99 protein-coding genes and 1 rRNA gene (1 of these 100 cut by a window edge) are annotated in these 114,826 nt (G+C 68.2%); 50 read left to right on the forward strand and 50 right to left on the reverse strand.

What is annotated here, in order from left to right; genetic code table 11:
* Nucleotides 1-75: ribosomal RNA gene (gene rrf, locus J2848_RS36315) — 5S ribosomal RNA — on the forward strand; the annotation flags it as partial.
* A gap of 108 nt (nt 76-183) precedes the next feature.
* Here the strand turns inward: rrf and J2848_RS31535 are convergent.
* Nucleotides 184-1,401: a glycerophosphodiester phosphodiesterase family protein gene (locus tag J2848_RS31535; RefSeq protein WP_149234680.1), complete on the reverse strand. Its 1,218-nt coding sequence runs from the start codon at nt 1,399-1,401 to the stop codon at nt 184-186.
* Between the two features lie 205 nt (nt 1,402-1,606).
* On the opposite strand from J2848_RS31535, the gene J2848_RS31540 reads away from it, so the two are divergent.
* Complete coding sequence (locus J2848_RS31540) at nt 1,607-2,146, forward strand: hypothetical protein (RefSeq protein ID WP_149234681.1); 540 nt, start codon at nt 1,607-1,609, stop codon at nt 2,144-2,146.
* Nucleotides 2,147-2,149: 3 nt separating this feature from the next.
* On the opposite strand, the gene J2848_RS31545 is transcribed toward J2848_RS31540, so the two are convergent.
* The 9 genes from J2848_RS31545 to J2848_RS31585 form a co-directional block, all read right to left on the reverse strand.
* Complete coding sequence (locus tag J2848_RS31545) at nt 2,150-2,668, reverse strand: flagellar protein FlgN (RefSeq protein ID WP_149234682.1); 519 nt, start codon at nt 2,666-2,668, stop codon at nt 2,150-2,152.
* Nucleotides 2,665-2,991, reverse strand: coding sequence for a rod-binding protein (locus J2848_RS31550; RefSeq protein ID WP_149234683.1), 327 nt, complete (start codon nt 2,989-2,991; stop codon nt 2,665-2,667). Before J2848_RS31550 ends, J2848_RS31545 begins: the two co-directional genes overlap by 4 nt.
* Nucleotides 2,992-3,020: 29 nt before the next feature.
* On the reverse strand, nt 3,021-4,190 hold the full coding sequence (locus J2848_RS31555; RefSeq protein ID WP_149234684.1) for a flagellar basal body P-ring protein FlgI: 1,170 nt from the start codon (nt 4,188-4,190) through the stop codon (nt 3,021-3,023).
* An 11-nt stretch (nt 4,191-4,201) separates the two neighbouring features.
* Complete coding sequence (locus J2848_RS31560; RefSeq protein WP_149234685.1) at nt 4,202-5,305, reverse strand: flagellin N-terminal helical domain-containing protein; 1,104 nt, start codon at nt 5,303-5,305, stop codon at nt 4,202-4,204.
* Nucleotides 5,306-5,310: 5 nt separating this feature from the next.
* Nucleotides 5,311-6,708, reverse strand: coding sequence for a flagellar hook-associated protein FlgK (gene flgK, locus J2848_RS31565; protein WP_149234686.1), 1,398 nt, complete (start codon nt 6,706-6,708; stop codon nt 5,311-5,313).
* 25 nt (nt 6,709-6,733) lie between these two features.
* Nucleotides 6,734-7,978: a flagellar hook protein FlgE gene (locus J2848_RS31570; RefSeq protein ID WP_149234687.1), complete on the reverse strand. Its 1,245-nt coding sequence runs from the start codon at nt 7,976-7,978 to the stop codon at nt 6,734-6,736.
* A 173-nt stretch (nt 7,979-8,151) separates the two neighbouring features.
* Complete coding sequence (locus J2848_RS31575; protein ID WP_149234688.1) at nt 8,152-9,156, reverse strand: flagellar motor protein MotB; 1,005 nt, start codon at nt 9,154-9,156, stop codon at nt 8,152-8,154.
* Between the two features lie 6 nt (nt 9,157-9,162).
* Nucleotides 9,163-10,050, reverse strand: a complete 888-nt coding sequence (motA, locus tag J2848_RS31580; RefSeq protein WP_149234689.1) for a flagellar motor stator protein MotA — start codon at nt 10,048-10,050, stop codon at nt 9,163-9,165.
* 90 nt (nt 10,051-10,140) lie between these two features.
* On the reverse strand, nt 10,141-12,486 hold the full coding sequence (locus J2848_RS31585; RefSeq protein WP_246194347.1) for a hypothetical protein: 2,346 nt from the start codon (nt 12,484-12,486) through the stop codon (nt 10,141-10,143).
* A gap of 168 nt (nt 12,487-12,654) precedes the next feature.
* Between J2848_RS31585 and flgF the strand changes: the two genes are divergently transcribed.
* Genes flgF through J2848_RS31610 form a run of 5 tightly spaced genes read left to right on the forward strand, consistent with a single transcriptional unit; the run spans nt 12,655 to nt 16,175 of the window.
* Nucleotides 12,655-13,386 carry a flagellar basal-body rod protein FlgF gene (flgF, locus tag J2848_RS31590; protein WP_149234691.1) on the forward strand — a complete coding sequence of 244 codons (732 nt, stop codon included), beginning with the start codon at nt 12,655-12,657 and terminating at the stop codon, nt 13,384-13,386.
* 24 nt (nt 13,387-13,410) lie between these two features.
* Nucleotides 13,411-14,196: a flagellar basal-body rod protein FlgG gene (gene flgG / locus J2848_RS31595; RefSeq protein ID WP_109050682.1), complete on the forward strand. Its 786-nt coding sequence runs from the start codon at nt 13,411-13,413 to the stop codon at nt 14,194-14,196.
* A gap of 5 nt (nt 14,197-14,201) precedes the next feature.
* Nucleotides 14,202-14,915: a flagellar basal body P-ring formation chaperone FlgA gene (flgA, locus tag J2848_RS31600; protein ID WP_246194348.1), complete on the forward strand. Its 714-nt coding sequence runs from the start codon at nt 14,202-14,204 to the stop codon at nt 14,913-14,915.
* A gap of 26 nt (nt 14,916-14,941) precedes the next feature.
* Nucleotides 14,942-15,673: a flagellar basal body L-ring protein FlgH gene (flgH, locus tag J2848_RS31605; RefSeq protein WP_149234692.1), complete on the forward strand. Its 732-nt coding sequence runs from the start codon at nt 14,942-14,944 to the stop codon at nt 15,671-15,673.
* A 28-nt stretch (nt 15,674-15,701) separates the two neighbouring features.
* Nucleotides 15,702-16,175: a hypothetical protein gene (locus J2848_RS31610; RefSeq protein WP_149234693.1), complete on the forward strand. Its 474-nt coding sequence runs from the start codon at nt 15,702-15,704 to the stop codon at nt 16,173-16,175.
* A gap of 37 nt (nt 16,176-16,212) precedes the next feature.
* Here the strand turns inward: J2848_RS31610 and J2848_RS31615 are convergent, their stop codons facing one another.
* From J2848_RS31615 to J2848_RS31640, 6 genes are read right to left on the reverse strand one after another with little or no spacing between them, the layout of a single operon-like run.
* Entirely contained in the window at nt 16,213-16,911 is a 699-nt protein-coding gene (locus tag J2848_RS31615; protein WP_149234694.1) for a flagellar hook assembly protein FlgD, read from the reverse strand.
* 20 nt (nt 16,912-16,931) lie between these two features.
* Nucleotides 16,932-18,320, reverse strand: coding sequence for a flagellar hook-length control protein FliK (locus J2848_RS31620; RefSeq protein ID WP_149234695.1), 1,389 nt, complete (start codon nt 18,318-18,320; stop codon nt 16,932-16,934).
* 5 nt (nt 18,321-18,325) lie between these two features.
* Nucleotides 18,326-19,069, reverse strand: coding sequence for a MotE family protein (locus J2848_RS31625; RefSeq protein WP_149234696.1), 744 nt, complete (start codon nt 19,067-19,069; stop codon nt 18,326-18,328).
* Nucleotides 19,066-19,716: a DUF6468 domain-containing protein gene (locus J2848_RS31630; RefSeq protein WP_149234697.1), complete on the reverse strand. Its 651-nt coding sequence runs from the start codon at nt 19,714-19,716 to the stop codon at nt 19,066-19,068. The genes J2848_RS31625 and J2848_RS31630 overlap by 4 nt, the downstream gene beginning before the upstream one ends.
* Entirely contained in the window at nt 19,697-20,863 is a 1,167-nt protein-coding gene (gene fliM / locus J2848_RS31635) for a flagellar motor switch protein FliM (RefSeq protein ID WP_149234698.1), read from the reverse strand. Before fliM ends, J2848_RS31630 begins: the two co-directional genes overlap by 20 nt.
* Nucleotides 20,864-20,882: 19 nt before the next feature.
* Complete coding sequence (locus tag J2848_RS31640; protein WP_246194349.1) at nt 20,883-21,425, reverse strand: flagellar basal body-associated FliL family protein; 543 nt, start codon at nt 21,423-21,425, stop codon at nt 20,883-20,885.
* A gap of 188 nt (nt 21,426-21,613) precedes the next feature.
* On the opposite strand from J2848_RS31640, the gene fliF reads away from it, so the two are divergent.
* The 7 genes from fliF to J2848_RS31675 all read left to right on the forward strand — a co-directional run bounded on the left by fliF (nt 21,614) and on the right by J2848_RS31675 (nt 27,490).
* Complete coding sequence (fliF, locus tag J2848_RS31645) at nt 21,614-23,338, forward strand: flagellar basal-body MS-ring/collar protein FliF (protein ID WP_246194351.1); 1,725 nt, start codon at nt 21,614-21,616, stop codon at nt 23,336-23,338.
* On the forward strand, nt 23,338-24,012 hold the full coding sequence (locus tag J2848_RS31650) for a FliH/SctL family protein (RefSeq protein WP_149234700.1): 675 nt from the start codon (nt 23,338-23,340) through the stop codon (nt 24,010-24,012). The genes fliF and J2848_RS31650 overlap by 1 nt, the downstream gene beginning before the upstream one ends.
* A 21-nt stretch (nt 24,013-24,033) precedes the next feature.
* A complete protein-coding gene (gene fliN, locus J2848_RS31655) occupies nt 24,034-24,372 on the forward strand; it encodes a flagellar motor switch protein FliN (protein WP_149234701.1) in 339 nt (112 codons plus the stop codon).
* Nucleotides 24,373-24,544: 172 nt separating this feature from the next.
* Complete coding sequence (gene fliP, locus J2848_RS31660; RefSeq protein ID WP_149234702.1) at nt 24,545-25,321, forward strand: flagellar type III secretion system pore protein FliP; 777 nt, start codon at nt 24,545-24,547, stop codon at nt 25,319-25,321.
* 4 nt (nt 25,322-25,325) lie between these two features.
* Nucleotides 25,326-25,610, forward strand: coding sequence for a hypothetical protein (locus J2848_RS31665; protein WP_246194353.1), 285 nt, complete (start codon nt 25,326-25,328; stop codon nt 25,608-25,610).
* 9 nt (nt 25,611-25,619) lie between these two features.
* Nucleotides 25,620-26,648 (forward strand): flagellar motor switch protein FliG, encoded by a 1,029-nt coding sequence (locus J2848_RS31670; RefSeq protein ID WP_149234704.1) that lies wholly within the window; start codon nt 25,620-25,622, stop codon nt 26,646-26,648.
* A 131-nt stretch (nt 26,649-26,779) separates the two neighbouring features.
* On the forward strand, nt 26,780-27,490 hold the full coding sequence (locus J2848_RS31675) for a hypothetical protein (protein ID WP_149234705.1): 711 nt from the start codon (nt 26,780-26,782) through the stop codon (nt 27,488-27,490).
* A gap of 28 nt (nt 27,491-27,518) precedes the next feature.
* On the opposite strand, the gene J2848_RS31680 is transcribed toward J2848_RS31675, so the two are convergent.
* The 4 genes from J2848_RS31680 to J2848_RS31695 all read right to left on the reverse strand — a co-directional run bounded on the left by J2848_RS31680 (nt 27,519) and on the right by J2848_RS31695 (nt 32,677).
* Entirely contained in the window at nt 27,519-28,355 is an 837-nt protein-coding gene (locus tag J2848_RS31680) for an aldo/keto reductase (RefSeq protein ID WP_149234706.1), read from the reverse strand.
* A 101-nt stretch (nt 28,356-28,456) separates the two neighbouring features.
* The gene (locus tag J2848_RS31685; protein WP_149234707.1) at nt 28,457-30,121 is read right to left on the reverse strand and encodes an ABC transporter ATP-binding protein; all 1,665 of its coding nucleotides are present in this window, start codon (nt 30,119-30,121) and stop codon (nt 28,457-28,459) included.
* 28 nt (nt 30,122-30,149) lie between these two features.
* On the reverse strand, nt 30,150-31,229 hold the full coding sequence (locus J2848_RS31690) for an ABC transporter permease (RefSeq protein ID WP_149234708.1): 1,080 nt from the start codon (nt 31,227-31,229) through the stop codon (nt 30,150-30,152).
* 44 nt (nt 31,230-31,273) lie between these two features.
* On the reverse strand, nt 31,274-32,677 hold the full coding sequence (locus J2848_RS31695; protein ID WP_211103313.1) for a CmpA/NrtA family ABC transporter substrate-binding protein: 1,404 nt from the start codon (nt 32,675-32,677) through the stop codon (nt 31,274-31,276).
* An 810-nt stretch (nt 32,678-33,487) separates the two neighbouring features.
* Here J2848_RS31695 and nirB point away from each other — a divergent pair.
* The 4 genes from nirB (at nt 33,488) to cobA (ending at nt 40,164) form a co-directional block, all read left to right on the forward strand.
* The gene (gene nirB, locus J2848_RS31700; RefSeq protein ID WP_376992686.1) at nt 33,488-35,995 is read left to right on the forward strand and encodes a nitrite reductase large subunit NirB; all 2,508 of its coding nucleotides are present in this window, start codon (nt 33,488-33,490) and stop codon (nt 35,993-35,995) included.
* A gap of 6 nt (nt 35,996-36,001) precedes the next feature.
* A complete protein-coding gene (gene nirD / locus J2848_RS31705) occupies nt 36,002-36,394 on the forward strand; it encodes a nitrite reductase small subunit NirD (protein ID WP_149234710.1) in 393 nt (130 codons plus the stop codon).
* A gap of 46 nt (nt 36,395-36,440) precedes the next feature.
* A complete protein-coding gene (locus J2848_RS31710; protein ID WP_425458715.1) occupies nt 36,441-39,080 on the forward strand; it encodes a molybdopterin-dependent oxidoreductase in 2,640 nt (879 codons plus the stop codon).
* Between the two features lie 310 nt (nt 39,081-39,390).
* On the forward strand, nt 39,391-40,164 hold the full coding sequence (gene cobA / locus J2848_RS31715) for a uroporphyrinogen-III C-methyltransferase (RefSeq protein ID WP_149234712.1): 774 nt from the start codon (nt 39,391-39,393) through the stop codon (nt 40,162-40,164).
* Here the strand turns inward: cobA and J2848_RS31720 are convergent.
* On the reverse strand, nt 40,081-40,848 hold the full coding sequence (locus tag J2848_RS31720; protein WP_149234713.1) for a C40 family peptidase: 768 nt from the start codon (nt 40,846-40,848) through the stop codon (nt 40,081-40,083). The genes cobA and J2848_RS31720 overlap by 84 nt on opposite strands.
* A 242-nt stretch (nt 40,849-41,090) precedes the next feature.
* On the opposite strand from J2848_RS31720, the gene J2848_RS31725 reads away from it, so the two are divergent.
* Nucleotides 41,091-42,170, forward strand: a complete 1,080-nt coding sequence (locus J2848_RS31725; protein ID WP_149234714.1) for a saccharopine dehydrogenase family protein — start codon at nt 41,091-41,093, stop codon at nt 42,168-42,170.
* Nucleotides 42,171-42,186: 16 nt separating this feature from the next.
* Here the strand turns inward: J2848_RS31725 and J2848_RS31730 are convergent, their stop codons facing one another.
* The 6 genes from J2848_RS31730 to J2848_RS31755 form a co-directional block, all read right to left on the reverse strand.
* Nucleotides 42,187-43,263 (reverse strand): potassium channel family protein, encoded by a 1,077-nt coding sequence (locus J2848_RS31730; RefSeq protein WP_149234715.1) that lies wholly within the window; start codon nt 43,261-43,263, stop codon nt 42,187-42,189.
* Between the two features lie 83 nt (nt 43,264-43,346).
* Nucleotides 43,347-44,750, reverse strand: a complete 1,404-nt coding sequence (locus J2848_RS31735) for an alginate export family protein (protein WP_149234716.1) — start codon at nt 44,748-44,750, stop codon at nt 43,347-43,349.
* 100 nt (nt 44,751-44,850) lie between these two features.
* Nucleotides 44,851-45,780 carry a beta-xylosidase gene (locus J2848_RS31740; protein WP_149234717.1) on the reverse strand — a complete coding sequence of 310 codons (930 nt, stop codon included), beginning with the start codon at nt 45,778-45,780 and terminating at the stop codon, nt 44,851-44,853.
* A complete protein-coding gene (locus J2848_RS31745) occupies nt 45,777-46,562 on the reverse strand; it encodes a TIGR04290 family methyltransferase (RefSeq protein WP_149234718.1) in 786 nt (261 codons plus the stop codon). Before J2848_RS31745 ends, J2848_RS31740 begins: the two co-directional genes overlap by 4 nt.
* Nucleotides 46,559-47,167 (reverse strand): histidine phosphatase family protein, encoded by a 609-nt coding sequence (locus J2848_RS31750; protein ID WP_149234719.1) that lies wholly within the window; start codon nt 47,165-47,167, stop codon nt 46,559-46,561. The genes J2848_RS31745 and J2848_RS31750 overlap by 4 nt, the downstream gene beginning before the upstream one ends.
* Before the next feature lie 8 nt (nt 47,168-47,175).
* Nucleotides 47,176-48,165, reverse strand: coding sequence for an inositol-3-phosphate synthase (locus J2848_RS31755; RefSeq protein WP_246194355.1), 990 nt, complete (start codon nt 48,163-48,165; stop codon nt 47,176-47,178).
* 442 nt (nt 48,166-48,607) lie between these two features.
* Between J2848_RS31755 and J2848_RS31760 the strand changes: the two genes are divergently transcribed.
* The 7 genes from J2848_RS31760 to J2848_RS31790 are packed head-to-tail and all read left to right on the forward strand — an operon-like array spanning nt 48,608 to nt 56,521.
* Nucleotides 48,608-49,720: an NAD-dependent epimerase/dehydratase family protein gene (locus J2848_RS31760; RefSeq protein ID WP_211103314.1), complete on the forward strand. Its 1,113-nt coding sequence runs from the start codon at nt 48,608-48,610 to the stop codon at nt 49,718-49,720.
* Nucleotides 49,717-50,796 carry an SDR family NAD(P)-dependent oxidoreductase gene (locus J2848_RS31765; protein WP_149234722.1) on the forward strand — a complete coding sequence of 360 codons (1,080 nt, stop codon included), beginning with the start codon at nt 49,717-49,719 and terminating at the stop codon, nt 50,794-50,796. The genes J2848_RS31760 and J2848_RS31765 overlap by 4 nt, the downstream gene beginning before the upstream one ends.
* The gene (locus tag J2848_RS31770) at nt 50,796-52,100 is read left to right on the forward strand and encodes a TIGR04295 family B12-binding domain-containing radical SAM protein (RefSeq protein ID WP_149234723.1); all 1,305 of its coding nucleotides are present in this window, start codon (nt 50,796-50,798) and stop codon (nt 52,098-52,100) included. Before J2848_RS31765 ends, J2848_RS31770 begins: the two co-directional genes overlap by 1 nt.
* Nucleotides 52,085-53,236: a glycosyltransferase family 4 protein gene (locus tag J2848_RS31775; protein WP_149234724.1), complete on the forward strand. Its 1,152-nt coding sequence runs from the start codon at nt 52,085-52,087 to the stop codon at nt 53,234-53,236. Before J2848_RS31770 ends, J2848_RS31775 begins: the two co-directional genes overlap by 16 nt.
* The gene (locus J2848_RS31780) at nt 53,233-54,357 is read left to right on the forward strand and encodes a CgeB family protein (RefSeq protein ID WP_149234725.1); all 1,125 of its coding nucleotides are present in this window, start codon (nt 53,233-53,235) and stop codon (nt 54,355-54,357) included. Before J2848_RS31775 ends, J2848_RS31780 begins: the two co-directional genes overlap by 4 nt.
* Nucleotides 54,354-55,448 (forward strand): CgeB family protein, encoded by a 1,095-nt coding sequence (locus J2848_RS31785; RefSeq protein ID WP_149234726.1) that lies wholly within the window; start codon nt 54,354-54,356, stop codon nt 55,446-55,448. Before J2848_RS31780 ends, J2848_RS31785 begins: the two co-directional genes overlap by 4 nt.
* Complete coding sequence (locus tag J2848_RS31790; protein ID WP_149234727.1) at nt 55,445-56,521, forward strand: CgeB family protein; 1,077 nt, start codon at nt 55,445-55,447, stop codon at nt 56,519-56,521. Before J2848_RS31785 ends, J2848_RS31790 begins: the two co-directional genes overlap by 4 nt.
* A gap of 19 nt (nt 56,522-56,540) precedes the next feature.
* On the opposite strand, the gene J2848_RS31795 is transcribed toward J2848_RS31790, so the two are convergent.
* Nucleotides 56,541-57,407 carry a 3-hydroxybutyryl-CoA dehydrogenase gene (locus J2848_RS31795; RefSeq protein WP_211103315.1) on the reverse strand — a complete coding sequence of 289 codons (867 nt, stop codon included), beginning with the start codon at nt 57,405-57,407 and terminating at the stop codon, nt 56,541-56,543.
* 328 nt (nt 57,408-57,735) lie between these two features.
* Between J2848_RS31795 and J2848_RS31800 the strand changes: the two genes are divergently transcribed.
* The 3 genes from J2848_RS31800 to J2848_RS31810 are packed head-to-tail and all read left to right on the forward strand — an operon-like array spanning nt 57,736 to nt 60,470.
* Nucleotides 57,736-58,746, forward strand: a complete 1,011-nt coding sequence (locus J2848_RS31800) for an ABC transporter substrate-binding protein (RefSeq protein WP_149234728.1) — start codon at nt 57,736-57,738, stop codon at nt 58,744-58,746.
* Nucleotides 58,747-58,774: 28 nt separating this feature from the next.
* Nucleotides 58,775-59,608, forward strand: coding sequence for an ABC transporter permease (locus J2848_RS31805; protein ID WP_149234729.1), 834 nt, complete (start codon nt 58,775-58,777; stop codon nt 59,606-59,608).
* 25 nt (nt 59,609-59,633) lie between these two features.
* Complete coding sequence (locus J2848_RS31810) at nt 59,634-60,470, forward strand: ABC transporter ATP-binding protein (RefSeq protein WP_246194357.1); 837 nt, start codon at nt 59,634-59,636, stop codon at nt 60,468-60,470.
* A 50-nt stretch (nt 60,471-60,520) separates the two neighbouring features.
* Here the strand turns inward: J2848_RS31810 and J2848_RS31815 are convergent, their stop codons facing one another.
* From J2848_RS31815 to J2848_RS31825, 3 genes are all read right to left on the reverse strand, one after another.
* Nucleotides 60,521-61,591: a ferritin-like domain-containing protein gene (locus J2848_RS31815; RefSeq protein WP_149234730.1), complete on the reverse strand. Its 1,071-nt coding sequence runs from the start codon at nt 61,589-61,591 to the stop codon at nt 60,521-60,523.
* Nucleotides 61,592-61,633: 42 nt separating this feature from the next.
* On the reverse strand, nt 61,634-63,619 hold the full coding sequence (locus J2848_RS31820; RefSeq protein WP_149234731.1) for a hypothetical protein: 1,986 nt from the start codon (nt 63,617-63,619) through the stop codon (nt 61,634-61,636).
* Nucleotides 63,620-63,847: 228 nt separating this feature from the next.
* Nucleotides 63,848-64,762, reverse strand: a complete 915-nt coding sequence (locus J2848_RS31825) for a LysR family transcriptional regulator (RefSeq protein ID WP_149234732.1) — start codon at nt 64,760-64,762, stop codon at nt 63,848-63,850.
* Between the two features lie 186 nt (nt 64,763-64,948).
* On the opposite strand from J2848_RS31825, the gene J2848_RS31830 reads away from it, so the two are divergent.
* Together J2848_RS31830 and J2848_RS31835 are read left to right on the forward strand one after the other, a co-directional pair.
* On the forward strand, nt 64,949-65,410 hold the full coding sequence (locus tag J2848_RS31830) for a (2Fe-2S)-binding protein (protein WP_149234733.1): 462 nt from the start codon (nt 64,949-64,951) through the stop codon (nt 65,408-65,410).
* Between the two features lie 3 nt (nt 65,411-65,413).
* Nucleotides 65,414-67,666 (forward strand): xanthine dehydrogenase family protein molybdopterin-binding subunit, encoded by a 2,253-nt coding sequence (locus J2848_RS31835; protein ID WP_149234734.1) that lies wholly within the window; start codon nt 65,414-65,416, stop codon nt 67,664-67,666.
* A 59-nt stretch (nt 67,667-67,725) separates the two neighbouring features.
* Here J2848_RS31835 and J2848_RS31840 read toward each other — a convergent pair whose 3' ends face one another.
* Together J2848_RS31840 and J2848_RS31845 are read right to left on the reverse strand one after the other, a co-directional pair.
* The gene (locus J2848_RS31840; RefSeq protein WP_149234735.1) at nt 67,726-68,292 is read right to left on the reverse strand and encodes a mismatch-specific DNA-glycosylase; all 567 of its coding nucleotides are present in this window, start codon (nt 68,290-68,292) and stop codon (nt 67,726-67,728) included.
* Between the two features lie 53 nt (nt 68,293-68,345).
* Complete coding sequence (locus J2848_RS31845; protein ID WP_149234736.1) at nt 68,346-70,052, reverse strand: GMC oxidoreductase; 1,707 nt, start codon at nt 70,050-70,052, stop codon at nt 68,346-68,348.
* 311 nt (nt 70,053-70,363) lie between these two features.
* Here J2848_RS31845 and J2848_RS31850 point away from each other — a divergent pair, with 311 nt between their 5' ends.
* Both J2848_RS31850 and J2848_RS31855 read left to right on the forward strand, forming a co-directional pair.
* Entirely contained in the window at nt 70,364-71,329 is a 966-nt protein-coding gene (locus J2848_RS31850; RefSeq protein ID WP_149234737.1) for a DUF4142 domain-containing protein, read from the forward strand.
* 87 nt (nt 71,330-71,416) lie between these two features.
* Nucleotides 71,417-71,665, forward strand: coding sequence for a hypothetical protein (locus J2848_RS31855; RefSeq protein ID WP_149234738.1), 249 nt, complete (start codon nt 71,417-71,419; stop codon nt 71,663-71,665).
* 74 nt (nt 71,666-71,739) lie between these two features.
* On the opposite strand, the gene J2848_RS31860 is transcribed toward J2848_RS31855, so the two are convergent.
* The 4 genes from J2848_RS31860 to J2848_RS31875 form a co-directional block, all read right to left on the reverse strand.
* The gene (locus J2848_RS31860) at nt 71,740-74,430 is read right to left on the reverse strand and encodes a TIGR02302 family protein (RefSeq protein ID WP_149234739.1); all 2,691 of its coding nucleotides are present in this window, start codon (nt 74,428-74,430) and stop codon (nt 71,740-71,742) included.
* Nucleotides 74,431-74,651: 221 nt separating this feature from the next.
* Nucleotides 74,652-75,590 carry a DMT family transporter gene (locus tag J2848_RS31865; RefSeq protein WP_149234740.1) on the reverse strand — a complete coding sequence of 313 codons (939 nt, stop codon included), beginning with the start codon at nt 75,588-75,590 and terminating at the stop codon, nt 74,652-74,654.
* Nucleotides 75,591-75,697: 107 nt separating this feature from the next.
* Complete coding sequence (locus J2848_RS31870) at nt 75,698-76,255, reverse strand: DUF2934 domain-containing protein (RefSeq protein WP_149234741.1); 558 nt, start codon at nt 76,253-76,255, stop codon at nt 75,698-75,700.
* A gap of 135 nt (nt 76,256-76,390) precedes the next feature.
* Entirely contained in the window at nt 76,391-76,999 is a 609-nt protein-coding gene (locus J2848_RS31875; RefSeq protein ID WP_246194358.1) for a hypothetical protein, read from the reverse strand.
* Between the two features lie 191 nt (nt 77,000-77,190).
* Between J2848_RS31875 and J2848_RS31880 the strand changes: the two genes are divergently transcribed.
* The 5 genes from J2848_RS31880 to J2848_RS31900 all read left to right on the forward strand — a co-directional run bounded on the left by J2848_RS31880 (nt 77,191) and on the right by J2848_RS31900 (nt 82,205).
* The gene (locus J2848_RS31880; protein WP_149234743.1) at nt 77,191-78,747 is read left to right on the forward strand and encodes a bifunctional aminoglycoside phosphotransferase/ATP-binding protein; all 1,557 of its coding nucleotides are present in this window, start codon (nt 77,191-77,193) and stop codon (nt 78,745-78,747) included.
* Nucleotides 78,748-78,842: 95 nt separating this feature from the next.
* On the forward strand, nt 78,843-79,790 hold the full coding sequence (locus J2848_RS31885; protein WP_246194360.1) for a universal stress protein: 948 nt from the start codon (nt 78,843-78,845) through the stop codon (nt 79,788-79,790).
* 149 nt (nt 79,791-79,939) lie between these two features.
* Nucleotides 79,940-80,200, forward strand: a complete 261-nt coding sequence (locus J2848_RS31890) for a hypothetical protein (protein ID WP_149234744.1) — start codon at nt 79,940-79,942, stop codon at nt 80,198-80,200.
* Nucleotides 80,201-80,310: 110 nt separating this feature from the next.
* Nucleotides 80,311-80,781, forward strand: a complete 471-nt coding sequence (locus J2848_RS31895) for a hemerythrin domain-containing protein (protein WP_149234745.1) — start codon at nt 80,311-80,313, stop codon at nt 80,779-80,781.
* Nucleotides 80,782-80,828: 47 nt separating this feature from the next.
* On the forward strand, nt 80,829-82,205 hold the full coding sequence (locus J2848_RS31900; RefSeq protein ID WP_246194361.1) for a hypothetical protein: 1,377 nt from the start codon (nt 80,829-80,831) through the stop codon (nt 82,203-82,205).
* A gap of 22 nt (nt 82,206-82,227) precedes the next feature.
* Here the strand turns inward: J2848_RS31900 and J2848_RS31905 are convergent, their stop codons facing one another.
* From J2848_RS31905 to J2848_RS31920, 4 genes are all read right to left on the reverse strand, one after another.
* On the reverse strand, nt 82,228-83,919 hold the full coding sequence (locus tag J2848_RS31905; protein ID WP_149234746.1) for a methyl-accepting chemotaxis protein: 1,692 nt from the start codon (nt 83,917-83,919) through the stop codon (nt 82,228-82,230).
* Between the two features lie 269 nt (nt 83,920-84,188).
* Complete coding sequence (uvrC, locus tag J2848_RS31910; protein WP_149234747.1) at nt 84,189-86,063, reverse strand: excinuclease ABC subunit UvrC; 1,875 nt, start codon at nt 86,061-86,063, stop codon at nt 84,189-84,191.
* A gap of 128 nt (nt 86,064-86,191) precedes the next feature.
* A complete protein-coding gene (locus tag J2848_RS31915; RefSeq protein WP_149234748.1) occupies nt 86,192-87,247 on the reverse strand; it encodes a GMP reductase in 1,056 nt (351 codons plus the stop codon).
* 152 nt (nt 87,248-87,399) lie between these two features.
* Nucleotides 87,400-88,215, reverse strand: coding sequence for a DeoR family transcriptional regulator (locus J2848_RS31920; RefSeq protein WP_149234749.1), 816 nt, complete (start codon nt 88,213-88,215; stop codon nt 87,400-87,402).
* Between the two features lie 349 nt (nt 88,216-88,564).
* On the opposite strand from J2848_RS31920, the gene J2848_RS31925 reads away from it, so the two are divergent.
* The 9 genes from J2848_RS31925 (at nt 88,565) to glpK (ending at nt 100,487) form a co-directional block, all read left to right on the forward strand.
* On the forward strand, nt 88,565-90,742 hold the full coding sequence (locus J2848_RS31925) for a methyl-accepting chemotaxis protein (RefSeq protein WP_149234750.1): 2,178 nt from the start codon (nt 88,565-88,567) through the stop codon (nt 90,740-90,742).
* Nucleotides 90,743-90,928: 186 nt separating this feature from the next.
* Nucleotides 90,929-92,500, forward strand: a complete 1,572-nt coding sequence (gene glpD, locus J2848_RS31930) for a glycerol-3-phosphate dehydrogenase (RefSeq protein ID WP_149234751.1) — start codon at nt 90,929-90,931, stop codon at nt 92,498-92,500.
* Nucleotides 92,497-93,600, forward strand: coding sequence for an ABC transporter ATP-binding protein (locus J2848_RS31935; RefSeq protein WP_149234752.1), 1,104 nt, complete (start codon nt 92,497-92,499; stop codon nt 93,598-93,600). Before glpD ends, J2848_RS31935 begins: the two co-directional genes overlap by 4 nt.
* Before the next feature lie 13 nt (nt 93,601-93,613).
* On the forward strand, nt 93,614-94,690 hold the full coding sequence (locus J2848_RS31940; RefSeq protein ID WP_149234753.1) for an ABC transporter ATP-binding protein: 1,077 nt from the start codon (nt 93,614-93,616) through the stop codon (nt 94,688-94,690).
* A 13-nt stretch (nt 94,691-94,703) separates the two neighbouring features.
* On the forward strand, nt 94,704-95,579 hold the full coding sequence (locus J2848_RS31945; protein ID WP_149234754.1) for a carbohydrate ABC transporter permease: 876 nt from the start codon (nt 94,704-94,706) through the stop codon (nt 95,577-95,579).
* A complete protein-coding gene (locus tag J2848_RS31950) occupies nt 95,576-96,445 on the forward strand; it encodes a carbohydrate ABC transporter permease (protein ID WP_211103316.1) in 870 nt (289 codons plus the stop codon). Before J2848_RS31945 ends, J2848_RS31950 begins: the two co-directional genes overlap by 4 nt.
* A gap of 15 nt (nt 96,446-96,460) precedes the next feature.
* The gene (locus tag J2848_RS31955) at nt 96,461-96,739 is read left to right on the forward strand and encodes a DUF2160 domain-containing protein (protein ID WP_246194362.1); all 279 of its coding nucleotides are present in this window, start codon (nt 96,461-96,463) and stop codon (nt 96,737-96,739) included.
* Nucleotides 96,740-96,886: 147 nt separating this feature from the next.
* The gene (locus J2848_RS31960) at nt 96,887-98,650 is read left to right on the forward strand and encodes an ABC transporter substrate-binding protein (protein ID WP_149234755.1); all 1,764 of its coding nucleotides are present in this window, start codon (nt 96,887-96,889) and stop codon (nt 98,648-98,650) included.
* A gap of 343 nt (nt 98,651-98,993) precedes the next feature.
* Entirely contained in the window at nt 98,994-100,487 is a 1,494-nt protein-coding gene (gene glpK / locus J2848_RS31965) for a glycerol kinase GlpK (RefSeq protein ID WP_149234757.1), read from the forward strand.
* Between the two features lie 178 nt (nt 100,488-100,665).
* Here glpK and J2848_RS31970 read toward each other — a convergent pair whose 3' ends face one another.
* The 3 genes from J2848_RS31970 to J2848_RS31980 form a co-directional block, all read right to left on the reverse strand.
* Complete coding sequence (locus tag J2848_RS31970) at nt 100,666-102,291, reverse strand: 3-(methylthio)propionyl-CoA ligase (protein WP_149234758.1); 1,626 nt, start codon at nt 102,289-102,291, stop codon at nt 100,666-100,668.
* The gene (locus J2848_RS31975) at nt 102,276-102,737 is read right to left on the reverse strand and encodes a MerR family transcriptional regulator (protein WP_149234789.1); all 462 of its coding nucleotides are present in this window, start codon (nt 102,735-102,737) and stop codon (nt 102,276-102,278) included. Before J2848_RS31975 ends, J2848_RS31970 begins: the two co-directional genes overlap by 16 nt.
* A gap of 89 nt (nt 102,738-102,826) precedes the next feature.
* On the reverse strand, nt 102,827-104,515 hold the full coding sequence (locus J2848_RS31980; RefSeq protein WP_149234759.1) for a methyl-accepting chemotaxis protein: 1,689 nt from the start codon (nt 104,513-104,515) through the stop codon (nt 102,827-102,829).
* Nucleotides 104,516-104,850: 335 nt separating this feature from the next.
* Between J2848_RS31980 and J2848_RS31985 the strand changes: the two genes are divergently transcribed.
* Complete coding sequence (locus tag J2848_RS31985; RefSeq protein WP_170307252.1) at nt 104,851-106,530, forward strand: glycosyltransferase family 39 protein; 1,680 nt, start codon at nt 104,851-104,853, stop codon at nt 106,528-106,530.
* A 6-nt stretch (nt 106,531-106,536) separates the two neighbouring features.
* Here J2848_RS31985 and J2848_RS31990 read toward each other — a convergent pair whose 3' ends face one another.
* The gene (locus J2848_RS31990; RefSeq protein WP_149234761.1) at nt 106,537-107,940 is read right to left on the reverse strand and encodes a sigma-54-dependent transcriptional regulator; all 1,404 of its coding nucleotides are present in this window, start codon (nt 107,938-107,940) and stop codon (nt 106,537-106,539) included.
* 7 nt (nt 107,941-107,947) lie between these two features.
* A complete protein-coding gene (locus J2848_RS31995) occupies nt 107,948-109,732 on the reverse strand; it encodes a sensor histidine kinase (RefSeq protein WP_149234762.1) in 1,785 nt (594 codons plus the stop codon).
* 304 nt (nt 109,733-110,036) lie between these two features.
* Here J2848_RS31995 and J2848_RS32000 point away from each other — a divergent pair, with 304 nt between their 5' ends.
* Nucleotides 110,037-110,657: a class I SAM-dependent methyltransferase gene (locus tag J2848_RS32000; protein ID WP_149234763.1), complete on the forward strand. Its 621-nt coding sequence runs from the start codon at nt 110,037-110,039 to the stop codon at nt 110,655-110,657.
* An 83-nt stretch (nt 110,658-110,740) separates the two neighbouring features.
* The gene (locus tag J2848_RS32005; protein ID WP_149234764.1) at nt 110,741-111,586 is read left to right on the forward strand and encodes a uroporphyrinogen-III synthase; all 846 of its coding nucleotides are present in this window, start codon (nt 110,741-110,743) and stop codon (nt 111,584-111,586) included.
* 28 nt (nt 111,587-111,614) lie between these two features.
* Here the strand turns inward: J2848_RS32005 and J2848_RS32010 are convergent, their stop codons facing one another.
* The 4 genes from J2848_RS32010 to J2848_RS32025 all read right to left on the reverse strand — a co-directional run.
* Nucleotides 111,615-111,785 carry a hypothetical protein gene (locus J2848_RS32010; RefSeq protein ID WP_170307253.1) on the reverse strand — a complete coding sequence of 57 codons (171 nt, stop codon included), beginning with the start codon at nt 111,783-111,785 and terminating at the stop codon, nt 111,615-111,617.
* A gap of 185 nt (nt 111,786-111,970) precedes the next feature.
* The gene (locus tag J2848_RS32015; protein WP_149234765.1) at nt 111,971-112,528 is read right to left on the reverse strand and encodes a hypothetical protein; all 558 of its coding nucleotides are present in this window, start codon (nt 112,526-112,528) and stop codon (nt 111,971-111,973) included.
* Nucleotides 112,529-112,741: 213 nt separating this feature from the next.
* Nucleotides 112,742-114,217, reverse strand: a complete 1,476-nt coding sequence (ccoG, locus tag J2848_RS32020) for a cytochrome c oxidase accessory protein CcoG (RefSeq protein WP_246194364.1) — start codon at nt 114,215-114,217, stop codon at nt 112,742-112,744.
* A gap of 242 nt (nt 114,218-114,459) precedes the next feature.
* Nucleotides 114,460-114,826 carry the 3' portion of a YqaA family protein gene (locus J2848_RS32025; protein WP_149234767.1) on the reverse strand. The gene runs 59 nt beyond the window's last position, so only the last 367 of its 426 coding nucleotides appear in the window; the start codon falls outside the window, past its right edge; its stop codon occupies nt 114,460-114,462.

Consider the following 114,826-nt stretch of genomic DNA (forward strand, 5'->3'; position numbering starts at 1 on the left):
CGAACTCGGCCGTGAAAAGCCTCCGCGCCAATGGTACTGCGTCTTAAGACGTGGGAGAGTAGGTCGCCGCCAGGTCACTCAGCCTCAAGAGACGCCCTAAACAAAGCACAAGCTTGCATCGTCATCAGCTATACCGAAACGCCCCGGCTCACAAAAGCCGGGGCGTTTCCGTTTCGCCTGCGCTTACTTCAGGTTCATGCAGTTCGCGTAATAGGTGACCGTCGCCGGCCAGTCGGAGAAGATGCCTTCGACGCCGACCTGCTGGGCCAGCACATCGACCAGCTCGTAGATCATGCCGTCGTTGTTCACGATCTCGTTGATCGACTTGTAATAATATCCGCCGCCCTTCTGCAGCGGGCCTGAACGCTCCAGCGACCAGGTGATGATCTTCAGCCCGGCGGCCTTGGCTTCCTTGGCGTAGGCGGACGGGGCGATCCTGCCATTCTCCACGGTCACCAGCAGAGGCAGCGACGGAGCGATGTAGTTGACGCCCATCTCCTTCAGCTCCTTCATCGAGGGCTTGAAGGTGGCCGGATCCATGTGGTTGAAGGTCTTGTCGGTTTCGTCCCGCTCGTCCAGCAGGATGGCCTGCTTGGCAAAAGCCGGCTCGGCCTTGATCCAGTACAGGATGTCGGACAGGTTGAAGGATTGAGGGAACACATCCTCCGGCGGGATGCCGGCGGCCTTGTATTCGTCGATCATCGCCTGGGCGTAATTTTCCTGGGTCCAGCCCTGGTAGGGCATGTCGACCGCAGGCGCCTTCAGTTCCGGCGTGAATTTCAAACCCTGCGCCTTCACCAGTTGAATGTATTCGGCATGGGTCATCAACGTCCCGCCGGCCGCGGCATACAGGTCGGTCCGCCAGGCCGGCGTGCCCTTCATGTAGGCGTCGACGCTGGTCGCCTTGGTGTTGGCGGCATCCATCTTGCCGGTCAGGCTCTTGAACTCGGCCAGGGTGATGTCGCTGGTGCGGCATTCAGCCGAGGCCGGCTTGTCGCCGTCGGCCGGCACGAACGGCTTGCTGCATTTCCTGGCGAGATCGGTCGCCAGGATGTTGGTGGTGGTGTGCAGGTCGTTCTGGGCATGGCGGCAGACGAGCTGCTTGTCGGCGGTGAAGGCGACGTCACATTCCTGGATACCGACCCCCATCCGTGCCGCCGCGCGGTAGGACTGGAGCGTGTGCTCCGGGAACTGCATCGGGGCGCCGCGATGGGCGATGGAAAAGAGCTTCTTCTCCAGGGGCTTGTCGGCACAGGCCTCCAGCTTCGCCTTCAGTTCCGGATTGCGGATCTGATCGATCAGGAAATAGGGGCGGGGGCCGACCTCCACCGGCGCCGCCGAAGCTGTACCGGCGGGCAGCGCCAGGGCGATGAGGAGGACCGGTACGAACAAGCTGCGCATGGGGTCGTGTCCTTGCGATGTTTGGGTCCTCACATGTGCTTGATTTCCCAATGCGATCTTATGCCGTTTTGATGAAGAAGCGATGACGTTGGGGGAGCAGGGCGTTCTGGACACCGCTTCATCGGCTATTAACCTGTTTTTGCTGAATTCAACGGATGTGGTCCGCCCATGCGGTGATGGCCTTGACGGTGGCGTGGTGACGGCGATGGGCGATTCGGACGATCTCTTCGACATGTATCGCAAGGACCACGCCGCTGCGGCGTTGACCGGTCCGGCCCTGGCAGCGGCGCTTGCCGACACGGTGAAGCGCAGCTTCGCAAGGATCGAGGAGCTTTGCGCCGATGTGACGCGGGCGCTCGCTCAGGCGCGTTACACCACGAAGCTGGCGCAGACGGTGACCGACCGGTCGAGCTATGTGCGGCTCGACCGCCAGTCGGAGACCTTCCGCGACTATCTGCGGAACTGGAGCCAGCAGCGGGCCGAGAAGGGTTCCGGCGGCATGCATTGGGAAGCGCAGATCCTCGTCACCGACCATCGGCGGACGACGAAGGAGATCGGGCTGGGCATCGCCTTCGAATGGCCGGACGCAGGGGAGGAGGGCAGCCTTGCCTTCGTCGAATTCTGGCCGACCGGCGCCGGCGTGTCGCTGCCGTCCGACGCCCGCGGATTCCAGCGGGCGCTGGTCGCCTGCATCATCAAGCTGGAACAGGCCGGCGAACTGGCCAGCGTCAAGGACCGCGGTTAAGCACTACAGCGTGGCGTTCAGGCCGGAGGCCGACAGTTCCACCGGCCGGCGGGCCTGTCCGTCACGGGCATAGGTTCCGTCGCTCGACGCCTTCTCCAGCGCCGTCAGCAGGTTGCGGTTGATGGTCAGCACCGCCTTGCGCAGGGCGACGAGGCCGGAGGCATTGACCGACACCGCCCGTTCCAACCGGTCGATCCGCTCCAGCGTCATCGCGCGCAGATCGTCGGGCAGGCGAATGCCCTCGTCGCGGGCGCGCAGCACGGCGCTTTCCAACTGTTCGGCCATCGCCGCCTTGCGGTGGGCGAAGGACTCCAGCCGGTCGAGCATGCCGGCGGCGATGCAGGCGGATTCCTCCTCCAGCACGGCGGACAGCGCTTCCACCGCGTCGAGGAAGTCGCGCACCAGCAGGGCGGTGGCGCCGTCATAGCCGGGATCGGGGGCGGCCGGCCCCTCGGGCTGCGCCTGCTCAAGCTGGCGGTCGGGGGCGAATTCGTGGATCAGGTCCTTGAGGGTGACGCTCATGACCGCTGCTCCGCTTGGGATGCATAGAGGCGGGCGATCTCGTCGTGCGTCATTTTACCGATGCCAAGCGTGCCGGATTCGGCGATGGCCTTGCCATATTCCTGCAGCATCATGCTGCGCCATGGCTTTTCCGCCGGGCCGCCGCCGCCGAACAGCGGGCTTTCGCGCATGCCCGCGAACATGCTTTCCATCAGCTGGCCGACCAGCATCGCCTCGAACTCCTTCGCCACCTTGTCGGCTGCGGCCGGGTTGGGGGCGGCCGGCGTCGCGGTTGCCGGCGTGTGCGCTTCTGTCGTGCGGAGGGTCGCTGCGGCGATCTCCATCGTCGTCTCTCCATCCTGGTCTTCGGGGGTCAGATGATTTCCAGGTCGGCATGCAGGGCGCCGGCGGCCTTGATGGCCTGGAGGATCGCCACCATGTCGCGCGGCCCCACCCCCAGCGCGTTCAGTCCATTGACCAGCTGTTGCAGGCTGACGTTGCCGCCGACGGTCACGAACTGGCGGCCGTTGCCCTCCTGAACCTGCACGTCGGTGCGCGGCACCACCACGGTGGAGCCGTTGCTGAAGGGCTGCGGCTGCGACACCTGCGGCGTCTCCACCACGCGGACGGTGAGGTTGCCCTGGGTGATGGCGACCCGGCTGACCCGGACATCGTCGCCGATGACGATGGTGCCGCTGCGCTCGTCCACCACCACGCGGGCGATGGCGTCGGGGCGGACCGCCAGCTGTTCGATGTCGCCGATCAGGCGGGAGACGTTGCCGACATACGCGCCGGTGATCCGCACGTCGACGGTGGTCAGGTCGACCACCCGGGCGTTGCCGGTGCCGAGCCGGCCGTTCACCGCGTCGGCGATGCGGATCGCCGTGGTGAAGTCTGGGTTGCGCAGCGCCATCCGCACCGCGCCGACATCGTTCAGCGCGAATTTCAGCTCGCGCTCCACCGTGGCGCCGTTGGCGATGCGGGCGGTGGTCGGCACGCCCTTGGTCACCGTCGCCGCCGCCCCGCCGGCGGTGAAGCCGCTGACCGACAGCGGCCCCTGGGCGACCGCATAGGCCTCGCCGTCGGCGCCCAGCAGCGGCGTCACCACCAGCGTGCCGCCCAGCAGGCTGGTGGCGTCGCCGAGCGCCGAGACCGTCACGTCGACCGTGGTGCCCTGGCGCGGGAAGGGCGGCAGGCTGGCCGTCACCATCACCGCCGCGGCGTTGCGGGTGCGCAGGGTCTCGCCGCGGGTGTTGATGCCCAGCCGCTCCATCATCCCCTTCAGGCTCTGTTCGGTGAAGGGGGTGTTGATGAGACGGTCGCCGGTGCCGTTCAGCCCGACCACCAGGCCATAGCCGACCAGCTGGTTGCGGCGGACCCCGTCGAAGGTGACCAGATCCTTCACCCGCGTCTGTGCCGCAGCCGGAGCGGGGGCGACCGACAGCAGGCCGAGTGCCAGCAGAAGCCCCGCGGCCAGAGTCGCAGCATGGCGGAAAGCGGGCCGGAGCCGGCGCAAGACGGGGACCTGGATGCCGGGGCTCATGGTGATGCGGCCTAGAGGTAGTTGGTCAGGTGCAGCTTGGCGATGCGTGCGGTGGCGCTGGCGGTGGCGTCGATCTGCGCCTCCAGCTGGGTGATCCGCGTGCTGGCCTCGTAGGGATCGACGCCTTCCAGATTATTGATCTGCAGGCTGAGAACCGACTTCTGCGTCTTGTGCTGTTCGGCCAGGGTGGCGACCTGGGCGCGCTGGATGCCGAGCTGCGCCGTCGCCTCCCGCAGCTTGCCGAGTCCGCCGGACAGCTTGTCCACCGCGGTCTTGATGTAATCGGGATAGGCGTCGACGTTCATCTTCGAGGTGTCGACCGCCGCCAGCATGTAGACGCCTTCCAGCAGCTCCCGCATCATCGGGTCGTTGGCCTGCACGCCATAGCCGACGGTGGTGGCGTCCGCCGGTTGTCCGCTGACACGCGGCGATGCGGTGCCGCCGGGCTGCATCGCCGTGGTGCCGGTGTAGAGGCCGCCCTCGAAGGTATCGGTCAGCGGGGCCGGGGCCGGCGTCGCCGGGTCGCGCACGGCGAACAGGTCGTCCAGCCGGGCGACGACCGCCGCGGTCTCCGCCGCCGTGGTCGGCATGGCGGTGCCCCCGGTGGCCGACTGGATGGCATCCCGAACGATCTGCAAGGGCGAGCGCAGGCCCGACTTGTCGCCGTCGACGTTGCGCATCGGCGGCTGGTCGAGCGCCGTGCCGGCGAACAGATAGCTGTTGCCGGAGGCGGCGTTCAGCAGACCGACCACCTGATCCAGCACGCCGCGAGCCCTGATCTGCAACGAGCTGCCGGTCGGCGACTGCTGCCCCAGCCCGGTGGCGGCGGCGGCCAGCAGGTCGGTGCCGGAGGTGAGGATGCCGGTCATCGCGCTGTCCATCATCTTCATCCGGCCGTCGAGCAGGTCGGTGGTCTTCACATATTCGTCGGTGCGGTCGAACAGGTTGCGCAGCGCGATGTCGCGGCCGGTGCTGGAGCCGATGGTGGCGGCAACGTCGGCATGGAGGCCGGTCGATACCTCCTCGTTCGCGCGGGTCAGCTCCATCTGCTGCCGGGTCATGGTGCTTTGCAGCGTCCGGCTCATCCCCAGCGTGGAGAGGGCGTTGTACAGCATGGTGCTTACCCCTTGATCTGCAACAGGATGTCGATCATGCGGCCGGCCACCTGCACCACCTGGGCACTGGCGCCATAGCTCTGCTCGATCAGCTGCAGCTTCTGCATCTCGTCGTCGATGTTGACGCCGTCGCGGTTGATGCGGGCGGTCTCCAGCGTGTCGGCGCTGATCTTGCGCGCGTTCATCTCCGACTCCGCCCCGGTGCGATAGCCCTGCTGGGCCGACACCATCGCGGTGGCATAGCTGCCGAGCGTCGCGTTGGCGGGCATGTCGGTGGCGGCGAAGCTGCGCGTGGCGGTGAAGACGGACTGGAACTTGTCGATCTGCGTCTGGTCGCCCGGCTTCAGCGGAGCCGCCGCCTGCACGCCGCTCTGCACCCGCCAGCTTTCCGTCCGCACCACGTCGTTGACGGCGATGCGCGAGGCCAGCCCGGCGGTGGTGCCATAGGCCGTCCCGGCATCGGTGAACAGGCCGGGCTGGGTCGGATCGGCCTCCGCCCCCTGGAAGGCCTGGACCAGACCGGTGGCCAGCTCGTCCAGCTGGGCCATGGCGCGGGGCATGTCCTGCTTGATGGTCTGGACATAGCCCATGATGCGGCCGCTCTGGATTTCACTGTCCGGCTTGGCCGACAGGGCGACGCCGTTGGCCATCACCTCGTCCCCCAGCAGGGTCAGCGGCTGCTCGCCCGGCGCCAGCGGGTGGTCGAGCAGGGTCTGGCCGTTGCGGGTCATCACCACCACCTGGCCGTCCTCGCGGCTGTAGGTGCGGATGCCGATCTCCTGCGAGACCTGATCGAGCAGGCGGTCGCGCTGGTCGCGCAGGTCGCCGGCATCGCCGCCGCGGGTCTCCAGCGTCGCGATCTTTCCGTTCAGGTCGCTGATGCGCTGGAGCGAGGTGTTCACCGAATCGACGGAGGTCTGGAGCCGGTCCCTGGCATCGTCCTGTACCGTTTGCGCGGCTTCGGCGGCGCGGTTCAGCCCACCGGCCAGCGTCACGGCCTGCGACACCACGGCGCTGCGTGCCGCGTCGTCATTGGGCATGTCGTGCAGGCGGGCGAAAGCCTGCTGCAGCTTCGACAGCTGGGTGGAGACCGATTTCTCGTCCTGTGGCTGCCCCAGTACCAGCGCATAGTCGGCCAGCGCCGAGGCGCGCGCCTCCTGCCCGCTGTAGCGGCTGGTCTCGAACCGCGCGTCGCGGATCAGCAGTTCGTCCACCTTGCGGGCGACGGCGTCGACCCGCACCCCGGCACCCCGGCCGGCGGTGGTGACCGCGGACAGGTCGAGGTCGCGGCGGACATAGCCGGCGGTGGTGGCGTTGGCGAGGTTGTGGGACACCATCGCCGCCTGCTGCTGCGTCGTGCGCAGACCGGACAGGGCGGCGGTGAGGGCGAGTTGGACGCTCATGGCCGGGACTCCGTCTGGGCTGGACTCAGCGCTTCAGGCGCGTGGTTTCTTCGACCATCTCGTCGGCGGTGCGTACCAGGGTGGCGCTGGACGAGTAGGCGCGCTGCGTCTCGATCAGCGAGACCAGTTCGGTCGCGATGTCGACGTTCGACTGTTCCAGCGCGCTGCCGACGACGCTGCCGGCGCTGCCCTGCTTGCCGGCACCCAGCGTCAGGGTTCCGGTGTCGGCCCCCAGCGTGTAGGTGTTGCCGTCCTGGGCGACCAGACCGTCCGGGTTGGTGACGGTGGCGATCGGGATCTGGTACAGCGCCTGACGGGCGCCGTTGTCGTACATCACCCACAGCTTGCCGCTGTCGTCGATATTGACCGAGGTGACCTGCCCGACCTTGGCGCCGTCGCCGGTGACGGTCGGGACGTAATCGCCGTTCAGCTGGGTGACGTTGCCGAGCGACATGGTGAAGCTGTCGGCGGTCGGGGTGGCCGGCGAGTTGACGGTGAGGCTCGGCATCGGGTCGAGCGGCAGGCCGGCGCCATCCACCGGCTTGCCGGCGTAGGGGCCGGTGGCGGCGAAGGTCAGCGTCGCCGGGGCACCGGTCACGGTGTAGCCGGTGGGACCGGTGGCGGTCAGCGTCCACTGGTTGGGGGTGGCGGTCTTGGTCCAGGTCAGCGACAGGTCCAGCGGGTTGCCCAGCCCGTCATAGAAGGTCGGGCTGCTGGTGAAGCTGTCGCCGGCGACGGCCTGGGCCGGCAGGTTGCCGGAGAAGTCCATCTGCGTCGTTTTGCTGCCGCCATAGACGAGGTTGCCGATGTTGACCGACTGCAGATCGTCGAAGCGCGAGGTGCTGACGTTCGGCATGGTGCCGTCGGGGTTCAGTTTCCAGGCTTCCAGATACTGGCCGGCGTTGTTGTGCAGGAAGCCGGCCTCGTCGGGCAGGAAGCTGCCGGCGCGGGTCAGCGAATATTGCGGCGTGCCCGACGCCTTGTTGCCGACGACGAAGAAGCCGTTCCCGCTGATCGCCATGTCGGTGGAGGAGCCGGTGCCGAGGATCGTGCCGTCCTGCTGCACCTGATAATGGGTGGCGGACTGCACGCCGCTGGCGGTGTAGGTGCTGCGGCTGCCGGGCGAGGTGACCAGGGTCGAGAAATCCACGGTGGCCCGCTTGTAGCCGACCGTCTGGGAATTGCTGATGTTGTCCGAAATGGCGGCAAGGCGCGAGCTTTGCGCGGACATGCCGCTGACACCGGAACGCATGGCGCTGTACAGGCTCATCCTTGGAATCCTCTGGTCAACCGTCGAACGGAAGGGGGTTGTGCGTTCCGGGATTCTCCGCGGATGACTGGCGGGATTAACGGTAGCGAAGGGGTTTTAAAGGGGCTTTAAAGGAAAAGCCGAGGGGTTTTGTTAAAATGTATGGTGGTTTTATTTGAAGATTGTCCCCGCTCTTACCGCCGCAGCAAGGTGATGCTGATCCGCCGGTTGCTGGGATCGAGCGGGTCGCTCGCCCCGAAATGGTCCAGATCCGCACGCCCCTCCACCCGGACGATGCGCCCGCCGGGAATGCCGCTGGCGATCAGTTCGCGCCGCGCGGCATTGGCGCGGTCGCTCGACAGTTCCCAATTGCCGTACTTGGCATCCGGCGCATAGCCCAGCGCATCCGTATGCCCGGTGATGCCGATCGGGTTCGGCACCGACGCCAGCGCCGACGCCACCATCCGCATCAGCCGGCGGCCCTGGTCGTTCATCTGCGCCGACCCGACCTTGAACATCGAGAAGCGGGCCTGATCGGTCAGCTGGACGCGCAAGCCCTCCGGCACCTGCTGGATCACCAGACTGCCTTGCAGGGCATTCAGGTCCGGCGATGCGGCGATGCGCTGGCGCAGGTCGCGTTCCAGCGATTCCAGTGCCACTTTCTCCGTCAGTTCGGAGGATTGCCGGTCGAGCAGCGCCTCCAGTTCCGCGCGGGTGGCCTGGGGGGCCGGCGGTGCGGCCGCAGGGGTCGCCGGCGCGCTCTCCGTCGCGGGGCGCAGCAGGTCCACCGGCGGAGCGGTACCGCCGGGCGGATGGGGCATCGGGTCCTTGCGGCCGGCCGGCTGGCGGTCGCTGTCGCCGACCGACGCCACGACCGGCGGGGAGGCGACCGGGCTCGCCTGATCGCCGGCGGCGTTGGGGGTGGTCAGCGATCCCGTCCTGTCGACCGAACGGCCGGCGAGCATGCCGTCGGCGCCGGAATTGCTCTGCGACACCGCGACCGGGTTGAAATAGTCGGCGATGCCCTTGCGCTGTTCGGTGGTGGTGATGTTCATCAGCCACATCACCAGGAAGAAGGTCATCATCGCCGTCACGAAGTCGGCGTAGGCCAGCTTCCAGGTGCCGTTGTGCTCTTCCTCGTCATGACCGCCGAGGTGGCGCTTGACGATGATCGGGGGGAGGGCGGTCTTGCGCGGCATGGCCGGTCACGCCGCCTGACGGCCGTCGCGGGCCTTGGCCTGCGACGACAGCGCGGTGGCGACCTCCACCTCGGCCAGGCTGGGCTGGATGTCGGTGTACAGCACCTTGCGGGCATATTCGGCGCAGACCTGCGGCGGGCTGCCGCGCAGGTACGCGCACAGCGCCGCCTTGATGCAGAAATACATGTTCAGTTCCGATTCGCGGCGCTGGCGGGCGGCGCTGGCGATCGGGCCGACCATGCCGTAGGACAGCAGCACGCCGAGGAAGGTGCCGGTCAGCGCCCCGCCGATCATCCGGCCCAGCACCTCCGGCGCCTCGCTGATGGCACCCATGGCGTTGATGACGCCCAGCACCGCGGCGACGATGCCCAGGGCCGGCAGCGCGTCGGCAAGGTTCTGCAATGCCTTCGGCACCTGGTTCAGCTCGCGGCCCAGCGTGTCCAGCTCCTCCGCCATCAGCGATTCCAGGTCGTGCGGGTTGTCCTGACCCAGCGCGATCAGGCGCAGGTAATCGCACAGGAAGGTGATGCAGCGGTCATAGCGCAGGACGTTGGGGTACTGGGTGAACAGCGGGCTTTCGGCCGGCTTGTCGATGTCGGCCTCGATCTGCGACATGCCCTTGGACTTGGCGACGCGCAGCAGGCCATAGACCAGCGCGATCATGTCCAGATAATCGTTCTTGGGCGTCGCCCGTCCGCGTGCGATGGCGCCGACGGCGCGCAGCGTCTCGCGCAGCACCGCCGGGCTATTGGCGATGGCGAAGCCGCCGATGCCGGCGCCGATGATGATGACGATTTCCACCGGCTGCCACAGCACCGCCATCCGTCCGCCCATGGCATAGAACCCGCCGAGCACGCTGGCGAACACCGCGATCAACCCGAACATCAAGCGCATGTTTTCTTCTCCGGATGTGCAAAGGCCGTCGCGAAAGGGGGGCAACAGTCCGTCGACGCTACCGCCGGCCGTTTAAAGCGGCTTTACGGATCAGGGTTTCCCACGCCACCCGCGGGCCAGCCGGTCGAGCGCGGTCGCCGTGGCGAGGTCGCGCTCCACCGTTTCCGCACGCAACGGCCCGTCGGCCGGCGGCGGCGCCAGCGCATCGACCAATCCGGCCCAGCGGGTGCCGGTCAGACGTGCGCGCTGTGCCTCGCCGAACGCGCGCAGGCCGTCGGCGTCGCCGGCCAGATAGGCCGAGAGCCCCTGCAAGGCGAGATCGTCGGCCGTCGGTTCCGCCCCCGTGGCGGCCAGCTCGGTGAAGGCGTTGTGCGCCGCCCGCCATTCCCCGGCGGCGAACAGCCCCTGGGCCCGCAGCCGTGCCGCTTCCGTCCCGTTCAGGCCGCGCAGCGCATCGAGCGCCCGTACGGTGTCGCCGTCGCCGAGCAGGGCGTCGGCGCGCAGCAGGGCGCGGCGTTCGGCCAGGGCCGGCTCCAGCCCGGACCCGCCGCTGCGGGCCAGCACGTCCAGCGCCTCCCCCTCGCGCCCGCCGTCGATCAGGGCGCGGGCCAGCGTGGCGCCAAGCTCCGCCCGGCGCGGACCGGAGGCGCCTTCCGTCAGCGCATGCAGGATGCGGATGGCCTCCAGCCCGTAGCCGTCGCGTAGCAGCAGGGTGGCGAGGCGCAGGCGCAGCCCGCCGTCCGCACCGTCGGCCAGCCTCACCAGCCGCCCGTGCCGTGCCTGCAAGGCCAGCGCATAGAGCCCGCCCGGCGGCGACTGTTCCAGCCGGTCGAGCACGGCGGCCAGGAGGGTGCGTCCGGCCGCCAGCGCGTCGCGCCCACGCGCGGTGGCGCCGAAGCGCCGCCCCAGCAGGCCGAAGATGTCCAGCGCCGCCTCGGTCCGGCCGCTGCGGGCATAAGCACCGCCGAGTGCCGCCAGCGCATCGGTCTCGATGTCGTCGCCGCGCCAGGCGAAGCGCAGGGCTTCCAGCGCCTTGATGGTGCCCTCCTCGTCCAGGCGCCCCAGGCCGCGGCGCAGCTCGATGGCACGCACCTCCGCCCGCCGGGCGAAGGGACCGCGGCGCAAGCCCGCCGCGGCGTCATAGCGGTCGAGCGCGGCATCGGGCGTGGCCTTCAGCTCTGCCAGCCGACCGCGGAAATAGTCGAGCCGGCCGTCGGCCATGCCCTTCGAATCGACGGTGATCATCTCCAGCACGATCAGGTTCAGCGCCGCGCTGTCCCCCGCCTCGTCCGCCGCGGCGGCGAGCGTGGTCAACAGGCGGCTGCGCAGATCGGCGGGATAGTCGAGCAGCCGGCGCAGCACGATGGGCAGCCCCTCCTTCGCCGCCGCCCAGCGGGTCGGCGCCAATGCTGCGCTGCGCCAGACATGGTGGTCGGGCATGGTCCCGGCCGGCAGCTCGACGAACAGGTTGTCGTCCGGCGCGTCCTCGCGGTCGAGCGCACGGAAGGCGTCGCCCAGGATGCGCAGGGCATAGCGCTGGTCCGGTGCCGGCGACAGGCTCGCCGCCGTTTCCAGGGCTGCCCGTCCCTCCTCGTCCATGGCGCGGGCGAGCAGGAAGCGGACAAGCGCGATCTGCGCCTCGACCCGCGCCCGGCCTTGCGCCTTTTCAAGAGCGCTTTGCAGAGCTGCACGCGTGCGGTTGAAGTCGTCACCGGCCCATCCGGCGAGATCCATTGCGGCAATGGGTGGTGGAGGAGGTGGCTTGGGCGGTTCGGCGGCCTGCGGTGCAGGCTTGGGGGTACGTTCCAATTGCCGCAGCGTCTGCTGGATGCTGTCACGCACCTCGCCTTCCAGGCTGGCAACGGCCGGGAGGGGAGTGCTCTCCCTCTCCCCGGGGGGGAGAGGGGACACTGCCGGGATTGGGGAATCCATAACTGCCGCGTTGGCAGTGCTGACGGGATTCAGCGCTTCAACGACTCCGGCGACACTGACAGGCGGAGAAGCCTGCGGAGCCACAACTGCGATCACCGGCTCCGGCTGCACCTCCACCGCCCCGCCGTCCGGCGCCCCCGGCTTGCCCCCCGGAACCGGCGGCCCGCCGACATCGACGATCAGGTTCCGCCGCTCCATGAAGCTCGTGACCCGCGCGCCGCAGGGCATTGTCGCGGTCAGGCTGCGCCCGCCGTCCGCCGTCACGAAGTCCGCCAGCCGGCGGGAGAAGCTGTCGCGCAGGCTCGCCAGCGGCCAGCGCACCGGGTCGGGCACGCTGATCCGCAGGACGCAGCCGTCGACGACCGCCACCGGCTCCACACCCTTCGGCACGGACAGCACCAGCCGCGAATAGTCGCCATGGTCGCCCAACTGCGCGCGAACGGCGGCCTGCACCGGACCGGGTACCGACAGCAGGGCGAGGACAAACGTCGAACCAAGCGTCAATGCACTATCCGGGCGCCGTTTCATCACAGTCGTCTCGCATTTTATCGAAATGATTGCCAAAGCCGTGCCAAGTCCGGCAAGGCATCGGACGGAACGGCTCAGGTTGAAACCCGGCTTTAAACTGCCTCGTCCAGATTAAGGCGGAGTTCAAAACCGGAGTGTTCGGCGATGGAGAACCAGCTTTACATCGGACTGTCGCGCCAGATGGCGCTGCGGCGGCAGCTGGACGTCGTGGCGAACAATGTCGCCAATATGAATACGGTCGGTTTCCGTGGCGAACGCACCCTGTTCGAAGCGGCGATGGAGACCGGCGGGCGTAAGCCGACCGACCGCATCGCCTTCACCATCGACCGCTCCACCTACACCGACCTGCGGGCCGGCGCCTTCACCGAGACCGGCAACCCCTATGACGTGGCGCTGGATGGCGACGGCTTCCTGTCGGTGCAGACGCCGGACGGCGTGCGCTACACCCGCGACGGCCGGCTGCGCCGCGACGCCGACGGCACGCTGGTCGGCCCCAATGGCTACCCGGTGCTGGACGACGGCCGCCGGCCCATCGTCATTCCCTCCGATGCCAGCAAAATTACCATCGGCTCCGACGGACTGCTGTCGGCTGACGGCGCCGTGGTTGCCCGTATTGCCGTCTCGCGCTTCACCAACCCGCAGGCGCTGAAGCAGACCGGCGACCTGCTGTTCGAACCGGCCGACGGCGTGGAGGCGCGCCCCGCTCCCGACACCCGGCTGGTGGAGGGCAAGGTCGAGCGCTCCAACGTGCAGGGCATCGTCGAGATCGGCCGGATGATGGACCTGACCCGCGACTATCAGGCGGTGACCAAGATGGTGGACGACGGGCAGGACCTCCTGCGCTCCGCCATCAACCGCCTCGGCAAATCCTCTTAAAGTCCCCACAGGGAGAGTCCGACCATGCGCGTGCTCAGCATCGCGTCCACCGGCATGATGGCCCAGCAGATGAACGTCGAGGTCATCTCCAACAACATCGCCAACATCAACACCACGGCCTTCAAACGCTCGCGCGCCGAATTCCAGGACCTGATGTACCAGGCGGAAAAGCGCCAGGGCAGCCAGTCGACCGACAGCGGCACCATCGTGCCGACCGGCGTCGAGGTGGGGCTGGGCGTGCGGCCGACCTCGGTCAACCGCATCAACACCACCGGCAACCTGACCTCCACCGGCAACGAACTGGATCTGGCGATCGAGGGGCGCGGCTATTTCAACGTGACCCAGCCCGGCGGCGAGACCGTCTACACCCGCGCCGGCAGCTTCAAGCTGTCGCCGGAGGGCACCATCGTCACCGCCGACGGCTTCACCGTCGCCCCCGGCATCACCGTGCCGCAGGGCACGCGCGAGGTGGTGATCAACCGCTCCGGCGAGGTGCTGGCCTATGTCGACGGCAAGGCCCAGCCGGTCAACCAGGGCCAGCTGGCGATGACGGTGTTCGTCAACGACAGCGGCCTGGAGGCGCTGGGCGACAACCTGTTCCGCGCCACCCCGGCCTCGGGCGAGCCGCAGGAGGGGCTGGCCGGGCAGGCCGGTTTCGGCACCATCCGCCAGAAGTATCTGGAATCCTCCAACGTCAACGTCGTGCAGGAAATCACCGAACTGATCTCCGCCCAGCGCGCCTACGAGATGAACGCCAAGGTGATCGAGGCCGGCGACCAGATGGCCTCCACCATGACCAACATGCGGTGACGACCGTGCAGCTTCCCCTCCGCCGCCGACTGTCCGTTCTTCTGCTCGGGACCATGCTGGCGCTTCCGTTTCCCGCTGCCGCCGGTCCTGGCGCCGGTCCCGTCGAGACGCGGCTGGCGGAGGAGCTTCTGGCCTCCCTCGGCCCCGCGGTCCCGCCGGACGCCCAGGTGGCACTGACGCTGGGCCGTCCCTTCGACGGGCCGGTGGATGCCGTGCGCGACATCGGCCTCGATCCCCGCACCGGCATCTTCAACGCCCGCATCCTCAGCAACGGCCACGCGCTTGAGCTGAGCGGCCGGGCCGATGTCGAGGTGACGATGCCGGTGCCGGTCCGCCGCATCCGGCCGGGCGAGATCATCGAGCCGTCCGACCTGACCACCATCCGCCTGTCGCTCGACCGCGCCGGGGCCGGCTTCATCGCCTCGGCCGACGCGCTGATCGGCCAGTCGCCGCGCCGCCAGATCTCCGCCGGGCGGCTGGTCCAGGTCGGTTCGGTCGGCGCCCCCATCGTCGTCCAGCGCAACCGGCCGGTGACGCTCGTTTACGAAGACGGCGCGCTGATGCTGGCCGCCCGCGGGCGGGCGTTGCAGGAGGGCGGAGTCGGCGACACCGTCCGCGTCATGAACATCGCCAGCAGCACCGTCGTCACCGGCACCGTCACCGGGGCCGAGACCGTTTCGGTCAGCGGCCCGCGTATTCCGCAAGCCGCAAGGCCCTGAGATATCCGATGAAGGGAGCTTCCGTCATGCGCACCGCGCTCGTCCCCCTCCTGCTGCTCCCGCTCGCGACGGGCGGCTGCGCGCGGCTGGCCGACATCGGCAGCGCTCCCGCCTTGTCGGAGATCTCCAACCCGGCGATGCAGCCGGAAGCCCGCGTGATCTCCCTGCCGATGCCGCAGCCGTCGATGGCCGAGCAGATCCCCAGTTCGCTGTGGCGCACCGGGTCGCGCGACTTCTTCCGCGATCCGCGCGCCAAGGCGGTCGGCGACCTGCTGACCGTCGTCATCGACATTTCCGATCAGGCGCAGCTGCGCAACAGCACCCAGCGCGGGCGCACCAACAATGAGAAGGCCGGCCTGCCCAACTTCTTCGGGCTGGAGAGCCGCCTTCCCGCCATCCTGCCCGACGCGGTCGATCCGTCCAGTCTGGTCGATCTCGACAGCTCCAGCACGTCGAGCGGCAACGGCACCATCCAGCGCAACGAACGCATCGCCATGCGCGTCGCCGCCGTGGTGACCCAGGTGCTGCCCAACGGCAATTTCGTCATCGCCGGCCGGCAGGAGGTGCGGGTGAACTACGAACTGCGCGAGATGCGCATCGCCGGCGTCATCCGCCCCGAGGACATCAGCAACGCCAACACCATCGAATACGACAAGATCGCCGAGGCGCGCATCACCTACGGTGGCCGCGGCCAGATCACCGACGTTCAGCAGCCGCGCTACGGCCAGCAGGTGCTGGACGTGATTCTACCCTTCTGATGATCCGGCCTGTTCGGGAACCCGCGCCATGAAAGCCGTCCTGCTCCTCGCCGTGGCCGCGGCCCTCGCCTTCGCCGGCGGCTACGGCTTCGGCCGTATCGGGGCCCCGCAAGAGGCGGCCCCCGCCGTGCCGGCCGAGACGGTCGCCGGCGGCCCCTATTACGTGGAGGCCGGCCAGCTGGTCGTGCCGATGCTGGACCGCGGGCGGACCATCGCCTTCATCCTGACCCAGATCACGCTGGAAGCCAGCAGCGCCGACGACGCCCTGCTGGTCCGCCGCCGCCTGCCGCACGCGCGCAGCGCCATGCTGGAGGCCCTGTTCGACCTCGCCGGCCACGGCCGCTTCAACGGCCCGGCGGTCGATCCGCAGGGCGTCGCCACCGCGCTGCTGGCCGGCGCCAACGGCTCCTTCGGCATCTCCCTTGGCGGCCGGGATGCTCCCCAGCCGCTTCGTGCCGTGCTGATCGACCGCCTGCTGCGTCAGGACAACACGCGGCTGTAAGAGCGCCCTCTCCCGCTCGGGAAGAGGGCGCATTCCCTCACGACGCCGACAGCACCGCGCCCGAATCCACCGTGGCGCCGTTCTTCAGCACGAACTTGCTGGCGCCGTCGACGCTGCGCACTTCGGCCACCGTGTCGCTGACGACGGTGGCACTCTTCAGCGCCTTGCCGTCCTTGTCCTTCGCCGTCACCCGCAGCGTATAGACGCCATCGGGCGCGGTGCCGCCACTGGCGGTCCTGCCGGTCCAGTCGAAAACCTGCCGGCCGCTCTTCAGCGAACCGGGCGTGCTGTAGAGGACGCTGCCGGCGCTGTTCAGCACCTCCAGCTTCACGGAGGCCGGCGTGCCGTCGACGGTGTAGGCGGCCTCCGCCTTGCCGCCGGCCAGCGACAGCTGGTCCGACGCCACCTCCACCTTGCGGCCGAGCAGGGCCATGTCCATGCGCATGCCGCTGCTCTTCAGCGTGTCCAGCACCTTGCCCAGCGTGTCGTTGGAGCGCATCGACTGCTCCACCGTCGACAGCTGCGCCAGCTGGGTCATGAATTGGGTGGCGTCCATCGGCGCCAGCGGATCCTGGTTGCGCAGCTGGGCGGTCAGCAGCTTCAGGAAGGATTCGTAATCGACGGTGGCCTTTTTGGGCTCTTCCGTGGAGGCTGTCGTGGTCGTTTTGGCGGAGTTCGTCAGGCTGCTGCCCGGCGTGGTCGTGCCGGGTGTAGTGGTGCTGGGCGTGGTGGTCATGGCGGGACAGTCTTTCCTGTTCAGACGGTGACGTCGACCAGCCCGTCGATCGGGCGCAGCGGTCGGTCCGCAATGGGTTCGGGAACGGCCTCGGCCTGCACGCGCCAGCCGCCGGAACTGCCGCCCCGGTCGGGAGCGGCGAAGCCGCGCGACTGCCCGTCGCCCTGAAGCGAGAACTGAAGGCTGGACCCGTCGAGCGACAGGCCGGCATCGCCCAGCGCCCGTTCCAGTTGCGTCAGGTCGCGCCGCAGCAGGGCCAGCGTGTCGGCCTGTTCGGCCTGGACGGTCAGCGCGACCTTGCCGTCGCTGACGTCGGCGACGACGCGGATGCGGCCAAGCTCCGCCGGGGCGAGGTCGATGTGGAACTCGCCGCCGCCGGATTCGGCCACGCGGACCAGCGGTGCCGCCAGCTGCGCCATCGCCGGGCTATGCGCGGTGGCGGCCCGGCCGGAGGCTGCGGCGGCGGCATAATGCGTTGCCGCCTGTGCGGGCAGCGTCGGCACCGCCTCGAACCCCGTGGCCGCCGTCTCGCCGCCTCCGGCGCCTCCAGCGCTCGATGGGGCGGTGAAGGGTGGGGCAGGGGACCGGCCGGCAGGGGCGGAAGCGGCTTCAGGCGCAGGCTGGCCCTGTTTCGGTGTCGTGGCGGCAGCGGAGGGTTGGTCGGCCTTTTCGGCAGCAGCCCCCTGACGGCCGGCGCCGCGCGTGGCGCGGACCGCGGTACGGGGATCGCTGCTCTCGTCACGCCGGCTCTCGCGCCCGTCCGGAGAGGGCGGGGCTTCCACCGTGGCGACCGGCGTCGCGGCTGCCGTGGCCGGCAAGGCCGCCTGCGCGGTCTGGAGCAGTGCCGGCGCGTCCGCCGTCTGTCCGGTGCTGCCCTGTGCCGTCGCGTCGGCGGGCGCCGGCTGTGCCGGTCCGTTTTGCTTGGTCGGTCCATCGGGCGCAGGTGTTTCCGCTGTCGGCGCTGGCGCTGCTGCCGACGCGTCCGCCGCCTGCCCGGCCGGGTGCTGGCCGATGGCGGCGGACTGTCCGGCCTTGGGAGCGCTGGAACCCGGCGGTGCCACGGACGCAGCGGCGGCCTCCGGTGCCTCCCCTGGTGCCGATGTGGGCATTGCCTGCGGTAACGCGGCAGCGGCGGCCACCATCCAGGGCATCAGCGGAGCTTCGTTGCCGCTGCCGGACTGCACCACCGCCCGGGTGATCGCGCTTTGCATCGCCGCCGGGTCGTCGGGCCTCGGGTCCCTGCGCTTGCGCAGCCGGTCGGGGCGCGCCGTATCGTCGGGTTCCTCCTCCGCGGCTTCATCCACCAGACTGGCGAAATCCTCGTCGTGCGAATCGTCGCCGGACGAAGCGCCGCGCTGGGCGGGAGCCGGGCGCGGCGGAGCCGAGACGGCATCGGGCATGCTGGTCATGGCGCTCAATTCGTCAGGGTGGGGCGCGGAACGGTGGTGACCGGGACCGAAGCACCGACCACCGCCGGCGCGGCCTTGCGGTCGCCGGGCAGGGCGCGGCGTTGCAGGATCAGCCGCGTGACCTCGCGCGCCTTGGCGTCGGCCATCTCGGCCAGGATCGGAGCGGCGCGGCGCTCGGAGATGCGGTCCAGCACGTCGACGACCATATCCGTTTCCATATCCGTCAGGATGCGGGCGGCGTCGCGCGGCTTCATCGCCTCATAGATCGCCACCATCCGCTTCAAATCCTCCTGCGCCAGAGTGGAGCGCTGGGTCATCAGCGCCTCGACCTCGCGCTTCACGCCGTTCAGTCGCTGGATCTGCGTTCCGACCCGCGCCTCCGTCGCGGCGAGCACCGCTTCGGCCTCGCGCAGGCGATTCTGGCGGCCGGACATGTCGGCCTTCTGTTCGCCGATGGCGGCGCGCAGCAGCGGATCGGTACAGTTCGGCGGCGCCAGCACCACCGGCGGCGGAGCCTCCGCAACGGGGGGGGACGCCGGCAGTGGAACCGGCGCCGGCGGGGATGGGGCTGCTTCCGCCGCCTTCGGATCGGTGGCCTTCAGATCGGTCGCCCAGGGCCGCTCATGGGCGCCGAACTCGCGGTCGAACTGCTGGGCGATCACCGGGAAGCCGTCGACCAGGGCGCCGAGCTTCAGCGGCAGCACCATCAGCACGGCGACCAGGGTGATGGGCAGGATGCGCGGGATCATGCCGACACCTCCGACCCGACGGTGCGCAGCCGGGCATAGAAGGCGCTGGCGGCGGCCTTCGCCGGGCTTGCCGAGGCAGGGGCGGGGGCGGGGACCTCCGTCGGCTGTCCGGCCACCGCGCGCAGGGCCGTTTCCAGCGCCCGGAACTCGCTCTTGTCCAACTCACCCTTGTCGGCTTCAGCCGCTTTCAGCGCCGACAGCAGCGGAGAGGACGGCACCGGTTCGGCATCCAGCGGCTTCGCCACGGTCCCGGCATCGTCGGCCGGTTCCGGCCGCGTCCGGTTGCGGGTGGCCCGCATGGCGCCCTCATCCAGGCGGCGCAGCAGGGCGCGGGCATGCTGGACCGATTCCTCCATGCGGGCGGTGGTGCGCTCGCAGGATCCCAGGATCAGCGTCATGTCCTCCTTCATGCCCTTGGCGCGGTCCAGCTCGTCGGACAGCCGGGCGGCGATCTCCGTCGCCGACGCCACCATGCGCTTCATCGAGGCGTCGGTGTCGTCGATCGACCTGGAGAAGGTCGACACCAGGGCGTTGATCTCGGACTGGCCGGTGCGCAGCAGCTTCAGCCGCTTGTTGACGATGACCAGATAGGCGGTCGCCGTGACCAGCATCACCGCCAGGGCCGCATCAATGAGAAAGGAGACCATCGATCAGCTCCTGCTTGGTGTCGAGATCGGTGTCGATCTTCACCGCGATGTTGTCGTTGCGCTGTCCCATATGGCCGGCGAACAGCGGGATGGTCTTGCTGAAGACCAGGACGGTGGACTCCGGGCTGATGCGCAGCTTCAGCGACTGGCCCTTCTGCCAGGCCAGCACCTCGCCAAGCGGCACCTTGGTCTCCGCCAGCACGGCGACCAGCTCCAGCTTGGAGCGCATCAGCTCGTTCTTCAGGTGGCTTTCCCACACCGTGTCATGGCCGAACTTCTCGCCCATGAACATCTGCACCAGCTTGCCGCGGATCGGCTCCAGCGTGGCATAGGGGATGACGATGTCGATGTGGCCGGTGCGGCGCTCCACCTCCACGGCGATGCGCACGCGGATGATGGCGTTGGTGGCCCGCGTGATGGTGGCGAACTGCGGGTTCACCTCCAGCCGGTCGAAGACGAAATCGACCTGGGCCAGCGGGTCGAAGGACTGCCCCAGATCCTGGAGCACCACCTTCATCATCCGCTCGGTCATCTTGCGTTCGATCGAGGTGTAGGCGCGCCCGTCGATCCGCCCCGGCCGCGACCGCCGCCCGCCCAGCAGCACGTCCATCATGCAGTAGATCAGCGCGCTGTCGATGGTCACCAGCATCTGGTTGTCCCACGGCTCGGCGCGGGCGACGCCGATCAGGGCCGGCAGCTCGATGGCGTCCTGGAAGTCGGTGTAGCGCAGCCACTCGATCTTCGACAGCGACGCCTCGACGTTGGTGGAGGCGAACTGGCGCAGCGAGGTGTTCAGCATCCGCACCATGCGGTCGAACACCACGTCCAGCATCGGCAGCCGGTCCTTGTTGACCGTGGTCGAGCTGACCAGCCGCTGGATGGCGCTCATCGCCGGCCCGCCGCCTTCCGGTGCCGCGAAGTTCAGCAGCCGGTCGATCTCCTCCTGGCTCAGCGTCTTTGTCTCGCCGGTCAGGCCGGCCAGCGCCTGCTGCATCGCCTCGGCTTCTTCGGCGGCAGGCGGAGCCGGCGGGGCGGTCTGCTGGGCCGCGGCCAGTTCCCACGCGGCGTCGGACCAGTCCGCATCCTCTTCTCCGGCGGGAGTGGCGACGAGCGGGGAGGGGGCGGGCGGGGCGGGGGTATCGGTCATCCGGTGCCTCTGGGGATCGCTATTGCGTGAGCAGGCTGCGCAGCAGGACGTCGGTGACGACGTCGCGCCGGCCGGCGGGGTCGGACAGGATCAGGTTGAAGCGGCGCTTGATCTCGCTGCGCAGGCGGTGCAGCCCGGCCGACCCTTCCAGGTCGTCCTGGTCCAGGTTGCGCAGGAACTCCTGCAAACTGTCGGTCAGCTGCGGCATCGCCTGCTCCAGCCGTGGGCGATCCCGGCCGGCGACGGTCAGCGACAGGCCGATCTTCAGGAAGCGGGAGGGCGTGTCGCGGCGCAGGTTGACCACCAGTTCCGGGAGCTCGACCACGGCATCGGCCGGCGCGGTCTCCGCCGACGGCATCCACAACTTTTCCACCGCCTGCGTGCCGGCCGCCAGCCAATAGCCGCCAAGCCCGGCCGCCGCCACCGCGGCCAGCGCCGCGACACCGGCCAGCAGCCGGACCACCGGCAGGGCGATCACCAGGATCCGCCCCGATCCGCGCAGCCGGTTCAGGACTTCGTCCCGCGCCGCCGCCGTTCCTGCCATGCCGATCCGTGTAATCATCGATCCATCCCGCCGGCGATTGCCGAAAATTTTAGTCAACCGGGTAGTCTTTAAAGTTTTAGAGGCTTTGTCTTCAGCGGCAGTCCCGTTTTTTACTCCGCTTAAAAGTCGCGCCGTTAGCGTGATGGGGTGCGCAGGGCGAAGACTAGGCCCGCCGATTTTCAGAAACTTTAAAGGTGCGGGGAACCGTGGACAGTCTGATCGACACCTTGCGGTCGTTGGGGCGCGGTCGGCTGCTCGTGCTGGCGGGCACCGGGCTCGGCATCGTCCTGGCCGTCGCCGGCATGGCGCTGCTGCTGTCGCAGCCGCACATGACCGCCCTTTACAGCGGCCTGGAACCGGCGGAGGCCGGCCGCATCGCCAAGGCGGTGCAGGAGATGGGCGTGCCGGTGAATGCCGGCTTCGACGGCACCACGATCAGCGTGCCGCAGGCCGACGTCTCCCGCGTCCGCATGGCGCTGGCGGAAAAGGGCCTGCCGTCGCATGGCGGCGTCGGTTACGAGCTGTTCGACACCGACAAGCCGCTCGGCATCACCAGCTTCATGCAGCGCATCAACCGCCTGCGCGCCATGGAGGGCGAACTCGGCCGCACCATCGAGACGCTGTCGGGCGTCGAGGCGGCGCGCGTCCACATCGTCCTGCCTGAGCGCGAGGAGTTCTCGCGCAGCGCGCCGAAGCCGACCGCCTCGGTGGTGGTGCGCATGCGCGGCCGCGCCGCGATGGACCGCAAGCAGGCCCTGTCGATCCGCCATCTCGTTTCCGCTGCCGTGCCCAACCTGAAGCCCAGCGCCGTGACGGTGATGGATTCCTCCGGCGAGCTTCTGCTGACCGAGGATGACGGGCCGGGGCTGGCGTCGGCCCGCACCGACGGCCTGCGCGTCGCCGCCGAAACCCGCGTCGCCCGCGCGGTGGAACAGATGCTGACCGCCCGCCTCGGCGCCGGCAACGTCCGCGTCCAGGTCGCCGCCGAGGTGGAGACCAAGCGCGAGGTGGTGCGCAGCCAGACCTTCGACCCCAACAGCCAGGTCGTCCGCTCCACCCAGACGGTGCAGGAGCAGGACCGCAGCCAGGACAGCAACGGCGAACCGCCGGTCACCGCCGAGCAGAACCTGCCGCAGCGCGATGTGCGCGCCCAGTCGCAGGGGCCGCAATCCTCCAACGACAGCAAGCGGCAGGAGGAGACGGTCAATTACGAGATCTCCAACGTCAGCCGCGAAACGGTGATCGAGCCTGGCGACGTCCGCCGCCTCAGCGTCGCCGTGCTGGTCAACGGCACCTGGAAGACCGCCGCCGACGGCACCCGCCAGTACGAGCCGCGCACGGCGGAGGAGCTTCAGCGCCTGGGCGAGCTGGTTCGCTCGGCCATGGGCTTCAGCGAGGCGCGCGGCGACCGGGTGACGGTGGACAATCTGGAATTCGTCGATCTGGCGCCCGACCTCGCGCCGCGCCCGCTGGGCGACGAGATCGCCGAGACGCTGACCCGCAACGTCATGACGCTGATCCAGTGGGTGATCCTGCTGGTGCTGTCGGCCCTGGTGATCCTGGTCGGCCTGCGTCCGCTGATCCGCCGCGTCTTCCCGGCGCCCGAACCGGTGGTGGCGGAGGCGCCCGCCCCGGCGCTGGCGGCTCCGGCCGGCGGCGCCATGCCGCAGTTGACCGGCCCGGCCGCCGCCGGTACCGCCGCGGCCGGTGCCGCGCTGGGCGAAGGCGGGGAGGGGGACGCGGCTCTGGCCGCCGCGCCGGTGACGCCACAGTTGGGCATCGAGGAGACGATGGACCAGCTGATCGAGCTGCGCACGGTGGAAGGCCGCGTCCGCGCCTCCTCTATCCGGCGGTTGGGCGAGCTGGTCGACCAGTATCCGGACGAGGCCATCGATATCCTGCGCTCCTGGCTCTATGAGGAGGTGGCGTGATGGCCGCCTACCCGCGCTACCGTTTCGACCAGGGGTTCGGCGCGCCCGCCATGCTGGCCGAGCCGGAGGCGGCCGAGGCCGTCGATCCGCTCGACCTGCCTACCCTGTCCGAACGCGCCCACCAAGCGGCGCTGGAGGGCGCCCGCGAAGCCGCCCTGGCCGAGGGTCTCATTCAGGGACGGCGCGAGGGCGAACTGTCCGCTGCCCGCCGGATCGAGGCGGAATTGTCCGCCACTCTTGACCAGCTGGCGCAACGGATGGCGGCGCTCGACGCCGCCCACGCCGCCCTGATGGAGCGGCTGGAGGCCGATGGCGCCTTCGTCCTGCTGGCGCTGGTGCGCCGCATGGCGCCGCGCCTGCTCGATCAGGTGGCCCGCGCCGCGGTGGAGCGGCTGGCCGCCGATGCCCTGCGCGCCGCCGGACAGGCCCCGGTGCTGACCCTGCGCCTGCACCCCTCGCTCTGCCGCCCGCTGGAAGAGCGGCTGGCGGGGCAGGGGGTCTTCCAGGGCCGGCTCGACATCCAGGGCGACCCCGCGCTGGCCGTCGGTGCCCTGGAGGCGAATTGGGGCGCCGGTTCCGTCCGCCGCGACCCGGCAGCCTTCGAGGCCGCCGTCGCCGATTTCACCGACCGTGCCATCGCCGCCTTGCAGCCGGCGCTGTCGCCCGACCCTTAACGATTCGAAGCGAGAACCCTCATGCCTCCCTTGAACCTCGACATGCTCGACGACGATCCCAAGCAGGCGGAGAAGGCCCAGGAAAAGATGGGCGATAAGCCTTACGACGGCCCGATGAACGCCATCTACAACGTGCCGGTGGACGTGCAGGTCGTCCTTGGCCGCACCAGCATGCTGGTGGCGCAGTTGCTGAAGCTCGGCCGCGGCGCCGTGCTGGAGCTGGAGCGCAAGGTGGACGAACCGGTCGAGGTGCTGGTCAACCACCGTCTGGTCGCCCGCGGCGAGGTGGTGATCGTGGAAGACCAGCGGCTCGGCGTGACACTGACCGAGATCGTGCGGACGGAACTGGAGATCGACTGAGGGGCGGGAGAATTCCCTCTCCCCCATGGGGAGAGGGTTAGGGTGAGGGGGTCGCGCGGCGTGTCGTAACCGGCTGAGCAGCACCTCGCATCCTTGCCTATCCATCCTGTGCATCCCCCTCACCCCGACCCTCTCCCCGGGGGGAGAGGGGGAACCCCCCGAAAGCCCCCGCATGCGCTTCCTGATCCTCCTCGCCCTCCTCCTCGCTACCGGCCCGGCCGCGGCGGCGCCGCTCGACCTCAATCTCGGGGCGCTGGGCTCGCTGGCGGACGGGGCCAGCCTGTCGGGGCGGATCGTCCAGGGCATCGTGCTGCTGACGGTGCTCAGCGTCGCGCCGGGGCTGCTGATCATGGTCACCTGCTTCACCCGCATCATCGTCGTGCTGTCGCTGCTGCGCTCCGCGTTGGGCCTTCAGCAGTCGCCGCCGAACATGGTGCTGGTCAGCCTCGCCATGTTCCTGACCTTCCACATCATGGGGCCGGTGATCGACAGCGCGTGGCAGGACGGCCTGCGCCCGCTGCTGAACGAGCAGGTGACGCAGGAGCAGGGGCTGGAGCGCATGATCGAGCCGTTCCGCGGCTTCATGGCCTCGCATGTCCGAGACCGCGATCTGGCCGCCTTCGCCGCCTTCACCGCCAAGCCCAAACCGGCCGGCGAGGACGCCGCCCAAGCGAAGGACGAGCGGCCGGTGACGGCGGAGAGCGTCGATCTGCGGCTGCTGATGCCGGCCTTCCTGCTGTCGGAACTGCGCCGCGCCTTCGAGATCGGGTTCCTGCTGTTCCTGCCCTTCCTGGTGATCGACATGGTGGTGGCGGCGATCCTGATGGCGATGGGCATGATGATGCTGCCGCCGGTGATGATCGCGCTGCCCTTCAAGATCATCTTCTTCGTGCTGACCGACGGCTGGTTCCTGATCGCCGGCAGCCTGATCCGCTCCTATGGGGTGTGAGCCGATGGAAGAAGAAGCGGACAGCCCCGCCCCCAGCCCTTCCGCCAGCTTGGCCGACAGCCTGCTCGCGCTGGCCCGTCGCCGTGGGGTTGCGGTGCCGGAGGACGGCTCGGTCGCCGGGCTGCTGGCCGCCCTCGACCCCAACCCGCTGATCCCGCACCCGCTGCTGCTGGTGGCCGGTGCGGTGATGGCGGTCGCCTTCCGCCACGACCGCGCCCTGGCCCTGCCGGCGGCCGACGCGTCCGGTACCAACCCGCCCTCCGCCCCCTCCGCCGATTACTCCTTCTGAGGTGCCGCCATGGGATCGCCGATCAAGATCCGTGAGAACTACAAGAGCCTGACCGGTATCGAGAAGAGCGCCGTCATCTTCCTGGCGCTGGGCGAGGAGCGCGGCTCGCGGCTGATGGAGCGGCTGGACGAGGACGAAATCCGCCTCGTCAGCCGGGCGATGGCGACGCTTGGCAACGTCACCTCCAATCTGGTGGAGACGCTGATGCGCATCTTCACCGAACGCTTCGCCAATGCCGGCTCGGTCGTCGGCTCCTACGACAGCACGGAGCGGATGCTGAACCGCTTCCTGCCGGCCGACCGCGTGACGGAGATCATGGGCGAGATCCGCGGCCCGGCCGGCCGCACCATGTGGGAGAAGATGTCCAACGTGAACGAGGGGGTGCTCGCCAGCTATCTTGCCGGCGAATATCCCCAGACGGCGGCGGTCATCCTGTCCAAGATGCGCGCCGACCATGCCGCCAAGGTGCTGGTTCTGCTGCCTCCCGTCATCCGCACCGAGGTGATCGAGCGCATGATCCAGATCGAATCGGTCCAGCGCGAGGTGCTGCTGGACATCGAATCGATCCTGCACAACGAGTTCATGGCGAATTACGCCCGCACCCACGGCAACGATTCGCTGGAGCGGATGGCCGACATCTTCAACCGCATCGACCGCGAGACCCTGACCGAGATCTTCGACGATCTGGAAACGGTGATGCCGGAGCCGACCCAGCGCATCAAGCAGCTGATGTTCACCTTCGAGGATCTGATGCGGCTGGACCGCGTGTCGTTGCAGGCGGTGATCCGCCGTTGCGACACCGGCCAGCTCGCCATCGCGCTGAAGGGGGCACCGGCAGCCCAGCGCGACCATTTCCTGTCGGTCCTGTCGGAACGCGCCCGCCTGATCCTGCTGGACGAGATCGAGAACATGGGCCCGCTGCGCATGCGGGACGTCAACGACGCCCAGGCGGAAATCGTCCGCGTCGCCAAGGCGATGGCGGAGGACGGCACCATCATCATCCCGCAGTCCGACGACGCCGACACCGTGGTCTACTGAGCGCGATCGCTTCAGACGGAATCGCCTGAAGCGTGAATCGCACGAAAAATCAAAAAGCGAGAGTCTGTCTGATGCTTCAATAAGCATCGGACAGACTCTGAGCGGAGGGTTGCCGAATGGAGGTCGTTTGAATGGCGGGGCGCGACCTCGTCCCCCGGCATGTGCCGCCGCCGGACCTGCTGGCGGCGCATTTCGCCGCGGCACCGTCACCCGCCGCTCAAATCCCGGACGACGGGGACGAGGCCGGACCGCTCGTGCGGCGCCTGCTCGACCTGCTGGACTCGCTGTCGCCGACCGATGCGGCGCTGGCGCGCGGCTGCCTGCCGCGCTGCGATTCGACTTTCGGCGCGGCACTCGCCCTGTTCCTGACGGCGACCGCCGGTGGCTGCCGCGGCTGGCTGGGATCCGACGCGGCGGCACGGCTGACGGACCTTGACGGCGGGCTGCTGATCGACGACTGCGACCGGGCGCTGGCCTCGCGTTTCCAGCCGGTGGACGGACGGCTGTGGCGGCTGTCGCGCGTGCCCCTGCTCGACAGCGGCGACAGCTTGCTCTGTGCGGTCGGGATCGAGGACGGTCTGTCCGACCGCGTCACCCTGGTGCTCCAGGCCCGGCCCCCGCGGCTGGGACCGGTGCAGCTGATGGCGACGCTGGCCGGCCGCCGGCTCGATGTGACCCTGCGTCTGGCGATGGGCTTGCCGTCCGCCGCCCTGGCCGACCTGCACGAAAGCTTCCGTGCCGCCCTGGCCGACTGCCGGATCGAGGGGACCCTGACCGTCGGCCCGCTGGCCGACGCGTGGCTGGGGCTGGACCAGCCCTTGTCGTCCGATGTGGCGCTGTGATGGGTATGTTCGCTCCCTTCGGGCCCCCTCAGATCATCGCCAGCGGCTGCTTGCGCTTGGGCGGCGGGAAGGCTTTGTCGATCTCCGCGATATCCTCGGCGGTCAGGGTCAGCGTGACGGCGTCGGCATTCTGGATGGCATGCGCCGTGGATCCTGCCTTGGGAATTGCGATCACGCCCTGTTGCCGCAAGGCCCAGGCAATCGCCACCTGTGCCGGGGTCGCGTCATGGCGCTTCGCCACCGCCAGCAATGCCGGGGAGCGCAGCAGGCGGCCGCCCTGGCCGATGGGGGAGTAGGCCATCACCGGCATGCGCGCGGTGTGCTGGAACGGCAGCAGGTCGTATTCGATGCCGCGGTGTTCGGGATTGTAGAGCACCTGATTGGCGGCGCAGCCGTGCAGATCGGTAGCCTCCGCCAGTTCCTCCAGGTCGTCGACGTCGAAGTTGGAGACGCCCCAGCGGGCGATCTTGCCGGACTGAATCAGCGATTGGAACGCCTCGACCGTCTCCTCCAGCGGCACGCCGCCGCGCCAGTGCAGAAGGTAGAGGTCGATGCGGTCGATCCTCAGCCGCTTCAGGCTGCGCTCGCAGGCCTTGACCGTGCCGATGCGCGACGCGTTGCTGGGCAGGACCTTGGTGACGATGAACAGCCCGTCGCGGCGGCCGGCGATGGCCTCGCCCACCAGCTCTTCCGAGGCGCCGTCGCCATACATTTCGGCGGTGTCGATCAGGGTCAGGCCGCGGTCGATGCCGGCCCGCAGTGCGGCGATCTCGGCGGCGCGGTCGCCGCGTCCCTCCGCCATCATCCAGGTGCCCTGGCCGAGGGCCGGGACCTCGGTGCCGTCCGGCAGGGTCACGCGTTTCATCCTGGTCTCCCTCGTCCGTCATGCCGAAAGACAACAAGCTGGCCTCGCGGGGCCAGCTTGTCGATACGTCTTCGGTGGGCTTTCCGGGGGATGGGACGACGTTATGCCGCCTTTTTCGGCACCCCGGCATGGCCGCCTTCCAGGAAGTTCAGCAGCTCTTCCCGGTAGTCGTAATAGCGCGGGTGCTCCAGCAGGGCCTGACGGGTGCGCGGGTGGGGGATGTCGACGCTGAGGATGTGGCCGATCTTGGCGTTCGGGCCGTTGGTCATCATCACCACCCGGTCGGCCAGCAGCAGCGCCTCGTCCACGTCGTGGGTGACGCAGACCGCCGTGACCTTGGTGCGCGCCCACACCTCCATCAGCACCTCCTGCAACTCCCAGCGGGTCAGGCTGTCGAGCATGCCGAACGGCTCGTCGAGCAGCAGCAGCTTGGGCGACAGCGCGAAGGCGCGGGCGATGCCGACGCGCTGCTTCATGCCGTTGGACAGCTCCGACGCCTTCTTGTCCATGCTGTCGCCCAATCCGACACGGGCGAGATAGTAGCGGGCGATGTCGGCGCGCTCCCCCTTGCTCGCATGGGGGAAGACGCGGTCGACGCCGAGCATGACGTTCTCGTAGGCGGTCAGCCAGGGGAACAGGCTGGGGGCCTGGAACACCACGGCACGGTCGGGGCCGGCACCGTCGACCTCCTTGCCGTCCAGGATGATGCCACCGCTGGTGATGTCGGCGAGGCCGGCGACCATCGACAGCACGGTGGACTTGCCGCAGCCGGAATGGCCGATCAGCGAGACGAACTCGCCCTTGCGCATCTTCAGGTCGAAGCCGTCGACCACGGTCAGCGGACCCTTCGGCGTGGCGAAGGTCTTGGTGAGCCGGCTGAATTCCAGATAGCGGTCCTCCATCCCGCGCCCGCCCATCGCCTCGATATAGGCCTTGGGCGGCGGGGCGGCGGTGGTCGGCTTCACGTCGGGCAGGACAAGGCCATCATCGCCGCCGGTGCCGCGGGCGACGCCGACCTCCATCAGGTAGGCGGTGACCTCGGCGCGCAGGCGCTTGAAGTCCTCGTCATGGTTGACGGCGGTGCGGTCGCGCGGTCGCGGCAGATCGACGGTGAAGGCGGGGCCGAGCGTGGCGTTCGGACCCGGCGTCAGCGGAATGATGCGGTCGGCCAGCAGGATCGCCTCGTCCACATCGTTGGTGATGAGGATGACGGTCTTGCGGTCCTTGCGCCAGATCGCCTCGATCTCGTCCTGGAGCTTGGCGCGGGTCAGGGCATCGAGCGCCGACAGCGGCTCGTCCAGCAGCAGCATCTCCGGGCTCATGGCGAGCGCGCGGGCGAAGCCGACGCGCTGGCGCATGCCGCCCGACAGTTCCTTCGGCCGGCGGTCGGTGGCGTGGCCGAGACCCACCGTTTCCACCGCCCGGCGGGTCAGCACGCCGCGTTCCGCACCGCCCTTGGCCTTGTGGACGGCGTCCACCGCCAGGGCGACATTCTCCTTCACGCTGAGCCAGGGCATCAGCGAATAGGACTGGAAGACCAGACCGCGCTCCGGCCCCGGCCCGGTGACCGGCTTGCCGCGGTAGAGCACCTCGCCGGCATCCGGCATCGCCAGACCGGCGATCAGGTTGATGAGGGTCGACTTGCCGGAGCCGGAGAAGCCGACGATGGCGACGAACTCGCCCTCTTCGATCGACAGGTCGATGTCGCGCAGCACCTGCGTACCGCCGTAGGACTTCGACACACCCTTCAGGTCCAGGATCGCCATGGTCGTCGTCTCCTTAGTCTCGAAGGGCTCAGCGGGCGGGGCTGTGGCTGACGGCGGACTGGAGCGCCAGCATCACGCGGTCGAGCAGGAAGCCGATCAGGCCGATGGTGAAGACCGCCACCATGATCTTGGCCAGCGAGTTGGAGGAGCCGTTCTGGAACTCGTCCCAGACGAACTTGCCGAGGCCGGGGTTCTGCGCCAGCATCTCCGCCGCGATCAGCACCATCCAGCCCACGCCCAGCGACAGCCGCAGGCCGGTGAAGATGTAGGGCAGCGCCGACGGCAGCACGAGGCGGCGGACCATGGTGAAGCCGGAGAGCTGGAGCACCTTGCCGACATTCATCAGGTCGCGGTCGATGGAGGACACGCCGACCGCGGTGTTGATCAGGGTCGGCCATAGCGAGCACAGCGTGACGGTGATGGCGGAGGTCAGGAAGGACTTCTCGAACAGCGGGTCGCTGCCCGACACGGTGGCGCTGACCACCATGGTGACCAGCGGCAGCCAGGCCAGCGGCGACACCGGCTTGAAAATCTGGATCAGCGGGTTGATGGCGGCGTTGACGGTCGGCGACAGGCCGCTGGCCACACCCAGCGGCACCGCGACCAGGGCGCCGAGCAGGAAGCCGGTGAAGACCGTCTTCAGGCTGGTGAAGATCTGGTCGATGTAGGTCGGCTTGCCGGCATAGGGGCGGGTCTTCACCTCCGCCTTCGGGTCCTTCGCCAGAATCTCGGCGTTGCGCTTGCTTTGCCGCTCGTAGAAGGCGGCTTCCTTGGCGCGTTCGGCCTTGTGGTCGGCGTAGAGGTTGGTCGCCTGCTCCCACACCTGGGCCGGGCCGGGAATGGCGCCCAGGCTGGTCTGCACCTGCGGGGCGGCCCAGCCCCAGGCGGCGAGGAACAGCAGGATGGCGGTCAGCGGGATGCCCATCTGGCGCCACAGCTCGATGCCCTGCTGGCGCGGGTTCTCGCCGGCGGCGAGCCGCAGCAGCGGCGACAGCCAGCCGAGGCCGACGGTGGTCAGGGCGGAAGCGATGCGGTTCAGCGCATGGGCGCGGCGGGCCTTGCGCTGGGCGCGGGCGAGGTCGGAGGCGGTGTCGGTCAGGCTGGTCATGGCGGGAATTCCTGGCTGTCGGTGGTGGGGGAACGTGGGGGCGCTTACCCGCCCACCACCTGACCGCCCTCGATCTTCTGGTCGCCCTTCAGGCCGATGGGCTGCTTGGCGAGATAGTCGTTCGGCTTGTGGCCGTCGTACGGGATGCCGTCGATGAAGCCGTTGTCGACCGGCTTGTAGCCGTCGCTCTTCCACGGGAAGTCGGCCTCTTTCGACTTGCCTTCCTCGACCAGCAGCTTGGCGGCTTGCAGGAAGATGTCCGGCTTGTAGACGCTGCGCGCGGTCTGGTCGTACCAGCTGTCGGGCTTGGCCTCGGCGATCTGGCCCCAGCGCCGCATCTGGGTCAGGTACCAGACGGCGTCGGAATAGAAGGGATAGTTCGCGTTGTAGCGGAAGAAGACGTTGAAGTCGGGAACGTCGCGCTTGTCGCCCTTCTCATACTCGAAGGTGCCGGTCATCGAGTTGGCGATCACCTTGGTGTCGGCGCCGACATATTCGGGCTTTGCCAGGATCTTCACCGCTTCTGCGCGGTTGGCGTTGTTGTTCTCGTCCAGCCACTGGGCGGCGCGGATCAGCGCCTTGACGACGGCCAGATGGGTCTTGGGATTCTTCTTCGCCCAGTCGTCGGTGACGCCGAAGACCTTCTCGGGGTTGTTCTTCCAGATCTCGGTGTCGGTGATGACCGGCACGCCGATGCCCTTGACCACCGCCTGCTGGTTCCATGGCTCGCCCACGCTGTAGCCGTAGATGGTGCCGGCCTCCAGCGTCGCCGGCATCTGCGGCGGCGGGGTGACCGACAGCAGCGCGTCGGCGCCGATCTGGCCCGACACGTCGGTCGGGCTGTAGAAGCCGGGGTTGATCCCGCCCGACGCCAGCCAGTAGCGCAGCTCGTAATTGTGGGTCGAGACCGGGAAGACCATGCCCATGTTGAAGGGCTTGCCGTCGGCCTTGTACTGGGCGATCACCGGCTTCAGCGCGTCGGCCTTGATCGGGTGGACCGGCTTGCCGTCGGCCCCCTTCGGCACGTTGGCCTTCATCTTCTGCCAGACGTCGTTCGACAGCGTGATGCCGTTGCCGTTCAGGTCCATCGAGAAGGCGGTGACGATATGCGCCTTGGTGCCGAAGCCGATGGTGGCGCCCAGCGGCTGGCCGGCCAGCATGTGGGCGCCGTCCAGCTCGCCGGAGATCACGCGGTCGAGCAGGACCTTCCAGTTCGCCTGCGGCTCCAGCGTGACGGAGAGGCCTTCATCCTCGAAGAAGCCCTTCTCCACGGCGATGGCGAGTGGGGCCATGTCGGTCAGCTTGATGAAGCCGAGTTTCAGCTGGTCCTTTTCGACGTCGAGCGCGGCGGCATGGGCAGAGACGCCTGCGGTCAGGGCGACGGCCGCAGCAGCGGATGCGAGAAGGTGGCGCAAAGGGTGGGAGGTGGTGCGGGAGGTATGGGCCACGTCGGTTGCTCCATCTCTGAAATCCGGACCAGCGGTCGGGTGTGCGACACCGGTGACGTTTTTCTGGGCAAGTCCCGGACTGGCTGTTTTTCGGGCAGATGGTGGTGGTGCACCGTGGCCGTCGAACGCGTCCAGCGGGATCGACCGGAAAAGCCTTGTTGCAAGGCCTGTCGATACCGGGGTCGGCAACACTGCCGGGGCTGGCCCATCATTGGACGCTTGGGATGCACGCACCGTCGTTGGCGCGTCTCTGGCCTCCCTCTTCGCAAGCCTCATGCCAAAGGATGGCTTTTGCTGGAAAATCGGCCGGAGTGGCTGGTTTTGCTGGTTGTGACCCAGCGGAAGGTATGAAGCCCCTTTCGGGTCGGCTATGCCGTTTGCCGATTTTTGCGGCGCACACAAGGCTGTGTGGTCATCCTTTGTGCAGTACCTAGGGATGACCTAAAAACAGGCACCTAAGTCTTGGGTGCGAATCCAGGCAGGACTCCGCGGAATGCTTGGGATTTTCCGGCGCCGACCCATGGCTGCGGCGATTGGCACGCGGATTGCGAAGGGAATGGCGAGACAACAGCGGGCGCCAGCAACGTCGCCAGTGCCCGCGACACTGCCGAAGCCGACGCGACGACGCGCGGATTTGGCTCTGGTTCGACGACGAACCGCCCGGACAACGGCGTCCGAACAGGTATGCAACCGCCTTCGCGCTTCACTCGCGGGGTAGGGATGCTGCCCGTTCGGACGCCTTTCTTTTTGGCCCCGTGCCTGACTTTGCAGCAGGCCGGACACGATAGACGAGGCAGACGCGCCATGGACATGCATCTCTCATCGAACAACGGGCCCGCCGTCGAACTTAACGAGGCCGAACTGCTGAGCGCCGGCCCTGCCAGGGAGCGGCTGGTGGTGGTCGGCAACGGCATGGCCGGCATGAAGACGGTGGAAGAGCTGCTGGCCAAGGCGCCCGGCCGCTTCGACATCACCGTCTTCGGGGCCGAGCCGCTTCCGAACTACAACCGCATCATGCTGTCGCCGGTGCTGGCGGGGGAGAAGACCTTCGACCAGATCGTGCTGAACAGCCGCGAGTGGTACGACGCCAACGGCATCACCCTGCTGACCGGCGAACCGGTGGAGGGCATCGATCGCGAGGGCAAGACCGTGGTCTCGCAGTCCGGCCGGGTCGTTCCCTATGACAGGCTGCTGATCGCCACCGGATCGATGCCCTTCATCATCCCGGTGCCGGGATCGACCCTGCCGGGCGTCATCGGCTTCCGCGATCTGGCCGATGTCGACGCCATGCTGGCGGCGGCGGCGAAGGGCGGCCGCGCCGTGGTGATCGGCGGCGGCCTGCTGGGGCTGGAGGCGGCCAACGGGCTGCGGGTCAAGGGCATGGACGTCACCGTCATCCACCTGATGCCGACGCTGATGGAACGCCAGCTCGACCCCTCTGCCGGCATGCTGCTGCAACGCGAGCTGGAGCGCCGCGGCATCGAGGTGCTGACCGGTGCCGACACGGCGGAAATCGTCGGCGAAGACTGGGTCAGCGCGGTCCGGTTGAAGGACGGGCGCGAACTGCCGGCCGACATCGTCGTCATGGCGGTGGGCATCCGTCCCAACATGGCGCTGGGCAAGGCGGCGGGGCTGGAGTGCGGGCGCGGCATCCGCGTCGACGACCAGATGCGCACCAGCGACCCGTCGATCTATGCCGTTGGCGAATGCGTCGAGCATCGCGGCCTGACCTACGGGCTCGTCGCCCCGCTGTTCGAGATGGCGAAGGTGCTGGCCCACGACCTTGCGGGCGGGGAGGGGGCTGCCTATGCCGGCTCCGTCACCTCGACCAAGCTGAAGGTCACCGGCGTCGATGTCTTCTCCGCCGGCGATTTCTCGGGTGGCGAGGGGACCGAGGACATCGTGTTCCGCGACGCGGCGCGCGGCGTCTACAAGCGGCTGGTGCTGAAGGACGGCAAGCTGCTGGGGGCCGTGCTGTACGGCGACACCAAGGACGGCGCCTGGTACTTCTCGCTGCTGAAGGACGGCGCCGACGTCTCGGCCGAGCGCGACACCATGATCTTCGGGCAGGGCTTCGGCAGCGCCGATGCCGGCGACCCGAACGCCGCCATCGCAGCACTGCCCGACAGTGCCGAGATCTGCGGCTGCAACGGCGTGTGCAAGGGCGCCATCGTCAAGGCGATCACCGAAAAGGGCCTGACCAGCCTGGACGAGGTGAAGGCGCACACCAAGGCCTCGGCCTCCTGCGGCGGCTGTTCCGGCACGGTGGAGCGGCTGCTGGCGGTGACGCTGGGCGACGGCTTCACGGCGGCGCCGAAGGTCAAGCCGATGTGCAAATGCACCCACCACACCCATGACGAGGTGCGGGCGGCCATCGTCGACCGCGGGCTGAAGACCATGGCCGACGTCTTCCAGGCGATGGAATGGACGACGCCCGACGGCTGTGCCTCCTGCCGGCCGGCGCTGAACTATTACCTGCTGTGCGCCTGGCCGGGCGAGTACCGGGACGACTACCAGTCGCGCTTCATCAACGAGCGCGCCCACGCCAACATTCAGAAGGACGGCACCTATTCGGTCGTGCCGCGCATGTGGGGCGGCCTGACCAACGCGGCGGAGCTGCGCGCCATCGCCGATGTGGTGGACAAGTTCAACATCCCGACCGTGAAGGTCACCGGCGGCCAGCGCATCGACCTGTTCGGCGTGAAGAAGGAGGATCTGCCGGCGGTCTGGGCCGACCTGAACGCCGCGGGGATGGTTTCGGGCCACGCCTATGCCAAGGGGCTGCGTACGGTGAAGACCTGCGTCGGCTCGGAATGGTGCCGCTTCGGCACGCAGGACTCGACCGGGCTGGGCGTGAAGCTGGAGCGGATGACCTGGGGCACCTGGACCCCGCACAAGGTCAAGCTGGCGGTGTCGGGCTGCCCGCGCAACTGTGCCGAGGCGACGATCAAGGACCTGGGCGTGGTGTGCATCGACAGCGGCTATGAGCTGCATGTCGGCGGCAACGGCGGTCTGCATGTCCGCGCCTGCGACCTGCTGGTCCGCGTCGCCACGGAGGAGGAGGTGCTGGAATACACCGGCGCCTTCATGCAGCTCTACCGCGAGGAGGCCCGCTATCTGGAGCGCACGGCACCCTGGCTGGAGCGGGTCGGTCTCGACCACATCAAGGCGGCGCTGGTCGAGGATCCGGAGCGGCGTCGGGCGTTGAACGCGCGCTTCCTGTTCTCGCAGACCTTCTCGCAGGACGACCCCTGGGCGGAGCGCGCCGCCAAGGGCGTCGACCGTCACGAATTCAATCTGCTCGCCGAAGTGGGGTAACCGATCATGGACAGCATCATCATGGAAACCGCCATCTCTGAGACTGTCTGGACCCAGGTCGGCAGCATCGACGACATCCCCGTGCTGGGGTCGCGCGTCGTCCGCACGCCCGACGGTGACATCGCGCTGTTCCGCACGGCGGCCGACGAAGTGTTTGCGCTGGAGGATGCCTGCCCGCACAAGCAGGGGCCGCTGTCCCAGGGCATCGTCCATGGCCGCCGCGTCACCTGCCCGCTGCACAACTGGGTGATCGAGCTGGCAACCGGCGAGGCCGTCGCCCCCGACGAGGGCCGCACCGGCCATGTCCCGGTGCGGGTGGAGGGGCGCAGCGTCGCCATCGCGCTGGGTGAGGCCAAACTGTCGCGCAGCGGTTGCCGCAAGGCCTGCGGCCATGTTTGACGGGCCAGATCCCATTGGGGGGCCGTCCTCCGGGCCGAAACGGGAGGTGAAGACCACCTGCCCCTATTGCGGGGTCGGGTGCGGGGTGATCGCGACGGTGGCGGCCGATGGCGCCGTGACCGTGCGCGGCGATGCCGACCACCCGGCGAACCGGGGGCGGCTCTGCTCCAAGGGATCGGCGCTGGCCGACACCCTGCTGCCGGACGGGCGGTTGCTGCATCCGGAGATCGGTGACAAGCGCGTGTCGTGGGACGAGGCACTGGACGAAGTGGCCCGGCGCTTTTCCGACACCATTGCCAAGCATGGGCCGGACTCGGTCGCTTTCTATGTGTCCGGTCAGTTGCTGACCGAGGATTATTATGTCGCCAACAAGCTGATGAAGGGCTTCATCGGCTCGGCGAACATCGACACCAACTCGCGGCTGTGTATGGCCTCGTCGGTGGTCGGGCACAAGCGCGGCCTGGGCGCCGACGCGGTTCCGGGGAGCTACGAGGATTTCGAGTGCGCCGATCTGGTGGTGCTGGTGGGATCGAACCTCGCCTGGTGCCATCCGGTTTTGCACCAGCGGCTGCTGGCGGCGCGGGCGGAGCGCGGCACGCGGATCGTCGTGGTCGATCCGCGGCGGACCGACTGCGTCGATGCCGCCGACCGCCATCTGGCGCTGAAGGCCGGGACCGATGCGGTGCTGTTCAACGGCCTGCTGGCCTGGCTCGACAGCCAGGACCATCGCGATGCCGGTTTCACCGCCGCCCATGCCGAGGGGGTGGAGGAGGCGCTGGCCGCCGCCCGCGCCGATGCGCCCGATGTGGCGGCGGTGGCCCGCCGCTGCGGGCTGGCCGAAGCGGAGGTCGCCGCCTTCTACGCCGAGTTCGCCGCGACAGACCGGGTGGTGACGGTCTATTCCCAGGGGGTCAACCAGTCCTCCCAGGGCAGCGACACCGTCAACGCCATCCTCAATGTGCATTTCCTGACCGGGCGCGTCGGCCGGCCGGGCTGCGGCCCTTTCTCCGTCACCGGGCAACCGAACGCCATGGGCGGGCGCGAGGTCGGCGGGCTGGCGAACCAGCTGGCCGCCCATATGGGCTTCACGGCGGAAGAGGTCGACCGGGTCGGCCGCTTCTGGCAGGCGCCGCGCGTGGCGGACAAGCCGGGGCTGAAGGCGGTCGACCTGTTCCGCGCCATCGAGGCCGGGACGGTCAAGGCGGTGTGGATCATGGCGACCAATCCCGCCGTCAGCATGCCCGATGCCGGCCGGGTGCGCCGGGCGCTGGAGAGCTGCGAGACGGTGGTGGTCTCCGACTGTATCCGCGACACCGACACCGGCCGCTTCGCCCATATCCGCCTGCCGGCCAGGGGCTGGAGCGAGAAGGACGGCACCGTCACCAACTCCGACCGCACCATCTCGCGCCAGCGCGCCTTCAGGGACGGCGCCGGGGAGGCGCAGGCCGACTGGTGGATCGTCACCCAGGTCGCCCGCCGCATGGGCTTCGCCGACGCCTTCCCCTATGAGAGCGCCGCCGCGGTGTTCCGCGAGCATGCCGCGCTGTCGGATTTCGAGAATGGCGGGACCCGCGCTTTCGACATCGGGGCGCTGAGTGGGTTGGACGGTGCCGGGTACGATGCGTTGGCGCCCTTCCCCTGGCCCTGGCGGGCGGGGAGCGAGCCGCAGAAGCGGCTGTTCGGCGATGGCCGCTTCTTCACCGCAGACGGGCGCGCCCGGCTGCTGCCGATCACGGCGAAGCCGCTGCCGCGCGTGGTGCCGGACGGGGCGCTGCTGCTGAACACCGGGCGGCTGCGCGACCAGTGGCACACCATGACCCGCACCGGCCTGTCGGCGCGGCTGTCGGCCCATGCGCCGGAGCCCCGGCTGGACGTCCACCCGGCGGATGCGGCGGCGCGGGGGCTGACGGATGGCGGGCTGGCCCGCATCGCCACGTCGGCGGGAGAGGCGCTGGCGCGCGTGCGCGTCACCGAGGCTCAAGGCGAAGGCACCGTCTTCCTGCCGATGCACTGGACCGATCGCTTCACCGGCGGCTGCGTCATCGGCCGGCTGATCGACGACGAGGCGGTGGACCCCTTCTCCGGCCAGCCCGACCTGAAGCGGATGCCGGCGACGGTGGAGCCCTGGCGGCCGCACTGGACCGCCTTCCTGCTGACCCGCCGGGCGGTCGAGCCGGCCCATGGCGGCTATTGGGCCCGCCGCGCGGTGACGGGCGGCCATCTGGTGGAGATGGCGGGGATGGGGGCGATCCCCGATCTTGCGGCCTGGATGCCCGGCCTCGACCCCGCCGAGGCGGTGGTGGAGTTCCGCGATCATGCGCGCGGCGGTCTGCGGATGGCCTGGATGGATGGGGACCGGCTGGACGCCTGCCTGTTCGTCGCGGCCGACGGGCGTCTGCCGCCGCGCGGCTGGCTCGCCGGGCTTTTGGAGGCGGAGGGGCTGGACGATGGCGCGCGGGCCGGGCTGCTCGCCGGGCGGGCGCCGGGGGCTGCCGCGGATGAGGGGCGGATCGTCTGCGCCTGCTTCAGCGTCGGCATCAACCGGCTGGTCGGCGCCATCCGCGACCGCCGGCTGACCAGCGTGGCGGAGATCGGCGCGGCATTGAAGGCCGGCACGAATTGTGGTTCCTGCGTGCCCGAACTCAAGGAGGTGCTTCGTCATGCCCACCAGCGCGAAGTGGCTTGATGGTCTCGCGGCTTTGGCGCGCCTCTTGGTCCCGCGCTTCGCGAGGATCGGTGGTGTCTCGTCCCTTCTCCCTCTCCCTCCCGCTCACGCGCAAACGAAGTTTGCGCTGACGCGACAGGCGGACCATAGGTCCGCTGAAAGCGGGGAGAGGGTCGGGGTGAGGGGGATGCACATACTGGATTTTTTGGAAAGGGCCGCCGCGCGACCCCCTCACCCTAACCCTCTCCCCGCGGGGGAGAGGGGAACTCGGTCCGCTCGGCGAGGTGCGTGCATACCGAGGCGCACAAAGGGCGAAGACAGGTGCGGGCAAGTGACCCTCGTCGGCGCCGGCCCCGGCGACCCCGACCTGCTCACCGTCGCGGCGGTGAAGGCGCTCGCCGCCGCCGAAGTCGTGCTCTACGACGCGTTGGTCGGTGACGGCATCCTCGACCTCGCCCACCCGAAAGCCGAGCGAATCTGTGTCGGCAAGCGCTCCGGCCGGCATTCCCTGCCGCAGGGGGAAATCAACGCGCTGATCGCCTTTCATGCCCGGCGCGGCAAGCGGGTGGTGCGGCTGAAGGGCGGCGACCCGATGGTGTTCGGCCGCGCCGGCGAGGAGATCGAGCATCTCGACAGCCTCGGCATTCCGGTGCGGGTGGTGCCGGGGATTACCGCGGCACTCGGTTGTGCAGCCTCCACCGGGCTGTCGCTGACCAAACGCGGGGTATCGCGCGCCGTCACCTTCGTCACCGCCCATGGCCGCGACGGCGAGCGGTTCGAGCCCGACTGGGCGCGGCTGGCCGATCCGCAGGGCACGCTGGCGATCTATATGGGCCGCGAGCAGGCCCGCGCGGTCGGGCAGGGACTGACCGGGGCCGGGCTGCCGGCCGACACACCGGTGCTGGCGGTGGAGAATGGCTGCCGGCCCGACGAGCGCCGCTATTGGACGACGCTCGGCGAGATGGCCGAGCAGGGGGTGGCCGCCGGCAAGGGGCCGACCCTGCTGCTGGTGGGGGAAGCGCTACGCCCGCGCCAAATCGGGACGGCGGACGCCGTTGATCTCCGCGCGCTTGGCGACTTCGCTCAAGGGTTCGATCACGACTGACATGGTGAAGACGGTGGCGTGCAGCAGGTTCGTCCCGTCCACCATCAGACCGACATGGCCGGGGAAGAAGACGATGTCGCCGCGCTCATAGGCGACATCCTGACCGTCCTCGGACAGCCACGTCCCCAGCCGTTCGTCCTTGCGCTGCATGCCGCTGCTGTGGTGGGAGACGACGCCGGCCGCCGCCATGGCGGTCAGCACCAGTCCGGAACAGTCGATGCCGAAGCTGCTGCGCCCGCCCCAGACATAGGGCGTCTCCAGGAAGCGCAGGGCGGTGGCGATGTGGTCGCGCGCGGGGGCGGCGTCCACCGGCTCCAGCCAGCCCGCGAACAGCCAAAGCCCGTCGTCGGTGCCGACCCAGCCGTTTTCGGCCCGACCGTCCAGCGTCACCAGCGCCCCGAAGCTGAGCGTTGCCACTGGCGGCGCCCGGTGCGTCGGTCCGGGGTGCAGGTCGGCGCGCAAGGCCCGCACGCGGTGGGTGGGGGTGACAGGCTCCAGATGCGGGGTGCCGGGGGGCAGCCAGCCGACATGGCCGTCGAAGCCATTCTCCGCCCGCAGCCAGCCATCGCGCTCCTCCAGAATGCGGAAGCGTTCGCCGCGGATCATCTCGCTGGTCTGGGGAACGCCGTTCTTCGGCTCCTCCAGCAGGACGGCGTGCGGGGCGGTCAGTTGGCGGATGGTCATGGTGGCGGGCCGGAATTGGGAAAACCGGCTGCGACCTTAGCGCCGGTGCCGATGTGACGCGAGGGATAAAGCGCATCCGTCATTTTGACGGTCTTTCCGTCATTTCGCCGGAAATCTCAAGCGTGACCGGCGCATTGCCCGGTTCTGCCCGGCCGCATCCGCCGACATTTTCTGTGTGCGGGCCAAATCGTCAGCGCGGCTCGCCAACATGGGACACGGCTGAGAACAGAGGAGCGGGAGAGATGGCAACGATGAAGGTTCTGGTTCTGGGTGCCGGCAAGATCGGGTCGATGATCGGCACGCTGCTGTCGCAGACCGGCGATTTCGCCGTCACCATCGGTGACCGGGACGAGGCGCTGCTGTACCGCGCCGAACATGCCGGGCTGCGGGTGATGCGCGTCGATGTCGAGGATCGGGATTCGCTGCGCGCCGCCATGGCGGGCCAGCATGCGGTCTTGAGCGCCTGCCCCTTCACCCTGACGCCGGCCATCGCCACCGCCGCCGTCGCGGCCGGCGCCCATTACCTGGACCTGACCGAGGATGTCGCCGCCACCCGCAAGGTGAAGATGCTGGCGGAGACCGCCGACACCGCGCTGATCCCGCAATGCGGTCTGGCGCCGGGCTTCATCTCCATCGTCGGCCATGACCTCGCCCGCCGCTTCGACGAGCTGCACAACCTGCATCTCAGGGTCGGCGCCCTGCCGCAATATCCGACCAACGCCCTGAAATACAATCTGACCTGGAGCACCGACGGGCTGATCAACGAATATTGCAACCCGTGCGAGGCCATCGTCGACGGCCGCCCGCACGAGGTGATGCCGCTGGAGGGCGACGAGCGCTTCGCGCTGGACGGCGTCGATTACGAGGCCTTCAACACTTCGGGCGGGCTGGGTTCGCTGTGCGAGACGCTGGCCGGCAAGGTGCGGAACCTCGACTACAAGACCGTGCGCTATCCCGGCCACCGCGACATCGTCCGCCTGCTGATCCGCGACCTGCGGCTGGGCGAGCGCCGCCACCTGCTGAAGGACGTGCTGGAGACCGCGGTGCCGCTGACGCTGCAGGACGTGGTGCTGGTGCTGGCGACCGCCACCGGCATGCAGGACGGCGAACTGCGGCAGGAGACCTTCGCCACCAAGATCTACAGCAAGCCGATCGCCGGCCGCAGCTGGAGCGCCATCCAGGTCACCACCGCCGCCGGCATCTGCGCCGTGCTGGATCTGCTGCGCGAGGGCTCCATCCCGCAGGCGGGCTTCATCCGTCAGGAGCAGGTGCCGCTGGACGCCTTCCTGAACAACCGCTTCGGCCGGCATTACAAGGGGTGAGCGTATGGGGCCGATCCTATCGGGATTGGCCCCCGTGGGCCGGCGGGCTGATGATCAGCAGCGTATCCTGCGGCTGGATGATGTAGCGGTTGCGTTCGGTGAAGGGGATGTCGCGGCCGTGGCTGTGGACCTGGACGACCATGCCGGCGCTGACCTCCGCCATGGTCTGACCGACCTCGTCCGGTTCCGCCCGCCGTTCGTTCAGCACCATCTGGCCGCCGGCCGACATCAGGTCGCACAGGAAGGGGGTGGCGTGGCGCGTCTCCACCGCGTCGGCCATCAGATAGCCGCCGATCTTCGGCGGCGACACCACCAGATCGGCGCCGCTGAGGTTGGCGAGCTTGATGTTCTCCTCCTGTTTGATGTTCGCCACGATCTTGGTGGCGGCGGACAGGTGGCGCACGGTCAGGATCACCAGGATGGTGGTGTCGTCGCGCCCGGTGCTGACGATCACCGCCTTTGCCCGGCCGACGCAGGCCTGGGTCAGCGTCTCCTCGCTGGTGCCGTCGCCGAGCAGGCCGATAAAGCCGGCATCGGCGGCCAGCTGGATGCGGTCCTCGGACTCGTCGATGACGACGATGTGGTCGGCGGGATGGCCTTTCGAGACCATCTCCTGTGCGGCGATGAACCCGCTGTGCCCGAAGCCGCACAGCACGATATGGCCTTGCAACTGCTTCTGAATGCGGCTCAACCGGAATTCCTCCACGATCCTCTGCACCACCAGCTCATAGGCGGTGCCGAGAAAGATGAACCAGATGAAGATGCGGATTGGCGTGACGGCGAAGGCGTCGATCAGGCGGGCGGTGTGGCTGACCGGCACGATGTCGCCATAGCCGACGGTGGTCACCGTGATCATGGCGAAATAGAGGATGTCGGGAAAGCTGATGTGGCCGTCGATCTGGTCCTTCAGCCCGACGCGGTCGAACCAGAACACCGCGATGACCAGTGCGATCAGGGCGGCGACGATGCCGACGCGCAGCAGCAGCGTCTTTTCCGCCGACAGGCCGGAGCGGACATGGAGCAGCCTTCCCTTGCGCAGGGAAGGCTTCGCCCGCCGCCTGTCCTGAAGTCTCCGCTCCGCCGTTTCCCGCATCCGCCATCCGTCCGTTCGGGCTCGCTAGATGCCCCGATTGTCTGAACACGCGGGACCGCGTTCCGGCCGCAAGGCTTGCGCTTTTAAAATTTGAAGACCGCCTCCATGCCGGCGAAATGGATGGTCTTGGCCGGACCGCTGTCCTTGAGGAAAGAGCCCGGCTGAAACAGCGAATACGAGATCAGCCCTTCGAAGGACCGGCCGGAGCTGTAGGACAGCACCAGTTCGCCCTGTGTGCCGACATAGCGCGCCCGTGATCCGGCACCGGAGCGCAGCAGGCCGCCGGTCAGGTCATAGACGCCGTCGTCCAGGCTCTCGCGCCAGAAGGCGATGGCGGAGGCGGAGAGGCTGAACTCGTCGGACAAGGCAAGGTCGAGCGACGGATGCAGGTTCATCAGGTTGAAGGGACCGATGGGTGTCAGTTCGCCGAAATACTTGGCGCGCGGGAACAGCGGGTTGAAGGTCTCCAGCCGGTCGTCGCGCAGGTTGCCGTCGCCGCTGGCGATGTTGGCCTTCAGGCCCAGGCGCGGTTGCAAGGGGAGCGTGGTGAAGCGGTAGCCGCTGTCGGTGGCGAGCGACCATGCCCGGATGGACCCGCTGCCAAAGCGGCCGAACTGGCCCATCGCCTCCCAGTTCCAGTCCCAGCCGGCGGCCTTGCCGAAGCTGCGCAGGCCGACGGTGTGGCGCAGTTCGTTTGCCCTGCCGGAGTCGAAGCTGGCGCGGCGGTTGCGGTAGCCGATGTAATAGGTGTCCAGCCCGGCGCTGCCTCCCCAGCCAAAATCGACCGGCCGCGTGGCGTAGAGCGCCCAGGCGGTGCGCCTGGCATCGCGGCCGTCGTCGAACAGATCCGGCGTCGGCTGGATCGGCCGGCCATAGAAGGCGTCGATGCGCCAGGGTCCGGCGGTGACGATGCCCTTCACCGCGTCGAAGGAGCGCGGCACGTTGGCGCCGTAGCGGATGGAGATCAGCCGTTCCGAGCCGTAGGCCAGCATCTGGCGACCGACGCGCAGCGTACCCTGGGCCTCGCCCAGCGGAGCATTGAGGTCGGCGAAGCCCTGCATCAGGTCGATGCGGTCGGAATCGGGCGGAGCCAGCGGGTCCAGCTTGCCCACCGCGTCGGCCATGATCAACTGGCCGAACAGGCGCAGGCCCTGGCCGACGCGCAGGTCGGCGTAGGGCAGGGCACGCCACAGGCCATAGGCGTCGTTGCGCGGTTCGTCCTGGCCCCAGCCGCTGTTGCGGACGGCCTCGCCGCGCAGGCGCAGTTCCAGCCCGGTGGAGAGCGAGGCGAAGCCGTCCGAGGTGACCGGAATGGCCTTGAACCGCTCCCAATAGGCGCCGGACCGCGCCTCGGGCGAGAGCAGGTAGCGGTAATCCTCGTCGAAGCGGGTGTTGGTCAGCGGCGGCGGATTCGCCGATTGGGCCGCATGAGCAGGGCCGATCCACAGCAACAGGGCGACCGCTGCCGTGCGAAGGCGGACCGTCATGGGGCATCTCCGTAAGGGCGCTGGGCTGCACCGATCCTAGGGAGATGCCCGTCGGCGTGATTGCTCGTTCCGAACCGCTTTTGCCGGTTCTGCGCGCGCTTTACCCCACCGCCGCCATCGCCGCCGCCGTGTCGGCCGTCCGCGTGGTGCCGTAGCGGCGGATCATCGCCGCACAGAACCCGGCGAACTCCTCGGCCACCTGGGGCGGGCTGGTGTGGTGGGGTTCGACGCCGCGGTGTTCGGGGGTGAAGCAGAAGGTGACGGTCACCTCGAAATCGGCCAGCGCCTCCATCTGGCGGTCGAACCAGTCCAGCGCGTTGGGACGGAAGCTGTCGGCCCAGGACAGGCCGGTGCGCAGGTGGCGGACGCCGAGCCGCTTCAGCCATGCCACCGCCTCGTCCAGCCGGTGGTCCTCGTAATGGAACCACTGACAGATGCCCATCTGCCCGGCATAGGGGGCGAAGGCCTCCACCGCCGGTTTCGGCGTGCCGTCGGCGCGTAGCAGCCCCATGTGGAAGTGGCGGTAGTAGGACGATCCCTCCGCCTCCTTGTGGCGGGTGGTGGCCTCCCAATGGCTGGGCAGGTCGTACAGGCTGTACCAGTGGATGCGCGGCACCTTGCCGATCAGCAGTTCGGCGGTGCGCTTGACGCCCCAGGCCTGCACCTCCTCGGCCCCGAAGGAGGAGACGCCGGCCTCGGTCACCCAGATCGGCTTGTCCGTGACCGCGCGGATCTCGTCGATCTTGTTCGGCCACTCGTGGATCTGCCACAGATTCCAGTCGAGCGGGAAGCCGTGGACCGCCACCACGTCGACCTCCTCCAGCACGCCGCGCTCGTCGAGCCGGCGGACGAAGGACGGATCGATGGGGGACATGCCGCCCAGCACGCGGGTGACGGTGGAATTCTCCGCCCGGATCGCCTGTCCGGCCAGGATGGTCATGCGGGCGAACAGGTCCCATTCGGGGTCGAGGTTGGGATCCCAGTGCGACTTGTTGTTGGGCTCGTTCCAGATCTTGGCGGCTTCGATCATCCCTCGGTCCCTTTCTTCACGGCATCTTCTTTTGGCTGTGCGGGATAGACGGCCCCCGCCTCGGTCGGTCGGTCGACCCGGCGGCAGACATAGACCTCGCGTTCCGGATGCTCGGTGATGGCGAAGCCGGCGCTGCGCAGCATCGCCTCGGCGCAGGCGGCATTCGGCGCCCACCAGTTGGTCCAGTCGCGGGCGTATTCGTGTTCGATGAAATGCAGCTTCGGATAGCCGGGATCGTCGAAATGGTCCTGCTCGAAGAAGTCGTAGTCGCTGCGCACCGGCGCCACCTCGGCCGAGCCGCGCTGCATCGACTGGAAGATCATCAGATCCCTGGCGACATGGTCATGGATCAGGTCGAGCGCCAGCAGCGGGTGGCGCAGGTGGTAGAGCACGCCCATGAACAGCACGACGTCGAAGCTCTCAGCCAGCGCGGCGACGTCATAGACCGACATCCTGTGGAACTCGATCTCCTGGCCGGTCACCTCGGCGGCGAATTTCGCCTGGGCCAGATAGCGGTCGTCGAAGTCGATGGCGACCACCCGGTCGGCGCCGCGGCGCTTCATCTCGATCGAGTAGAAGCCGCCGTTGCAGCCGATGTCGAGGACGGTGCGGCCGGTCAGATCCTTCGGCACCGCATGCTCGAACCGCTTCCACTTCACGTTCGGGTAGTCGTTGAGGAAATGATCGGGCGCCGTGCGCACGCCGTTGAGGTCGATGTTGTGGAACCAGTCGCCGAGTTCTGCGACGCGTTCGCGGATCTGGTCGGCCGTCAGGCTCGTCATGCCGCACCCTCGTTGATGCTGTGAACCTTCAGCCCCCAATCGCCGGCGATGATGACGCTGCGGGAAGCCGGGCTGATTTCGAATCGTCCATGGAAGTCCAGCGGCAGGCCCATGGCATGGGCCAGCGCCGCCTTGATGATGTCGCCGTGGCTGACCAGGGCCAGCCTGCCGCCGGGATGGGCGCGGCGCAGCCGGTCGAGCAATGCTGCGATCCGGGTCTGCGCCTCCGCCATCGATTCGCCGGGGGTTTCCCCGGGAGTGGGGCGGCCATGGCTGCGCGCCCGGTTCCACAGGTCCCAGGCGGGGTCGCCGTGCAGCTCCTCGAACCGCCTGCCGCTCCAGGCGCCGAGGTCGAGTTCGTTCAGCGCCGGCTCGATGGTCAGGGGAAGGCCTTGCCGCTCCGCGATGGGAGTGGCGGTTTCGATGGCGCGCTCCAGCGGGCTGGACAGCACGGCGATCAGGCGCTGTGACGACAGGCGGTCGGCCAGCGCATCGGCCTCCGCCCGGCCCTGGGCACTCAGCCTCACGCCGGCCATGCGGCCGCACAGGACCGAGCCCAGCCGGTCGTGCGAGCCGTGGCGCACCAGGATGAAGATGGTTTCCATGCCGCCGCTCACATCAGGCGGGATGGCTTTGTCCCGAGAGGCTCCCCGGCGATGAAGCGCAGCGTGCGTTCCCGTGCCTCGTGGTCGGTGAACTGCTCCGGCGGCGACTTCATGAAGTAGCTGGACGGGCCGACCAGCGGGCCGGCGATGCCGCGGTCGAGCGCCAGCTTGGCGCAGCGCACCGCATCGATGACGATGCCGGCTGAGTTGGGGCTGTCCCAGACCTCCAGCTTCAGCTCCACATTCAGCGGCACGCCGCCGAAGGTGGTGCCTTCCAGCCGGATATGCGCCCATTTGCGGTCGGTCAGCCACGGCACATGGTCGCTGGGACCGACATGCACGTCATCCGGGTCGAGCGGCACGTCGAGTTGGCTGGTGACCGCCTGGGTCTTGGAGATCTTCTTCGATTCCAGCCGTTCGCGCTCCAGCATGTTCTTGAAATCGGTGTTGCCGCCGAAATTCAGCTGATAGGTGCGGTCCAGCCGCACGCCGCGCTCGCGGAACAGGTTGGCCAGCATGCGATGGACGATGGTGGCGCCGACCTGGCTCTTGATGTCGTCGCCGATGATCGGCAGCCCGCGTTCGGCGAAGCGCCGCGCCCAGACCGGGTTGGAGGCGATGAAGACCGGGATGCAGTTGACGAAGGCGCAGCCGGCCTCCAGCGCCTGTTCGGCGTAGAATTCGGTGGCCTGCTGCGAGCCGACCGGCAGGTAGGACACCAGGATGTCGGTGCCGGTGCGGCGCAGGGTTTCCGCCACATCCACCGGCCGCCGTTCCGATTCGGCGATGTCGCCGGAAAGGTATTTGCCGATGCCGTCCAGGGTCGGGCCGCGCTCCACCGGCACGCCGAAGCGCGGCGGCTTGGCGAAGCGGAAGGTGTTGTTCGGTGGCGCGAAAATGGCGTCGGCAACGTCGGAACCCACTTTCGACGCAGCAACATCGAAGGCTGCGGAGATCTCGATGTCTCCAACGTGATAACCGCCGAGATCGACCGTCATAAGCCCCGGAGGCGGCTCATTGGCTTTAGCACCGGCGTAATAGCATATCCCTTGTACGAAAGATGATGCGCAATTTCCGACGCCAGCGATCGCTACCCGGAGCTTTTTCCCAGTCACCGAGATCTCCCATCCTTAAATGCGCGTCAATTGGTGAAACCATTATATTTGTAATCCTGAAACCGATTCACCGGAAGATCTGTCTTAAGGTACTTACCTTTTGGGCAAGGTGCGAAATTTTCAATGGCGGTGTTAGTGTCGACAGTGTAGCTATCGTAACCGTTCTATTGGGTTGTGATTCGATTCAGAAACAAAACCACACGGGGTGCTCTGGGCAGCTTGCGGAGACGGGTGGACAGCTTGCGGTCTTGGACGGCCGCGACGGCGCTGCCGCATGTCTTCCGCACGTCAACGTCAAAAATCTTCAAACTTCTCGGAGGGACTTGTGGGAGAGACCGTTCTCGTCACCGGTGGCGCCGGCTTCATCGGCCGCCATGTCGCCAAGGCCCTGCTTGCCCGCGGCGACCGCGTCCGGGTTCTGGACAGCCTGATCGAGCAGGTGCACCCGACGCGGCAGCGTCCCGACGAACTGGATGCCGATGTTGAGTTGCTGGTCGGCGATGTGCGCGACGATGCCATGGTCGCCCGCGCGCTGGAGGGGGTCGATTCGGTGATCCACCTCGCCGCGGAGGTCGGCGTCGGCCAGAGCATGTATGCGGTCGACCGCTACACCTCGGTGAATGATTACGGCACCGCCGTGCTGTTCCAGCGCCTGATCGACAAGCCGGTGCGCCGGGTCGTCGTCGCGTCGTCCATGAGCATCTATGGCGAGGGGCTGTACCGCAGCGCCGACGGCACGCTGATGGAGGATGTCGTCCGCGGCGCCCGCAATCCCGATGGCAGCTGGGACCCGCTCGACCGGCAGGGCCGGCCGCTGGTGCCGGTGCGCACACCGGAAAGCAAGCGTCCGGCGCTGAAGTCGGTCTACGCCATCGGCAAATATGTGCAGGAACGGCTGACGCTGACGCTGACCGCGCAATATGGGATGGAGGGCTCGGCCCTTCGCCTGTGGAACGCCTATGGGCCGGGACAGGCGCTGTCCAATCCCTACACCGGCGTGCTGGCGATCTTCGCTTCGCGCATCGCCAACGGCCAGCGCCCGATGATCTTCGAGGATGGGCAGCAGCGCCGCGACTTCGTTCATGTCCGCGACGTCGCCCGCGCCTTCCTGCTGGCGCTGGACAACCCGGCCGCCAACGGCGAGGTGTTCAACATCGGTTCCGGCGAGGAGCGGACGGTGGAGGAGGTGGCGTTGATGCAGGCCGCCTCGATGGGCCGTGCCGACCTGACGCCGGAGATCACCGGCAAGGCGCGGGCCGGCGACATCCGCCACAACATCCCCGACCTGACCAAGGCCCGCGCCGTGCTGGGCTATGACCGGCAGGAGGATTTCTCGGAGGGGCTGGCCGAGCTGGCCGAGTGGGTCGCCCGGCAGGAGGCGCAGGATCGCGTCGCCGAGGCTCGCCGCGAACTGGAAGAGCGGGGTCTGGTGGCATGAGCGGCTCCAAAAACCCTGTCCTCATCACCGGCGGTGCCGGCTTCATCGGATCGAACCTTGCCGACCGGCTGGCGTCGGACGGGCATGACGTGCTGATCTATGACGCGCTGCGCCGTCCGGGGGTGGAGCGGAACCTGCGCTGGCTGCAGGCCCGCCACCCGTCGCGCATCAGCGCCGTCACCGCCGACCTGCGCGACGAACAGGCGCTGGCCGATGTGGCGAAGGACGCCAAGGCGGTGTTTCATCTGGCCGCCCAGGTCGCGGTCACCACCAGCATGGTCGATCCCATCGACGATTTCGAGGTGAACATCCGCGGCACCCTGTCCCTGCTGGAGGCGGTGCGCCATCACAACCACCGTCAGGGCCGGCGCACGCCGGTGATCTTCGCCAGCACCAACAAGGTCTATGGCGACCTCGCCGACGTGGAGCTGGAACTGGTGGGCGACGCCTACGCGCCGGTCGATCCGGCGATCCGCGCCCATGGCGTGTCGGAGGTCCGGCCGCTCGACTTCCACACCCCCTATGGCTGTTCCAAGGGGGCGGCGGACCAGTATGTGCTGGATTACGCCCGCAGCTTCGACCTGCCGACCGCCGTGCTGCGGATGAGCTGCATCTATGGCCCGCGCCAGATGGGGACGGAGGATCAGGGCTGGGTCGCCCATTTCCTGATCCGCGCGCTGAACGGCGAGCCGATCACCATCTATGGCGACGGCCGGCAGGTGCGCGACGTGCTGTTCGCCGCCGATACGGTGCAGGCCTATGTCTCCGCCTGGGAGCGGATCGAGCAGGTGAAGGGCCGCGCCCTCAACCTCGGCGGCGGAGCGGCGAACGCCATCAGCCTGCGCCAGCTGATCGCGCACATCGAATATCTGATGGGCCGCAAGGTGGAGGTCAGTTACGGCGACTGGCGGGCCGGCGACCAGCGCTATTACGTGTCGGACACCCGCGCGGCGCGTCAGGCATTGGGCTTGCCCGAGCCGACCGACTGGAAGCGCGGCGTGGCGCTGCTGGCCGAATGGCTGCGGGCGGAGAAGAGCGGTGTGACCACTGCCGCCCCTTCGGTGGAGGCCGCCTGATGAGGGTTGCGCTGGTCAACCCGGCCTGGAGCTTCGACCACAGCATCTATTTCGGATGCCGCGAAGCGCATCTGCCGCTGGAACTGGGATACAGCAAGGCGCTGCTGGAGCAGGCCGGGCATCAGGTGCTGCTGCTGGACGGCGCGCTCGATGGCCTGTCGAACGCGGAGATGGCGGAGCGGGTCGCCGCCTTCGCCGCCGATATGACCGTGCTGACCACGGCGCCGACCTACCTGTTCTGGCGCTGCGCCCAGCCGGAACTGCGGGTCCCGAAGGAGTTCCTGGCGGCTCTGGCCGGCCGCGGCGGGCGGACCGTCGCGGTCGGGCCGCACGGCTCCACCACCCCGGTGCCGACCTTGAGCAAGCTCGGCGTCGATCTGGTGGTGCGCGGCGAGTGCGAGGAGATCGTCGCCAAGCTGGCGGCCATATTGGAGGAAGGCACGGCGCTGGACGATATACCGGCGCTGGCCTTCCGCCGGGACGGCGATCTGGTGCTGACGGGCGGGCCGCATGCCGCGCGCTTCACCGACCTGCCGGCGCTGTCCTGGCCGGTGGAGTGGCTGCACCGCCATCCGCACCACCACCACCGCTATGGCACCGAACCGGTCGGGCCGGGGGCGGAGGTGGAGGCGTCGCGTGGCTGCCCTTACAATTGCAGCTTCTGCGCCAAGATCGACTTCCGCGACCAGTACCGGCGGCGCGACACTGTCCTCATCCTGGAGGAGATCGACGGGCTGATCGCCGCTGGCGTGCGCTATGTCTACTTCATCGACGAGATCTTCCTGCCCAGGCGCGACCTGCTGGAAGCGCTGGTGGAGCGGCCGGTCGAGTTCGGCGTGCAGACGCGCATCGATTTGTGGAAGCCGGAGATGCTCGACCTGCTGGGGGCGGCCGGCTGCGTGTCGATCGAGGCGGGGGTGGAAAGCCTGACCGAGGAAGGCCGCGCCTCGCTCGACAAGAAATGCCGGATGAGCACCGACGATCTGGCCGGCCGGCTGATCCATGCCCGGCGCAGCGTGCCCTTCGTCCAGGCCAACCTGATCGCCAGGACCGGCGACGATGCCAATCTGGTGAAGGCGTGGCGGGAGAAGCTGCTGGCCGCCGGGGTGTGGGCCAACGATCCGGTGCCGCTCTACCCCTATCCGGCCTCGCCCGACTACCGCCGCCTGTGGGGCGAGCCGGACGACCGGGCGTGGGAGCGGGCGCACGAGCATTATCTCGGCCAGTTCGAACGCTTGAGCGACATCCAGGAGGACGAGCCCTTGCCGCTGACGGAACTGGAGGCGGCATGCTCCTGCCGCTGACGAGTGCCCAGAAGAAACCGCCGCCCGCAGAACCACCCTATGTGCTGATGACGGCCGACAGCGTCGGCGGGGTGTGGACCTATGCGCTGGATCTGGCCCGCGAACTGGCGGGGCAGGGGACGCGGGTGACGCTGGCGGTGCTGGGTCCGTCGCCCCACCCCGATCAGGTCGCCGCCGCCGTCGCGGTGGACGGGCTGGAACTGATCGACACCGGTCTGCCGCTCGACTGGACCGCTCCGGACGAGGCGGCGGTGCGCCGCACGGCCGAGGCGCTCGGCGATCTGGCCGCAAGGCTCGGCCCGGACGTCGTCCATCTGAACAGTCCGGCCCTGGCCGCTGATGCCGGCTTTACCATGTCGGTCGTCGGCGTCTGCCATTCCTGCATGGCGAGCTGGTGGGCGGCGGTGCGCGGCGGCGAGATGCCGGAGGATTTCCGCTGGCGGACCGAGCTGCTGCGCCGGGGCTATCAGGCCTGCGACGTGCTGGTGGCGCCAAGCGCCGCCTTCGCCGATACCACTGCCGATCTCTATGGAGTGGCGCCACCGGTGGTGGTGCGCAATGGCCGCTATGCTCACAAGATGGGGCCGCGCCGGGTGGCGATGGGACGGGAGCGCTTCGTCTTCACCGCCGGGCGGCTGTGGGATTCCGGCAAGAACGTTGAACTGCTGGACGCGGCGGCGAAGCTGCTGGACGTGCCGGTGTTCGCCGCCGGGCCGCTGGAAAGCCCGACCGGTCACCGCGTCGGCTTGGCCCATGCGCGGGCGCTCGGACGGCTGGACGGTACGTCGGTTGCGGACTGGATGGCGCGGGCGCCGGTCTTCGCCTCGTTGCCCTTGTACGAGCCGTTCGGGCTGACGGTGCTGGAGGCGGCGCAGGCCGGCTGTGCCCTGGTGCTGTCGGACATCGCCAGCTTCCGCGAGTTATGGGACGGCGCCGCCATCTTCGCCGATCCGGGCGATGCCGGTGCGCTGGCCGCGACCCTGCGCCGGCTGCTCGACGATCCGCTGGAGGCCCGGCGGCTCGGCACCACCGCCCGCCGCCGTTCCGCCCGCTATGACATGGACCGGCTCACCGCCGGGATGCTCGACGTCTATTGGTCGGTGACGCACCCGGTGCGTTCGGAGGTGATCGCGTGAGGATCGTCTATTTCACCCATTCGCTCTCTTCCTGCTGGAACCATGGCAACGCCCATTTCCTGCGTGGGGTGCTGCGCGACCTGATCGCCCGCGGCCATGACGTGCAGGTGCTGGAACCCGAGGGCGCCTGGAGCCTGCAAAACCTGCTGGCCGACCATGGCGAGGCCGGGCTGGATGCCTATCGCAGCGCCTATCCGGAGCTGTCGTCGCGGGTGATGCCCAAGGGCTTTGACGTGGAGGCGGTTTGCGACGGCGCCGATCTGGTGATCGTCCATGAATGGAACGATCCGGCGCTGGTGGCGGCGATGGGGCAGGCGCGCAGGCGGGGCGGGCGCTTCACCCTGCTGTTCCACGACACCCACCACCGCGCGGTCAGCGAGCCTGAGGCGATCAACGCCTTCGACCTGTCCGGCTATGACGGCGTGCTGGCCTTCGGCGAGGCGCTGGCGGCGGTCTATCGCCGCTGGGGCTGGGAAGGTCGCGTCTTCGTCTGGCACGAGGCGGCCGACATCCGGCTGTTCCATCCGCCGGCCGAGGAAAAGCCGCGCACGGGTGCGGTGTGGATCGGCAATTGGGGCGACGGCGAGCGGACGGAGGAACTTGAGCGTTTCCTGTTCGCGCCGGCCAGGGACGCCGGGCTGCCGCTGGAGATCTACGGCGTGCGCTATCCGGCCGAGGCTTTGGCGACGCTGACGCGCTATGGCGTCGCCTACCGGGGCTGGCTGCCGAACGCGCGGGCGCCGGAGATCTTCGCCCGTCACCGCGTCACCGTCCATGTGCCGCGCCGCTTCTATGTCGACAGGCTGCCGGGCATCCCGACCATCCGCGTGTTCGAGGCGCTGGCCTGCGGCATCCCGCTGGTCAGCGCGCCGTGGAGCGATGTGGAGGGGCTGTTCCGCTCCGGCCGCGACTTCCTGTTCGCCCGCAACGGCGCGGAGATGGCCCACCATCTGCGCGCCATTGACCAGGACGAGGGGCTGCGCGCCGAACTGGTCGCCAACGGGCTGGAGACGATCCGCGCCCGCCACACCTGCGCCCACCGCGTCGATGAGCTGCTGTCCATCGTCGGCGGCCTGCGCGGCCATGAAAAAGAACCGGTCCTTGAGGAGTCCGCCCGATGAAGATGGCCTTTTACGGGTCCAGCCTGCTGTCCTCCTACTGGAACGGCGCCGCCACCTATTACCGCGGCATGCTGAGCGAACTGGCCGGGCATGGCTGGGACATCACCTTCTACGAGCCGGACGCCTTCGACCGCCAGAAGCACCGCGACATCGAGCCGCCGGACTATGCCAGGGTCGTCGTCTATGACGCCACGCCCGAGGCCTGCCGTGCGGTGATCGGCGAGGCGGTGAAGGCCGATGTGGTGGTGAAGGCGAATGGCGTCGGCGTTTTCGACGACGAACTGCTGGACGGCGTGATGGATGCCGCCGATCCGCGGGCGCTGCGCATCTATTGGGATGTTGACGCTCCGGCGACGCTGGCGGAGCTGCGGCAGGCGCCCGACCATGTGCTGCGCCGCCGCCTGCCGGAGCTGGACTTCGTGCTGACCTATGGCGGCGGGCCGCCGGTGGTGTCGGCCTATGAGGCGATGGGGGCGCCGGTCTGCCGTCCGGTCTACAACGCGCTGGACCCGGCGACCCACCATCCGGTGCCGCCGCAGGACCGCTTCCGGGCCGACCTGAACTTCCTCGGCAACCGGCTGCCGGACCGCGAGGCGCGGGTGGAACGCTTCTTCCTGGAGCCGGCGGCGCGTAACCCGGACGGCCGTTACATCATCGGCGGCAGCGGCTGGGAGACCAAGGGCCTGCCGGGCAACGTCACCCACATCGGCCATGTCGGCACCGCCGACCACAACGCCTTCAACACCTCGGCCAAGGCGGTGCTGAACATCGCCCGCGACAGCATGGCGGAGGTCGGCTTCTCCCCCGCCACCCGCGTGTTCGAGGCGGCCGGCGCCGGCGCCTGCCTGATCACCGACGCCTGGGAGGGGGTGGAACTGTTCCTGGCCCCGGACGAGGAGGTGCTGGTCGCCCGCGACGGGCAGGACGTGACCGAGCATCTGCGCGCCCTGACGCCGGAACGTTCCCGCGCCATCGGCGAGGCGGCGCGCCGCCGCATCCTGGCCGGCCACACCTATGCCCGCCGGGCTGTCGAGGTGGACCAGCTGTTGCGCGGTGCGCTGGCCGCCCGCCGGGAACGGAGTGCCGCATGAAGCTGGTCGTCCTGGGCCTGAGCCTGTCCTCCTCCTGGGGCAACGGGCATGCCACCACCTTCCGCGCGCTGCTGAAATCCTTCGCCGCGCGCGGGCACGAGATCCTGTTCCTGGAGCGGGATGTCCCCTGGTACGCGAACCACCGCGACCTGCCGAATCCGGGTTGGTGCGAACTGGCCTTCTACAGCGACTTGCAGGATCTGAAGCGCTTCACCGCCGCCGTCGCCGGTGCGGATGCGGTGCTGGTCGGATCCTACGTGCCGGAAGGGGTCGCGGTCGGGTACTGGGCGCAGGAGACGGCGCGGGGCGTCGTCGCCTTCTACGACATCGACACGCCGGTGACGCTGGCGAAGCTGGAGCGCGGCGATTACGAGTATCTGGCGCCGGAGGTCATCCCCGGCTACGACGTGTATTTCTCCTTCACCGGCGGGCCGACGCTCGACCGGCTGATGGAGCGGTACGGCTCGCCGGCCGCAAGGGCGCTCTATTGCTCGGTGGATGCGGAGGCCTATGCGCCGCTGCCGGTGCCCAAGCGCTGGGACCTCAGCTATCTCGGCACCTACAGCATCGACCGGCAGCCGACGCTGGACCGCCTGCTGCTGGAACCGGCCCGCCGGGCGCCGGAGCTGCGCTTCGTCGTCGCCGGGCCGCAATATCCGGACGACATCGTCTGGCCGGCGAATGTGGAGCGGCTGCACCATGTGCCGCCGGCCGACCACCCCGCCTTCTACGCGGCGAGCCGTTTCACCCTGAACGTGACGCGCGAGGACATGATCCGCGCCGGCTACAGCCCCAGCGTCCGCCTGTTCGAGGCGGCAGCCTGCGCCACGCCGATCCTCTCCGACATCTGGGATGGCATCGACACGCTGCTGGAGCCCGGTCGCGAGATCATCCTGGCGGAAAGCGCTGACGAGGTGCTGGAGGTGCTGCGCCGCCCCGCGGCGGAGGGCGAGATCGGCGAGCAGGCGCGGCGGCGGATTCTGGCCGCGCACACGGCGGCGCACCGGGCCGGGACGCTGGAGCACGAACTGGTCGCGGCGATGGAGCGCGGAAAGGTCAGGGTGGGGGCATGACGCCCCCACCCTCCGGCATTTACTTGCTGTAGTCGTAGAAACCGCGGCCGGTCTTGCGGCCGAGATAGCCGGCATCGACCATCTCCTTCAGCAGCGGGGCCGGGCGGTACTTCGGATCGTTGAAGCCTTCATAGAAGACCTCCATCACCGACAGCATGGTGTCGAGACCGATCAGGTCGGCGAGCGCCAACGGGCCGATCGGGTGGTTGCAGCCGGCCTTCATGCCGGCGTCGATGTCCTCGGCCGTGGCGATGCCTTCCTGCAGCGCGAAGATCGCCTCGTTGATCATCGGGCAGAGGATGCGGTTGACGGCGAAGCCGGGGCTGTTCTTGGCGGTGATCGGCGACTTGCCGACGCGCTTGGCAAACGCCATCGCCTTGGCGTGGGTGTCGTCGCTGGTCTGGATGCCGCGGATGATCTCCAGGAGCGCCATCAGCGGCACCGGGTTGAAGAAGTGCAGGCCGATGAAGCGGTCCGGACGGTCGGTCGCCGTCGCCAGCTTGGTGATGGAGATCGACGAGGTGTTGGTGGCGACCAGCGCCTCCGGCTTCAGGGTCGCGCAGAGATCCTTCAGGATCTTGACCTTCAGATCCTCGTTCTCGGTCGCAGCCTCGATCACCAGATCGCAGGTGGCGAGCTTCGACTTGTCGGTGGTGGCGGTGATGCGCGCCAGGGCCGCTTCGCGGTCGGCGGCGGTCATCTTCTCCTTCTTGACCAGCCGGTCGAGGCTGCCGGCGATGGTCGACAGGCCGCGCTGCACCGCTTCCTCTGAAATGTCGGTCATCACCACCGTCAGGCCGGCGACGGCGCAGACCTGGGCGATGCCGTTGCCCATCTGTCCGGCGCCGATGACGCCGATCGTTTCGATCCCCATGCTCTCGGCCATGTTTCTTGTCCCTATCGTTGAGCGCGTGCGTTGGTTCGCAGATGCAGCATCTTCTACACGCATTTTCGTTGCGCTGCGATGACTTGTCGTATGCGGCAGGAGCGGCTTTCGCTTGGCGCGGCGACCTGCCGCAGCCCTTGCGTCGGCGGATTTCCGCTGAACCGTGCAAAGCCATCGGCGGATTTCCGCCGATGATCGAGAGGGGGAAAACGGCCGGGTCCAGGTTTTTCAATTGTTTGCGCGGCAAACTGATTATGGCACGTCCCTTGCTCTCCTCAGGGCCAACCGCGGCGACGGGTCGCGGATCAAGCCCCAGGGGAGAGAACAGATGATCCGGAAGAGCCTGCTTGCCGCCAGCGCCTTCGCCGCCGCCGCACTCGTCACCCAGGCCGCCTCGGCCGCCGATCTGGTCCGACTCGGCAATCTGAAATTCGCCCATTACGGGGCGGTTTCCTACATGAAGGAGATCGCCGGCAAGTACGACCTGAAGATCGAGGAGCGGGTCTTCCCCAAGGGCATCGACATCCTGCCGGCCATCGTGGCGGGCGAGATCGACGTCGCCGCCAGCGCGGTGGACGCCGCCATCGCCGGCCGGGCGTCGGGTGTACCGATCTATGCGGTGGCCGGCTTCGCCAAGGGTGGCGCCCGCATCGTCGCCAAGCCGGATGCCGGCATCAAGAGCGTCGCCGACCTGAAGGGCAAGAAGGTCGCCACCCCGCGCGGCGGCGCCCAGGAACTGATCCTGCTGGCCGAACTGGCGAAGCACGGGCTGAGCTGGTCCGACCGTCCGGGCAAGGACGTGCAGATCGTCTACATGGCCTACGCCGACATGAATCAGGCCCTGCTGGCCGGCAGCATCGATGCCATGTCGCAATCCGAACCGCAGTCGAGCCAAGCCATCAACAAGGGCTTCGGTGTCGAGGTGGTGAAGCCCTACGACACCGAGCTGGGCGAGCCGGTTCGCTCGCTGGTCGTCACCGAGGATTTCTACAAGAAGAAGCCCGACGTCGCCCAGCGTCTGGTCCGCTGCTTCGTCGAGGCGACGGCGACCTTCATCGCCAACCCCGATCTGGCCGAGAAGTATGTCCGCGAACAGATGTTCAAGGGCCAGATCACCAGCCAGGACTTCAAGGACGCGATCGGCAACTCGCCCTACAGCTACGACATCTCGATCGAGCATGTGCAGATCACGACCGACATGATGCAGAAGTTCGGCGTCGGCCGCATGGACAACCCGCCGAAGGCCGCCGACTGGGTGAAGCTGGACCTGCTGGAAAAGGCCAAGGCCACCAAGGCTGCCGCGAATGATGCCGCTGCCGGCACCGTGAAGGCGAACTGAGCCAAACCCAGCGGAAGGAGGACACCCCATGTCCCAAGCCAAGTCCCATTTCTCGCCCGCCGCGGTGCTGCGCGGTTCCCTCGTGCCGGTCCTGGTGATCGCGTTGTGGCAGATCCTGTCCACCTCCGGCCTGATCAACCCGGTGGTGCTGCCGTCGCCGGTGCAGGTGGTGGTGCGCTGGTGGGCCTATCTGCTGCCGACCGAAGCCTACGACCCTGCGCAGTCCAGCTGGATCCTGTGGGCGCTGTCGGGCGAGATGCTGTTCGACGCCTGGTCCAGCCTGTACCGCGTGGTGCTGGGCTTCGCCGTCGGGGCCGGGCTGGCGCTTCCGCTGGGCCTCGCCATGGGCGGCAACCCGCGCATCTATGCGCTGTTCGACCCGCTGATGCAGGTGCTGCGGCCGATCCCGCCCATCGCCTACATCCCGCTGGCGATCCTGTGGTTCGGGCTGGGCAACGCGCCGGCCGTGTTCCTGATCGCCATCGGCGCCTTCTTCCCGGTGCTGATGAACACCATCGCCGGGGTGCGCCATGTCGACGGCATCTATCTGCGCGCCGCCCGCAACCTGGGCGCCGGCAAGCTGACCATGTTCGTCCGCGTCATCCTGCCGGCGGCCACTCCCTATATCCTGGCGGGTGCGCGGATCGGCATCGGCACCGCCTTCATCGTCGTGATCGTGTCGGAGATGATCGCCGTCAACTCCGGCCTCGGTTTCCGCATCCTGGAAGCGCGCGAGTTCATGTGGTCCGACAAGATCATCGCCGGGATGTTCACCATCGGCCTCTTGGGCCTCGCCATCGACATCGGCATGAACCGCCTGAACAACCACCTGCTGCGCTGGCACCGCGGGCTTGAGAACTGATGGGGAGGGGATGGAGATGACGCCCATGCTGAAGACTGTTGCCGACACCATGCCCGTCGCCGACGCGGCGCCCGTGCAGATCCAGGTGCGCGGGGTGGAGAAGACCTTCGCCGTCGGCGCGCAGAAGATCGTCGCCCTGCAGAACATCGACCTCGACATCCGCAAGGGCGAGTTCGTCTGCCTGCTCGGCCCGTCGGGTTGCGGCAAGTCCACGCTGCTGAACGCGGTGGCCGGGTTCCAGCCGCCGACGAAGGGAACCGTCACCGTCGATGGCCGCAGCATCACCGAACCCGGTCCCGACCGTGGCATGGTGTTCCAGGAATATGCCCTGTTCCCCTGGATGACGGTGGCGCAGAATGTCGCCTTCGGCCTGGAGATCAAGGGGATGTCCAAGGCCGCGATCGCCGAGAAGGTGGAGTGGCTGCTGCAGAAGCTGCATCTGCAGGACTTCCGCAACCGCTTTCCGAAGGATCTGTCCGGCGGCATGCGCCAGCGCGTCGCCATCGCCCGCGTGCTGGCACTCGACAGCCCGATCCTGCTGATGGACGAGCCGTTCGGCGCGCTCGACGCCCTGACCCGCCGGACGCTTCAGGACGAGTTGCTGCGGATCTGGGAGGAGGTCGGCAAGACCATCCTGTTCGTTACCCACTCCATCGAGGAGAGCATCTATCTGGCCGACCGCATCATCGTGATGACCTACCGGCCGGGCACCATCAAGCGCGACGTCGCCGTCGACATGCCGCGCCCCCGCGACGGTTCCGCCCCGGAGTTCAACCGCCTGAAGCGCGAGCTGTCCCAGATGGTGATGGAGGAACAGCAGCGCTTCAGCCAGGACGAGATCCGGTCGGTTACGGCGGATTGATCGGCGAAGCCCCCTCTTCCCATGAGGAGAGGGGGCCTTCCAGTGTTGAACTACACGTTCACCGGCGCATACTCGAAGGTCGGCGCCGCGGTGTAGTCGGTGCCGGGAAGCGGGATCGCCACCAGCTGGTCGGCGGTCAGCTTCAACTCGTACATCAGGCCGATGGCGCCGCGCAGCCGTTCGGGTTCGCCGTTGAAGGTGACGTGCAGCGCGGTCAGCAGCGCCGTGTAGGTGGTGTTGAACTGCTGCGAGACGGTGCGGGCACGGCTGCCCGGCGGGTAGTCCACCGTCTTGGCGTTGGGATACAGGTTCCAGATCCCGGCCGGATCGATACCGACCGGGGCGCCGGAATAGGACCAGCCGAGCGGTTCATGCGGATCCTTCACCAGCCGGCGGGCGTAGACGATCTGCGCCAGACGGTAGTAATGGGCCAGCGCCGCCTCGTTGTCGGCCTCGCGCGGGGATTTGGGCGTGCCTTCGCCCTGCTCGACGATCACCTGGATGGCGCGCTGGGCGCTCGCCACGTCGGTGACCGGGAACAGCTGGTCGGGGGGGAACCAGGTGTTGTCGACCACCTGATGGGACGGGTCGCCGGTGAAGATCTCGTCCCCCATCCGGCCGATGGCGTCGGAGATCGCCTGATAGAAGTCGCCAATCGTGGCGAATCCCGGCTCCTGCGCCGCTGTGGCCTTCTGCTGGAACATGGCGAGGGCCGGCTGCTTCACCGGATAGTCCTGCGGGACCTCCGGTTCCTCGATGGTCATGAAGACGTCGTAGACGAGGCTGCGTGTCAGCTTGCCCAGCGAGATGGTCAGCCCTTCATGGACGCCCATCGGCAGCGGGCCGGGATAGACCGGGATGAATCCCGGCTTGTCGATCACCGGATGGCCGCCGACCGCGTTCAGGATGTTGGCGGCGATGGTCATATGCAGCATCTCCTGCACGGAGACCGAGCCGATGATGGCCGCCGCCTCGCGGTTGGTGCCGGCCTTGATCGAATAGAGGGCGGTCAGATAGGCGGGGAGCGTGGCGTGCTCCAGCTCGACCGCGGATTGCAGGGCGTTGCGCAGGACCTGGACGGTGTCGATGCCCTGGGCGAACTGCGGCTGAATCTTCAGCATGGCTGTTTCCTTCCCTTGGAAGCGGGCCCTTGGAAGCGGGCGTCAGGAGCGCGAACGCGTGGCGGCGCGGGCGAAGGTCTTGGCGAATTGGGTCTTGCCGTCGGCCGCCGTCGGCTGGTCCGGCGTCGCGGTTGCCGCCTTGGCCGGCGCCGTGCCGGACGGGCCGGTGCGCAGCGCGGGAGCGGCTGCCTGATGCGCCCTGGCCTGCACCGCCGTCTCGCCACGCTGGACCTTTTCCAGCCAGGCGAGAATGGTCCTGCGCTTGTAGACCGACAGGTCGCGGGTCACCGGCATGTAGTTCGGATCGGTCTCCGGCAGGGAGAAGGCCAGATGCAGGATGTCGGCGTGGCGGGCACAGGAGGCTTCGCTGCCGAGATCGACCAGATGCTTGCTCATGATCGGGTACAGGTTGCCGTACTGCGTCATGATCGGCGCGATGTCGTCCCAGGTCGGGTCGGCCGGCACGTCGAAATCGTCGCGGACATGCAGCGCGATGTAGTCGAACGACGACCGCGCCGTGTTGCTCTGGCCGGGGATGCGGTAGTCGATCAGGTAAACCTGTCCGTCGATGTAGCCGCGCGGGTTGCCGGGCGACGTGGTGGAGATGTCGAGGCGGGCGACGCCGTCCTCGTCCGCGACGATGGTGCCGCCGGTGGCCGGACCGCCGTTCACCGCGAAGGTCACCGCCGATTCCGGCACGCCCATGTCGGGGATCGGCGCGCTCGGCTGGTCGAGGCCGCCGCCACCGCCCTGGCCGGGGATGCGGCCCATCTGGGTGATGGCGATGGAGGCGCCGGGCACCGGGTGGCCGTAGCGGGTGGCGTAGACCAGCGATTCCGCCCGGCCGGCCCCGTCGATGCGGTGGACCAGCGGCTCGGCGCAGACATAGACGCCGTCCTGCGCCTCGCGGATGGCGACGATGCCATAGCCGAGGTCGAGGTCGGTGGCGCCGGGATTGGTGTCCGACACCGTCACCAGGGCGAGCGGGTTGGTCTTGGACAGCGCGAGCTGTTCGTCGGTCAGCCCGGCGGCGAAGACACCGGCGGTCCTGGCCAGCCAGTCCGGGGCGTCATAGGGGATGCGGGCGATGGGCAGGTAATTGTCCGGGGTGACCGGCGTGTTCTCCGTCACCGAGGCGTCGCGCAGGATGCCCAGCGTCATGGCGCCGATCGGATTGGGCGTGCCCTTGGCGTCGGTGATCTGAAGCGCGTTGGACAGGTCGAGGAAGGCGGTCCGCGACGGCTCGTCGATCTGGCCGGAGAAATAGGTGATGCCGGCCCAGCTGTAGGGGATGTTGTTGGCGGGGATGAAACGGCGGCCGCGGATGAAGGAAACCGGCTCGTCCTCCAGCTGCGGGCCGATGGTGCCCACCACCGTGCCCAGCGTGAAGCGCGGGTCCTTGACGTCGCCGATGAAGCCGAAGGTCGCCAGCCGGATCGACAGCATCCCGCCGGTGGTGGCGTCGCGCAGTTGTCGCAGGAACGGGCTGAGCATGGCGTCGTCGGCCCAGTCCACATTCTCCAGCACCGACTGGAAGGTGGAGGACGCCGCGCTGTCGTTCTGGGCGTTGATGTTCCGGGTGAACCACAGGTCGCGGAAGGGGTTCGGCTGATAACGGCCGCTGAAGAAGGGCGGGGTCTTGCCGTCGGTCAGCCGCACGTCCAGGCCCCAGGGGGCGGAGGCCACCTGCCATTGCGGGTCGATGTCGACCAGCTTGCCGCTGGTGCGGTCGGTCGAACCGCCGATCAGCATGCCCAGCGCGGCGTCGGCGCCCGGCGTATCGACGAAGCTGCCATCGGCGAGACCCAGCCCCACCACCTTGCAGTCGATCAGGCGGAAGGCGCCCGACCCGGTCGGGTTCCACCAGCCATTGGCGATATAGTCGCCATTCGGCAGCGTCTTCGTGAATTCCTGATAGGAAGGCTCGAAGCTTCCATTGTCGAAATGCCGGACGTCGTTGTTCACCGTCGAGACGTCGGCCTGGAAAATCCCTGAAAAGACGAGGCGCACCGGGTTCAGGAAACTCATGTCGATTCCTTTCCGTGAGGGCGCACGAAGCCGTGGCGGACCGGCCGCGCGGGATCGGGCGTATGCAAAGGCGGCCGCGGATGGCGGCCCACCCGCGCGGCAAGAAATTATTAGAATGAATGATGATCTATCGTTGATAACCACGCCCGTTCAATGGAAATTCTACAAAAATATTCTTTTTTTGCGTGCATTTCCGTGTATGCGGGCAGGGTGCCGGCGGCTTCCGTCCTACAGCTTCGCCGCCTCTTCGCTCATGCGCTGGCGCAGCCAGCCGTGGGAGGGGGAGCCGGTGTTGCGGCGGTGCCAGATCATCGACATCTCGTAGTCCCCGACATCGAAGGGCAGCGGGCTGGTGGCCAGCCCCATCGCATCGGCACAGAGCCGGGCCAGCCGGGCGGGCAGCGAGGTCAGCATCGGCGCCTGCCGCAGGATCATCGGGATCGCCAGGAACTGGGTGGTGGAGGCGGCGACCCGCCGCCTCGTGCCGAGTGCCGCCAGTTCGTCGTCGATGAAGCTGGTCAGCCCGCCGCGCAGCGACGGCATCAGGTGCGGATAGCGGGTGTAATCCTCCAGCCCGATCGGCGGGGTGACCGGAACGAGGTCGGGATTGAACAGGCAGACATGGGTTTCATGGTACAGCACCTGCCGGTCGTGCCAGCGCCGCAGTTCCGGCAGATAGCCGATGGCGAGGTCCAGCGTGCCGTCGTCCAGCGCGTTCAGCGTGGCGTCCGGATCCAGGTTGAGCAGCGAGACCGAGACGCGCAGGTCGCCCTCCGCCGCGTCGCGCAGGATGCCGGTCAGCAGAACCGCCTGCATCGAATCGGGGGTGGAGATGGTGAAGTTCCGCTCCTCCCGCTGGGGGTCGAAATCCTCCTCCGCCGACAGGGCGCGGGCCGCACCCACCAGCAGGTCGCGCAAGGGTTCGGCCAGACGCTGGGCGCGCGGCGTCGGCTCCATCCGGTTGCCGGTGCGCACGAACAGCGGGTCGCCCACCAGCGTGCGCAGCCGGCCCAGCGCGTGGCTGACCGCCGACTGGCTGACCCCCAGCGCGTCGGCGGCGCGGGAGACGTTGCGGGTTTCCAGCAGCGCGTCGAACACCTTGATCAGGTTGAGGTCGAGCGCCGGATTATGAATTGCTTTCATGACGATATGAACCAAAGCCACCTACTTCATTGTGCACTGGACGGTGTATTCTGTCGAGGCAGAGCTGACCCAGCAGCCGACAATCAAAAAACTTTCAATCCGTAGCCAACGCCCGCAACCGGGCAGCGGACCTGTCGTCGCCACCAGAAGCCGGCGGTTCCGTTCAGGGAGAAAGAGGCAAGAGCCATGGTTCGCATCAACGTCAACGGCGAGGAGCGTCAGGTCGACGTTCCCGAGGACATGCCGCTCCTGTGGGTTCTGCGGGACGAGCTGAACATGACCGGCACCAAGTTCGGCTGCGGCATCGCCCAGTGCGGCGCCTGCACCGTCCATGTCGACGGCACGCCGACCCGCGCCTGCCAGACCCCGGTCGGCATGCTGACGCCGGACAGCAGGATCACCACCATCGAAGGCGTAAAGGGCAAGGCGGCCCAGGCCGTCCAGGCGGCGTGGCAGAAGCTGGACGTCGTCCAGTGCGGCTATTGCCAGTCGGGCCAGATCATGAGCGCCATCGCGCTCTTGACCGACAACCAGAATCCGACCGACCAGGACATCGACGCGGCGATGGACGGCAATGTCTGCCGCTGCGCCACCTATGTCCGCATCCGCGCGGCGATCAAGGATGCCGCCCAGACGATGAGGGCCTGATCCATGCTGCATCATCTGATCCGTCAAGCCGCCCAACATGGTTTCGGCGACGGGCTGTCGCCGGTACCGCTGCCCGTTCCCTCGCGCCGCGGCTTTCTGAAGGCCATCGGCGCCGGGGCCGGCGTGCTGGTCGTCGGTGCGCATCTGCCGATGCCGGCGCTGGCGGCGGAGGCCGCGCCGAAGATCATCGGTCCGGCCGACCCGCGTCCGCATGCCTTCATCATCGTGGCGCCGGACAACACGGTCACCGTGCTGGCCAAGCATCTCGACAAGGGCCAGGGCATCGTCACCGGCATCGCCACCATCGCGGCGGAGGAACTGGACGCCGACTGGGCCCAGGTGCGCGGCGCCTTCGCCCCGGCCGACCAGAAGCTGTACGCCAACCATTTCTTCGGCCTGCAGGGCACCGGCGGCTCCACCGCCGTCGCCAACAGCTGGGACGAGCTGCGCATGGCCGGCGCCGCCGCCCGCGCCATGCTGGTCGCCGCTGCAGCCGCGCGCTGGAAGGTTCCGGCCGGCGAGGTGACGGTGTCGAAGGGCGTGGTCCGCCATGCCGCCAGCAACCGCAGCGCCACCTTCGGCGAACTGGCGGAGGAGGCGGCGAAGCTGCCGGTTCCGCAGCAGGTCAAGCTGAAGGACCCGAAGGACTATGTGCTGATCGGCAAGGCCGACCTGCACCGGCTGGACCACATCAGCAAGACCAACGGCACCGCCATCTTCTCGATGGACATCCGCCGCCCCGGTCAGGTGACGGCGGTGCTGGCCCGCAGCCCGCGCTTCGGCGGCACGGTCAAGAGCGTCGACGATGCCGCCGCCCGCAAGGTGCCGGGCGTCATCGACGTGGTCAGCCTGCCGGTCGGCGTCGCGGTGATCGCCAAGAACACCTGGGCCGCCATCAAGGGCCGCGAGGCGCTGACGGTGACCTGGGACGACGCGAAGGCCGAGACCCGCGGCACCGACGCCATGCTGGCCGATTACCGCAAGGCGGCGGAGAAGCCGGGATCGGTCGCCGCGAACAAGGGCGATGCCGAAAAGGCGATCGCCGACGCCAAGGCAAAGGGCGGTCATGTGGTGGACGGCGAGTTCGTCTTCCCCTACCTCGCCCATGCGCCGATGGAGCCGCTGAACGCCGTGGTGGCGCTGAACCCGGAGGGTGGCTGCACCATCTGGGCCGGGTCGCAGTTCCAGACGGTCGAACAGATGGTCGTCGCCCACATCCTGGGCTGCAAGCCGGAGCAGGTGAAGATCGACACGCAGTGGGCCGGCGGCAGCTTCGGCCGGCGCGCCACCACCAACGCCGACTACATCGCCGAGGCGGTGATGATCGCCAAGGCCTATCCCAAGGCCCCGGTGCATCTGGTCTGGACGCGCGAGGACGACATCAAGGGCGGCCGCTACCGTCCGCTGTTCCTGCACCGGATCACCGCGGCGGTCGATGCCAAGGGCGCCCTGGTCGGCTGGAAGCAGCGCATCGTCGGCCAGAGCTTCATGGCCGGCACGCCGTTCGAAGCGGTGATGGTCAAGGACGGCGTCGACGCGACGATGGTCGAGGGCGCCTCGGACATGGCCTATCCGGTGGCGAATCTGGCGGTCGACGCCCACACCCTCGCCTCGCCGGTCACCACCTTGTGGTGGCGTTCGGTCGGGCACACCCACACCGCCTATGCCAAGGAGGTGATGATCGACCGGCTCGCCAAGGCGGCCGGCAAGGACCCGGTGGCCTTCCGCATGGAGATGCTGAAGGACCATCCGCGTCTGGCCGGCGTGCTGAAGCTGGCGGCGGAGAAGGCGGGCTGGGGCCAGCCCCTGCCGCAGGGCAAGGGCCGTGGCGTCGCCGTTCATGAGAGCTTCAACACCTATGTCGCCCATGTCGCCGACGTGACGGTCGACGCCAAGGGGCAGGTCAAGGTCGACCGGGTGGTGGTCGCCGTCGATTGCGGCGAGGTCGTCAACCCGGACGTCGTCAAGGCGCAGATGGAGGGCGGCGCCGGCTGGGGCATCGGCCATGCGCTGCGCGGCGAGATCACCATGACCGACGGCGTGGTGGATCAGGCCAACTTCGACGGCTATCTGCCGCTGCGGATGTCCGACATGCCGAAGGTGGAGGTCCACATCGTGCCGTCGCACGAGCGGCCGACCGGCGCCGGCGAGCCGGGCGTCCCGACCGTGGCGCCGGCGGTGGCGAACGCCGTCTTCTCGGTGACCGGCCAGCCGTTGCAGACGCTGCCCTTCAGCCGGGGCGGCATCGTCAGCTGAGGCAGGCGACGATCCCGGCCGTCCATGTGGCGGCCGGGACATCGCCCTGGAAGCCCTCGTCAGCGCCGACGCCCTATCTCCTCCCGCACCTCGCGGAACCAGTGCAGTTTTTCCTCGAAGGGCAGGCGGGCAAGACCGCTGGGGGAGGGCACCACCACATCGGCGACCCCGTCGAACAGGCCGTGCTGCTGCACGCCCCAGGGGGCGTCGGGCAGGCCGGTCGCGGCCAGATAGACGCCCTTGCCGGTATAGGCCAGTACCCGCGGCCGGACGAAGCCGACGATCCGCGCCAGCCGCGGCACCCCGCCGCGCAGCTCCGCCCGCGACAGCTCGGCGGCGCTGGCGGTGGCACGGGCGACGAGGTTGGTGGAGCCGAGACCGATGGCCGGCAGGGTGACGTCCTCCTCCGGCCGGTAAAGCCGCGGCGTCAGACCAGACTCATACAGCAGGCGCCAGAACTGGTTGCCGCGCCCGGCATAGTGATGACCGAGCGCACCGGAACGCAGTCCGGGATTGAAGCCGACGAACAGACAGTCGAGCCCCGGCGCCACGATGTCCGGCAGCGGCCCGGCGGGCGGCGGCAAACCGTCCGGCAGGGGGGCCGGAACATCGTCGAACAGGTCCATGATGATGACATCCTCTCCGCAAGGGAGAGGAATATAGGACGCCGCCGCCCCGCTCAAAGCGAGGCGGCCACCGCCGGAGCGGGCGGGCTGCTGCGTTCGTCCTGGAGCAGGGCGAGGATGCGGTCGGTCATGCGCAGGGCCAGCGCCACGATGGTCATGGTCGGGTGGTCGGCGCCCATGGTCGGGAAGACGGAACTGCCGGCGATGTAGAGATTGCCCACGCCGTGGACGCGGCCATCGGGATCGACCACGCCGTGACGCGGCGAGTCATGCATGCGGGTGGTGCCCATATGGTGCCAGCACCAGCCGACATCGGCCATCGCCGCCTCGCCCATGTTCTTTTCGCCCATGCTCCCCCCGTCTTCCAGGGTGATGAGGCCGCGGCGCAGCAGATCCTCGCGCAGCAGGCGCTGCGTCTCGGTGGCGCCCCAGCGGTCCTGCGCGGTCAGGCGCCAGTCCACCTTCGGCAGGTTGCGGCCGAACGGGTCGGTGGCGTGGTCCAGCGTCACCCGGCTTTCGGGGTTGGGCACCGGTTCCAGCACCGTTTCCAGGGTGAAGCGGCGGGGGAGCCAGCCCGGATCGATGGCGCTGTCGAACAGCGCGTGGGCCAGCTGCGGCATGCTGCGCAGGATGCGCGGACCGGCGTTGCGCAGCAGGCTCGCCGCCTCGTCCTCCGACACGCCGAAGCGGCGGCAGCGGTGGCGCGAGGGCAGGAGGCGCAGGTCACGCATCGCCTTGAAGGCGTCCAGCGCCCCCGAATGGTAGGAGGCGACCAGATAGGTGCGGGAATTGGGCAGAGCGTGCCGTTGCTGGAGTTCCTCGGTCGGCGACAGGGCCAGGGCGATCGACGGGTGCGGCCGGCGCAGCCGCCGCCGGGCGAGGCACAGGCTGACGTCGTAGAGCGTGCGGTGGTGCCCCTGCCGGGTCAGGCGGATCGGCGAGGTCTTGAAGCGGGGATGGTCGGCGAAATAGCGGCCGACGAGGTCGTTGCCGTTGCCCAGCCCCGCCGCCTGGACCTTGTTGGACAGCAGCAGGATGCGGGCATTCTCGATCCCGCCGCAGCCCAGCACGAACAGCCGGGCGCCGACGGTGAAGCCGGGGCCGTCCAGCGTGCGGACCTGCACCCGCTCCACCGCCGTGGCGGAATGGTTGGTGTCCAGCCCGGTGACATTGGCGTTCAGGAAGGCGGTGATGTTGGCGGCCCGCCCGATGTCGGCACGATAGGCCTCGCCCATGCGGATCGGCGGGCTGAGCTGGGCGACGCGGTTCTCGAACGCGCTGCTGCTTCCGTCCTCGTTCTCCACCGGGATCAGTTCGGTCTTCGGCCCGCCGACCCGCTCCATCCAGTAGTCGTTGTCGTATTCGAAGGGTCCGAGGCCGAGCACGCCGTGCGAGCGCTCGTAATAGGGCATCATCGTGTCGCGCGGGATCGGCCAGCCGCTGCCGGGGATCCAGGGGCGCTCGGCGAAGTCGGTCCGCTCCAGCGGGCGGGAAAAGCCGCCCCAGCAGTTGGTGCTGCCGCCCAGATAGCGGCTGCGCGCGGTGGTCAGCCGCTCGTAGGGCAGGCCGACGTTGCGGCCGGCGTACAGCGCCTGGGAAATGCCGTCGACCTCCAGCCCGCCGCCTTCCAGCAGGACGACACTTAAGCTGCCGCCCGCCAACTCACGCGCGATGGTCAGGCCGGCGGCACCGCCGCCGATCACGCAGAGATCGCAGTCGATGTGCGTGCCGTTCAGGACATGGCGGGCGTCACGAAGCAAGCGGGCCTCCCTACCGGGCTCAAAAGCGTACCGGTTTCGAAATCATACCGGGGTCATAAGCCCCCTTTCTTGCCCCGGACGCGTGGCCTAGGCCGAGCACTCATTCGGCTATACCCCCGGCGCGTCCCCGTTGGTCCGGACGCTGCGAAAACGCGGCACCCCGCAGGAACCGGACGAACCGTTCCGGGGAGGGAACGACCGCCGCGCCCGGCGGTTGAGAAGGTGAAGAACGGTGCTTCGGTCCGGCCGCAGGCTTGGCTGCCGGGCACCGGAAACCTTGCAATTCCCTTGCAGTTCGAGGAGCCGCCGCCATGAAACGCCACCATCTTCTCGCGACCGCTGCGATGATCCTGTTCACCGCCCCCGCGCTGTCGCTGGCCCAGACGCCGGCACCGGCCAAGACGGCGACCGAGAAGGCCCAGACGGCGCAGCAGGACATGACCTTCGCCGAAAAGGCGGCGATCAGCGACATGTTCGAAATCCAGGCGGGCAAGCTGGCGCAGGACCAGGCGAAGGAGCAGGGCGTCAAGCAGTTCGGCAGCCACATGGTGGCCGACCACACCAAGACCTCCGACGCCATGAAGGCGATGGCCCAGCAGAAGTCGATGACCCTGCCGACCAAGCTCGATTCCGAACACCAGCAGAAGCTGGACAAGCTGCGCGGCCTGAAGGGCGATCAGTTCGATTCAGCCTACCTCCAGGGCCAGATGGACGCCCACCAGACCGCCATCACGCTGTTCCGCCAGCAGGCGGAGAACGGCAAGGACGCCGATCTGAAGCGCTTCGCCGAACAGAGCCTGCCGACGCTGGAACAGCATCTGCGCCAGGTCCGCGACCTGCGACCCAATGTTGCGTCCGCCGGAGGCGCCCAGCAGAGCACCAGCTTTGAAAAGATGATGGGCAAGGATGTCTATGGCGAGAACGGCAAGAAGCTGGGCGACGTCGCCGACATCATCCTCGACGCCCAGACCGGCAAGGCCACCCAGGTGATCCTGAACCGCGGCGGCGTGCTGGGCATCGGCGCCAAGCAGGTGGCGCTCGACTACAACCTGCTGCGCAGCGACGGCGACCGGGTCGTCGCCCGGCAGGTGACCGAGGATCAGGTCAAGCAGATGGCGGAGTTCAAGTACGACGACACCACCGTCTCGCTCGGCAAGCGCCACGGCGGCAGCGCAAGCGGCAGCAGCACCGACCACAACGCGACCGGCCATAGCACGGGTGCGGCCGGCGGCATGGACAGCACCCAGCCGCGCAATCCGCAGCCGAACCAGCAGTGATCCTGCACCGATTTCCTACACCCAGCCGCCCGCCGCCGGGACTCCACCTCCCGGCGGCGGCGATGGCCAACTGACGGAGAACACGCGATGGCGAATGCCAGCAAGAAGCATATGAGCCCCAGTGGGCAGGGCAAGGGCACCGGCACCGGGGCCAACACCGACCTGCCGGCCGGCTCCATCGGCGACAACGCCGTGCTGTCGAACCGCGACAAGTCCCGTCATTCCGACGCCCGCGGCCTGGACAGCAAGGCCGTGCAGACCGAACAGATGCAGGACCACGTTGCGAACCACAATCCGGACGACGACCGACCGGCGGAGGACCGCCCCGCCGACTAACCTCCGGTGATGGTTGGTGAGGTTCCCGAACGGGACCGGCACAGTCCGGTCCCGTTTTGCGTTTCCGTGCCGTGTCAGAACTGCTTCAGCAACCGGTCGATGTAGTTGCGTTCCTCCTGCGGGCGCCCGTATTGGCCGGAGCGGCGGCGGAGTTCGTCGAGGATTTCGCGGGCGCGCTGGAGTTCCGACTGCTCCGGAATCTTCACGTCGTTGGAATCCTGCATGCCGTAGCCGGACGGGCGGCGGCCCAGCGGGTCGCGGCCCCGGCCCTGGCGGGGCATCTGGCCCTGCTGGCCCATCATCGCCGGACCGCCCTGGCCCATCATCTGCTGGGCCATCTGTTCGGCCATGCCCTGCATGCCCTGCTGGAGCTGCTCCATCGCTTCGGTCTGCGACGGCACCGCGGCGCCGGGGGCGCCCTGCTGCAAGGCCTGGGCGGCGTCGCGCATGGCGCGTTCGGCGCGGCCCAGCGGTTGCGGGATTTCGCCGCCCTGCTGCTCGCCCATGCGCCGCATCAGCTCGCCCAACTGACGGCGCAGCGCCTCCTGCTGTTCGGCCTGCTTCTGCATGGTCGGGCTGCCGGAGTTCTGCTGTTGCTGTCCCTGCTGGTTCCGGCGCTGGTTCTGCTGGCGGCCGCGGGGCTGGTCGCCCTGCTGCCCCTGCTGGTCCATCGATTCCTGCGACTGGCGGAAGCTCTGGTCGAGGAGCTGCTGCTGCTGCTGCGCCAGCTTCTGCAACTGCTGCATCATCTCCCAGGACTGGTTCTGCTGTTGCTGGCCGTTCTGCTGGTTCATCTGCGCCATGGCGCCGGAGCGCATGTTCTCCAGCATCTGCTGAAGCTGGGACAGCATCTGGCGGGCAGCGTCGCGCGATCCCGTCTGCGCCATCTCGCGCATGCGGTCGAGCATCTGCTGGAGGTCGCCGCGGTCGGTCATCCTGTCGGCCAGCTCCGGCGGGACCATCGGGATCTGCTCGCCGCGCTGCATGGCCTCCAGCATGCGCTGTTCCATCGCGTCCATGAACTTGTCGAGGGCCGCCTGCAACTCGTCCATCAGGCGGTTCAGCTCCTCGTCGGAGGCGTTCTTGTCCAGCGCTTCCGACAGCCGCTTTTCGGCGTCGCGCAGATCCTTTTCCGCCAGCGACAGGCCGCCGTCCTCGATGCGCAGGGCGGTTTCCCACAGAAGCTGCTGGAGCGCCGGGACGGACTCGGCGCTCTGGTCCAGCATCAGCCGGGCCATGGCGGTGCGCAGGGACAGGAAGGCGACGATGTCGTTGCCGTAGCTGTCGGGGCGCGCGGAGATCTCCGCCAGGGCGCGGGCGACCTGGACGCGGGATTGCTGCGGGTTCCGGGTCAGGATTTTGCGCTGGTTGACGATGGCGCGGGCGACCGGGTGATTGAAGCTGCGTTCCGGCAGGATGATCGCCGCATCCTCCGACCGGCCGGTCTGGCCGGCGCCGTCGGTGGCGGTCAACCGCACCGTCACCGGCATCCCGGCCCAGGGGTGAGCGGTCAGATCCTGGAAGGCGGTGCCGTGCGCATCCTTCGGCCGGACGCCGGGAAGCGACAGCGGGAACTCCAGAACCTGCTCGGCTTCCGTCCTCGGCGCGTCCTTCGGCGGCGCATCTGCTTTCGCCGCGCCGGGGGCGGCCGGAACCTCCGGCGCGAGGCGGATCTGGGCCTTCACCTCGGTCAGGCCGTAATCGTCGCGGGCGGCATAGTCCAGCTTCAGCGCGCCGCGTTCGCCGGCGGCGGGCGGGGTGGCGTGGGCGATGATCGGCGCGCGGTCGGGCACCACCTGGATCGGCCAGGAGCCGAGCGTCCGCCCGCCCTGGGTGACGGCGATGCGGGTGCCGCCGGTCACCGGTTTCTGCACCTGGAAATTGGTGGAGTCCACCGCCTCGAACGGGCCGGTCTGGTCGCCGGCCTCCAGGCTGGGGGTACCGCTGCCGCCGGTGACGCGGGCCAGCACGAGGCTGCCCTGCGGGATGTGGACCGGCTGGTCGGCAGTCGGATTGCCGGCGGGATGGTCGGCGGAAGTTCCCGCCGCCTGCTGGGCGGCCGGCTTGGCGGTGGAGCCGGATTTCAGGAAGACCGGCGGCAGGCCGGTGTAGTCGGGCGGGTTGATCCAGAGGTCCAGCGTCGCCGCGGCGGTGACGGTGCCACCGGCGAACTGCGGGGTGAGGGCCGCGGCGATCCGCGGGCGCCAGTCTCCCCAGGCGGCGGCACCGGCGACCACCAGCGTCAGGATCACCAGCGCGCGCAGGGCATAGCGGTCGTGCGACGGCACCTCGGTCCCCGGCCAGGCGACGCGCAGGCCGCGCATGGCGGCGCGCGTGCGTTCCTGGTGCAGGCGCCACAGCGCCTGGGCGGTCGGGTCGTTGCCGGCGGGGCGGTCGCGCAGGGTGTGCAGCGGGCGGTGGGCGAGGCCGCTGTCCCGCTCCAGACGGCGGCGGGCCTCATCCTCCGCCGGGGCGCGGAAGCGGCGGATTCCGACGACGAGCGACAGCAGGAAGGCGGTGGCCAGCACCAGCAGGGCCAGCGCGTGCAGCCAGCCCGGCAGCAGGATCGGCAGGTTCAGCAGGGCGAGCACCAGGAAGGCGCCCAGCACCGACAGCGGCGCCCACAGCGCCGGCCCCAGCCGCTCCCACAACAGCGCCGCACGCGCCTGGGCAAGACGGAACCGGGGTTCCGTCACGCCGTCCGCCGGGTCCGCATTCCGGTCTCGCTCGGATCCGGCGTCGCCGCGTCGCTCGTTCTGCTTCATGCCGCCCCCTCCGCGCCGAAAGGCAGCCGGTCCGGCGGTTCGCCTGCCGCGGACCGGTGATGCTTCTCGCAAACCAATCATATAGGCGTCGCCCGCGGATTTTGCCCGCCGGTTCGTTCACCTCACGTCGATGGTACAGCCCATCATTGCGGGATGGCGAAACTATGACGCGCGGCGCCCGGCCGAAATTTCGGGAAGGAATTCCGGGAAGGACTGGCGTATCAGTCGCCGTCGCCGGCCGGCAGCGGCTTGGTCAGGGTGACGCGGCGTCGGGTCTCGCGGTGCAGGATGTAGAGGCCGCTCGCCATCACCACGGCGGCGCCGACGGCCATGGTCGTGGTCGGCACCTCTCCCCACATGAACCAGCCGAAGACGACCGCCAGCAGCAGCGAGGTGTAGTTCAGCGGCGCCACCACCGCGGCCGGAGCCAGTGAATAGGCGCGGGTCAGCATCAGCTGGCCGCAGCCGCCGAGAAGTCCGGTCGCCAGCAGCAGAAGCCAGCCCATCGCATCCGGGGTGACCCAGGAGAAGGGCAGCGACAGTCCCAGCAGCACGGTGGTCAGCAGGGTGAAGTAGAAGACGATGGTGTCCGGACGCTCCGTCCGGCTGAGCTGGCGGATGGCGATCATCGCCAGCGCGTTGGTCAGCGCGCCGAACAGCGCGATGATGGCGCCCAGGTTCAGCACGTCGCCGCTGGGCCGGACGATGATCAGCACGCCGGCGAAGCCGACCAGCACTGCGCTCCAGCGGTGGATGCCGACCTTCTCGCTCAGCAGCGGGACCGACAGGGCGGTGAGAAACAGCGGGGCGGCGAAGTTCAGCGCGATGGCGTCGCCCAGCGGCAGCAGATGGAAGGACCAGAACATGGCGACCATGGTGGTCAGCCCGATCAGCGACCGCCCCATATGGCCCCAGGCATAGCGGGTGCGCAGCGTGGTGGCGAACCCGGTGCCGAGATGGATCGACAGGCAGACCGGGATCAGCGCGAACAGGCTGCGGAAGAACATCACCTCGGTCACCGGGAAGCGGTCCATCAGGAGCTTCGCCAGGACGTTCATCAGCGAGAAGAACAGCACGGACATCAGCATCAAGGCGATGCCGCGGGGCGTGTTGTCGACGCGCTTGTGCGTAAGGGGGGTGGTTTCAGGCGGGGCTGTCACAATGCGCAGAGCCTACCAAGCGACAACGCCCGCGTCACGGTGTCGCGACGCGGGCGGTCATGCCGGGGTGGTATGGCGGTATTGCGTAAACCCGCTTCGGCGGCCCGTCAGGCCTGGACCTTGAACAGGCCGGAGACTTCGGCCTCGGCGCGCAGCCAGTGCTCCTGCTCGCGCCCGTCGGGGCAGCCTTCCTCCTGCCAGATCTGATAGGCGCGTTCCTGGATCATGCGGTTGCGCTGGCCGCTCAGCAGACCTTCGGCGATGTTCATGTTCAGGCGGGCGAGCGAGACCAGCTTGCTCGTCTCGATGGCGCCCTGGGTCGCCAGCATGGTGGTGGAGACGACATACTGCGCCAGATTGCGCAGGTTGGCCTTCACCTCCGGCTCCACCGGGCAGTCGCCGTTCAGCAGGACCGTCTTGATGGCGATCCACAGCTTCAGGTTCTGGTCCAGCGTGATGGACACCTTGTCCGGCGAGTCGGACTCCAGCAGGGCGCTGGCCGCCTGCAGCAGGACGATGCTGTCCTGTTCCACCGACGCGAAGTTGGTGCGCAGGATGGTGTCGGCCCAGCTTTCCACCGGAGCCTCGAACACCGGCGCATTCGCGGCAGCGGCGGGAGCGGTGGCGGGAGCGGCGGAGGAGGCGGTCTTGCGCTTGGTGGCCATGGTGGGTTCCCCAGGGAGCGTTCGGTCCGCGTCCACTTGAGCCAACCATGTTTAAGATGCGGTTAAGACGCTACCGTTGCGCGCGCTTTCCCTACACCAGACGCCGCGACACGATGTCTCCACCATCACGGCCGGTCACGGGCCGCCGAAAGGCAAGCGGTAGTAAAAGCCGAAGACGTTGTTGGTGCCGGCCGCCGGATCGCCGGCTGCGGCGTCGTTGACGATGCGGCTGTAGCCCAGGCTGAAGCGGGACTTGTTGTCGAACTCGTATCCCAATTCCAGCTGCGAGCGGAACTCTGTGGTCGGCGCGCCTTCGCGCCGGGCGGTGGGCAGGGTGCCGGCGCCGACGCTGGGGGTGAAGACGAAGGAGCCGAGCGGCACGTCGACCAGCACGCCGCCGCTCAAGCCCCCGGACAGGCCGCGGGAAAGACCGGTCACGCCGCCGCGCGGGGTCAGGCTGCTGCCGGTGCCGGGACCGATCCAGGGCTGGATGTTGACATAGGGTTCGATCTGCGGGATCAGCGAAGACCCGATCCGGACCTTGCTGTTCAGGACACTCAGGTTGCTTTCCGGGGGGGGCTGAAGGCTGTAGGCGAGGCCGCCCAGCGCCCAGTTGCCGAACCGGCCGTCGGCGTCGATGGATTCCGCCCGCGCCATGCCGTTGCCCATCAGGGCAAGCCCGAGCAGGCAGCCGGCCAGGGTGGCCGGCAGACGGTTCCTCCGGTGGCTGGACAGGCGTTTCACGGGCACCCCCCTCCCCATGGCCCTCGCAATGGCAAATCGGGTCGGACCATGCGGTCCAGCCACTATAACGAAGGGGCGTGGCAACTGACCCATGGTGTATCGGCACTACCCCTAGGATGTCGTCATTGCCATCTGCGTTTCAACCATGAAAGCAGGAGCGGGGCAGGATCAGGCTCTGTTATTCTATCGGCATGACCGCGCATCCCGCCGAACCCCGTGCTGGCTCCGGGTCGCAAGGGGAGGTGATCGCCTTCCTCGGCGATCCGCGCACCCATGGCGGGCAGGCGGTGCAGCGAATCGACACCCATGCCGCCCTGGTCTTCCTGGCGGGTGACCGGGCGCTGAAGCTGAAGCGCGCGGTGCGCTATCCCTATCTGGACTATTCGACGGTGGAGAAGCGCCAGGCCGCCTGCGTGGCGGAACTGGCGATCAACCGCCGCAGCGCGCCGACGCTCTACCGCGGCGTGGTCGCCATCTGCCGCGGTATCGATGGCCGCCTGCGGCTGGATGAGGATGGCGGGGGAGACGGGGACGCCGTCGACTGGCTGGTGGAGATGGCGCGTTTCCCCGACGAGTCGCTGTTCGACCGCATGGCGGAGCGGCAGGCGCTGACCCTCCCTCTGATGCATCGTCTGGCCGAGCGGATCGCCGCCTTCCATCGCGAGGCCGCTCCCCGGCCGGAGGGGGGAGGGCTGGAGGCGATGCTGGCGGTGGCCGACGGCAACTTCGAGGACCTGCGTGCCGCGCCGGACCTGTTCCCCGCCACGGCGGTAGAGCGGCTGGCGGAGCGTACGGGCGACGCGCTCGACCGGCTGGCGCCACTGCTGGAGGAGCGGCGGCGGGCGGGGTTCGTCCGCCATGGCCATGGCGACCTGCATCTGCGCAACATCGTCCTGCGGGACGGCGAGCCGACCCTGTTCGACGCCATCGAGTTCGACGAGGCGCTGGCGGTGGCCGACGTCTTTTACGACCTCGCCTTCCTGCTGATGGATCTGGATCACCGCGGGTTGCGGCCGCTGGGCAATGCGGTGCTGAACCGTTACCTGGAGGAAACCGGCGATTACGGCGGGCTGGCGGCGCTGCCGCTGTTCCTGTCGCTGCGTGCGGCGGTGCGGGCCAAGGTGTCGGCCGCCGCACTGCGGCTTGGGGGACGTGCGGAGGGATTGGCCGACGAGGCGCGGCGTTATCTGGACCATGCGCTTGCTGCGCTGGAACCGGCTCCGGCGCGGCTGGTCGCGGTCGGCGGGCTGTCGGGCAGCGGCAAGACGCGGCTTGCCCAGCGGATCGCGCCGGAGCTTGGCCCGGCACCCGGTGCGGTGGTTCTGCGCAGTGATGTGTTGCGCAAGCGGCTGTGCGGGGTCGCCGACACTGACCGGCTGCCGGACGAGGGCTATGCCCCGGCGGTGACCGGGCGGGTCTATGCCGAGCTTTACCGGCGGGCGGCGGCGGTGCTGGCCGCTGGCCACGCCGTGGTGGTCGATGCGGTCAGTGCCCGGCCGGACGAACGCCGCCGGATCGAGGCCATCGCGGCGGAGGCCGGGGTGCGGTTCGACGGCATCTGGATGGAGGCGCCCTTGGCGGAGCGGATGGCGCGTGTGACCAATCGTCGCAACGATGCCTCCGACGCCACCGCCGAGGTGGCGAAACGGCAGGAATCCTACGATTTGGGGACCATCGGCTGGACGCGCCTGGATTCTGGCAGGGTTGCGTCGGATGTGCTGGACGACGCCCGTGCAAGCTTGGCCTAATTCCAGGTGAGACAACGCGTCGAGGGCCATATCCTGAAGGTTGGCGGCCTCCGCTCCGGGCCGCGGACCGCAGCGACGACGGGGCGAATGACGGCATGGTGGGAATCGTCCGCCGCACCGGCGGGCGGACCGCCGCCGTCCGGGAAGGGCCGCTCGAACCGGTCCGGGAGGAGTCCATGACCTACAAGACCATCCTTGTGCCGCTGTGCGGCAGTGACAACGATCCGGTGGCCCTGAAGGGTGCGGTGGCGGTGGCGCGGGACTTCGACGCCCACCTCGTCGGCCTGTTCGTCCGCCTCGACCCGCGCGATGCCGTGCCGATGCTGGGCGAAGGCATGTCCGGCGCCATGGTGGACGAGATCATGCGCGCGGCGGAGACCGAGTCGAACAATCATCGCGCCGCCGCCCGACGCCATTTCGAGACCGCGGTTGCCGAGGCCGGCTTCGAGATCCGCGACGTCCCCGGCGGGGTCGAGGCGCCGTCCGCCTCCTGGCGCGAGGTGATCGGCCGGATCGAGGACGTGGTGCCGGCGGAAGGCCGCCTGTCCGACCTGATCGTCTGCGCCCACACCTCCATCGAGGCCGACACGCAGGGCTACACCACCATGGAAACGGCGCTGCTGGGTTCGGCCCGGCCGGTGCTGCTGGTGCCGAAGACTCTGCCGGTGGAGATCGGCCACACCGTCGCCGTCGCCTGGAACGGCAAGACGGAGGCGACGCGCGCCGTCGCCGCGGCCCTGCCCTTCCTGCGCAGCGCCGACCGCACCCATGTCCTGACCGCCGAAACTTCGGTGACGGAAGGCGCGACAGGACGCCGCATTGCCCAATATCTCGCTTGGCAGGGGGTTAACCCTGAGTTAACTATATTGCATCCGGGATCGGAACCCGTTGGGGAGACGGTCACCAAGAAAGCCGTGGAGCTGGGCGCCGACCTGCTGGTTATGGGCGGCTATGGCCACAGCCGGATGCGGGAAATGATCCTGGGCGGTGTCACGCGCTACGTGCTGAACCACGCCGGGCTGCCGGTTCTGATGGCTCACTGATTTTTCGCCGGTTTTCGGCCGCGCGGTTTCCCCGCCGCCTGGTTTGGCGGGGTGCCGTGCGGCGCTGGCGTTTGCAGGGGCTGGTCAGCAGGACCGTTTTTCGACCCTGACCCGCAGGGCAGTCCGGCCGTTCCCGGGAGGAACGCGCCATGTTGACGATCAAGGACTGCATCGCGCTGAGCGATCTCACCGAAGCCGAGATCGAGGCGATCGCCGAACACGAACATGTTCCGGAAATGGTGGCCGTGGAGATGGGCCATTGCCTTGCCCACTGCCCCGGCGGAGCCGACCGCATCGCCCACATCATCGCCGACGACATCGCCGAGGCCTGTGCCCATGGGCAGGTCGCCCATGCGGTGGCGCTGATGCACACCCTCCGCGAATTCGTGGAAACGCATCCCGAGCGTTGAGGGCGCAAGTCCGGGCTGAAGAGGACGCGGCCGGGAACAGTCCGGCCGCGACGGGGTTCTATTGGCAACCGTTCGACATCATCCCACAACGATTGCCAAGGACCCCGACGATGGCCAGCAAGACCACCGGCACCCAGGCCGACATCTTCGCCCGCATCAAGACCGACCACGACACCATCCGCAGCCTTCTGGAAAAGACCGAGAAGGCCAACGGCAGCGGCCGCGCCGTGTTCGAGGATCTGCAGCGCGAGCTGTGGGCCCATTCGAAGGTGGAGGAGGGCGTCTTCTACGCCTCGCTGAAGAAGGCGAAGGAGGCGAAGTCGGAAACCGTCGAGGGGCTGAACGAGCACCATCTCATCAACGGCCTGCTGGACGAGCTGAACGCGATGAAGACCACCGACAGCGGCTGGAAGGAAAAGCTCCAGGTGCTGGGCGAACTGGTCCGCCACCACCTCGACGAGGAGGAGGAGGAGCTGTTCGAGGAGGCCAGAGAGGTTCTGGACGACGAGGTGGCTGCCGAACTGGGCAGCGCCTATGGCGAGCGCAAGACGCACATCATGGCGGGGCTGGCGCCGCTGTAAAGGGGGCTTAAGGTCGCACATTTCCCCCTCTCCGGGGGAGAGGGGATATGGGCGCGCGATGGGTCGTCCGTTCGGTTGCCGCCGGCCGGCAAAGGGGCCATATCTGGGGCTTCCTGAACTGGCCGGCGGTGTCGATGTCCAAGCGTGTCAGCGTCAAGCGAATGCTCCCGCAGCGAGGGGCGCGGTTCGGCCGTGCCACGCTCGCGGCTATCGCATTGGGAGTTTCCGTCCTGACGGTCGCCCCGGTGTCGGCCGCACCCGTCCCGCCGGCCAGGGATCTGGCGCAGAAGACCTGCGGCACGCTGGCGGCGCGCGTCGACGAGATTTCCGGGCGCGGCCCGCTGTTCCTGCGCAGCTACGACAATTCCTATGCGCCCGGTCCCACCTCGGAGCCGGCGCTGTCCAACGCCGCCTTCACCTATGACAACGCGCTGGCGATCATGGCGCTGACCGCCTGCGGCCAGCGTGACAAGGCCCTGCGCATCGGCGAGGCGCTGCTCGACGCCGTGTCGCTCGACCGCGCCGGCTGGAAGGGGCGGCTGCGCAACACCTACCGGGCCGGAGCGCAGAAGCAGCGGCCGATCCCGCCCAATGGCTGGTGGGACGCCGTCGGCAACCATTGGGGCGAGGACCCCTATCAGGTCGGCACCGCCACCGGCAACGTCGCCTGGGCCGGGCTGGCCCTGCTGACGCTGGGCGACGCCACCGGCGAAAAGCGTTTCCGCGACGGGGCGGCCGAACTGGCGCGCTGGGTGGTCGAGCACACCCGCGACCCGCGCGGTCCGGGCGGCTTCAACGGCGGCGTCCAGGGCTTCGACGATGCGCCGCAGCCGCTGACCTGGAAATCGACGGAGCACAACACCGATCTGGTCGCGCTGTTCGGCTGGCTTGGTGGTGATTTTGCGGGACCGGAGCGCGAAGCACGCGATTTCCTCGACAGGATGTGGACGGCGGGCGGCGACCATTTCCCCATCGGCACCGCGCCGGACGGGGTGACGACCAGCACCTCCACCTCCGGCCTGGATGCGCAGCTTTGGCCGCTGCTGCTGCCGAAGGCGCCGGAGGCGTGGCGCGCCGCGCTGACCTATGCGGAGCGGGCGCATGGTGCCGACGGCGGCTTCGATTTCAACGACGACCGCGACGGCATGTGGGTGGAGGGCACGGCGCAGGCCGCGCTCGCCTACCGCGCCGTCGGCCGCCGCGGCGATGCCGACCGGCTGTTCGGCGAGCTGTTGAAGGAGATCAGCCCCGGTGGCTATCTCTACGCCACCCGGCCGCAGGTGCTGACCACCGGGCTCGCCATCGGTCCCGACAGCAAGACAGACGATTTCCTCTATTACCGGCGCCCCCATCTGGGTGCCACCGCCTGGGCGGCGCTGGCGGCGGTGGGATGGAACCCCTTCACGGGAAAGACGGTGCCGTGAGCGACCATCTTTCCCCGAGGTCTCATCCGGCGCGGATGTGCGAGAGGAAGCCTTCCACCTCGTTGTGCATCGCTTCCGACTGCCGGGACAGGTCACGGGCGGCGGACAGCACCTGATTGCCGGCATCCCCGGTCTGTGCCGCGACCTCCGTCAGTTCCGACAGGCTGGCCGACACGCTGGCGGTGGCGTGGGAGGCCTGCTGGATGGCGCGGCTGATCTCCTCCGTCGTCGCGTTCTGTTCGGTGATGGCCCCGGAAATGGCGGTGGCGATCTCGTTCATGCGGGCGATGGTGACGCCGATGCCCTTGATCGCCGTCACCGCCGTGCCGGTCACCGTCTGCATCGCCTGGATCTGGGCGGAGATCTCCTCGGTGGCGCGGGCGGTCTGGCTGGCGAGGCTCTTCACCTCGCTCGCGACGACGGCGAAACCCTTGCCGGCCTCGCCGGCGCGCGCCGCCTCGATGGTGGCGTTCAGGGCCAGCAGGTTGGTCTGGCTGGCGATGTCGTTGATCAACTGCACCACCTCGCCGATGCGCTGGGCGGTCTGGGCGAGATCGCCGACGACGGCGTTGGTCTGCTCGGCCTCGCGCATCGCCGCACCGGCCACGTCGGTGCTCTGGTTGACCTGACGGGCGATCTCGGCGATGGAGGCGTTCATCTCCTCCGTCGCGGCGGCGACCGCCTGGACGTTGGAGGAGGTTTCCTCCGATGCGGCGGCGGAGCTGGTGGCCTGCTGCATGGATTTCTGGGCGATGCCGCTCATGCTGCGGGCGGTATTTTCCAATTCGGTCGCGGCGGAGGCGACGCCGCGCAGGATGCCGGAGATGGCGCTGTCGAAGGCGCGCAGCAGCCCTTCGCGGCGGTCGGCGACGGCGAGCGCCTGTTCGCGCTGGCGGTCGACCTCGGCTTGCACCTCACGGCCCTTGACCAGATCCTGGCGGAAGCCCTCCACCGAGCGGGCGAGCTCACCGATCTCGTCCTTGCGGCCGATGCCCTCCACACTCTTGTCAAGCGCGCCGCCGGCCATCCGCCGGACCTCCTCGATCAGGGCGCGGAGCGGCAGCACCAGTCCGGCGCGCGAGATCATGATGGAGATCAGCAGGCCGACGGCGAGCGCCAGCGCCGCCGCCACCGCCAGCGTGATCTTCATCGTTTCCGCCAGCGTCTGCGCCTCCTGCACGGCGGCCGCGGTGCGCTTCGACACGTCGGTGTTGTAGGCCTTCACCGCGTCGGTCAGAACCATCTGTCCATCGCGGCTGGCCTTCAGGCCGCCCAACACCAACCCGCGCCCTTCGTCGCCGCCCTTGGCCGCCGCCGTCTTCGCGGTGTCGAGCATGGCGCGGACGTTCTTCTCATAGCCGCCGAAGCCGGAGCGGATCGCGTCGATCTTCGTCATCTGGTCGCGGTCGGACCGGGAGCCCAGCGATGTCAGCCGGTCCTTCAACTCGGCGATGCGCTTGTCGGCCTGCCCGGTGAAGTTGGCGGCCTGGGCCGGGTCGTTGCCCAGCTCATACTCCATCCGGCTCAGCGCGATGATGTCGATGCGCATGTCGAAGGCGTCGAGCTGTTCCTTCTGGGTGCGGACCAGATCGCCGACGGCCTTTTCAGTGCGGTCCAGTGCATAGAAGCCGGCCGCAGCCGTTACAACGGAGAAGAGCCCGACGACGGCGGCGGCGGTGGCCGTCTTGGTTTGAATGTGCCAGTCGGCCAGCATGGTTCTTCACCTCGATTGGGAGCTGAGCAGGGGGCGGTTTGCACAGAGCGTGATGTGGAAGAGGCGGGTGGATGCGGAGCAGCAATCCGAAACACCCGCCGAAACATTATCCGACCACAATATTGTTTAATTTTCTTAAATGAGCGGGCCGATGTTTGCCTGAACCCAGGCCTTGCAATAGAAAATTACAGAATCGTTACACCGCCACTGCTTGTAGATCCCACGATGCTTGCGCGTTTCACGATGGTGTTTTGCCGGCCGCGTGCTGCTCATCCATGGAAGTGTTCATAGAGCTTTCTCGCAATGGCCTCGCTGATGCCGGGGGCCGCCTCCAAATCTTTCAGGCCGGCGGAGGCAACCGCGGTGGCGCTGCCGAAATGATGGAGAAGCGCCTTCTTGCGGGCCGGGCCGATGCCGGGAATGCCGTCGATGCGGCTGTTCGACATCGCCTTCATGCGTCGGGCGCGGTGGCTGTCGATGGCGGTGCGGTGGGCCTCGTCGCGCAGCCTTTGCAGGAAATGCAGCACCGGGTCGTTGGGCGCCAGCGTCAGCGGCGGCTGGCCGGGGCGGAAGAAACGCTCCCGCCCGGCATTGCGATCCGGACCCTTGGCGATGGCGACCAGCGGAATGTCGGTGATCTGCAGCATCGCCAGTTCGTCCTTCACCGCGTTCAACTGGCCGAGGCCGCCATCGATCAGGACCAAATCGGGCCATTGCCCGGAATCGCGGCCGGCCTCGCTGCTGCGGTGGAAGCGGCGCGTGAAGGTCTCGCGCAGCATGGCGTAATCGTCGCCGGCGGCGTCGGGATCGCGGATGTAGAAGCGGCGGTAGGCATTGCGCTGGAACCCCTCCGGCCCGGCGACCACCATGGCGCCGACCGGAAAAGCCCCCTGGATGTGCGAGGTGTCGTAGATCTCGATGCGGCGCGGGGCGGCGGGCAGGCCGAAGACGCGCGCCACCCCCTCCAGCAACGTCGCCTGGGTGGAGCGCTCGGCAAGGCGCCGGCCGAGGGCGTCGCGGGCGTTGGTTTGCGCATGCTCGACGGCCCGGCGCTTCGGCCCGCGCTTGGGGCATTCGACGGAAACGTGCCCGCCGGCCGACAGGCTCAGCGCTTCCTCCAGCAGCTCCCCCGACTCCACCGGGTCGCTCAGCAGCAGCAGGCCCGGCGGCGGGGTGTCGGCATAGAGCTGGGCGGCGAAGGCGGCCAGGATGTCGCCGGGCTCCTCTTCCGCATCGACGCGCGGGAAGAAGGCGCGGGTGCCCTGGTTGCGGCCGCCGCGGAAGAAGAAGGCCTGGACGCAGGCCGCACCGCCCTCGCGGTGCAGGGCCAGCACGTCGGCATCGCCCAGCGTGTCCTCCAGATTGATGTCCTGGCGGCTTTGCAGGGCGGTCAGGGCGCGGATGCGGTCGCGCCAGCGGGCGGCGTCCTCATATTCCAGCCGGTCGGAGCTGTCGAGCATGTGGCGGGCGAACTCTGCCTGCACCTCGGCGCTGCGGCCGGACAGCACGTCGCGCACGCCCTGGACCTGGGCGGCATATTCCTCCTCGTCGACGCGGCCGACGCAGGGGGCGGAGCAGCGCTTGATCTGGTGTTGCAGGCAGGGTCGGGTGCGCGAGGCGAAGACGCCGTCGTCGCAGCTGCGCAGCAGGAAGGCGCGTTGCAGGGCGGCGATGGTCATGCCGACCAGATGCGGCGAGGCATAGGGGCCGAACAGGTCGGAATCGCGGCGGTTGCCCTTGCCTGACGTTCCCCGCCGCTCGGCGCTGCCGCGATGCTGCATCAGGCGGGGGAAGTCATGCCCTTTGCCGATGACGATGTAGGAGAAGGACCGGTCGTCCTTCACCAGGATGTTGAAGGGCGGCAGCAGGCTGCGGATCAGGTTCGCTTCCAGCAGAAGCGCCTCGGCCTCGGTGTGGGTGGTAACGAACTCCATGGAACGGGTCAGCGCCACCATCCGCCGGGTGCGGTTGGGCAGCCCGTCGGTCCGGGTGTAGCTGGCCACCCGGCGCTTCAGGTTCTTCGCCTTGCCGACATAAAGGACCGACCCGTCGGCCGCCAGCATCCGATAGACGCCGGGCGTGTCCGGAAGGGTCGGCAACTGGGCACGGATCACGTCCGCTCCGCTGCCGGGCACCCCGTCCATAAGCACTCTCGTTCCCGTAAAGATCCGATTCGCCGCTTACCCAAGCAGTAGAACGGAACGGGACCAAGAGACAAGAATCGGATGACGCGATAATCGGTAATACGATTCTGGCGGGGTGCCGGTAGGGATCAGCCCCCGAACACGGTGTTCAGCTGGGCGCCGACGCGGACGAAGGTGGTGCGTTTCGGCACCTCCTTCAGCCGGGTGGCGCCGATGTAGGTCATCATGCTGCGCACGCCGCCCATGATCTCCTGCATCGTGTTCTCCACCGGTCCGCGGTAGGGGACCTCCACCGTCTTGCCTTCCGAGGCGCGGTAGGAGGCGACGCCGCCGGAATATTTGTGCATCGCCGTGTCCGACGACATGCCGTAGAAGGTCATGGCGACCGGCACCCGGTTGCCGTCGCGGTCCTCGTAGCGGATCTCGCCCTCGCACTCGTCATGGCCGGCCAGCATGCCGCCGAGCATGACGAAGTCGGCGCCGGCGCCGTAGGCCTTGGAGATGTCGCCGGGAACGGTGCAGCCGCCGTCACCGCAGACCTGCCCCTTCAGCCCGTGGGCGGCGTCGGCGCATTCGATGATGGCCGACAGCTGGGGATAGCCGACGCCGGTCATCTTGCGGGTGGTGCAGACCGACCCCGGCCCGATGCCGACCTTGACGATGTCGGCGCCGGCCAGCAGCAGCGCCTCCGTCATGTCGCCGGTGACGACGTTGCCGGCCATGATGACGGTGTCCGGATTCTCCTCGCGCAGGCGGGCGATCACCTCGACGAAACGCTCGGTATAGCCGTTGGCGACATCCAGGCAGATCTTCCCCACCGGCGCCTTGGCCTTCACCGCCTGGAACTTGTCATGGTCGGCCTCGGCGATGCCCATCGAGTAGAAGACGTTGGACAGAATGGCGGACTCCGCCTCCGCCCGGAAGAAGGCGGCCAGCTCGTCCGCCTTGTAGTGCTTGTGCAGGGCGGTCATGGCGCCGAAACGCGACAGCGCGCGGGCCATGCCCATGCTGCCGGTAACGTCCATGTTGGCGGCGATCAGCGGGAAGCCGGTCCAGTCGCGCTGGGTGTGCAGGAAGGTGAAGGTCCGGTTGACGTCCACGTCGTTGCGGCTTTGCAGCGTGCTGCGTTTCGGCCGGATCAGCACATCCTTGAAGTCGAGCTTGAGATCGCTTTCGATGATCACCGCACACCTGTCCCATCTGTTTGCCGGGCCAACCGATTTCACAAGGCCCAACAACACAGAGTGGAGGCGATGCCCCGCTTCGGCAAGCGGCATCGGGGCGGTGGGGGGAGGTGCTGCGTTTGAAGCTGTTTCGCCGAAACGGGGGTATCCCGTCAGTCCTCGGCGTCCTCGCCGTCGCCGTTGGCCGTCTCGCTGCCGTCGGCGACATGGACTTGGCAGTCGGCATTGCCCAGCACCTCCATCAGTTCCGGCGGTGGCAGGCGGTCGGTGAAGAGCGCGTCGAGCACGCGGACGTCGGCCATGCGGATCATGGCGTTGCGGCCGAACTTGGTATGGTCGGTGACCAGGAAGACCCGGCGCGAGCTTTCGATGATGGCGCGGGCGACGCGGACCTCCTGCTCGTCGTAATCCAGCAGGTCGCCTTCGGAATCGATGCCGCTGATGCCGATGATGCCGATATCGACCTTGTAGCGGCGGATGAACTCCACCGTCGCCTCGCCGATGATGCCGCCGTCGCGTTCGCGCACCAGGCCGCCGGCGATGGACAGGGCGAAGTTGGTGTTCTTGTGCAGGATGGTGGCGACGTTCAGGTTGTTGGTCAGCACCCGCAGCCGCTTGTGGCCGAGCAGGGCCTGGGCCACCGCCTCCGTCGTCGTGCCGATGTTGAGGAACAGCGAGGCGTCCTCCGGCACATGGCGCGCGACCAGTTCGGCGATGCGGCGCTTTTCCTCCGCCATCAGGGTCTGGCGGGTCGAATAGGCGATGTTCTCCACGCTGGACGGCACGGTGACGCCACCGCGGAAGCGCCGGACGGCGGACTGGCCGGCCAGATATTCGATGTCGCGGCGGATGGTCTGCGGGGTGACGTCGAAATGCTCGGCCAGCCATTGGATCTGCACCATGCCCCTGGCATGGACCAGGGCCACGATTTCCTGCTGGCGGCGTTCGGCGTCCAGGCGCGCATCCATCGAGGGGCTGTCTCCGGTCTGTAATGGGGCGTCAGTGAATCAGATGCGCGAAATGGGCCAATGTGAAAACCCGCGGTCCAGGCGGCTTCGATCCAGGCGAACCGGGCGTTCGGGCCGCCCGGCGGACCTGCGGGACGGTGCGGTCGATATGTACGCTCGATATTGTTCGCAACACAAGCATGTTTCTTTACGAAAACAAACGCGCATGCTATGAATTGACGTGCGCGGTTCAGATATCCGCCCCATAAGGGTTTACCGCGACTGACGGTTGCCGCCGCCATCCTTCAAGCTCGTCGTGATGCTGAACGGTCCGCTCTGCCGACAAAAATATGACGTATAGGAGAGGAATATGACGCGACTGACGCCAACGGGGGAGCGGCGCGGCATTCGGCTCGGCATTCAGGGGCGGCTGTTCCTGGCTTTCGGCGGGGTGGCGATGCTGGCGGCCTTCGCCAGCGTCATGGCGTGGTGGTCGCTGACCGAGACCGGGCGGTCGATGGATCAGATCGGGCGCAGCAGCGTGCCGGCCATCGTCCGCTCGCTCAATCTGGCGAAGGACAGCACGGCGATCGCCGCCGACGCGCCGGCGGTTGCCGCATCGCGCGATGCGGCGGAGCTGACGGAGCGGATGGACGGCCTGACCAGGCGGCTGGCGGGGTTGCGCGACCGGATCTCGGCGATGCGGACTCAGGCCGGCGGAGGATCGGGCGACATGGCGGCGGACGCCGACGCGGTCGCCGGGCTGGCGGAGCGCATGGGTGCGGCACTGGACACGCTGGGCAAGCGCACGGCCGAACGGCTGGCCCTGGAGGAGAAGCTCAACATCCTGGTCGCCGACGCGGTGATGGCGCACGAGGACTTCACCGAACTGGTGGCGCCGCTGGTGGAGGTGTCGACCCTGTCGGTCAACAATGTGGTGGGCGATCTGGCCGCCGCGCAGGCGGTCGATACCGCCACCGGGTTGGGCCGCCGATTGGCGCAGGAGGAACTGCCGGTCATCACCCAGTTGATGAACGTGCAGGCGAACGGCAACCTCGCCTTCGGCATGATCGCCGCCGCCTCCAGCGTGCCCTATGGAGCGACGCTGAACAACATCCGGTCGAAGTACAATTGGGCGCTGCTGCGCGTCGACAACGCCATCGGCGCCCTGCCGAAGGACAGCCAGGACCGGCCGTCGCTGGTCAAGGCGCGCGACGGGCTGGCCGCCTTCGGTGGCGGCGCCGGCAGCGTCTTCCGCCTGCGCGACGACCAGGCGCGCATCACCGCCGACATCGAAAGCGCGCTGGCCGAGACGGTGCGGCTGACCACCGAGCTGAACGGCACCATCGACACGGTGGTCGCCCACCAGCAGGAGCGCACCGACGCCGACGTGACGCGCACCGAGACGGCGATCTCCGGGGCGGTCGCCGTCCAGGGCGGAGCCGCCGCGGTCGTGGTGCTGTCGAGCCTGCTGGTCGCCTGGTTCTATGTGCGCAACCGGCTGACCCGACGGCTGCTGCGGGTGATCGACGCCATGCGGGCGGTTGCCGGCGGCGATCTGGTGGTCGATGCCGCGGTCGGCGGACGTGACGAGATCGCCGAGATGGCGGGGATCGTCGGTGTCTTCCGCGACAAGAGCGCCGAGATCGCCCGGCTGCAGGAGGAACAGGACGCGCTGAAGCAGGCTGCCGATGCCGAGCGGTCGCGTACCATCCAGTCCATCACCGCCAGCATCGAGGCCAGCGTGAAGGAGGCCTCCCGCCATATCTCCGCCGCCTCGGCCGACATGCGCGAAGCGTCGGAGGGCATGTCCGCCACCGCCGAGCAGACCTGCCGCCGGATGACCGACGTGCGGTCGGCGGTCGCCGACACCGCGACCAATGTCCAGACGGTGGCCGCCACCGCCAGCCAGCTCTCCGCCTCCATCGGCGAGATCACCCGGCGGGTCGGGGATTCCAGCCAGATCGCCCGCAGCGCGGTGGCGGAGGCGCGCAGCACCAACGAGCTGATGGTGGCGCTGGCCACCGCCGCCCAGAAGATCGGCGACGTGGTCGGCATGATCAACGCCATCGCCGGCCAGACCAACCTGCTGGCGCTCAATGCCACCATCGAGGCGGCACGGGCGGGGGAGGCCGGGCGCGGCTTCGCCGTGGTGGCCGAGGAGGTCCGCAGCCTCGCCGGCCAGACCGCCAGGGCGACGGAGGAGATCGCCCAGCAGGTCCAGGCGGTGCGCACGACGGCACAGGGCGCCGTGTCGGCCATCGACGACATCGGCCGCACCATCGGCCGCATCGACGAGATCACCGCCATGGTCGCCGCCGCGGTGGAGGAGCAGTCCGCCGCCACCGACGAGATCGCCCGCAGCATCAACCACGCCTCCGACGCGGTGCAGAGCATCGCCGACACGGTGGTGTCGGTGGACGACGCGGTGAACCGCACCGGCAGCGCCGCCACCCAGGTGGTGGACGCCACCCGTGCGCTTTCGCAACGGTCCGAAAGCCTGAGCGAGGATATCGACCGTCTGCTCGGTCGCATCCGCGCCGCGTGAGCGCTTTCGCACAGGCGATGCCGGATCAGCCATATTTCCGATAGGAAAGATGCTCGATCCGGCGTAGCCTCAGAAACATGGTCCGTTGAACAAACATTTTCCTTTTCAAACGCGAACGAACATTCTATGTTCCGAAACGAAAGCGGCCGGGTTCGCAAGGAACCGCCGCGGTACGGAGAGGAACCCATGGCAAACGAGTCCGCGGTTACCGACCTTCTGATCGTCGGCGGCGGCGTGAACGGGGCGGGTATCGCCCGTGACGCGGTCGGGCGCGGGATGTCGGTGGTGCTGTGCGAACAGGGCGACCTTGCGGGCGCCACCTCGTCGGCCAGCACCAAGCTGATCCACGGCGGCCTGCGCTATCTCGAATATTACGAATTCCGTCTGGTGCGCGAGGCGTTGCAGGAGCGCGAGGTGCTGCTGCGCGCCGCCCCGCACATCATCTGGCCGCTGCGCTTCGTCCTGCCGCATGACCACAACCAGCGCCCGGCCTGGATGGTGCGCATCGGCCTGTTCCTTTACGATCATCTGGGAAAGCGCAAGCTACTGCCGGGTTCGCACGGCGTCGACCTGACCAGCGCGCCGGCCGGAAAGCCGCTGGCGGGCGGCTTCACCAAGGCGTTCGAATATTCGGACTGCTGGGTGGAGGACAGCCGGCTGGTCGTGCTGAACGCGATGGACGCCAAGGCCCGTGGGGCGGAGATCCTGACCCGCACCCGCTGCGAAAAGGCCGAACGGCGCGATGGGCTGTGGGAAGCGACGCTGGTCGACGTGTACACCGGCGCCACCCGCAACATCCGCGCCCGCGCGCTGGTGAATGCCGCCGGCCCCTGGGTGCGCGAAATGATCGCCAAGCGCACCGGCGTCACCGTCGACAAGTCGGTGCGGCTGGTCAAGGGCAGCCACATCGTCGTGCCGAAGATGTTCGAAGGCGACCACGCCTACATCTTCCAGAACGACGACCGCCGTATCGTCTTCGCCATCCCGTACGAGCGCGATTTCACCCTGATCGGCACCACCGACCTCGATTATTCGGGCGATCCCGGCGCGGTGGCGATCAGTCCGGAGGAAATCGCCTATCTGTGCCGGGCGGTGTCGCGCTACTTCGCCAAGCCGGTGCGCGAGAGCGACGTGGTGTGGACCTACAGCGGCGTCCGGCCGCTGTTCGACGATGCCAGCGGCAACGCCTCGGCCGTCACCCGCGATTATGTGCTGGAAATGGACGAGCCGGCCGGCGATGCGCCGATGCTGTCGATCTTCGGCGGCAAGATCACCACCTTCCGCCGGCTGGCGGAGGAGGCGACGGAGAAGCTGGGCAAGGCGCTCGGCAAGGGCGGCGTCACCTGGACCGCCGACGTGGCGCTTCCCGGCGGCGACATCGCCAACGCCGATTTCGCCGGCTTCCTGGCCGGGCTGAAGCGCAGCCGCCCGTGGCTGCCCGACGCGCTCGCCCTTCGGCTGGCGCGGGCCTACGGCACGCGGGTGGAGCGGCTGCTGGGCGACGCCAAGGGGCTGGGCGATCTCGGCATCGATTTCGGGGGCGGCGTCTACGAGGCCGAACTCGACTATGCCGCGCGGGAGGAGTTCGCCATGACCGGCGATGACTTCCTGTGGCGGCGCTCCAAACTTGGGCTGCACCTGGACGCAAATGTCCGGGAGGCCATCGGCGGCTGGTTCGACCGCCGCCGCGAAGCTACGGCCAACAGGGACACGGGCGAAAACGCCTCTTCTCTGCGGTCGATGGGAGGAATGCGGTGACACTCACACTGGAAGGCGTGGCGAAGCGCGTTGGCGCCGAGCAGCATCTCCATCCCCTGTCCTTGGAGCTGCAACCCGGCAGCTTCAACGTCCTGCTGGGGCGGACGCTGGCCGGCAAGACGACGCTGATGCGGCTGATGGCCGGGCTGGATGCGCCGACCGCCGGGCGCGTGCTGGAGAACGGCAAGGACGTGACCGGCAAATCGGTGCGCCATCGCGACGTGGCGATGGTCTATCAGCAGTTCATCAACTATCCGGCGATGACGGTGTACGACAACATCGCCTCGCCGCTGCGCCGCCAGGGCAAGGACAAGGCGGAGATCGACGCCAAGGTGCGCCGGACCGCCGCCATGCTGCGGATCGAACCCTATCTGGACCGGCTTCCGGCCGAGCTGTCGGGCGGCCAGCAGCAGCGCTGCGCCATCGCCCGCGCCCTGGTGAAGGGCGCCGGCCTGCTCCTGCTGGACGAGCCGCTGGTCAACCTGGACTACAAGCTGCGCGAGGAACTGCGCGCCGAACTGCGCGACATCTTCGCGGATGGCAAGACCACCGTCGTCTACGCCACCACCGAACCGCAGGAGGCGCTGATCCTCGGCGGCAACGTCACGGTGCTGCATGAGGGGCGGATGCTGCAGACCGGGGCGACCGGCGACGTGTTCCACACGCCGGCCTCGCTGGAATGCGCCCAGGTGTTCAGCGACCCGCCGATGAACGTGGTCGACGCGATCCTGACCAACGACCGTGTCGCCCTGTCGGACGGTACCAGCCTGCCGCTGTCGGCCCATGACCGCAATCTGCCGGCCGGCCCCTGCAAGGTCGGCATCCGCGCCAATCACCTGACGGTGCTGCGGCGCAGTGAGCGGCTGGTGCCGGTCAAGGGCAAGGTTGCCCTGTCGGAGATCAGCGGGTCGGAGACCTTCGTCCATCTGCGCCACGGCGACACCACGCTGGTCGCACGGGAGGAGGGGGTGCACAGCCACCCGATCGGCAGCGACATCCAGGTCTATGCCGATCCGGACCGCATCTTCGTCTTCTCCACCGCCGGGCAGCTGGTGGCGGCACCCAACTGGCGGCGCGGCGCGCTGCGCAACATCGCTTAAGGGGGCGGGAGCGATGGCGACCATCCAATTCGACAATCTCGGCCACTCCTATCACCCGCACCCCAGCAAGCCTGAGGACTACGCGCTCCGCCGCCTGTCGCAGGAATGGGAGGACGGCAAGGCCTATGCGCTGCTGGGGCCGTCGGGCTGCGGCAAGTCCACGCTGCTGAACATCATCTCCGGCCTGCTGGTGCCCAGCGAGGGGCGGGTGCTGTTCGACGGGCTGGACGTGACCCGCTGCACGCCGGAAGAGCGCAACATCGCCCAGGTGTTCCAGTTCCCGGTCATCTACGACACCATGACGGTGTACGAGAACCTGGCCTTCCCGCTGCGCAACCGCAAGGTTCCGGAGGCGGACGTCGACCGCCGCGTGCGGCAGGTCGCCGAGGCGCTGGACCTGACCGCCGACCTGAAGAAGCGGGCCCAGCGGCTGACGCCGGACGCCAAGCAGAAGATCTCCATGGGCCGCGGTCTGGTGCGGTCGGATGTGGCGGCCATCCTGTTCGACGAGCCGCTGACCGTCATCGACCCGCACACCAAGTGGATCCTGCGCCGCAAGCTGCGCCAGATCCATGAGGAATACCGCCTGACCATGATCTATGTGACCCACGACCAGGTGGAGGCGCTGACCTTCGCCGACAAGGTCGCGGTGATGTATGAAGGCGCCATGGTCCAGCTCGGTACCCCGCAGGAGCTGTTCGAGAACCCCGAGCACACCTTCGTCGGCTATTTCATCGGCAGCCCCGGCATCAACCTGATGCCCTGCACGCTGGGCAACGACCATGCGCTGGTCGACGGCATCGCCATCCCGCTGCCCGACCGCGCCGTGCCCACCGTGGGCGGCAAGTTCGAGCTGGGCATCCGGCCGGAATTCCTGGAGCTGACGCGCAGCGGCAGTGCCGGCGCCATTCCGGTGCAGGTCACCGGGGTCGACGATCTCGGCACCTCCAAGCTGGCGACGGTGCGGCTGGGCAGCCAGACGCTGAAGGCCCGGCTGAGCGAGGAACAGGAAATCCCGGCGCTTGACGCCGCCATCCGTTTCCCCACCCGGTGGACCAAGCTCTACCGCGACAGTCATCTGGTTGGTTGAAGGAGCCATAGCCATGGATAAGGTCCAGGACAACCGGGCTTGGTTCCTGATCATCCCGGTCTTTCTGATCGTCGCCTTCAGCGCCGTGGTGCCGCTGATGACGGTGGTCAATTATTCGGTGCAGGAGATCTTCGGCCCCGGCCAGACCTTTTTCGTCGGTACCGAATGGTTCGAGGCGGTGCTGAAGGACGACCGGCTGCACGACGCGCTGGTCCGCCAGATCATCTATTCGCTGGCGGTGCTGCTGATCGAGATCCCCTTGGGCATCCTGATCGCGCTCGGCATGCCCGGCGGTCGCAGCGCTAAGACGTCGCTGACGCTGGTGCTGCTGGCCCTGCCGCTGCTGATCCCGTTCAACGTGGTCGGCACCATCTGGCAGATCTTCGGCCGCGGCGACATCGGCCTGCTCGGCGCCACCTTCCGCGCCATCGGCATCGATTACAACTACACCAACAACTCGGCCCATGCCTGGATCACCGTGCTGGTGATGGACGTCTGGCACTGGACCAGCCTGGTGGCACTGCTGTGCTACGCCGGCCTCCAGTCGATCCCACCGGCCTTCTATCAGGCGGCGAAGATCGACGGCGCGTCGAAATGGGCGGTGTTCCGCTACATCCAGCTGCCGAAGATGCGTGGCGTCCTGATCATCGCGGTGCTGCTGCGCTTCATGGACAGCTTCATGATCTACACCGAGCCCTTCGTGCTGACCGGCGGCGGTCCCGGCAACTCCACCACCTTCCTCAGCCAGTATCTGACGCAGATGGCGGTGGGTCAGTTCGACATCGGCAAGGCCGCGGCCTTCTCCATCGTCTACTTCCTGATCGTGCTGCTGTTCAGCTTCATCTTCTACACCATCATCACCCGCACCGGCGAGGGAGAGAAGAAATGAGCAAGGCCGCGGTTCTCGCTCCCGGTTCGCTGGCTGCGCCGGCAAATGTCCGCCGCTCCACCGCGCGGGTGTCCAACAGGACCATCGTTCTGGTCTGCTACATCGTCTTCCTCATGCTGCCCATCTACTGGATGGTCAACATGTCCTTCAAGACGAACGAGGAGATCCTGTCGGGCCTGACGCTGTATCCGCACAATCCGACGCTGCGCAACTATGCCGTCATCTTCACCGATCCCAGCTGGTACAGCGGCTACATCAACTCGATCTATTACGTAACGCTGAACACCGTCATCTCGCTGACGGTGGCGCTGCCGGCGGCCTACGCCTTCTCGCGCTACCGCTTCATCGGCGACAAGCACGTCTTCTTCTGGCTGCTGACCAACAAGATGGCGCCGCCGGCCGTGTTCCTGCTGCCCTTCTTCCAGCTCTACCAGACGGTCGGGCTGTTCGACACCCACATCGCCGTGGCGCTGGCCCACTGCCTGTTCAACGTGCCGCTGGCGGTCTGGATCCTGGAAGGCTTCATGTCCGGCGTGCCGCGCGAGATCGACGAGATGGCCTACATCGACGGCTACAGCTTCCCGCGCTTCTTCGGCACGGTGTTCCTGCCGATGATCCGGGCCGGCGTCGGCGTCACCGCCTTCTTCTGCTTCATGTTCAGCTGGGTCGAGCTTCTGCTGGCCCGCACGCTGACCTCGGTCGACGCCAAGCCGATCGCCGCCACCATGACCCGCACCGTCAGCGCGTCGGGCATGGACTGGGGTCTGCTGGCCGCCGCCGGCGTGCTGACCATCCTGCCGGGCGCGCTGGTGATCTGGTTCGTCCGCAACTACATCGCCAAGGGCTTCGCCCTGGGCCGGGTCTGAGGGAGGCCCCGCGTCATGGATATGGAATGGATGGCGTGGACCACGCCGACCGCGGTCTTCTTCCTCTGCATCGCCCTGATGCTGGCCGGCATGACGGTCTGGGAGGTGGTGTCGCCGACGGTGGAGGCCAAGGGCTTCCTGCCGATGCGCACCACCCGCGGCGACCGCCTGTTCATCGGCCTGCTCGGCAGCGCCTTCATCCATCTGGGCTGGCTCGCCGCGACCGACCTGTCGCTGTGGGGCGCCTTCGCGGTCTCGCTGGTCTGGATCGCCCTGGTCATCCGTTTTGGGTGAGGGGGGCCGCTTCGGGTGAGGGGACCGGATTTCAAAGGAATTCGTCGTCGCCGTCCAGGCGGCCGATGACGAGGTGAGCGGCTGTTCCGCCGGTAAGAGCAATACGAAACGTCAACCCGACACCAAGTCGATCAAGTGGGAGGAACCATGCTTCAGCAACAGACTCTGCGACGTCGCCTGACCGGGGCCGTGATGGCCGGTGGCATCGGCGTCCTGCTGGCGATGGCCTCGGCGGGCCCGTCCGCCGCCATGACGCCGGACCAGGAAGCCGTCGCCAAGCGGATCATCGAGGAACTCCAGCCCTCCACGCTCTCCAAGGAAGAGCAGATGAAGGAGCTTGAGTGGTTCGTGAAGGCGGCCGAACCCTTCAAGGGCATGGACATCAACGTCGTCTCCGAGACGCTGACGACGCACGAGTTCGAATCGAAGACGCTGGCCAAGCTGTTCAGCGAGCTGACCGGGATCAAGCTCAAGCACGACCTGATCCAGGAAGGCGACGTCATCGAGAAGCTGCAGACCCAGATGCAGTCGGGCCGCAACGTCTATGACGCCTACATCAACGACAGCGACCTGATCGGTACCCATTTCCGCTATGGCCATGCCATTCCGCTGTCCGACTTCATGACGGGCGAGGGCAAGGACGTCACCCTGCCGACGCTGGACGTCAAGGACTTCATCGGCACCAGCTTCACCACGGGTCCGGACGGCAAGCTCTACCAGCTGCCCGACCAGCAGTTCGCCAACCTCTACTGGTTCCGCGCCGACTGGTTCGCCCGTCCCGACCTGAAGGAGAAGTTCAAGGCCAAGTACGGCTATGACCTCGGCGTTCCGCTCGATTGGTCGGCCTATGAGGACATCGCCGACTTCTTCACCAACGACGTGAAGGAAATCGACGGCGTCCGCGTCTATGGCCACATGGATTACGGCAAGAAGGACCCGTCGCTCGGCTGGCGCTTCACCGACGCCTGGCTGTCGATGGCCGGTGCCGGCGACAAGGGCCTGCCGAACGGCAAGCCGGTGGACGAATGGGGCATCCGTGTCGAGGGCTGCCGCCCGGCCGGTGCCTCGGTCGCCCGCGGTGGCGACACCAACGGCCCGGCCGCCGTCTATTCGCTGAACAAGTACATCGATTGGCTGAAGAAGTACGCTCCGCCGGAAGCGGCCGGCATGACCTTCTCCGAAGCCGGTCCGGTGCCGGCCCAGGGTGCGGTTGCCCAGCAGATCTTCTGGTACACCGCCTTCACTGCCGACATGACCAAGCCGGGCCTGCCGGTGGTCAACGCCGACGGCACGCCGAAGTGGCGCATGGCCCCCTCGCCGCATGGCCCGTACTGGGAACAGGGCATGAAGCTCGGCTACCAGGACGTGGGTTCCTGGACGCTGCTGAAGTCCACCCCGCTGGAACGCCGCAAGGCCGCGTGGCTCTACGCCCAGTTCACCGTGTCGAAGACCGCGTCGCTGAAGAAGACGCTGGTCGGCCTGACGCCGATCCGCGAAAGCGACATCAAGTCCGACGCGATGACCCAGGTGGCGCCGAAGCTGGGTGGTCTGGTCGAGTTCTACCGCAGCCCGGCCCGCGTCGCCTGGACGCCGACCGGCACCAACGTGCCGGACTATCCGAAGCTGGCCCCGCTGTGGTGGCAGAACATCGCCGAAGCCGTGACGGGTGAGCGCACCTCGCAGCAGGCGATGGACAATCTGGCCGAGCAGATGGAGCAGGTGCTGGCGCGCATGGAGCGTGCCAACATCGGTGGCGACTGCGCGCCCAAGCTGAACCCGAAGAAGGATCCGAAGGAGTGGTTCGCCGCCCCCGGCGCCCCGAAGCCCAAGCTCGACAACGAGAAGCCCAAGGGTCAGACCATCGCCTATGACGACCTGCTGAAGGCTTGGAAGGAAGGCCGCGCCCAGTAACGGCGACGGCAGAACGGTTCTCCTCCTGGCACTTCGTCCTGGTTGGGCCGGGGGTAACCTCGGGGCGGCGGCAAGCCGTCGCCCCGTTTTTATTTCCCTGAAGATCCCCTCTCCCCCCTGGGGAGAGGGTTAGGGTGAGGGGGATGCATTGCGTGGGTTTCCATTGTTGGAACCACGCCGCATTCCCTGAAAAAAGTCACGCCATGCGTCCCCCTCGCCCCGCCCCTCTCCCCGCTTTCGGCGGACCAGGGGTCCGCCTGTCGCGTCAGCGCAAACGAAGTTTGCGCGTGAGCGGGGGGAGAGGGAGAGACGCGCGATAATCGGAACAATGGGGAACGCTTCCATGACCAAGGCCGGCCACATCCTCGCCATCGACCAGGGCACCACCTCGTCGCGGGCGATCCTGTTCGACGGCCGGGGGACGCCGCTGGCCGAAGCACGGCGGGAGTTCCCCCAGCATTATCCCGGCGATGGCTGGGTCGAGCATGATCCCGCCGATATCCTGCGCGACGTCCGCACCGTGGCGCGCGAAGCGGTGGAGAAGTCCGGGGTCGATACGTCCGCCATCGCCGCCATCGGCATCACCAACCAGCGCGAGACCGCCGTGGTGTGGGACCGCGCCACCGGCGAGCCGATCCATCGCGCCATCGTCTGGCAGGACCGCCGCACCGCCGCGCTCTGCCATGATCTGGTGACCGCCGGCCATGCCGAGCTGGTGCGGTCCAAGACCGGCCTGCTGATCGACGCCTATTTCTCCGCCACCAAGATCGCCTGGATCCTCGACCATGTGCCGGGTGCCCGCGCACGGGCCGAGCGGGGCGAGCTGTGCTTCGGCACCATCGATTGCTTCCTGATCTATCACCTGACCGGCCGGCGGGTGCATGCGACCGACGCGACCAACGCCTCGCGCACCATGCTGTTCGACATCCATGCCCAGGATTGGGACGACGAGCTGCTGGCGCTGTTCCGCGTGCCGCGCGCCATGCTGCCGCGGGTGCTGGACAGTTCCGACGATTTCGGCGCGACGGAACCGGACCTGCTCGGTCGGCCGATCCCGATCGCCGGCGTGGCGGGCGATCAGCAGGCGGCCGCCTTCGGGCAGGCCTGCCTGACGCCGGGCATGGCGAAATCGACCTATGGCACCGGCTGCTTCGCGCTGATCAACACCGGCGAGACGCCGGTGGTGTCGAAGAACCGGCTGCTGACCACCGTCGCCTATCGGCTGAACGGCAAGACCTCCTATGCGCAGGAAGGCTCCATCTTCGTGGCGGGTGCCGCCATCAAATGGCTGCGCGACGGCATCGGCATCATCACCCATGCCAGCCAGACCGACGACATGGCGACCCGTGTGCCCGACAGCCACGGCGTCTATTTCGTCCCGGCCTTCGTGGGCTTGGGCGCCCCGCATTGGGATTCGGCCGCCCGCGCCGCGATCTTCGGCATGACGCTGGACGTCGGCCCCGCCCACATCGCCCGTGCCGCGCTGGAGGCGGTGGCCTTCCAGACCCGCGACCTGATGGAGGCGATGGCCGGCGATTGGGGCGGCACCATCAACGCGCTGCGCATCGATGGCGGCATGGCCGCCAACGACTGGCTTTGCCAGTTCCTGGCCGACCTGCTGAACATGCCGGTCGAACGCCCGAAGGTGATCGAAACCACGGCGCTGGGTGCCGCCTGCCTCGCGGCGCTGAAGGTCGGCGTGTTCGACGGGCTGGAGTCGGTGTCCGACGCCTGGCGCAGCGAACGCCGGTTCGAACCGCGCATGGAACAGGGCAAGCGCGACCGCCTTTACAGCGGCTGGCGCGACGCCGTGGCGCGGGTGCGGTCGGAGCGATAAGAGACGCCCGATGGCGTGAATTTGCTGAGTTTCCGGCGCAGACGGGCAAGTCGCCTCGGTTGCCTGCCGGTAATCTGACTTCGGTTGCGCGCTCCTCCCTCGGGTGCGTCGTCCTCGCCGGTTCAGCGGGGACACTGGGCCGGACGCTTTATGCCGTCCGGCCCTTTTTCTTTTCCGATCATACCCTCTCAGGGCCGGCCAGCATGTGGCGGATCTCGCTCTTCAGCAGCTTGCCGGTGGCGGTGTGGGGCAGGCTGTCGACGAAACGGACATCGTCGGGGATGCACCATTTCGCCACCTTGCCGTCGAAGACCGCCAGCAGTTCCTCGCGGGTGACGGCGGACTCCGGCTTACGGACGACGACCAGCACCGGGCGTTCGCCCCATTTCTCGTCGGGCACGGCGACGGCGGCGGCTTCCTGGACACCGGGATGGCCGACGGCGATGTTCTCCAGGTCGATGGAACTGATCCACTCGCCGCCGGACTTGATGACGTCCTTGGTGCGGTCGACGATCTGGACATAGCCGTCGGCGTCCATCGTCACCACGTCGCCGGTCTCGAACCAGCCCGGCACCGTCTGGTGGGCCGGGCTTTCCATCACCCCGAAATAGCCGGAACAGACGGTCGGGCCGCGCACCAGCAGCCGGCCGAAGCTGGTTCCGTCGCGCGGAACGTCGTTGCCGGACCCGTCGACCACGCGGAACTGCACGCCGCAGATCGGTCGGCCCTGCCTGGAGGCCAGCGCCAGCGCCGCGTCGGCGTCCAGCCCGCGATGCTTGCCCTTCGGCGTGTTGGCGAGGCCAAGGGGGCTGGTCTCCGTCATGCCCCAGGCGTGCAGAACCTCCACCCCCATCTCCTGGAAGCGCTGGATCATCACCGGCGGGCAGGCGGAGCCGCCGATGGCGATGCGGCGCATGGTGGTGAGTTTCTTCTTGTTGGCGTCGAGCCAGTTCAGCAGGGCGAGCCAGACCGTCGGGACGCCGGCGCTGTTGGTGACCTTCTCGCTCTCGAACAGCTCATACAGGCTGACACCGTCCAGCTTGCCGCCGGGGAAGACCAGCTTGGCGCCGACCATCGGGGCGGCATAGGGCACGCCCCAGGCGTTGACATGGAACATCGGCACCACCGGCAGCACCACGTCCGACGCCGACAGGCCGAACACGTCCGGCAGGCAGGCGGCGATGGCGTGCAGGTAGGAGGAGCGGTGGCTGTACAGCACGCCCTTCGGGTTGCCGGTGGTGCCGGAGGTGTAGCACATGCCGCAGGCGGTGTTTTCGTCCAGCTCCGGCCAGTCGAAGCTGCCCGGCTGGTCGGCGAGCAGATCCTCGTAGCACAGCAGGTTGGGCAGGCTGGAGACCGGCATGTTGGCGCGGTCGGTCATCACGACGATGCCCTTCAGCCCGGTCAGCTCGTGGGCGATGCCCTCGAGCAGCGGCACGAAGGTCAGGTCGGTGAACAGCAGCCGGTCTTCGGCATGGTTGACGATGTAGGCGATCTGTTCCGGGAACAGGCGGGGGTTGATGGTGTGGCAGACCATGCCCGAGCCGCCGATGCCGTAATAGCATTCCAGATGGCGGTAGCCGTTCCAGGCCAGCGTGCCGATGCGGTCGCCCGGATGCATGCCGAGTGCCGCCAGCGCGTTCGCCAGCTTCTGGGCGCGGACCCAGGCGTCGGCATAGGTGTAGCGGTGGATCGGCCCCTCGGTGGTGCGCGACACGATCTCGGTGTCGGCATGGTAGAGCGCTGCGTGACGCAGGATCGACGTCACCAGCAGGGGGCCATTCATCATCATTCCGCGCAGCATCGTTTCACTCCCGGTTCGGTCGCTTCTGGTTCTGGGCCGTTTGGTTTCAGGTCTTCGTCAGGCTTGCAGGCGGCGAGCCGCCGCTCGGCGTCGGCCTCCATCGCCTTCAGTTCAAGGATCACCTCGGCGATTTCGGACTGCATCCGCTCAAGCTCAATGAGGCGGGCGCGGATCTTGCGGAGCCCGTCGTGGTATTGCCCGGCGCTGGGCCGGCCAGAGCGATAATGGGCGAGATATTCGGCGATCTGCTCCAGCGAGAAGCCGACCCGGCGGAATTTCAGGATCAGCATCAGCCGCGCGCGGTCGCGGTAGGTGAAGACCCTCCGTCCCCCGGCCCGCTGCGGCGCCAGCAGCCCCTTTTCCTCGTAGTAGCGCAACGCCTGCGGCGTGAGGCCGAACTCCGCCGCCAGTTCCGTCACGCCATACACCCGATTTCGTTCGGCCATGGCCAATCCCCTGCGCCAGCGATTTCGCCACGGGCGCAGGGTGAAGTCAATGTCAATGAGCTAAAGTGTGCTTTAGATAGGACCGTCCGTCATCCGGCGCGGACCTGGGTCAGGAAGCGGTCCACCTCGCTGCTCAGCGTGTCGGTGTGGCTGGACAGTTGGCGGACCGAGGTCAGCACTTCGTAAGCCACCTTGCCGCTCTGGCTGGCGGCCTCGTTGACGCTGCCGATGCTGTCGGAGACGGTCTGGGTGCTCTGGGCGGCCTGCTGGATGTTGCGGCTGATCTCCCGGGTGGCGGCCCCCTGTTCCTCGACCGCGGAGGCGATGGAGGTGGCGACCTCGTTGATATGGCCGATGACCCGGACCACCTCCTGCAACTCGCCAACCGTTTCGCCGGTGATCGACTGGATGTCGGCGACCTGAAGGGCGATGTCGTCGGTCGCCTTCGCCGTCTGGGTGGCGAGCGCCTTCACCTCCGACGCGACCACGGCGAACCCCTTTCCGGCATCGCCGGCGCGGGCGGCCTCGATGGTCGCGTTCAAAGCCAGGAGATTGGTCTGGCTGGCGATGGAATTGATCAGCTCGACCACCGTGCCGATCCGCTGCACCGCCTGGGCCAGCCCGTCAACCTTGCTGTTGGCGCGCTCGGCGATGCCGGCGGCCTCGCGGGCGATGTCCGAAGACTGGCCGACCTGCCGGCTGATCTCTCCGATCGAGCTGCTCAGCTCCTCCGTGGCGGCCGCGACGGTCTGGACGTTGGAGGATGTCTGCTCCGTCGTCACGGCGACATCGCTGGCCAGCCTGCCGGCCTGGTCCGCCGCCTGGGTCACTTCCGCAACCCGGCTTTCCATCCCGGCGGCCTCCCTGGCCACGGCATGGATGACGCCGCCCACCGCCTGCTCGAACCGGTCGGCCAGATCGGCGATGGTGCGGTGCTTTTCCATTTCGGCGCAGCGGGCCTGTTCAACCTGCTCGGCTTCCAGCCGCTGCTTGGCCAGCGCGTTCTCCTTGAACACCTGCGTGGCCCGGCCCATGTCGCCAAGCTCGTCGCCGCGGCCGGCCTCCGGGAAGGCGACGGTCAGGTCGCCATCGGCCATGGCCCGCATGCGCCCGGCCAGCGAGCGGATGGTGGAGCTGATGTTGTGTCCGACCAGCGTCAGCAGGATGACCGCCGGCAGCGCCAGCGCCGCGATGACGCCGATCAGAGTCCAGAGCTGCGACAGGAAGGCGGCCCAAAGGTCGTCGATGAAGATGCCGGTGCCGATGAAGATCCGCCAGGGCTCGAACCCCTTCACATAGGCCAGCTTGACCGCGGTTTCGCTGCCGCCGACGGTGCGGGGCCAGTCGTAGGCGTAAGTCCCTTCCCCCTTGCTCTTCACGATGCCGATCAGCGCCGGGATGACCGGGACGCCCGCCGCATCCTTGATGCCGGAGACGTCCTTGCCCATCAGCGCCTTGTTCATATGCGCGAACCCGACATTGTCGTAGGTGTGGGCAAAGAGATACTCGTCGCCGCTGTAGCGGATGGCGAGGAAGGCCTCCTTGAAGCGGGCCTGCGCCTCGTCACGGGTCAAATGTCCCGCCACAACCTCGCTTTCGAATCGGGCCGCCATGCTGTGCCCCGCCTCGACCATGAAGCGAAGCGCATCGACGCGGTCCTGGTACATGCGATTGTAGCTGAGATAGAGCCCGGCGCCCGCGATCGCCATGCAGGCGAGGCTGGCGGTCGCCACCAGCACCAGCAGTTTCGCGCGAATTGAAAGAGAAGAATTGGTCATTGACCACCACCTTCCGGCGTATTGCAGTCGCCTTGTCGTGCAGCGTGTCCTGCTGGAAATTGTCGCGTGAATATTGAACGATTTCCTTACAGGGAGGCCGCGATACGGTGTCGCATGGGGATATGACCTCCCAGACATCGCGCGAAATGAATATTTGAGCCAATTTTCCGGAACCCAGTGCTTGTGCCTGCGCCGGCTTTCATTCCGCTGTGTCCTCCAGCGGTTGCGGTCAGCCCCAGGCTGATGGCAGAGAATTCACATGACAAGCTGCCGCCGCCGATGCTTTCTGCCGGCGGATTATGAAGGAGCGGCGCTTGACCGGGAGGAGCAGCCTTTTGCGTCGGCTGATCGGCAGGCCGTGGGACATTGCCGCGGCGGTGGCCCTGCTGGCCCTGCTGGTGCTGGTCGCGGTCACCTTCCGGCATTACGGCATCTCCAACGACGAGGAGGTGCAGCATGTCTATGGCGCCAAGCTGATCGACTGGTACCGCAGCGGCTTCACCGACGATTCGGCCTTTTCCTACAAGAATCTCTATTTGTATGGCGGGCTGTTCGACATGGCGGCGGTGGCGCTGGCCCCGTTGCTGCCCTTCGATCCGTATGAGACGCGGCACCTGCTGTGCGCCCTGATCGGGGTGGCCGGGATTGCGGTGGTTTGGGCTGTGGGGCGACGGCTGGCCGGGCCGCGGGCGGGATTCCTTGCCGGAGCGCTGCTGGCGCTGTGCGGCCCCTGGTATGGCGGGCTGTTCAACCACACCAAGGACATTCCCTTCGCCGTGCTGATGATGGCGGCGGTGGGACTGCTGGTCCGGCTGACCGGGCAGATGCCGCGGCCGCGTTTGGGGACTGCGCTGGGATTCGGCGCCGTCGTCGGGCTGGCGCTGGGCATCCGGGTCGGGGCGCTGCTGCTGGCGGGCTATGCGGCGGCGATGCTGGTGGGATGGGTATTGCTGGGGGTTGCATCCCTTGCCCGGCTGCGCGACGCCGGCCGGGGAGCGTTGCGCCTGCTGCCCGCTCTGCCTGTCGCCTATGGGCTGATGGCGGCCTTCTGGCCCTGGGCGGTGCTGGAGCCGCTGAACCCGTTGCGGGCGCTGGCCGATTTCTCGCACTTCCATTACCCGATCCGCACCCTGCTGGGCGGCACCGAATATTGGATGTACGAGGTGCCGCCCAGCTATCTGGTCTGGTATCTGGGCATCAAGCTGCCGCTGGTGATGCTGGGCGGTGCGGCGCTGGGGCTGCTGGTTCTGCCGGCGACGATGCATCGGGACCGGCAGGCGGGCGGGGAGGGGATCACCCGCGCGGTCGGCTGCGGGCTGGTGGCGCTGGCGGCGCTGTTCCCGGTGGTCTGGTTCACCGTCACCCATGCGCCCGGCTATACGGCGATCCGCCATTTCCTGTTCGTGCTGCCGCCGCTGGCGGTGCTGGGCGGCATCGGGCTCGACCGGCTGATCGGCTGGGCCGGCGCCTGGAAGCTCGGCGTGTCGCAGCGGAGCGGACGTGGTCTGTCGGTGGCGGTGCCGGCCGGCCTTGTGCTGGCGCTGGTTCTGGGGCGCGAGGCGGTGGTTCTGGAGTCACTGCACCCCAACGAATATGTCTATTTCAACGAGCTGGTCGGCGGGGTTGCCGGCGCGGTGCGCAAATACGATGTCGATTACTGGGCCAACAGCCTGCCGGAAGCGGTGGAGGACCTGTCGGAGGTGATCGCTGCGGAGGAGGCCCGCACCCACCGTCACCGCACCTACAGCGTCGCCGTCTGCGCCGAACCGCTGGCCTTCGAGAAGCTGGCGCCGGCCAACCTGCATTGGGTCACCGACTGGACCCGCGCCGACTTCTTCATCGCGCCGACGCAGGAGGATTGCGACACGCTGATGACCGGCCCGACGGTGGCGGAGGTCGAGCGCGACGGCGCCCTGCTGGCGGTGGTGAAGGATCTGCGCAAGCCGGAGGACCCGGCCGAAATGGTCGAAGTCGCCCGTCTGCGCACTGGCCGCCAGCAACGGCATTGGTGGTGACGGGCCTCACCCCCGCGGCAGGTAGCGCGTGCGGTCCAGGCCGTGGCGGGCCATCTTCTCGTTCAGGGTCCGGCGCGGGATGTCCAGCAAATCCATCACCGCCTTGATGTCGCCCTTGCAGCGTTCCAGCGCCTGTTCGATCGCCCGTTTCTCGAAGGCGTCGACCTGATCGGCCAGTGCGCGCGGCACTGCTGCCTCTCCGCCGGCCCCACTCCCAAGGGCGCGGCGGCGCAGCAGGCCGGCGACGCTGCTGCGCCCCACCGACAGGACGTGGCGCTCGGCCAGATTGCGCAGTTCCCGCACATTGCCGGGCCAGTCATGGGCCAGCAGGGCGTCGAGGTCGGCGGGCTCCAGCGGGCGCGGCTCGCGGTTGTGGCGGGTGGCGAACTCGGCGGCGAAATAGTCGAACAGCAGCGGAATGTCCTCCGCCCGCGCCCGCAGCGGCGGGATGTGCAGTTCCGCGACATTCAGCCGGTAATAGAGGTCGGCGCGGAAGCGCCCCTCCTCGCTGAGGTCGAGCAGGTCGATCTTGGTCGCCGCCACCAGCCGGAGATCGACCGCCACCTGCTTGTTGGAGCCCAGCCGTTCGATGGTGCGTTCCTGCAAGGCGCGCAGCAGTTTGACCTGGATGGCGAGCGGCATGCTCTCGATCTCGTCCAGGAACAGGGTGCCGCCGCTGGAATGCTCCAGCTTGCCGGCGCGGCGCTGGGTGGCGCCGGTGAAGGCGCCCGGCTCGTGCCCGAACAGCTCGCTTTCCGCCATGCTGTCGGGAATGGCGCCGCAATTCACCGCGACGAAGGCGCCCTTCTGACCCCGCGGACCGAAATCATGCAGGCAGCGGGCGACCAGCTCCTTTCCCGTCCCGGTCTCGCCATGGATCAGCACGCTGGCGCCGGTGGCGGCGAGGTCGATCAGGTCGCGCCGCAACTCGGCGATGGCGGGGGAGGTGCCGATCAGCCGCGCCTCGATCCCGCTGCCGGAGGTGCGGCGGCGCAGGCCGCGATTCTCCAGCACCAGCCGCCGCTTCTCCGACGCGCGGCGGATGACGGCGACCAGATGGTCGGGTTCGAAGGGCTTCTCGATGAAGTCGTAGGCACCGCGCCGCATCGCCTCCACCGCCAGCGCCACGTCGCCGTGGCCGGTCACCAGGATCACCGGCAGGTCGGCGTCGCGCGCCAGCGCCCGTTCCAGAACGGCCATGCCGTCCATCCGCGGCATCCGCACGTCGGTGACCAGCACGCCGGGGAAGTCGGGCGACAGCAGGTCGAGCGCCGGCTGCGGCGTCTCGAATCCCTGAGCGGCGAAACCGGCCAGTTGCAGCCACTGCGTCACCGACACGCGCATCGCCAGCTCATCGTCGATGAACAGGACGGGGAACAGGACGGGGGTGGCAAGCGGATCGGTCTTCATCTGCCCCTCATTGTGCTTCCGGCAGTTGGACGACGAAGCAGGCGCCGCCGTCGGGATTGTTCTCCGCCCGCAGGGTGCCGCCGAAGTCCCGCACGATGCCATAGGACAGCGACAGGCCGAGACCAAGCCCCTGTCCGACCTCCTTGGTGGTGAAGAAGGGGTCGAACAGCTGGAACTGGTGTGCCTCGGCGATGCCGGTGCCGGTGTCGCGGATGCGGATCTCCCAGCCTTCCCCATTGCGGCCGGCGGTCAGGGTCAGGCGCCGCTCCTCGCCGCCTTCCATGGCGTCGACGGCATTGCGCAGCAGGTTGACGAAGACCTGCTCCAGCCGAACCGCGTCGCCGCGCACGCGGGCGTCGGGGGGAATGGACCGATCCACCTGCACCTCCTCCTCGCGCAGGCGGGAGGCGAGCAGGGCCAGCGCGCGGTCCATGGCGCGGGCGACCGGAACGGCTTCCACCCGCGCCGGACCCTTGCGGGCGAACTCCTTCAGATGGCCGGACAGCAGGGCCATCCGCTCCGCCAGATCGCTGATCATGGCGAGGTTGTCGCGGACCATCGCCGTCTCCCCGCGTTCCGCCAGCAGCCGGGTGGAGGCGACGAAGGTGCGGATGGCGGCGAGCGGCTGATTGATCTCATGCGCCAGCGCCGCCGACATCTGGCCGAGTGCGGCCAGCTTGCCGGCTTGCACAAGCTCCTCCTGCGCTTCGCGCAGGATGCGGTTGGCGGTCAGCAGCTCGGCCGTGCGCTCCTCCACCCGGCGTTCCAGTGTCACCCGCGCCTCGTGCTGGAGCCGCAGGGTCTGGCGCCGCTGCCAGCCCAGCGCCGCCGCCGCCGCCAGCAGCAGGATGCCCATGGCGGTCAGCACGGCGGCCCCGGCCGCTTCCGCCTTCACCGGCTCCAGGTCTGACAGGAAGCGGATGGTCCAGCCGAACTCGGGCAGGGCAAGCTCCTGCATCAGGTAGGCGCGGCGGGTGGGGCCGGAAGCGGGCAGGCCGACCAGCCGGGCACCGTTTTCCATCAGCGGGCCGTCATGCAGGCCGAGAGGGGTCAGGTCGCTGCGGTCATATTGCCGGGTCTGGGCCAGCCGGGCCGTCACCGCATCGGGCAGCTGGCGCAAGGCGCGGTATTTCCAGTCGGCATGGCTGGACAGGAAGACGATGCCGTTCTCGTCGGTCACCAACACCCGCTCGCCGCCGGCGGCCCAGTCGCGCTGGATCGGTTCGAGGTCGATCTTGACCACGGCGACACCGATCAGTGCCTCCCCCCGACGCACCGCATGCGACAGGAAATAGCCGGGCAGGCCGGTGGTGACGCCGATGCCGAAATAGCGGCCGCTGCCGGTCTCCACCGCCTGCCGGAAATAGGGGCGGAAATCATAGCGCTGGCCGACGAAGCTCTGTGCCGGATCGGCCCAATTGCTGGACGCCAGGGCCAGCCCGCCGCGGTCCACCACATAGAGCGCCGCCGACCCGGCGGCAGCGTTCGCCGTCTCCAGCCGCCGGTTCACGGCGTCGCGCCCCAGCGTCGAAGGGGCGTCCAGCAGATCCAGCACCTCGTGGTCGCGGGCGACCAGGAAGGGCAGATAATCGTAACGGCCGACCGCGTTGCGGATGCTGCTGGCATAGAGGCCGAGCCGCTGGTCGCCGTTCAGCGTCAGCGCCGCCCGTGCCCCCGCCTCCGCCCAGCGATAGGCGCCCCAGCAGGCCAGTGCCGTCACCGCGGCCAGCGCGGCGACGAGGATCGCCAGCCGGCGGCGCCGCAGCGGACGGGGGGAAAGGGTGTCGGCCATGATCTGTCTATGGAATCGTCGGGGCGACGCTGTCCAGCGCCTTTTCCGCCGGAGGCAGGGAGTGGTAAAGCGGCGCGGGTACTTGAATGAACGTTCAATCAAGAAAGGCGGTAAGAAACAGCGCTGTAAATCTTCCGGGGTGATGGGCCAAATGAACAGACGCCGGAAGCGTGACGTTGTCGGGCATTTGTTGTTTGGGTCACTTTCATGACGCGCCAAAGCCGGCTATGGTACGCCGCTGCCGGCTTGAACTTGACCTTGCGGCGCCTGCCGGCAACGGGATCGAAACGGGGGAGATTGACTCATGGACGCCGAATCCATTCGCGCCGCTTATCGCCGCTACGCCGGATTCTACGACCGGGTGTTCGGGGTGCTTCTGGCCTCCGGCCGGCATGCGGCGGTGGAGTGGCTGAACCGCCGCGGCGGCCTTCGCATCCTGGAGGTCGGCGTCGGCACCGGCCTGTCGCTGTCCGACTACCGCAAGGACAACCGCGTCGTCGGCATCGACCTGTCCACCGACATGCTGAAGGTGGCGCAGGAACGGGTGGAGCGCGAAAAGCTCGATCATGTCGACGGGCTGCTGGAGATGGATGCCGGCAAGCTGGCTTTCGCCGACGGCAGTTTCGACGTGGTGGTCGCCATGTATGTGATGACCGTCGTCCCCGATCCCCAGGGCACGATGGCGGAACTGGAGCGGGTCTGCAAACCCGGCGGCGACATCGTCATCGTCAACCACTTCGCGGCACCCGAACCTGGCGTCCGCCGCGCGGTGGAGGGCTGGCTGTCGCCGCTGTCGAAGAAGCTCGGCTGGCGGCCGGACTTCACGTTGGACGCGATGATGACCGGGTCGCGGCTGGCGGTGGAAAGCATCCGCACGCTGCCGCCCTTCGGGCTGTTCAGCCTGCTGCATTGCCGGCGAGGGTAGGAGAGCAAGCCCATCCCGCGTGACCTCACGCGCATCGGCCTGCTAGTCTGGGCACCACCACACGCGATCACGGGAGCGGGACCATGGCCGGACAGGGCGGCGATCTGGCGGGAAAGCGGATTCTGGTGCCGGAAAGCCGGGACCTCGACCTGTTCGCCGGGATGATGGAACAGCATGGGGCGGAGACGATCCGCTGCCCGATGGTGAAGATCCTCGACCTCGACGATCCGGCGCCGGCACGGGCGTGGCTGGAGCGGCTGCTGACCGAGGGGTTCGATGACATCGTCCTGCTGACCGGCGAGGGGTTGCGGCGCCTGATGACCGTCGCCCGCGCCATGGAGCGGGAGGCCGACGTGGTCGCCGCCATCGGTCGCGCGCGTGTTTTCGTGCGCGGCCCGAAACCGGTGAAGGCGCTGCGCGAGATCGGCTGCGCCCCTTACAAATCCGCCCCCGCCCCGACCACCGACGGCGTCATCGCCATGCTGGGGGAGGAGGATCTGACCGGCCGCCGTGTTGGCATCCAGCTCTACCCCGACAACCCGAACGAACCGCTGCTGGAGGCGGTGCGGGCGCGCGGCGGCGATCCGGTGGCAGTCACCCCCTACCGCTACGCCAATGATTCCGAGACCGGTGCCGTCCAGTCGGCGATCCGCGACATGGCGGACGGGCGCATCGACTTCGTCGCCTTCACCGCCTCGCCCCAGGTGCGCCGTCTGCACGAGGTGGCGGAGGCCTGCGGCCTGGGCGACGCCTTCCGACAGGGCTTCGCCAGGACCCGCATCGCCGCCGTCGGCCCGGTGGTGGCCGAGGCGGTGGAAGCGGCCGGCGGCACCGTGGCGGTTTCCCCGGAATCGACCTTCCACATGAAGCCGCTGGTCAACGCCATCCGCCGGCTGCTGACGGAGGGGGAAGGGCGGATTTCCCCGTGAAGATGCCGGCTGCCTTCAATGGCCGCCCTCAGTGACCGATGTCGATGCGGAAGAGTTCCAGGTCCAGCAGTTCCATCGAAATCCGGGGACGCCCGGCGGACTTGCGGGACGCCAGCTTGCGGGCCAGCGGCTGGCTGAGCCATGCGGTGCGGGCGCGGTCGAACAGGGCGGTGCAGCGGTGGGACAGTCTGGCGTTCATGGCGGGTCGAACTCTCTCGCAAGGGGGTCAGGTCGGCGGCAAGCGTGGCTCCTGTGAGCAGTTGCAATAAGAATGTCCTGGCACTGTGACAGTTTCTATCGCCCGAAGGTCTAGTCACTACGCCATAGGGCTTGGATCCGGTCGCTTTCGCCCCCGCCTTCGACCAAAGAAGGAGGGCGGGGGCGTCACATCACCACGCCGACCAGCCGGCGCAGGGCGTCGCGCGCTTCGGCATCCAGGACGGGAACGCCGTTGCGGGCCTCCAGCATGTAGGCGCCGGGATCGGACAGGGTGCGCATGGCGAATCCGGCGACCACCGGCGGTTCGCTGCTGAGCGGCTGCTGGTCGTAGACGGGGGTGAAGCTGCAGCCGGCGAGCAGCGCGCGGATCATCAGCGACTCGTCCGAGCTGGCGCCGGCCGCCGGGCTGTTGATGCCGAACAGCAGCCGTTCCGCCTCCGCCTCGGTCACCATGCCGCGTTCCAGCAGGGTGTCGACCATGGCGGAGTTGGTCAATACCGGCGCCGCACGACCCTTCCAGCAGAAGCGGCCATCGTCCCAGCCGACGTCGAGGCTGCGGAAGACCATGTGCGGTTCGCCGCTGCCGGGGGCGCCGGCGACGATGTAGTTCACCCGCAGAAGCCCGTTCCACGCCCCGGCCGGTGCGACGATGCAGGACAGACCACTCCGCGTCAGGCGCAGGTAGGTGTCGTTGATGCCCGATGGCTCGAAATCGAAAAGCATGGGGTCTTCACCTTCTCAGCCGGCCGTCACCGTACCGATGGCCGGTCCGGTATTGCCGTTGCCCAGCCTTCGTTCGCTCGAGTCAGGTGAGTGGCTTGCGGGCCTGCGCAAATTGCCCATGCGGGTGCCCTCCCTTTGCGCAGGAACACGAAAGGCGGTAGGCCGATCCGCCGGCCACCGCCTTTCGCTCTTGTGCCAAGGGGGCAGATCCCGTCAGTTGGCGGGGCCCAGGAAGACGCTGTCGCGGCTGTTCTTCTCGGCCGTGCCGGTGTCGGACAGCTGGAAGGTCAGCGGCAGCGAGGCGGCGGTGACCGCGCTGCGCGGCGCCGTCACATAGACGCGGTAGGTGGCGACACTGTCCGGCTCCGCCGAAATGGTGGCGGTGTGGGCGGCGGTCTCCTCCTCCGCCTCGCCGATCACCTTGATGTCGGCGGTGGGCAGGCCGGCGACGCTGAGGGTGTAGGAGCGGTTCTGCCGGGTCTTGTTGGCGACCTTGAAGGTGTAGGCGTTGCGGATCGACCCGTCCGACAGCGTGACGAACAGCGGGGCGCGATCCCGCAGCACGGTGATGTTCAGGCTGGGGCGCAGGGCGAAGCTCCAGGCCATCGCACCGCCGATGACCAGCATCAGCAGGGCATAGACGATGACGCGCGGACGGACCAGACGCCACTGATAGGACTTGCCGGAGGCCCGGGTGTCCTGGGCAGCCAGCGAATCGAAGGCGATCAGGCGGGTGGGCAGGCCCTGCTGGATCATGATGCTGTCGCAGGCGTCGACGCACAGGCCGCAGTTGATGCAGTCCGACTGTTCGCCGGTGCGGACATCGATGCCCATCGGGCAGACCTGCACGCACTGGCCGCAGTCGATGCAGTCGCCGAAGCCCTGGGCGCGGCGTTCGTCCCAGCTCTGCGACTTGCGCTTCGGGCCGCGGTTGTCGCCGCGGTCGGCCTGATAGGTAACGACCAGCGAATGTTCGTCCAGCATGGCGGACTGGATGCGCGGCCAGGGGCACATGTACATGCACATCTGCTCGCGGGTCCAGCCGGCCATCACATAGGTCATGCCGACGAAGATGCCGAAGAAGGACGTCGCCTCGTAGCTGGCCTGGAAGGTGGCCAGGTCGCGCAGCAGGGCCGGGGCGTCGGTGAAATAGGCGAGGAAGCCGAAACCGGTGACGAGGCTCAGCGCCAGCCAGCCGGCATGCTTGCCGGTCTTGCGCAGGAGCTTGCGCATGGTCCAGGGCTGCTTTTCCATGCGGATGCGCTCCGCCCGGTCGCCTTCGAAGACGCGCTCGATCCAGACGAACAGGTCGGTCCACACCGTGTGCGGGCAGGCGAAACCGCACCAGACGCGCCCCGCCAGCGCCGTCGCCAGGAACAGGCCCAGCGCCGCGACGATCAGGATGCCGGTGAGGTAATAGATCTCCTGCGGCCAGATCTCGATCCAGAACAGGAAGAAGCGCGGAGTCGTCAGGTCGAACAGCACCGCCTGGGCCGGGGCCTCGGGACCGCGTTCCCACCGGATCCAGGGGGCGATGAAGAACAGCGCCAGAAGAACGGAGAAGGTGACCGTCTTCAGGCGGCGATAGAGGCCCTTGACCGCCTTCGGATGGATCGTCTTATGGCTTTCGTACAGCGGGACCTTGGCGGGTTGGGCTGAGCCCTGCTGAACGATGCTTCCGTCTGGCATGTCGATGCGCCTGATATCCGGTTCCACGTTGGCGCGGAGCATAGTCGACCGCCGATGCGGCGTGTTTGACCTCTGTCAAACAACGTCGATATTCGGAAAAGCCCCTTCAGACCCGAGGCTCTCCACCGGTCCGAGGGATCCGCGTTTCGCGGGTCCGTTAATACTGTGACGGCAGGCCTATCCACAAGCTCATTGTTGTCTGTCTTTAACGGTATTACTTACAATACTGCTACTATACTGTATCAAAAAGCGACAATCAGCACCACGTACCGTCCTAGCTTGCCGATGGTCACCAGCAACAGGAACAATCGCAGGTCGACGCGCAGGATGCCGGCGACGAGCGTCAGCGGATCGCCGATCACCGGCACCCAGGCCATCAGCAACGACCAGACGCCGAAACGCTGGTACCATCCGGTCGCCCGTTCCACCAGCGGGCGGGAAACCGGGAACCAGCGCCGATCCTGGAAATGCATCAGATAGCGGCCGAGCGCCCAGTTGATCGTGGAGCCCGCGACATTGCCGACGGTCGCCACCAGGATCAGCAGCCCGTCATGGTAGTTGCCGGAGGCGTGCAGCCCGGCGAGCAGAAGCTCGGACTGAGCAGGAAAA

The organism is Azospirillum lipoferum, assembly GCF_024170005.1.
GTDB lineage: Bacteria > Pseudomonadota > Alphaproteobacteria > Azospirillales > Azospirillaceae > Azospirillum > Azospirillum lipoferum.

Coding starts and splice junctions, on each gene's coding strand:
- J2848_RS31535 (WP_149234680.1), bottom strand. CDS start 1,401: ATGCGCAGCTTGTTCGTACCGGTCCTCCTCATCGCCCTGGCGCTGCCC.
- J2848_RS31540 (WP_149234681.1), top strand. CDS start 1,607: ATGGGCGATTCGGACGATCTCTTCGACATGTATCGCAAGGACCACGCC.
- J2848_RS31545 (WP_149234682.1), bottom strand. CDS start 2,668: ATGAGCGTCACCCTCAAGGACCTGATCCACGAATTCGCCCCCGACCGC.
- J2848_RS31550 (WP_149234683.1), bottom strand. CDS start 2,991: ATGGAGATCGCCGCAGCGACCCTCCGCACGACAGAAGCGCACACGCCG.
- J2848_RS31555 (WP_149234684.1), bottom strand. CDS start 4,190: ATGAGCCCCGGCATCCAGGTCCCCGTCTTGCGCCGGCTCCGGCCCGCT.
- J2848_RS31560 (WP_149234685.1), bottom strand. CDS start 5,305: ATGCTGTACAACGCCCTCTCCACGCTGGGGATGAGCCGGACGCTGCAA.
- flgK (WP_149234686.1), bottom strand. CDS start 6,708: ATGAGCGTCCAACTCGCCCTCACCGCCGCCCTGTCCGGTCTGCGCACG.
- J2848_RS31570 (WP_149234687.1), bottom strand. CDS start 7,978: ATGAGCCTGTACAGCGCCATGCGTTCCGGTGTCAGCGGCATGTCCGCG.
- J2848_RS31575 (WP_149234688.1), bottom strand. CDS start 9,156: ATGCCGCGCAAGACCGCCCTCCCCCCGATCATCGTCAAGCGCCACCTC.
- motA (WP_149234689.1), bottom strand. CDS start 10,050: ATGCGCTTGATGTTCGGGTTGATCGCGGTGTTCGCCAGCGTGCTCGGC.
- flgF (WP_149234691.1), top strand. CDS start 12,655: ATGGAGAACCAGCTTTACATCGGACTGTCGCGCCAGATGGCGCTGCGG.
- flgG (WP_109050682.1), top strand. CDS start 13,411: ATGCGCGTGCTCAGCATCGCGTCCACCGGCATGATGGCCCAGCAGATG.
- flgH (WP_149234692.1), top strand. CDS start 14,942: ATGCGCACCGCGCTCGTCCCCCTCCTGCTGCTCCCGCTCGCGACGGGC.
- J2848_RS31610 (WP_149234693.1), top strand. CDS start 15,702: ATGAAAGCCGTCCTGCTCCTCGCCGTGGCCGCGGCCCTCGCCTTCGCC.
- J2848_RS31615 (WP_149234694.1), bottom strand. CDS start 16,911: ATGACCACCACGCCCAGCACCACTACACCCGGCACGACCACGCCGGGC.
- J2848_RS31620 (WP_149234695.1), bottom strand. CDS start 18,320: ATGACCAGCATGCCCGATGCCGTCTCGGCTCCGCCGCGCCCGGCTCCC.
- J2848_RS31625 (WP_149234696.1), bottom strand. CDS start 19,069: ATGATCCCGCGCATCCTGCCCATCACCCTGGTCGCCGTGCTGATGGTG.
- J2848_RS31630 (WP_149234697.1), bottom strand. CDS start 19,716: ATGGTCTCCTTTCTCATTGATGCGGCCCTGGCGGTGATGCTGGTCACG.
- fliM (WP_149234698.1), bottom strand. CDS start 20,863: ATGACCGATACCCCCGCCCCGCCCGCCCCCTCCCCGCTCGTCGCCACT.
- J2848_RS31640 (WP_246194349.1), bottom strand. CDS start 21,425: ATGATTACACGGATCGGCATGGCAGGAACGGCGGCGGCGCGGGACGAA.
- J2848_RS31650 (WP_149234700.1), top strand. CDS start 23,338: ATGGCCGCCTACCCGCGCTACCGTTTCGACCAGGGGTTCGGCGCGCCC.
- fliN (WP_149234701.1), top strand. CDS start 24,034: ATGCCTCCCTTGAACCTCGACATGCTCGACGACGATCCCAAGCAGGCG.
- fliP (WP_149234702.1), top strand. CDS start 24,545: ATGCGCTTCCTGATCCTCCTCGCCCTCCTCCTCGCTACCGGCCCGGCC.
- J2848_RS31665 (WP_246194353.1), top strand. CDS start 25,326: ATGGAAGAAGAAGCGGACAGCCCCGCCCCCAGCCCTTCCGCCAGCTTG.
- J2848_RS31670 (WP_149234704.1), top strand. CDS start 25,620: ATGGGATCGCCGATCAAGATCCGTGAGAACTACAAGAGCCTGACCGGT.
- J2848_RS31675 (WP_149234705.1), top strand. CDS start 26,780: ATGGCGGGGCGCGACCTCGTCCCCCGGCATGTGCCGCCGCCGGACCTG.
- J2848_RS31680 (WP_149234706.1), bottom strand. CDS start 28,355: ATGAAACGCGTGACCCTGCCGGACGGCACCGAGGTCCCGGCCCTCGGC.
- J2848_RS31685 (WP_149234707.1), bottom strand. CDS start 30,121: ATGGCGATCCTGGACCTGAAGGGTGTGTCGAAGTCCTACGGCGGTACG.
- J2848_RS31690 (WP_149234708.1), bottom strand. CDS start 31,229: ATGACCAGCCTGACCGACACCGCCTCCGACCTCGCCCGCGCCCAGCGC.
- nirB (WP_376992686.1), top strand. CDS start 33,488: ATGCATCTCTCATCGAACAACGGGCCCGCCGTCGAACTTAACGAGGCC.
- nirD (WP_149234710.1), top strand. CDS start 36,002: ATGGACAGCATCATCATGGAAACCGCCATCTCTGAGACTGTCTGGACC.
- J2848_RS31720 (WP_149234713.1), bottom strand. CDS start 40,848: ATGACCATCCGCCAACTGACCGCCCCGCACGCCGTCCTGCTGGAGGAG.
- J2848_RS31725 (WP_149234714.1), top strand. CDS start 41,091: ATGGCAACGATGAAGGTTCTGGTTCTGGGTGCCGGCAAGATCGGGTCG.
- J2848_RS31730 (WP_149234715.1), bottom strand. CDS start 43,263: ATGCGGGAAACGGCGGAGCGGAGACTTCAGGACAGGCGGCGGGCGAAG.
- J2848_RS31735 (WP_149234716.1), bottom strand. CDS start 44,750: ATGACGGTCCGCCTTCGCACGGCAGCGGTCGCCCTGTTGCTGTGGATC.
- J2848_RS31740 (WP_149234717.1), bottom strand. CDS start 45,780: ATGATCGAAGCCGCCAAGATCTGGAACGAGCCCAACAACAAGTCGCAC.
- J2848_RS31745 (WP_149234718.1), bottom strand. CDS start 46,562: ATGACGAGCCTGACGGCCGACCAGATCCGCGAACGCGTCGCAGAACTC.
- J2848_RS31750 (WP_149234719.1), bottom strand. CDS start 47,167: ATGGAAACCATCTTCATCCTGGTGCGCCACGGCTCGCACGACCGGCTG.
- J2848_RS31755 (WP_246194355.1), bottom strand. CDS start 48,165: ATGACGGTCGATCTCGGCGGTTATCACGTTGGAGACATCGAGATCTCC.
- J2848_RS31765 (WP_149234722.1), top strand. CDS start 49,717: ATGAGCGGCTCCAAAAACCCTGTCCTCATCACCGGCGGTGCCGGCTTC.
- J2848_RS31770 (WP_149234723.1), top strand. CDS start 50,796: ATGAGGGTTGCGCTGGTCAACCCGGCCTGGAGCTTCGACCACAGCATC.
- J2848_RS31775 (WP_149234724.1), top strand. CDS start 52,085: ATGCTCCTGCCGCTGACGAGTGCCCAGAAGAAACCGCCGCCCGCAGAA.
- J2848_RS31785 (WP_149234726.1), top strand. CDS start 54,354: ATGAAGATGGCCTTTTACGGGTCCAGCCTGCTGTCCTCCTACTGGAAC.
- J2848_RS31790 (WP_149234727.1), top strand. CDS start 55,445: ATGAAGCTGGTCGTCCTGGGCCTGAGCCTGTCCTCCTCCTGGGGCAAC.
- J2848_RS31795 (WP_211103315.1), bottom strand. CDS start 57,407: ATGGCCGAGAGCATGGGGATCGAAACGATCGGCGTCATCGGCGCCGGA.
- J2848_RS31800 (WP_149234728.1), top strand. CDS start 57,736: ATGATCCGGAAGAGCCTGCTTGCCGCCAGCGCCTTCGCCGCCGCCGCA.
- J2848_RS31805 (WP_149234729.1), top strand. CDS start 58,775: ATGTCCCAAGCCAAGTCCCATTTCTCGCCCGCCGCGGTGCTGCGCGGT.
- J2848_RS31810 (WP_246194357.1), top strand. CDS start 59,634: ATGCTGAAGACTGTTGCCGACACCATGCCCGTCGCCGACGCGGCGCCC.
- J2848_RS31815 (WP_149234730.1), bottom strand. CDS start 61,591: ATGCTGAAGATTCAGCCGCAGTTCGCCCAGGGCATCGACACCGTCCAG.
- J2848_RS31820 (WP_149234731.1), bottom strand. CDS start 63,619: ATGAGTTTCCTGAACCCGGTGCGCCTCGTCTTTTCAGGGATTTTCCAG.
- J2848_RS31825 (WP_149234732.1), bottom strand. CDS start 64,762: ATGAAAGCAATTCATAATCCGGCGCTCGACCTCAACCTGATCAAGGTG.
- J2848_RS31830 (WP_149234733.1), top strand. CDS start 64,949: ATGGTTCGCATCAACGTCAACGGCGAGGAGCGTCAGGTCGACGTTCCC.
- J2848_RS31835 (WP_149234734.1), top strand. CDS start 65,414: ATGCTGCATCATCTGATCCGTCAAGCCGCCCAACATGGTTTCGGCGAC.
- J2848_RS31840 (WP_149234735.1), bottom strand. CDS start 68,292: ATGGACCTGTTCGACGATGTTCCGGCCCCCCTGCCGGACGGTTTGCCG.
- J2848_RS31850 (WP_149234737.1), top strand. CDS start 70,364: ATGAAACGCCACCATCTTCTCGCGACCGCTGCGATGATCCTGTTCACC.
- J2848_RS31855 (WP_149234738.1), top strand. CDS start 71,417: ATGGCGAATGCCAGCAAGAAGCATATGAGCCCCAGTGGGCAGGGCAAG.
- J2848_RS31860 (WP_149234739.1), bottom strand. CDS start 74,430: ATGAAGCAGAACGAGCGACGCGGCGACGCCGGATCCGAGCGAGACCGG.
- J2848_RS31870 (WP_149234741.1), bottom strand. CDS start 76,255: ATGGCCACCAAGCGCAAGACCGCCTCCTCCGCCGCTCCCGCCACCGCT.
- J2848_RS31880 (WP_149234743.1), top strand. CDS start 77,191: ATGACCGCGCATCCCGCCGAACCCCGTGCTGGCTCCGGGTCGCAAGGG.
- J2848_RS31885 (WP_246194360.1), top strand. CDS start 78,843: ATGGTGGGAATCGTCCGCCGCACCGGCGGGCGGACCGCCGCCGTCCGG.
- J2848_RS31890 (WP_149234744.1), top strand. CDS start 79,940: ATGTTGACGATCAAGGACTGCATCGCGCTGAGCGATCTCACCGAAGCC.
- J2848_RS31895 (WP_149234745.1), top strand. CDS start 80,311: ATGGCCAGCAAGACCACCGGCACCCAGGCCGACATCTTCGCCCGCATC.
- J2848_RS31900 (WP_246194361.1), top strand. CDS start 80,829: ATGGGCGCGCGATGGGTCGTCCGTTCGGTTGCCGCCGGCCGGCAAAGG.
- J2848_RS31905 (WP_149234746.1), bottom strand. CDS start 83,919: ATGCTGGCCGACTGGCACATTCAAACCAAGACGGCCACCGCCGCCGCC.
- uvrC (WP_149234747.1), bottom strand. CDS start 86,063: ATGGACGGGGTGCCCGGCAGCGGAGCGGACGTGATCCGTGCCCAGTTG.
- J2848_RS31920 (WP_149234749.1), bottom strand. CDS start 88,215: ATGGATGCGCGCCTGGACGCCGAACGCCGCCAGCAGGAAATCGTGGCC.
- J2848_RS31925 (WP_149234750.1), top strand. CDS start 88,565: ATGACGCGACTGACGCCAACGGGGGAGCGGCGCGGCATTCGGCTCGGC.
- glpD (WP_149234751.1), top strand. CDS start 90,929: ATGGCAAACGAGTCCGCGGTTACCGACCTTCTGATCGTCGGCGGCGGC.
- J2848_RS31940 (WP_149234753.1), top strand. CDS start 93,614: ATGGCGACCATCCAATTCGACAATCTCGGCCACTCCTATCACCCGCAC.
- J2848_RS31945 (WP_149234754.1), top strand. CDS start 94,704: ATGGATAAGGTCCAGGACAACCGGGCTTGGTTCCTGATCATCCCGGTC.
- J2848_RS31950 (WP_211103316.1), top strand. CDS start 95,576: ATGAGCAAGGCCGCGGTTCTCGCTCCCGGTTCGCTGGCTGCGCCGGCA.
- J2848_RS31955 (WP_246194362.1), top strand. CDS start 96,461: ATGGATATGGAATGGATGGCGTGGACCACGCCGACCGCGGTCTTCTTC.
- J2848_RS31960 (WP_149234755.1), top strand. CDS start 96,887: ATGCTTCAGCAACAGACTCTGCGACGTCGCCTGACCGGGGCCGTGATG.
- glpK (WP_149234757.1), top strand. CDS start 98,994: ATGACCAAGGCCGGCCACATCCTCGCCATCGACCAGGGCACCACCTCG.
- J2848_RS31970 (WP_149234758.1), bottom strand. CDS start 102,291: ATGCTGCGCGGAATGATGATGAATGGCCCCCTGCTGGTGACGTCGATC.
- J2848_RS31975 (WP_149234789.1), bottom strand. CDS start 102,737: ATGGCCGAACGAAATCGGGTGTATGGCGTGACGGAACTGGCGGCGGAG.
- J2848_RS31980 (WP_149234759.1), bottom strand. CDS start 104,515: ATGACCAATTCTTCTCTTTCAATTCGCGCGAAACTGCTGGTGCTGGTG.
- J2848_RS31990 (WP_149234761.1), bottom strand. CDS start 107,940: ATGAAGACCGATCCGCTTGCCACCCCCGTCCTGTTCCCCGTCCTGTTC.
- J2848_RS31995 (WP_149234762.1), bottom strand. CDS start 109,732: ATGGCCGACACCCTTTCCCCCCGTCCGCTGCGGCGCCGCCGGCTGGCG.
- J2848_RS32000 (WP_149234763.1), top strand. CDS start 110,037: ATGGACGCCGAATCCATTCGCGCCGCTTATCGCCGCTACGCCGGATTC.
- J2848_RS32005 (WP_149234764.1), top strand. CDS start 110,741: ATGGCCGGACAGGGCGGCGATCTGGCGGGAAAGCGGATTCTGGTGCCG.
- J2848_RS32010 (WP_170307253.1), bottom strand. CDS start 111,785: ATGAACGCCAGACTGTCCCACCGCTGCACCGCCCTGTTCGACCGCGCC.
- J2848_RS32015 (WP_149234765.1), bottom strand. CDS start 112,528: ATGCTTTTCGATTTCGAGCCATCGGGCATCAACGACACCTACCTGCGC.
- ccoG (WP_246194364.1), bottom strand. CDS start 114,217: ATGCCAGACGGAAGCATCGTTCAGCAGGGCTCAGCCCAACCCGCCAAG.